At 74.6% G+C, this 113,134-nt stretch carries 104 protein-coding genes and 2 pseudogenes (1 of these 106 only partly in view); 57 read left to right on the forward strand and 49 right to left on the reverse strand.

The annotated features are described in order from the left end of the window. Window positions 1-487 (reverse strand): annotated as a pseudogene (locus tag ABZW14_RS04195) (hypothetical protein); the annotation flags it as partial. Window positions 488-649: 162 nt separating this feature from the next. Here ABZW14_RS04195 and ABZW14_RS04200 point away from each other — a divergent pair. From ABZW14_RS04200 to ABZW14_RS04210, 3 genes are read left to right on the forward strand one after another with little or no spacing between them, the layout of a single operon-like run. Continuing rightward, window positions 650-1,501: an ABC-2 family transporter protein gene (locus ABZW14_RS04200; protein WP_355339537.1), complete on the forward strand. Its 852-nt coding sequence runs from the start codon at window positions 650-652 to the stop codon at window positions 1,499-1,501. Continuing rightward, on the forward strand, window positions 1,494-2,315 hold the full coding sequence (locus ABZW14_RS04205; protein ID WP_355339540.1) for an ABC-2 family transporter protein: 822 nt from the start codon (window positions 1,494-1,496) through the stop codon (window positions 2,313-2,315). The genes ABZW14_RS04200 and ABZW14_RS04205 overlap by 8 nt, the downstream gene beginning before the upstream one ends. Continuing rightward, window positions 2,312-3,280 carry an ATP-binding cassette domain-containing protein gene (locus ABZW14_RS04210; RefSeq protein WP_355339543.1) on the forward strand — a complete coding sequence of 323 codons (969 nt, stop codon included), beginning with the start codon at window positions 2,312-2,314 and terminating at the stop codon, window positions 3,278-3,280. The genes ABZW14_RS04205 and ABZW14_RS04210 overlap by 4 nt, the downstream gene beginning before the upstream one ends. 10 nt (window positions 3,281-3,290) lie before the next feature. Here the strand turns inward: ABZW14_RS04210 and ABZW14_RS04215 are convergent, their stop codons facing one another. Beyond that, a complete protein-coding gene (locus ABZW14_RS04215; protein WP_355339545.1) occupies window positions 3,291-3,851 on the reverse strand; it encodes an XRE family transcriptional regulator in 561 nt (186 codons plus the stop codon). Window positions 3,852-3,917: 66 nt separating this feature from the next. On the opposite strand from ABZW14_RS04215, the gene ABZW14_RS04220 reads away from it, so the two are divergent. Together ABZW14_RS04220 and ABZW14_RS04225 are read left to right on the forward strand one after the other, a co-directional pair. Then, on the forward strand, window positions 3,918-4,757 hold the full coding sequence (locus tag ABZW14_RS04220) for an AzlC family ABC transporter permease (protein ID WP_355339547.1): 840 nt from the start codon (window positions 3,918-3,920) through the stop codon (window positions 4,755-4,757). After that, window positions 4,751-5,059, forward strand: a complete 309-nt coding sequence (locus ABZW14_RS04225; protein WP_355339550.1) for an AzlD domain-containing protein — start codon at window positions 4,751-4,753, stop codon at window positions 5,057-5,059. The genes ABZW14_RS04220 and ABZW14_RS04225 overlap by 7 nt, the downstream gene beginning before the upstream one ends. A gap of 58 nt (window positions 5,060-5,117) precedes the next feature. Here the strand turns inward: ABZW14_RS04225 and ABZW14_RS04230 are convergent, their stop codons facing one another. The 3 genes from ABZW14_RS04230 to nadA form a co-directional block, all read right to left on the reverse strand. Then, window positions 5,118-5,717: a DUF3043 domain-containing protein gene (locus ABZW14_RS04230; protein ID WP_355339553.1), complete on the reverse strand. Its 600-nt coding sequence runs from the start codon at window positions 5,715-5,717 to the stop codon at window positions 5,118-5,120. A gap of 68 nt (window positions 5,718-5,785) precedes the next feature. Continuing rightward, window positions 5,786-7,198 (reverse strand): UDP-N-acetylglucosamine 1-carboxyvinyltransferase, encoded by a 1,413-nt coding sequence (gene murA, locus ABZW14_RS04235; RefSeq protein WP_355339556.1) that lies wholly within the window; start codon window positions 7,196-7,198, stop codon window positions 5,786-5,788. Between the two features lie 157 nt (window positions 7,199-7,355). After that, on the reverse strand, window positions 7,356-8,531 hold the full coding sequence (nadA, locus tag ABZW14_RS04240) for a quinolinate synthase NadA (RefSeq protein ID WP_355339559.1): 1,176 nt from the start codon (window positions 8,529-8,531) through the stop codon (window positions 7,356-7,358). Between the two features lie 44 nt (window positions 8,532-8,575). On the opposite strand from nadA, the gene ABZW14_RS04245 reads away from it, so the two are divergent. The 4 genes from ABZW14_RS04245 to ABZW14_RS04260 all read left to right on the forward strand — a co-directional run bounded on the left by ABZW14_RS04245 (window position 8,576) and on the right by ABZW14_RS04260 (window position 11,993). Continuing rightward, window positions 8,576-9,736 (forward strand): glycerate kinase, encoded by a 1,161-nt coding sequence (locus tag ABZW14_RS04245; RefSeq protein ID WP_355339562.1) that lies wholly within the window; start codon window positions 8,576-8,578, stop codon window positions 9,734-9,736. A gap of 166 nt (window positions 9,737-9,902) precedes the next feature. After that, window positions 9,903-10,271 carry an iron-sulfur cluster insertion protein ErpA gene (erpA, locus tag ABZW14_RS04250; RefSeq protein ID WP_091320045.1) on the forward strand — a complete coding sequence of 123 codons (369 nt, stop codon included), beginning with the start codon at window positions 9,903-9,905 and terminating at the stop codon, window positions 10,269-10,271. Between the two features lie 202 nt (window positions 10,272-10,473). Beyond that, window positions 10,474-11,448 carry a carbohydrate kinase family protein gene (locus ABZW14_RS04255; protein WP_355339565.1) on the forward strand — a complete coding sequence of 325 codons (975 nt, stop codon included), beginning with the start codon at window positions 10,474-10,476 and terminating at the stop codon, window positions 11,446-11,448. Next, the gene (locus ABZW14_RS04260) at window positions 11,445-11,993 is read left to right on the forward strand and encodes an ATP-binding protein (protein WP_355339568.1); all 549 of its coding nucleotides are present in this window, start codon (window positions 11,445-11,447) and stop codon (window positions 11,991-11,993) included. Before ABZW14_RS04255 ends, ABZW14_RS04260 begins: the two co-directional genes overlap by 4 nt. Before the next feature lie 9 nt (window positions 11,994-12,002). Here ABZW14_RS04260 and ABZW14_RS04265 read toward each other — a convergent pair whose 3' ends face one another. Together ABZW14_RS04265 and ABZW14_RS04270 are read right to left on the reverse strand one after the other, a co-directional pair. Beyond that, window positions 12,003-12,230, reverse strand: coding sequence for a sulfurtransferase TusA family protein (locus ABZW14_RS04265; RefSeq protein WP_355339571.1), 228 nt, complete (start codon window positions 12,228-12,230; stop codon window positions 12,003-12,005). 55 nt (window positions 12,231-12,285) lie between these two features. Next, window positions 12,286-13,437 carry an aminotransferase class V-fold PLP-dependent enzyme gene (locus ABZW14_RS04270; RefSeq protein WP_355339574.1) on the reverse strand — a complete coding sequence of 384 codons (1,152 nt, stop codon included), beginning with the start codon at window positions 13,435-13,437 and terminating at the stop codon, window positions 12,286-12,288. A 171-nt stretch (window positions 13,438-13,608) separates the two neighbouring features. Between ABZW14_RS04270 and coxB the strand changes: the two genes are divergently transcribed. Next, complete coding sequence (gene coxB, locus ABZW14_RS04275; RefSeq protein WP_355339577.1) at window positions 13,609-14,580, forward strand: cytochrome c oxidase subunit II; 972 nt, start codon at window positions 13,609-13,611, stop codon at window positions 14,578-14,580. Between the two features lie 10 nt (window positions 14,581-14,590). Continuing rightward, window positions 14,591-15,016, forward strand: a complete 426-nt coding sequence (locus ABZW14_RS04280; protein ID WP_355339580.1) for a cytochrome c oxidase subunit 4 — start codon at window positions 14,591-14,593, stop codon at window positions 15,014-15,016. 518 nt (window positions 15,017-15,534) lie between these two features. On the opposite strand, the gene ABZW14_RS04285 is transcribed toward ABZW14_RS04280, so the two are convergent. The 4 genes from ABZW14_RS04285 to ABZW14_RS04300 form a co-directional block, all read right to left on the reverse strand. Then, the gene (locus tag ABZW14_RS04285; protein WP_355339583.1) at window positions 15,535-15,744 is read right to left on the reverse strand and encodes a hypothetical protein; all 210 of its coding nucleotides are present in this window, start codon (window positions 15,742-15,744) and stop codon (window positions 15,535-15,537) included. Window positions 15,745-15,865: 121 nt separating this feature from the next. Next, window positions 15,866-16,912, reverse strand: coding sequence for an anthranilate phosphoribosyltransferase (trpD, locus tag ABZW14_RS04290; protein WP_355339586.1), 1,047 nt, complete (start codon window positions 16,910-16,912; stop codon window positions 15,866-15,868). A gap of 244 nt (window positions 16,913-17,156) precedes the next feature. Beyond that, window positions 17,157-17,555, reverse strand: a complete 399-nt coding sequence (locus ABZW14_RS04295; RefSeq protein ID WP_355339589.1) for a hypothetical protein — start codon at window positions 17,553-17,555, stop codon at window positions 17,157-17,159. Window positions 17,556-17,647: 92 nt separating this feature from the next. Beyond that, a complete protein-coding gene (locus ABZW14_RS04300) occupies window positions 17,648-18,601 on the reverse strand; it encodes a cytochrome c oxidase assembly protein (protein WP_355339592.1) in 954 nt (317 codons plus the stop codon). A 108-nt stretch (window positions 18,602-18,709) separates the two neighbouring features. Between ABZW14_RS04300 and ABZW14_RS04305 the strand changes: the two genes are divergently transcribed. From ABZW14_RS04305 to ABZW14_RS04325, 5 genes are all read left to right on the forward strand, one after another. Next, window positions 18,710-19,309: a heme-copper oxidase subunit III gene (locus tag ABZW14_RS04305; RefSeq protein ID WP_091268281.1), complete on the forward strand. Its 600-nt coding sequence runs from the start codon at window positions 18,710-18,712 to the stop codon at window positions 19,307-19,309. A gap of 72 nt (window positions 19,310-19,381) precedes the next feature. Continuing rightward, window positions 19,382-20,218, forward strand: coding sequence for a c-type cytochrome (locus tag ABZW14_RS04310; RefSeq protein WP_355339596.1), 837 nt, complete (start codon window positions 19,382-19,384; stop codon window positions 20,216-20,218). Window positions 20,219-20,285: 67 nt separating this feature from the next. Then, window positions 20,286-21,374, forward strand: coding sequence for a Rieske 2Fe-2S domain-containing protein (locus tag ABZW14_RS04315; protein WP_355339599.1), 1,089 nt, complete (start codon window positions 20,286-20,288; stop codon window positions 21,372-21,374). Further along, a complete protein-coding gene (locus ABZW14_RS04320) occupies window positions 21,371-23,002 on the forward strand; it encodes a cytochrome b N-terminal domain-containing protein (RefSeq protein WP_355339602.1) in 1,632 nt (543 codons plus the stop codon). Before ABZW14_RS04315 ends, ABZW14_RS04320 begins: the two co-directional genes overlap by 4 nt. 211 nt (window positions 23,003-23,213) lie before the next feature. Beyond that, complete coding sequence (locus ABZW14_RS04325; protein ID WP_355339605.1) at window positions 23,214-23,900, forward strand: DUF4142 domain-containing protein; 687 nt, start codon at window positions 23,214-23,216, stop codon at window positions 23,898-23,900. A gap of 61 nt (window positions 23,901-23,961) precedes the next feature. On the opposite strand, the gene ABZW14_RS04330 is transcribed toward ABZW14_RS04325, so the two are convergent. From ABZW14_RS04330 to ABZW14_RS04350, 5 genes are all read right to left on the reverse strand, one after another. Next, complete coding sequence (locus ABZW14_RS04330) at window positions 23,962-24,249, reverse strand: Lrp/AsnC ligand binding domain-containing protein (protein ID WP_355339608.1); 288 nt, start codon at window positions 24,247-24,249, stop codon at window positions 23,962-23,964. A 52-nt stretch (window positions 24,250-24,301) separates the two neighbouring features. Further along, window positions 24,302-25,180 (reverse strand): sugar phosphate nucleotidyltransferase, encoded by an 879-nt coding sequence (locus tag ABZW14_RS04335; RefSeq protein ID WP_355339611.1) that lies wholly within the window; start codon window positions 25,178-25,180, stop codon window positions 24,302-24,304. Beyond that, a complete protein-coding gene (locus ABZW14_RS04340; RefSeq protein ID WP_355339614.1) occupies window positions 25,177-25,716 on the reverse strand; it encodes an NUDIX domain-containing protein in 540 nt (179 codons plus the stop codon). Before ABZW14_RS04340 ends, ABZW14_RS04335 begins: the two co-directional genes overlap by 4 nt. 49 nt (window positions 25,717-25,765) lie before the next feature. Further along, the gene (locus tag ABZW14_RS04345; protein WP_355340170.1) at window positions 25,766-27,556 is read right to left on the reverse strand and encodes an HD domain-containing protein; all 1,791 of its coding nucleotides are present in this window, start codon (window positions 27,554-27,556) and stop codon (window positions 25,766-25,768) included. Window positions 27,557-27,686: 130 nt separating this feature from the next. Next, on the reverse strand, window positions 27,687-29,444 hold the full coding sequence (locus ABZW14_RS04350) for a DEDD exonuclease domain-containing protein (RefSeq protein WP_355339617.1): 1,758 nt from the start codon (window positions 29,442-29,444) through the stop codon (window positions 27,687-27,689). 127 nt (window positions 29,445-29,571) lie between these two features. Here ABZW14_RS04350 and ABZW14_RS04355 point away from each other — a divergent pair, with 127 nt between their 5' ends. The 4 genes from ABZW14_RS04355 to ABZW14_RS04370 all read left to right on the forward strand — a co-directional run bounded on the left by ABZW14_RS04355 (window position 29,572) and on the right by ABZW14_RS04370 (window position 33,810). Further along, entirely contained in the window at window positions 29,572-30,975 is a 1,404-nt protein-coding gene (locus ABZW14_RS04355) for an NYN domain-containing protein (protein WP_355339620.1), read from the forward strand. Between the two features lie 135 nt (window positions 30,976-31,110). After that, on the forward strand, window positions 31,111-31,323 hold the full coding sequence (locus ABZW14_RS04360; RefSeq protein WP_355339623.1) for a hypothetical protein: 213 nt from the start codon (window positions 31,111-31,113) through the stop codon (window positions 31,321-31,323). 106 nt (window positions 31,324-31,429) lie between these two features. Further along, complete coding sequence (locus ABZW14_RS04365) at window positions 31,430-32,689, forward strand: M48 family metallopeptidase (protein WP_355339626.1); 1,260 nt, start codon at window positions 31,430-31,432, stop codon at window positions 32,687-32,689. Continuing rightward, window positions 32,686-33,810, forward strand: a complete 1,125-nt coding sequence (locus ABZW14_RS04370; protein ID WP_355339629.1) for a glycosyltransferase family 4 protein — start codon at window positions 32,686-32,688, stop codon at window positions 33,808-33,810. Before ABZW14_RS04365 ends, ABZW14_RS04370 begins: the two co-directional genes overlap by 4 nt. A gap of 60 nt (window positions 33,811-33,870) precedes the next feature. Here ABZW14_RS04370 and ABZW14_RS04375 read toward each other — a convergent pair whose 3' ends face one another. From ABZW14_RS04375 to ABZW14_RS04395, 5 genes are all read right to left on the reverse strand, one after another. Then, window positions 33,871-35,559 (reverse strand): bifunctional diguanylate cyclase/phosphodiesterase, encoded by a 1,689-nt coding sequence (locus ABZW14_RS04375; protein ID WP_355340173.1) that lies wholly within the window; start codon window positions 35,557-35,559, stop codon window positions 33,871-33,873. Between the two features lie 88 nt (window positions 35,560-35,647). Then, on the reverse strand, window positions 35,648-36,460 hold the full coding sequence (locus tag ABZW14_RS04380; protein WP_355339632.1) for an SAM-dependent methyltransferase: 813 nt from the start codon (window positions 36,458-36,460) through the stop codon (window positions 35,648-35,650). A gap of 210 nt (window positions 36,461-36,670) precedes the next feature. Continuing rightward, window positions 36,671-37,339: a response regulator transcription factor gene (locus tag ABZW14_RS04385; RefSeq protein ID WP_007072219.1), complete on the reverse strand. Its 669-nt coding sequence runs from the start codon at window positions 37,337-37,339 to the stop codon at window positions 36,671-36,673. A 7-nt stretch (window positions 37,340-37,346) separates the two neighbouring features. Further along, window positions 37,347-39,038 carry a GAF domain-containing sensor histidine kinase gene (locus ABZW14_RS04390; protein ID WP_355339635.1) on the reverse strand — a complete coding sequence of 564 codons (1,692 nt, stop codon included), beginning with the start codon at window positions 39,036-39,038 and terminating at the stop codon, window positions 37,347-37,349. 14 nt (window positions 39,039-39,052) lie between these two features. Next, window positions 39,053-40,858, reverse strand: coding sequence for an AMP-dependent synthetase/ligase (locus ABZW14_RS04395; protein ID WP_355339638.1), 1,806 nt, complete (start codon window positions 40,856-40,858; stop codon window positions 39,053-39,055). 187 nt (window positions 40,859-41,045) lie between these two features. Between ABZW14_RS04395 and ABZW14_RS04400 the strand changes: the two genes are divergently transcribed. From ABZW14_RS04400 to ABZW14_RS04425, 6 genes are all read left to right on the forward strand, one after another. Then, complete coding sequence (locus tag ABZW14_RS04400) at window positions 41,046-41,501, forward strand: SRPBCC family protein (RefSeq protein WP_355339641.1); 456 nt, start codon at window positions 41,046-41,048, stop codon at window positions 41,499-41,501. A gap of 38 nt (window positions 41,502-41,539) precedes the next feature. Next, window positions 41,540-42,199: a hypothetical protein gene (locus tag ABZW14_RS04405; protein ID WP_355339644.1), complete on the forward strand. Its 660-nt coding sequence runs from the start codon at window positions 41,540-41,542 to the stop codon at window positions 42,197-42,199. 62 nt (window positions 42,200-42,261) lie between these two features. Continuing rightward, window positions 42,262-43,218, forward strand: coding sequence for an ROK family glucokinase (locus tag ABZW14_RS04410; RefSeq protein WP_355339647.1), 957 nt, complete (start codon window positions 42,262-42,264; stop codon window positions 43,216-43,218). A gap of 1 nt (window position 43,219) precedes the next feature. Further along, window positions 43,220-43,921 (forward strand): endonuclease/exonuclease/phosphatase family protein, encoded by a 702-nt coding sequence (locus ABZW14_RS04415; protein ID WP_355339650.1) that lies wholly within the window; start codon window positions 43,220-43,222, stop codon window positions 43,919-43,921. A 106-nt stretch (window positions 43,922-44,027) separates the two neighbouring features. After that, window positions 44,028-45,431 carry an NAD(P)-binding domain-containing protein gene (locus ABZW14_RS04420; RefSeq protein WP_355339654.1) on the forward strand — a complete coding sequence of 468 codons (1,404 nt, stop codon included), beginning with the start codon at window positions 44,028-44,030 and terminating at the stop codon, window positions 45,429-45,431. Next, window positions 45,428-46,252 (forward strand): alpha/beta fold hydrolase, encoded by an 825-nt coding sequence (locus ABZW14_RS04425; RefSeq protein ID WP_355339657.1) that lies wholly within the window; start codon window positions 45,428-45,430, stop codon window positions 46,250-46,252. The genes ABZW14_RS04420 and ABZW14_RS04425 overlap by 4 nt, the downstream gene beginning before the upstream one ends. An 8-nt stretch (window positions 46,253-46,260) precedes the next feature. Here ABZW14_RS04425 and ABZW14_RS04430 read toward each other — a convergent pair whose 3' ends face one another. Then, window positions 46,261-47,679, reverse strand: a complete 1,419-nt coding sequence (locus tag ABZW14_RS04430; protein ID WP_355339660.1) for a trehalose-6-phosphate synthase — start codon at window positions 47,677-47,679, stop codon at window positions 46,261-46,263. Between the two features lie 170 nt (window positions 47,680-47,849). Further along, a complete protein-coding gene (locus ABZW14_RS04435) occupies window positions 47,850-48,695 on the reverse strand; it encodes a DUF308 domain-containing protein (protein ID WP_355339663.1) in 846 nt (281 codons plus the stop codon). Between the two features lie 196 nt (window positions 48,696-48,891). On the opposite strand from ABZW14_RS04435, the gene ABZW14_RS04440 reads away from it, so the two are divergent. Further along, complete coding sequence (locus ABZW14_RS04440; protein ID WP_355339666.1) at window positions 48,892-49,584, forward strand: lysophospholipid acyltransferase family protein; 693 nt, start codon at window positions 48,892-48,894, stop codon at window positions 49,582-49,584. A 19-nt stretch (window positions 49,585-49,603) separates the two neighbouring features. Here the strand turns inward: ABZW14_RS04440 and ABZW14_RS04445 are convergent, their stop codons facing one another. Further along, the gene (locus ABZW14_RS04445; protein WP_355340177.1) at window positions 49,604-53,182 is read right to left on the reverse strand and encodes an adenylate/guanylate cyclase domain-containing protein; all 3,579 of its coding nucleotides are present in this window, start codon (window positions 53,180-53,182) and stop codon (window positions 49,604-49,606) included. A 181-nt stretch (window positions 53,183-53,363) separates the two neighbouring features. On the opposite strand from ABZW14_RS04445, the gene ABZW14_RS04450 reads away from it, so the two are divergent. Continuing rightward, window positions 53,364-53,576, forward strand: coding sequence for a hypothetical protein (locus tag ABZW14_RS04450; protein ID WP_355339669.1), 213 nt, complete (start codon window positions 53,364-53,366; stop codon window positions 53,574-53,576). Window positions 53,577-53,685: 109 nt separating this feature from the next. Here the strand turns inward: ABZW14_RS04450 and ABZW14_RS04455 are convergent, their stop codons facing one another. Beyond that, the gene (locus ABZW14_RS04455) at window positions 53,686-54,378 is read right to left on the reverse strand and encodes a Crp/Fnr family transcriptional regulator (RefSeq protein WP_091268212.1); all 693 of its coding nucleotides are present in this window, start codon (window positions 54,376-54,378) and stop codon (window positions 53,686-53,688) included. Between the two features lie 248 nt (window positions 54,379-54,626). Between ABZW14_RS04455 and ABZW14_RS04460 the strand changes: the two genes are divergently transcribed. The 5 genes from ABZW14_RS04460 to ABZW14_RS04480 all read left to right on the forward strand — a co-directional run bounded on the left by ABZW14_RS04460 (window position 54,627) and on the right by ABZW14_RS04480 (window position 58,212). After that, the gene (locus ABZW14_RS04460) at window positions 54,627-55,124 is read left to right on the forward strand and encodes a polyadenylate-specific 3'-exoribonuclease AS (protein ID WP_355340180.1); all 498 of its coding nucleotides are present in this window, start codon (window positions 54,627-54,629) and stop codon (window positions 55,122-55,124) included. 70 nt (window positions 55,125-55,194) lie between these two features. Then, window positions 55,195-55,698, forward strand: coding sequence for a pyridoxamine 5'-phosphate oxidase family protein (locus tag ABZW14_RS04465; RefSeq protein WP_355339672.1), 504 nt, complete (start codon window positions 55,195-55,197; stop codon window positions 55,696-55,698). 178 nt (window positions 55,699-55,876) lie between these two features. Further along, window positions 55,877-56,905: a 6-phosphofructokinase gene (locus tag ABZW14_RS04470; protein WP_091268208.1), complete on the forward strand. Its 1,029-nt coding sequence runs from the start codon at window positions 55,877-55,879 to the stop codon at window positions 56,903-56,905. Window positions 56,906-56,976: 71 nt separating this feature from the next. Then, the gene (proC, locus tag ABZW14_RS04475) at window positions 56,977-57,795 is read left to right on the forward strand and encodes a pyrroline-5-carboxylate reductase (protein ID WP_355339675.1); all 819 of its coding nucleotides are present in this window, start codon (window positions 56,977-56,979) and stop codon (window positions 57,793-57,795) included. A 66-nt stretch (window positions 57,796-57,861) separates the two neighbouring features. After that, window positions 57,862-58,212, forward strand: a complete 351-nt coding sequence (locus tag ABZW14_RS04480; RefSeq protein WP_355339678.1) for a DUF2203 domain-containing protein — start codon at window positions 57,862-57,864, stop codon at window positions 58,210-58,212. A 67-nt stretch (window positions 58,213-58,279) separates the two neighbouring features. Here ABZW14_RS04480 and ABZW14_RS04485 read toward each other — a convergent pair whose 3' ends face one another. After that, the gene (locus ABZW14_RS04485) at window positions 58,280-58,993 is read right to left on the reverse strand and encodes an HAD hydrolase-like protein (RefSeq protein WP_355339681.1); all 714 of its coding nucleotides are present in this window, start codon (window positions 58,991-58,993) and stop codon (window positions 58,280-58,282) included. A 187-nt stretch (window positions 58,994-59,180) separates the two neighbouring features. Between ABZW14_RS04485 and ABZW14_RS04490 the strand changes: the two genes are divergently transcribed. Further along, entirely contained in the window at window positions 59,181-59,987 is an 807-nt protein-coding gene (locus tag ABZW14_RS04490; RefSeq protein ID WP_355339684.1) for an SGNH/GDSL hydrolase family protein, read from the forward strand. Between the two features lie 64 nt (window positions 59,988-60,051). On the opposite strand, the gene ABZW14_RS04495 is transcribed toward ABZW14_RS04490, so the two are convergent. Both ABZW14_RS04495 and ABZW14_RS04500 read right to left on the reverse strand, forming a co-directional pair. Next, on the reverse strand, window positions 60,052-61,344 hold the full coding sequence (locus ABZW14_RS04495; protein WP_355339687.1) for a DUF1343 domain-containing protein: 1,293 nt from the start codon (window positions 61,342-61,344) through the stop codon (window positions 60,052-60,054). 79 nt (window positions 61,345-61,423) lie between these two features. Further along, window positions 61,424-61,915, reverse strand: coding sequence for a glutathione peroxidase (locus ABZW14_RS04500; RefSeq protein WP_355339690.1), 492 nt, complete (start codon window positions 61,913-61,915; stop codon window positions 61,424-61,426). A 143-nt stretch (window positions 61,916-62,058) separates the two neighbouring features. On the opposite strand from ABZW14_RS04500, the gene ABZW14_RS04505 reads away from it, so the two are divergent. The 4 genes from ABZW14_RS04505 to ABZW14_RS04520 all read left to right on the forward strand — a co-directional run bounded on the left by ABZW14_RS04505 (window position 62,059) and on the right by ABZW14_RS04520 (window position 67,030). Continuing rightward, window positions 62,059-63,681, forward strand: a complete 1,623-nt coding sequence (locus ABZW14_RS04505; protein WP_355339693.1) for a glycosyl hydrolase family 18 protein — start codon at window positions 62,059-62,061, stop codon at window positions 63,679-63,681. Between the two features lie 254 nt (window positions 63,682-63,935). Next, window positions 63,936-64,430 carry a hypothetical protein gene (locus tag ABZW14_RS04510; protein ID WP_355339696.1) on the forward strand — a complete coding sequence of 165 codons (495 nt, stop codon included), beginning with the start codon at window positions 63,936-63,938 and terminating at the stop codon, window positions 64,428-64,430. A 114-nt stretch (window positions 64,431-64,544) separates the two neighbouring features. Further along, entirely contained in the window at window positions 64,545-65,951 is a 1,407-nt protein-coding gene (locus ABZW14_RS04515; RefSeq protein WP_355339699.1) for a class II 3-deoxy-7-phosphoheptulonate synthase, read from the forward strand. Between the two features lie 44 nt (window positions 65,952-65,995). Beyond that, window positions 65,996-67,030: a GntG family PLP-dependent aldolase gene (locus ABZW14_RS04520; RefSeq protein WP_355339702.1), complete on the forward strand. Its 1,035-nt coding sequence runs from the start codon at window positions 65,996-65,998 to the stop codon at window positions 67,028-67,030. Between the two features lie 51 nt (window positions 67,031-67,081). Here the strand turns inward: ABZW14_RS04520 and ABZW14_RS04525 are convergent, their stop codons facing one another. Together ABZW14_RS04525 and pknB are read right to left on the reverse strand one after the other, a co-directional pair. Beyond that, window positions 67,082-67,951 carry a deoxyribonuclease IV gene (locus ABZW14_RS04525; RefSeq protein ID WP_355339705.1) on the reverse strand — a complete coding sequence of 290 codons (870 nt, stop codon included), beginning with the start codon at window positions 67,949-67,951 and terminating at the stop codon, window positions 67,082-67,084. Then, window positions 67,948-69,930, reverse strand: coding sequence for a Stk1 family PASTA domain-containing Ser/Thr kinase (pknB, locus tag ABZW14_RS04530; RefSeq protein ID WP_355339708.1), 1,983 nt, complete (start codon window positions 69,928-69,930; stop codon window positions 67,948-67,950). Before pknB ends, ABZW14_RS04525 begins: the two co-directional genes overlap by 4 nt. A 143-nt stretch (window positions 69,931-70,073) precedes the next feature. Between pknB and ABZW14_RS04535 the strand changes: the two genes are divergently transcribed. Next, on the forward strand, window positions 70,074-70,463 hold the full coding sequence (locus ABZW14_RS04535; RefSeq protein ID WP_091268176.1) for an Rv2175c family DNA-binding protein: 390 nt from the start codon (window positions 70,074-70,076) through the stop codon (window positions 70,461-70,463). Window positions 70,464-70,571: 108 nt separating this feature from the next. Here ABZW14_RS04535 and ABZW14_RS04540 read toward each other — a convergent pair whose 3' ends face one another. Continuing rightward, entirely contained in the window at window positions 70,572-71,654 is a 1,083-nt protein-coding gene (locus ABZW14_RS04540; RefSeq protein WP_355340184.1) for a polyprenyl synthetase family protein, read from the reverse strand. Between the two features lie 336 nt (window positions 71,655-71,990). Continuing rightward, window positions 71,991-72,218: pseudogene (locus ABZW14_RS04545) on the reverse strand (helix-turn-helix transcriptional regulator); the annotation flags it as partial. A 227-nt stretch (window positions 72,219-72,445) separates the two neighbouring features. On the opposite strand from ABZW14_RS04545, the gene metF reads away from it, so the two are divergent. Then, window positions 72,446-73,363, forward strand: a complete 918-nt coding sequence (metF, locus tag ABZW14_RS04550) for a methylenetetrahydrofolate reductase [NAD(P)H] (RefSeq protein WP_355339712.1) — start codon at window positions 72,446-72,448, stop codon at window positions 73,361-73,363. Window positions 73,364-73,406: 43 nt separating this feature from the next. Continuing rightward, the gene (locus tag ABZW14_RS04555) at window positions 73,407-74,096 is read left to right on the forward strand and encodes a CDP-alcohol phosphatidyltransferase family protein (protein ID WP_355339715.1); all 690 of its coding nucleotides are present in this window, start codon (window positions 73,407-73,409) and stop codon (window positions 74,094-74,096) included. 18 nt (window positions 74,097-74,114) lie between these two features. On the opposite strand, the gene crtI is transcribed toward ABZW14_RS04555, so the two are convergent. The 7 genes from crtI to ABZW14_RS04590 form a co-directional block, all read right to left on the reverse strand. Beyond that, window positions 74,115-75,602 (reverse strand): phytoene desaturase family protein, encoded by a 1,488-nt coding sequence (gene crtI, locus ABZW14_RS04560; protein WP_355339718.1) that lies wholly within the window; start codon window positions 75,600-75,602, stop codon window positions 74,115-74,117. A gap of 11 nt (window positions 75,603-75,613) precedes the next feature. Beyond that, window positions 75,614-76,741, reverse strand: a complete 1,128-nt coding sequence (locus tag ABZW14_RS04565; protein WP_355339721.1) for a glycosyltransferase family 2 protein — start codon at window positions 76,739-76,741, stop codon at window positions 75,614-75,616. After that, on the reverse strand, window positions 76,738-77,550 hold the full coding sequence (locus ABZW14_RS04570) for a carotenoid biosynthesis protein (protein WP_355339724.1): 813 nt from the start codon (window positions 77,548-77,550) through the stop codon (window positions 76,738-76,740). Before ABZW14_RS04570 ends, ABZW14_RS04565 begins: the two co-directional genes overlap by 4 nt. A 114-nt stretch (window positions 77,551-77,664) precedes the next feature. Further along, window positions 77,665-78,243, reverse strand: coding sequence for a GNAT family N-acetyltransferase (locus ABZW14_RS04575; protein WP_355339727.1), 579 nt, complete (start codon window positions 78,241-78,243; stop codon window positions 77,665-77,667). Then, a complete protein-coding gene (locus tag ABZW14_RS04580) occupies window positions 78,240-78,971 on the reverse strand; it encodes a monooxygenase (protein ID WP_355339730.1) in 732 nt (243 codons plus the stop codon). Before ABZW14_RS04580 ends, ABZW14_RS04575 begins: the two co-directional genes overlap by 4 nt. Then, entirely contained in the window at window positions 78,968-79,456 is a 489-nt protein-coding gene (locus tag ABZW14_RS04585) for a YbaK/EbsC family protein (protein WP_355339733.1), read from the reverse strand. Before ABZW14_RS04585 ends, ABZW14_RS04580 begins: the two co-directional genes overlap by 4 nt. Before the next feature lie 5 nt (window positions 79,457-79,461). Then, the gene (locus tag ABZW14_RS04590; RefSeq protein WP_355339735.1) at window positions 79,462-80,226 is read right to left on the reverse strand and encodes a TetR/AcrR family transcriptional regulator C-terminal domain-containing protein; all 765 of its coding nucleotides are present in this window, start codon (window positions 80,224-80,226) and stop codon (window positions 79,462-79,464) included. 79 nt (window positions 80,227-80,305) lie between these two features. Between ABZW14_RS04590 and ABZW14_RS04595 the strand changes: the two genes are divergently transcribed. After that, window positions 80,306-81,493, forward strand: coding sequence for an FAD-dependent monooxygenase (locus ABZW14_RS04595; protein WP_355339738.1), 1,188 nt, complete (start codon window positions 80,306-80,308; stop codon window positions 81,491-81,493). Here ABZW14_RS04595 and ABZW14_RS04600 read toward each other — a convergent pair. From ABZW14_RS04600 to ABZW14_RS04610, 3 genes are read right to left on the reverse strand one after another with little or no spacing between them, the layout of a single operon-like run. Beyond that, window positions 81,478-82,284: an FAD:protein FMN transferase gene (locus tag ABZW14_RS04600; protein ID WP_355339741.1), complete on the reverse strand. Its 807-nt coding sequence runs from the start codon at window positions 82,282-82,284 to the stop codon at window positions 81,478-81,480. The two genes, ABZW14_RS04595 and ABZW14_RS04600, sit on opposite strands and share 16 nt — an antisense overlap. Before the next feature lie 7 nt (window positions 82,285-82,291). Then, window positions 82,292-82,789, reverse strand: coding sequence for an FMN-binding protein (locus tag ABZW14_RS04605; RefSeq protein WP_355339744.1), 498 nt, complete (start codon window positions 82,787-82,789; stop codon window positions 82,292-82,294). A gap of 20 nt (window positions 82,790-82,809) precedes the next feature. Then, entirely contained in the window at window positions 82,810-84,207 is a 1,398-nt protein-coding gene (locus tag ABZW14_RS04610) for a ferredoxin reductase family protein (RefSeq protein ID WP_355339747.1), read from the reverse strand. 512 nt (window positions 84,208-84,719) lie between these two features. Here ABZW14_RS04610 and ABZW14_RS04615 point away from each other — a divergent pair. The 9 genes from ABZW14_RS04615 (at window position 84,720) to ABZW14_RS04655 (ending at window position 95,592) form a co-directional block, all read left to right on the forward strand. Next, window positions 84,720-85,214 carry an SAV_6107 family HEPN domain-containing protein gene (locus ABZW14_RS04615; RefSeq protein WP_355339750.1) on the forward strand — a complete coding sequence of 165 codons (495 nt, stop codon included), beginning with the start codon at window positions 84,720-84,722 and terminating at the stop codon, window positions 85,212-85,214. A gap of 165 nt (window positions 85,215-85,379) precedes the next feature. Next, the gene (locus ABZW14_RS04620; RefSeq protein ID WP_355339753.1) at window positions 85,380-86,156 is read left to right on the forward strand and encodes a hypothetical protein; all 777 of its coding nucleotides are present in this window, start codon (window positions 85,380-85,382) and stop codon (window positions 86,154-86,156) included. Continuing rightward, the gene (locus tag ABZW14_RS04625) at window positions 86,153-87,877 is read left to right on the forward strand and encodes a DNA polymerase Y family protein (RefSeq protein WP_355339756.1); all 1,725 of its coding nucleotides are present in this window, start codon (window positions 86,153-86,155) and stop codon (window positions 87,875-87,877) included. Before ABZW14_RS04620 ends, ABZW14_RS04625 begins: the two co-directional genes overlap by 4 nt. A gap of 321 nt (window positions 87,878-88,198) precedes the next feature. Then, on the forward strand, window positions 88,199-91,576 hold the full coding sequence (locus ABZW14_RS04630) for an error-prone DNA polymerase (RefSeq protein ID WP_355339759.1): 3,378 nt from the start codon (window positions 88,199-88,201) through the stop codon (window positions 91,574-91,576). 97 nt (window positions 91,577-91,673) lie between these two features. Beyond that, window positions 91,674-91,853, forward strand: a complete 180-nt coding sequence (locus ABZW14_RS04635) for a hypothetical protein (RefSeq protein ID WP_091268414.1) — start codon at window positions 91,674-91,676, stop codon at window positions 91,851-91,853. A gap of 32 nt (window positions 91,854-91,885) precedes the next feature. Further along, on the forward strand, window positions 91,886-92,617 hold the full coding sequence (locus ABZW14_RS04640; RefSeq protein WP_355339762.1) for a methyltransferase domain-containing protein: 732 nt from the start codon (window positions 91,886-91,888) through the stop codon (window positions 92,615-92,617). Beyond that, window positions 92,614-93,777, forward strand: coding sequence for a nucleotide pyrophosphatase/phosphodiesterase family protein (locus ABZW14_RS04645; RefSeq protein WP_355339765.1), 1,164 nt, complete (start codon window positions 92,614-92,616; stop codon window positions 93,775-93,777). The genes ABZW14_RS04640 and ABZW14_RS04645 overlap by 4 nt, the downstream gene beginning before the upstream one ends. A 44-nt stretch (window positions 93,778-93,821) precedes the next feature. Continuing rightward, on the forward strand, window positions 93,822-95,081 hold the full coding sequence (locus ABZW14_RS04650; protein ID WP_355339768.1) for a DNA polymerase IV: 1,260 nt from the start codon (window positions 93,822-93,824) through the stop codon (window positions 95,079-95,081). Window positions 95,082-95,196: 115 nt separating this feature from the next. Beyond that, window positions 95,197-95,592, forward strand: a complete 396-nt coding sequence (locus tag ABZW14_RS04655; RefSeq protein WP_355339771.1) for a DUF3040 domain-containing protein — start codon at window positions 95,197-95,199, stop codon at window positions 95,590-95,592. 260 nt (window positions 95,593-95,852) lie between these two features. Here ABZW14_RS04655 and ABZW14_RS04660 read toward each other — a convergent pair whose 3' ends face one another. The 3 genes from ABZW14_RS04660 to ABZW14_RS04670 are packed head-to-tail and all read right to left on the reverse strand — an operon-like array spanning window position 95,853 to window position 100,690. Beyond that, the gene (locus tag ABZW14_RS04660; RefSeq protein ID WP_355339774.1) at window positions 95,853-98,321 is read right to left on the reverse strand and encodes a DUF3488 and transglutaminase-like domain-containing protein; all 2,469 of its coding nucleotides are present in this window, start codon (window positions 98,319-98,321) and stop codon (window positions 95,853-95,855) included. Between the two features lie 16 nt (window positions 98,322-98,337). After that, entirely contained in the window at window positions 98,338-99,636 is a 1,299-nt protein-coding gene (locus tag ABZW14_RS04665; protein WP_355339777.1) for a DUF58 domain-containing protein, read from the reverse strand. A gap of 1 nt (window position 99,637) precedes the next feature. Next, window positions 99,638-100,690 (reverse strand): MoxR family ATPase, encoded by a 1,053-nt coding sequence (locus tag ABZW14_RS04670; protein WP_355339780.1) that lies wholly within the window; start codon window positions 100,688-100,690, stop codon window positions 99,638-99,640. Between the two features lie 463 nt (window positions 100,691-101,153). Between ABZW14_RS04670 and leuS the strand changes: the two genes are divergently transcribed. Further along, window positions 101,154-103,994 (forward strand): leucine--tRNA ligase, encoded by a 2,841-nt coding sequence (leuS, locus tag ABZW14_RS04675; RefSeq protein WP_355339783.1) that lies wholly within the window; start codon window positions 101,154-101,156, stop codon window positions 103,992-103,994. Window positions 103,995-104,054: 60 nt separating this feature from the next. On the opposite strand, the gene ABZW14_RS04680 is transcribed toward leuS, so the two are convergent. Genes ABZW14_RS04680 through ABZW14_RS04695 form a run of 4 tightly spaced genes read right to left on the reverse strand, consistent with a single transcriptional unit; the run spans window position 104,055 to window position 107,487 of the window. Next, window positions 104,055-104,816: a phosphotransferase gene (locus tag ABZW14_RS04680; RefSeq protein WP_355339786.1), complete on the reverse strand. Its 762-nt coding sequence runs from the start codon at window positions 104,814-104,816 to the stop codon at window positions 104,055-104,057. A 1-nt stretch (window position 104,817) separates the two neighbouring features. Next, window positions 104,818-105,531 carry a VTT domain-containing protein gene (locus tag ABZW14_RS04685; RefSeq protein WP_154227840.1) on the reverse strand — a complete coding sequence of 238 codons (714 nt, stop codon included), beginning with the start codon at window positions 105,529-105,531 and terminating at the stop codon, window positions 104,818-104,820. Further along, window positions 105,528-106,250, reverse strand: coding sequence for a glutamine amidotransferase (locus ABZW14_RS04690; RefSeq protein WP_355339790.1), 723 nt, complete (start codon window positions 106,248-106,250; stop codon window positions 105,528-105,530). Before ABZW14_RS04690 ends, ABZW14_RS04685 begins: the two co-directional genes overlap by 4 nt. Then, window positions 106,240-107,487, reverse strand: a complete 1,248-nt coding sequence (locus ABZW14_RS04695; RefSeq protein WP_355340187.1) for a MurT ligase domain-containing protein — start codon at window positions 107,485-107,487, stop codon at window positions 106,240-106,242. The genes ABZW14_RS04690 and ABZW14_RS04695 overlap by 11 nt, the downstream gene beginning before the upstream one ends. A 355-nt stretch (window positions 107,488-107,842) precedes the next feature. On the opposite strand from ABZW14_RS04695, the gene mraZ reads away from it, so the two are divergent. The 5 genes from mraZ to ABZW14_RS04720 all read left to right on the forward strand — a co-directional run. Beyond that, window positions 107,843-108,274 carry a division/cell wall cluster transcriptional repressor MraZ gene (gene mraZ, locus ABZW14_RS04700; RefSeq protein ID WP_302762896.1) on the forward strand — a complete coding sequence of 144 codons (432 nt, stop codon included), beginning with the start codon at window positions 107,843-107,845 and terminating at the stop codon, window positions 108,272-108,274. A gap of 204 nt (window positions 108,275-108,478) precedes the next feature. Further along, window positions 108,479-109,588, forward strand: coding sequence for a 16S rRNA (cytosine(1402)-N(4))-methyltransferase RsmH (rsmH, locus tag ABZW14_RS04705; protein WP_355339794.1), 1,110 nt, complete (start codon window positions 108,479-108,481; stop codon window positions 109,586-109,588). Continuing rightward, window positions 109,585-110,187 carry a hypothetical protein gene (locus ABZW14_RS04710; RefSeq protein ID WP_355339797.1) on the forward strand — a complete coding sequence of 201 codons (603 nt, stop codon included), beginning with the start codon at window positions 109,585-109,587 and terminating at the stop codon, window positions 110,185-110,187. The genes rsmH and ABZW14_RS04710 overlap by 4 nt, the downstream gene beginning before the upstream one ends. 3 nt (window positions 110,188-110,190) lie before the next feature. Continuing rightward, complete coding sequence (locus tag ABZW14_RS04715) at window positions 110,191-112,392, forward strand: penicillin-binding protein 2 (RefSeq protein WP_355339800.1); 2,202 nt, start codon at window positions 110,191-110,193, stop codon at window positions 112,390-112,392. Between the two features lie 52 nt (window positions 112,393-112,444). Continuing rightward, window positions 112,445-113,134 carry the 5' portion of a UDP-N-acetylmuramoyl-L-alanyl-D-glutamate--2,6-diaminopimelate ligase gene (locus tag ABZW14_RS04720; RefSeq protein WP_355339803.1) on the forward strand. The gene runs 873 nt beyond the window's last position, so 690 of the gene's 1,563 nt are visible here — the first part of the coding sequence; the start codon lies at window positions 112,445-112,447; its stop codon lies off the right edge, out of view.

A 113,134-nucleotide genomic window follows, 5' to 3' on the forward strand; every position in this document is an offset into this window, starting at 1 on the left:
CCAGGTCGTCAGGCCCGGCAGGACTGACGGGGTACGACCCGCGCCGCCGGTCCAGGTCGTCAGGCCCGGCAGGACTGACGGGGTACGACCCGCGCTGCCGGTCCAGGTCGTCAGGCCCGGCAGGACTGACGGGGTACGACCCGCGCCGCCGGTCCAGGTCGTCGGGTCCCGCGGGGTAGGTGGCGCGCCGCCGGTCGAGGTCGTCGGATCCGGCGGGGCTGACGGGATACGCGCCGCGCCGCCGGTCCATGTCGGCCGGCCCGGCCGGGCTGACCGGGTATGCGTCCTCGCCACCGGGCGCCGGGCTGACCGGGTGCACCTCGGCCCGGCCGACCACGGCCCGGCCACGGGGCGCGGGCGGGGTCAGGTACTCGAGGCCGATGTCGCCCGGATAGCGCTGCCCCGGGAACTGCGGGTGCCACTCGTGGGTGGGTTCGGCCGCCCAGGAGGGCTCGGCCGGCTCGCGCCAGCGGTCCCAGCCGCTCATCGGGAGACCCTGTCGCCGCCCGCGCGGCGCGGCCCCGGGGCCGGCTCGCGTCGCTCGCTCACGGCGATGTCACCTCGTTGGAAATTGTCGCGCTGGGCACCCCGTCGTGCCGGTAGAGTCGCCCGGTCCAGCACGTCGTGGCTGCGGATGGAGGGTAACGGCGTGGGCTCTGTCACCGCCACTGTGGCACCGCCCACGGAGCCAAACGTTACCCGATGGTTTCGGACATTCGGCGCGATAGCCGCCTCGGGCTTCCGGCGGCACGCCACCTACCGGCAGGCCGCCGTGGCGGGGGTGGTGACCAACACCGTCTTCGGGTTCCTGCGCTGCTACATCTTCCTGGCGGTGGCGGGCGCGGCCGGCACGGTGGCCGGCTACGACCGGGCCCAGCTCGGCACCTTCGTGTGGGCGGGGCAGGGGCTGCTCGCGGTGATCGCGATCTGGGGCTGGACCGAGCTGGCCGACCGGATCCGGACCGGCGAGGTGGCCGCCGACCTGCTCCGCCCGGTGCACCCGGTGACCAGCTACCTCGCCACCGACCTGGGCCGGGCCGGGTTCGCCTCGCTGGCCCGGCTGCTGCCGCCGGTGGTGATCGGCCCGTTCTTCTTCGACGTCTACCTGCCCCGGCACTGGGCCACCCTGCCGCTCTTCGGGCTCTCCGTGCTGCTCGCCGTGGTGGTCTGCTTCGGCTGCCGCTACCTGGTCAACGCCAGTGCGTACTGGTTGCAGGACGTCCGCGGGCCGATGATCCTCTGGACGCTCGGCTCCGGCGTGCTGGCCGGCCTCTACTTCCCGCTCGGTTTCCTCCCGGGCTGGCTGGAGGCCACGCTGCGGTACGCCACCCCGTTCCCCAGCCTGTTGCAGGTCCCGCTCGACGTGCTGGTCGAGCGGGAGCCCATGCCGACCGAGCTTGGCCTGGTCGGGCTCCAGGTCGCCTGGGCGGTGCTGCTGCTGGCGCTGTGCCGGCTGGTGCAGCGCCGGGCCGAGCACCGGCTGGTGGTGCAGGGTGGCTGAGCCGGCGACGCCGGGCGGGGCCTGGCGGGCGTACCGGGCGCTGCTCGGGGCGCAGGCCCGGTCGCAGTCGGCGTACCGGACCTCGTTCGTGGTGGACCTGGTCGGCAACATGGGCGCCACCGTGTTCGACGTCATGACCGTGCTGGTGCTCTTCGGGGTCACCCGGGAGCTGGGCGGGTTCACGCTCCGCGAGACGCTGGTGGTCGTCGGGCTGTCGTCGTCCGCGTTCGCCACCGCCGACCTGCTGGTCGGCAACATCGAGCGGCTGCCCCGGTACGTCCGCACCGGCCTCTTCGACGCCGTGCTGGTCCGGCCGCTGGCCGCGCTGCCCCAGCTGCTGCTGATGGACCTGCCGCTGCGCAAGGTCTCCCGGGCGGTCTTCGGGCTGGCCGTGCTGGTGTTCGCGCTCGCCTCGGCCGGCATCGACTGGACGCCGGGCCGGGTGGCGCTCGCGCTGGTCGCCCCGCCGGCCGCCGTGGTCTTCTTCGCCTCGGTCTTCGTCACCACCGCGACGGTGTCGTTCTACTGGATCGACTCGGGCGAGCTGGCCAACTCGGTCACCTACGGCGGGCGCGACTTCACCTCGTACCCGATCACCGTCTACGGCGGCTGGTTCCGCGCGCTGTTCGCGTACGGGATGGGTTTCGCCTTCGTCAGCTACCACCCGGCGCTGGCGCTGCTGGGCCGGGCCGACCCGCTGGGCCTGCCGGCCTGGGTGGGCTGGGCCGCGCCCGGCGTGGCGCTGGTCGCCGCGGCCGTCGCCGCCGTGGCCTGGCGCGTCGGGATCCGCCACTACCGGAGTACGGGGTCATGAGCGTCATCGAGATGGACGGGCTGCGCAAGGACTTCACCGTCCGGGTGAAGGCCGGGCGGCTGCGCCGGGAGAAGCGCACGGTCACGGCGGTCGACGGGGTGGACCTGCGGGTGGAGCGGGGCGAGATGCTCGGCTACATCGGCCCGAACGGCGCCGGCAAGTCGACCACGCTGAAGATGCTCACCGGTGTGCTGATGCCCTCGGCGGGCCGGGCTCGAGTCTGCGGGCTGCGGCCGGTGACCGACCGGACCCGGCTGGCGCTGCGCATCGGGGTGGTCTTCGGGCAGCGTTCGCAGCTCTGGTGGGACCTGCCGCTGCGGGACTCGTTCGCGCTGCTGCGGCACGTCTACCGGGTGCCGGCCGCCGAGCACGCGGCCCGGCTGGCCCGCTGCCGGAGCCTGCTCGACCTCGACGAGTTCCTGGACACCCCGGTCCGGCAGCTCTCCCTGGGCCAGCGGATGCGCGGCGAGCTGACCGCCGCCCTGCTGCACGGCCCCGAGGTGCTGTTCCTGGACGAACCGACCATCGGGCTGGACGTGGTCAGCAAGCAGGCGGTCCGCGGCTTCCTGGCGGAGCTGGGCCGGGCCGGCGACACCACCCTCGTGCTCACCACCCACGACCTGGCCGACATCGAACGGCTCTGCCGGCGGCTGGTGGTGATCGACCACGGGCGGGTGGTGCACGACGGCTCGATCGCCGCCCTGCACAGCCGGTACGGCTCCCGCCGGATGGTGGTCGCCGAGCTGGACGCGGCGCTGCCCACCCCGCCGGTGCTACCCGGCGCGCCGGTGCAGCGGGTCGAGGCGGACGGGCGCCGGCTGGTCTTCGCGCTGGAGTCGGCGAGCGTCGCCGAGGTGGTGGCCGGGCTGGCCGGTCTGGCCACCCTGCGGGACATCTCGATCGTGGAGCCGGACATCGAGGAGGTCGTGGCCCGGCTCTACCGCGCCCCGGCCGGGGTGGGTTGAGCGCCCGCGCTCACGGGTGCTCCATCACGAGCACGGCGAAGGTGCCAGGAGCCAGCGCCTCGTACCGGTGCGGGATGTCGCCGGGGAACGTGGCGTAGTCGCCCGGTCCCAGCTCGACCGGGTCGGTCTCGGGGCCGACGCGCATCCGCCCGGCCGCGACCACGACGTGCTCGACGCTGCGCGGGGTGTGCGCCTCGGCGACCCGTACCGCCCCGGGCTCCAGCTCCATGACGTAGACGTCGCGCCGTGTGTGCGGCGCGCCGGCGGCGAGCAGGGTGGCCGAGAAGTCGGCGTGCTCGGAGCGGATCCGGGGACCCTCGCCGGCCCGGACCACCCGCACGGCGGCCACGGGCGGTTCGACCAGGCGGCTGAACGGCACGCCCAGCGCCACCCCGAGGGCCCAGAGGGTCTCCACGCTCGGATTGCCGGCCCCGGACTCCAGTTGCGACAGGGTGGACTTGGCGATGCCGGCACGGCGGGCCAGCTCGGTCAGCGACAGGCCCGCCCGGTCGCGCTCGCGGCGCAGGGCGGCCGCGATGGTGGCGAGCGGGGGAGCGGGTTCTGTCGCCATTGTTCGCTCCATCGGTCTGTTTGTTCGGTTTGACGAACGCGGGTATTCGTGTTCAGGATAATGGACATGCGTACGGCATATCGAACGGGCGACGGCCGGATCCTCAGGGACGTCGCCGCCATCGGCGCGGCGATGCTCGCCGTGGGCGCCTCGTTCGGCGCCGTGGCGGTGGCCGCCGACCTGCCCGCGTGGGCCACCCTGGCCATGTCGGTGCTGCTCTACGCCGGTGGCGCCCAGTTCATGGCCGTGGGCCTCATCGCGGCCGGCAGCCCGCTCGCCGCGGTCCTCGCCGGCCTGCTGCTCAACGCCCGGCACCTGCCGTTCGGTCTGGCCCTCGGCGGCGCCCTGGGCGCGCGGCGCTGGCAACGGCTGCTCGGCAGCCATCTGATGACCGACGAGGCGACCGCGTTCGCGCTGGCCCGCCCGGCCGGTCCCGGGCGGCGGCGGGCGTTCTGGCTCGCCGGGGTGCTGCTCTTCCTCGCCTGGAACGCCGGCACGGCGCTCGGCGTGCTGGCCGGCGGCGCGGCCGGCGACCCGGGCGCCCTGGGGCTCGACGCCGCCTTCCCGGCCGGGCTGGCGGCCCTGCTCCTGCCGAGCCTGCGCGACCGGGAGACCCGCCGGGTGGCGCTCACCGGCGCCGGGCTGGCCGTGCTGGCCACCCCGCTGCTGCCGGCCGGGCTGCCGGTGCTGCTCGCCCTCGCCGCGCTGGTCCTGCCGGTGTGGAGCCGCCGCCGGTCGGCCGCCGCGCCGGACGGCTCCCGGCTCGCCCTGGACGGCTTCCGGCTCGCCGCGGACGGATCCCGGGCCGCACCGGGCGGTCCGGAAGCCGCGCCGGACGATCCCGTCGGCCGTCCGGCGGGCGACGAGGCGGGACGGGTCGTACGGGCCGGGGAGGCGTCGTGCTGATCGTGGTGATCCTCGCCCTGGCCGCCGGCACCTACGGCTTCCGCGTCGCCGGGGTGCTGCTGCGTGACCGGCTGGAACTGCCCGAGTGGTCCCGTCACCTGCTGCCGGTCGCGGCCGCCGCGCTGCTGGCCGCGCTCGCCGCCACGGCGGCGCTGACCGAGGCCGGCGGCTTCGCCGGTTACGCCCGGCCCGCGGGCGTGCTCGTCGGCCTGCTGCTCGCCGGGCGCCGGGCGCCCTTCGTGCTGGTCGTGGTCGCGGCGGCCGGCACCACCGCGCTGCTGCGCCTGCTCGGGGTGGCCTGACGACGACACCGGCCCCTCCCCGCCAGGGCGGAGAGGGGCCGGCGACGGACGGGCTTGGTCAGATCTTGTCGCCGATGTTGACCCGCGGCGCCGGGGCACGCATCTTGCGGAACGTGATCGACCGCATGATCGCGTAGAAGTAGAGCGAGCCGAGCCGCTCGGTGCTCTTCGGGTAGCGCTCGCGGACCAGCTTCTTGATCTTCCGCGAGATCAGCACCGAGTCGATCACCACACCGAGCGCCAGCGCGCCCCACAGCAGGTTCGACAGCAGCCGGACGATCGGCGGCATGGCCTGGTTGGAGCCGAGCAGCACGATCAGCGCGCCGCCGAAGAACCAGGTGCCCACCGTGCGCCGGGAGTCGACCACGTTGCGGGCCAGCAGCCGCTCGGGGCCCCGGTCGCGCGGGCCGCCCTCGCGGCGGAACTCGGCCGCCGACTCGGCGCGCGCCACGCGGCGCTGCTCCCGGGCCTCCTCCTTCGTCAGCGGCTTCGCGGGCCCGGCGACGCGCCGGCCGGCGGCTGGGCGCTTCGGGGTTTCGCGCCCCTTGGCGGGCGTGTAGCCCCGGGAACGGGCAGCGGCGGACGCCTCGTCGGTCGTCACCGGGGTGACGGACTCCTCGACCAGGTCGGTGGGCTTACGGCGAAACAGCGACGGCACGCGGCAAGGGTAGCCAAACAGCCGCGCCCGGTGCACATCGCGGTGCACCGGGCGCGGGTGTGACGTTGTCAGGGGCGCTCGACGTGCGCGCCCAGGTCGGCCAGCTTGGCCTCGAAGTCCTCGTAGCCCCGGTTGATGAGGTCGACGCCGTAGACCCGGGAGGTGCCCTCGGCGGCCAGCGCCGCGATGAGGTGGCTGAAACCGGCCCGCAGGTCCGGGATGACCAGGTCGGCCGCGTGCAGCTTGCTCGGGCCGGCGATCACCGCGGAGTGCTTGAAGTTGCGCCGGCCGAAGCGGCACGGGGTGCCGCCCAGGCAGTCCCGGTAGACCTGGATGTTGGCGCCCATCGAGTTCAGCGCCTCGGTGTAGCCGAGCCGCTGCTCGTAGACCGTCTCGTGGACGATCGACAGGCCGCGGGCCTGGGTGAGCGCCACCACGAGCGGCTGCTGCCAGTCGGTCATGAAGCCCGGGTGCACGTCGGTCTCCAGCGCCACCGCGTTCAACTCGCCGCCCGGGTGCCAGAACCGGATGCCGCCCTCCTGGCCCGGCCGGCCGCCGCGCGGCGGGCGGAGGTCGGTCACCTCGTACTCGCCGCCGACCGAGCGGAAGAGGTTCAGGAAGGTCATCATGTCGGCCTGCTGGGCGCCGAGCACCTCGACGTGACCCCGGGTGGCCAGCGCGGCGGCCGCCCAGCTCGCCGCCTCGATGCGGTCCGGGATCGGGCGGTGGGTGTAGCCGCTGAGCCGCTTCACCCCCTGGATCTCGATCACCCGGTCGGTGTGCACCTTGATGATCGCGCCCATCTTCTGGAGCACACAGATCAGGTCGATGATCTCGGGCTCGACCGCCGCGTTGCGCAGCTCCGTGACGCCCTCGGCCATCACCGCGGTGAGCAGCACCTGCTCGGTGGCGCCCACGCTCGGGTACGGGAGGGCGAACTTCGTGCCGTGCAGCCCGTTCGGCGCGGAGAGGTGCAGCCCCTCCGGGGTCTTGTCCACGGTCGCGCCGAACTCGCGCAGCGCCTGGAGGTGGAAGTCGATCGGGCGCGGCCCGATGTGGCAGCCGCCCAGGTCGGGGATGAACGCGTGGCCGAGCCGGTGCAGCAGCGGGCCGCAGAACAGGATCGGGATGCGGCTGGAACCGGCGTGGACGTTGATCTGGTCGGTGCTGGCGCTCTCGACGTTGGACGGGTCGAAGACCAGCTCGCCGTCCTCCTCGCCGTCGCTGACCTTGACGCCGTGCAGGCCGAGCAGCCCGCGGACGACCTCCACGTCGCGGATCCGCGGCACGTCGAACAGCCGGCTGGGGGTGTCGCCCAGCAGGGCGGCGACCATCGCCTTGGACACGAGGTTCTTCGCGCCGCGCACGCGGATCCGCCCTTCGAGCGGAGTGCCTCCGTGTACGACCAGGACGTCGTCGGTCAACGCAACCTCCAGCGCGTTGGTGCTGCCGTGTAGATGAGTCAGGTGCACGATCTGCATCGCTACCCGAATGGCGGTCCGGTCAAAACGGTCCGCGTGCATCGTCGCCCCGGCAGCATAGCCCTCCGTGACGAGAATGGAATCGGTCACATCACCAGCGAGGGCACGAACCGGGGATTCCGGTGCGTTTCCGTACCAGTGATGTGACCGAGGGTGATCAGGCGCCCGGGAGGGCGAGCATCTGGTCCAGCGCGGTCCGCGCGTGCCCGGCGGTGTCCGGGTCCACGGTGATCTGGTTGACCACCCGGCCGGCGGCCAGCTCCTCCAGTGCCCAGACCAGGTGCGGCAGGTCGATCCGGTTCATCGTCGAGCAGTAGCAGACCGCCCGGTCGAGGAACATGATCTGCTTGTCGGGGTGAGCCAGCGCCAGCCGGCGGACCAGGTTCAGCTCGGTGCCGACCGCCCACGCCGAGCCGGCCGGGGCCGCCTCGATGGTCTTGATGATGTATTCGGTCGAACCCACCTGGTCGGCGGCCGTGACGACCTCGTGCCGGCACTCCGGGTGGACCAGCACATTGACCCCCGGCACCCGCTCGCGCACGTCGTTGACGCTGTCGAGGGTGAACCGGCCGTGCACCGAGCAGTGCCCGCGCCACAGGATCATCTTCGCGTCGCGCAGCTGCTCCGGGGTCAGCCCGCCGCCCGGCTTGTGCGGGTCGTAGAGCACGCAGTCGTCGAGCGAGAAGCCCATCTCCAGGACGGCGGTGTTGCGGCCCAGGTGCTGGTCGGGGAGGAAGAGCACCTTCTGCCCCTGCGCGTACGCCCAGTCCAGCGCCCGCTTCGCGTTGGACGAGGTGCACACCACGCCGCCGTGCCGGCCCACGAAGCCCTTGATGTCCGCCGAGGAGTTCATGTAGGTCACCGGGACGGTGTCCGCGGCGATGCCCAGCTCGGTCAGCACGTCCCAGGCGGTCTCGACCTGCGACAGCACCGCCATGTCGGCCATCGAGCAGCCGGCGGCGAGGTCGGGCAGGATCACCTTCTGGCGGTCCGAGGTGAGGATGTCGGCGCTCTCGGCCATGAAGTGCACGCCGCAGAAGACGATGTACTCCGCGTCGGGGCGGGCCGCCGCCTCCCGGGCCAGCTTGAACGAGTCGCCGGTCACGTCGGCGAACTGGATCACCTCGTCGCGCTGGTAGTGGTGGCCCAGCACGAAGACCTTCGTGCCGAGCGCGGCCTTCGCCGCGGCCGCCCGGGCCACCAGGTCCGGGTCGCTCGGCGCGGGCAGGTCACCCGGACACTCCACGCCACGTTCGGTGGCGGGGTCGCTGCCGCGGCCGAGGAGCAGCAGCGCAGTGGCGGTGTTGGAGGGCTCAACCCAGGTCGAAGTCACGCCTCCCATGGTCCCACAGCGGGACGGCCGCGCGGCCGCCACGGATGTGGCCTGCCACACTGCTCGGCATGCGCGTGCTGCTCTGCCCGGACAAGTTCGCCGGCACGCTGCCGGCCCAGGAGGTGGCCGCCGCGGTGGCCGAGGGCTGGCGGGAGGTCGCGCCCGCCGACGAACTGCTGGCCCGGCCGCTGGCCGACGGCGGCCCCGGGTTCGTGGCCGTGCTCGCCGAGGCGCTCGGCGGCCGGCTGCTGCCGGTGCCCACCGTCGACCCGCTCGGCCGGCCTGCCGCCGGTGAGATCCTCCTCACCGACGACGGCGTGGCCTACCTGGAGAGCGCCCAGGCGTGCGGCCTGCACCTGCTCACCCCCGCCGAGCGGGACCCCAAGGCGACCACCTCCTACGGGCTCGGCCTGCTGGTCGCCGCCGCGGTCGAGGCCGGGGCACGGACCGTCGTGGTCGGCCTGGGCGGTTCGGCCACCAACGACGGCGGCGCCGGGCTGCTCACCCCGCTCGGGGTCACCCCGCTGGACGAGGCGGGCCGGGCCCTGCCGTACGGCGGGGCGGCCCTCGCCGCGGCGGCCGCGCTGGACGGGGCGCCCCGGCTCCGCGGCGTGGCCCTGGTCGCCGCCACCGACGTCGACAACCCGCTGCTCGGGCTGCACGGCGCCAGCAACGTGTACGGCCCGCAGAAGGGCGCCACCCGCGCGGACGTGCTGCTGCTCGACGCGGCGCTGGAGCGCTGGGCGGGGGTGCTGGAGAGGGGCCTGCCGGGCTGCCCGTCCGGGCTCGGCGCGCTGCCCGGCGGCGGCGCGGCCGGCGGCCTCGGCGCGGCGATCCTTGCGCTCGGCGGCCGGTGCGAGTCCGGCATCGGCCTGGTCACCCGGGCGATCGGCCTGGACGCCGCGCTGGACGCCGCCGACCTGGTGATCACCGGGGAGGGCTCCTTCGACCACCAGTCGCTGCGCGGGAAGGTGGTCGCCGGGGTGGCCGGCGCGGCCCGGGATCGGGGCGTGCCCTGCGTGGTGCTGGCCGGCCGGGTGAGCACCGGCCGGCGGGAGGCCGCCGCGGCCGGCGTGACCGAGGCGCACAGCCTGGTCGAGCACTTCGGCGGCGAGGAACGCGGGGGTGTGGAGGCGGCGATGGCCCGCCCGGCCGAGGGGCTGCGCGCGCTCGGCGCCCGGCTGGCCCGCCAGTGGAGCCGCTGAGCCCGCCCTGGCCTGCGGCGCGGCTCACCCGGCGCGGCTCGTGCCACCGGAGGTGCCGCCCCGGTGGGCGGCGTACGATCGGAGCTGGACCACACCGGGAATCATTGGCGGACGCGCGGCGTTGGCCAGTGCGTCCGGACCCCATACCGCGCAGGGAGACTTCCACGTGACCACGCCAGCGCAGACCGAGTCGACCGAGGCCAAGGCCCCCAGCACCGTCGTCCTCACCGACGTCGCGGCGCAGAAGGTCAAGGCCCTGATCGAGCAGGAGGGCCGTGACGACCTGCGGCTCCGGGTCGCCGTGCAGCCGGGCGGCTGCTCCGGCCTGCGGTACCAGCTGTTCTTCGACGAGCGGTCGCTCGACGGTGACGTCGTCACCGACTTCGGCGGTGTCGAGGTCGTCGTCGACCGGATGAGCGCCCCCTACCTGGCCGGCGCCACCATCGACTTCGCCGACCGGATCGACGCCCAGGGCTTCACCATCGACAACCCGAACGCCGGCAACTCCTGCGCCTGCGGCGACTCGTTCAGCTGAGCCGACCGGGCCGACGACGCCTGCCTTGACGGCGGGACCATCCCTCACGGGCTGGTCCCGCCGTTTTTCGTGCCGAACGCGGGTGTCCGGGCGGTGACGTCCGGATGTGCGGGGGACGACCGGTTGTCGACCGACCCCCGTCCGGCCGGTCGGGGCGACCGGTAGGCTGACCCGCGCCGTGCTCCCGACCACGAGGGTTGACATGAAGATCGCCGTGACCGGCTCGATCGCGACCGACCACCTGATGAGCTTCCCCGGCCGGTTCGCCGACCAGCTCCTCGCCGACCAGCTGGACAAGGTCTCGCTGTCCTTCCTCGTCGACGAACTGGTGCTCCGGCGCGGCGGCACCGCCGCGAACATCGCCTTCGGGATGGCCCAGCTCGGGCTGCGCCCGGTGCTGCTCGGCGCGGTCGGCGCGGACTTCGCCGACTACCGGTCCTGGCTGGAGCGGCACGGCGTCGACTGCGACTCGGTGCACGTCAGCGAGATCGCGCACACGGCCCGTTTCGTCTGCACCACCGACACCGACATGTGCCAGATCGCCTCGTTCTACGCGGGCGCGATGAGCGAGGCCCGCAACATCGAGCTGGCCCCGGTGGCGCAGCGGCTCGGCGGCCTCGACCTGGTGCTGGTCAGCGCCAACGACCCGGCCGCGATGATCCGCCACTCCGCCGAGTGCCGGGAGCGCGGCTACGCCTTCGTGGCCGACCCGTCGCAGCAGCTCGCCCGGATGGACGGCGCGGACGTGCTCGGCCTGGTCGACGGCGCCGACTACCTGATGACCAACGAGTACGAGAAGTCCCTGCTCCAGAGCAAGGCCGGTCTGAGCGACGCCCAGCTGCTGGACCGGGTGAAGGTCCGGGTCACCACCCTGGGCAAGCAGGGCGTGGAGATCGCCGGGCGGGACGTGGGCACCATCCACGTGCCGATCGCCCGGGAGATCCAGGCCGTCGACCCGACCGGCGTCGGCGACGGGTTCCGGGCCGGCTTCTTCGCCGCCCTCAACTGGGGCGTCAGCCTGGAGCGGGCCGCGCAGGTCGGCTGCCTGCTCGCCACGCTCGTGCTGGAGAACTTCGGCGGCCAGGAGTACGAGGTCCGCCGGGACCTGTTCGTCAAGCGGCTCGCCGAGTCGTACGGCGACGCGGCCGCCGAAGACGTCCGGCCGCACCTGCTGTGACCGCCCCGCGGCCCGGGGTGGACCCGAACGCGGTCCGCCCCGAGGCCGGCGCCCCGGTGCTGGTCGCCTTCGCGGGGCTGCCCGGCGTGGGCAAGACCACCCTCGCCCTCCGGGTCGGCGCCGCGCTGCGCGCCCCCGTCCTGCCGGTCGACCCCGTGGAGCAGGCCCTCGGCCGGTACGGCCTGGTCGGCGACGTGCCCGGGATGGCCGCCTACGGCGCGGTTGCCGGACTGGCCGAGGTGCAACTCGGGCTCGGGCTCAGCGTGGTGGTCGACGCCGTGAACCCGGTGGCGAGCGCGCGGGGCCTCTGGCACGACCTGGCCGAGCGGGCCGGCGTGCCGCTGCGGGTCATCGAGGTGCACTGCGGCGACGAGGCGGAGCACCGCCGCCGGGTCGAGGCCCGGCCGCCCGACCAGCACCACCCCACCTGGGAACAGACGCTGCTGCGCCGCGCGGAGTACGAGCCGCTCATCGGCCCCCGCCTGGTGGTCGACACGGCCGTCGACGCCGACCCGCTGCCGGGGATCCTGGCCTACCTCCGCTGAGCCCGCCGGTCAGTGGCTGCGGCGCACGTCGTAGCCGGGGCCGTCCGGATGCGCGGCCACGAACTCCTGGCCGCGCATCCGGCACCAGGCCGGGATGTCCACGGCCGCGGCGGGATCGTCGGCGAGCACCCGGACGACCGCGCCGACCGGCAGCTCGGGCAGCCGCCGGGCGAGATTGATCACGGGCAGCGGGCAGCGCTGGCCCCGGCAGTCGAGCACGTCGTCCGGCTCACTCACCGGGTCTCCCTCGTTCGCGACTGCGGGGCTCGCAGGAGCGGCTCACTCGTCGCGCTCACAGGCCGGTCACCCCCGCCTCGGCCCGCAGCCCGGCGACGATCCCGGGCAGCTCGGCCAGGAACCGGTCGACGTCCGCCTCGGTGGTCTCCCGGTGCAGCGAGACCCGGATGTTTCCGTGCGACAGCACGCCCATCGCCTCCAGCACGTGCGACGGCCGCAGCGTCGAGGAGGTGCACGAGGAGCCGGAGGAGACCGCGAAGCCCCGCCGGTCCAGCGCGTGCAGGAGGGCCTCGCCGTCCACGTACAGGCAGGAGAAGGTGACCAGGTGGGGGAGCCGGTCCACCGGGTCGCCGACGACCTCCACATCCGGCACCTCGGCCGCCACCCGGGCCCGGATCCGGTCGACCAGCGGCCCCAGCCGGGCCGCCTCGGCCGCCGCGTCGGCCGCCGCCGCGCGCAGGCTCGCCGCCGCGGCCACCACCGCCGGCAGGTTCACCACCCCCGGGGTACGCCCCGACTCCCGCTCGTCGGCCGGGAACGGCGACTCCCAGCGGGTGCCCTTGCGCACCACCAGCAGCCCCACGCCGGGCGGGCCGCCCCACTTGTGCGCGCTGGCGCTCAGCACCGACCAGCCGGCCGGCAGCGGCGCCCGGCCGGCGAGCTGCGCGGCGTCGACGTACAGCGGGACCCCCGCCTCGGCACACAGCTCCGCCGCCGCGGGCACCGGCTGCACCGTGCCCACCTCGTGACTCGCCCCGATCAGGGCGGCCAGGGCCACCCCGGGCGCGGCCACCGCCGCCGCCCAGGCGTCCAGGTCCACCCGGCCGAGCCGGTTCACGGGTACGCCCACCGCGTCGCCCCCGCCGGCCACGTGCCGCTCCGCGGCGTGCAGCACCGCCGAGTGCTCGATCGCCGAGTGCACCAGCGCCGTCCCGGCCCGGCGCCGCCCGGACAGGCCGCCGAGCACGGCGGCGTGCGCTGCCGCCGTACCGCTGGGGGTGAAGGAGAGCTCGTCGGCGCGGACGCCGAGGGTCTGCGCGGCGGCCTCGCGGGCGGCGTCGAGGAGCTGGCGGGCCCGGCGGGCCTGGCCGTAGAGCCTCGCCGGATCGGCCCAGCCGTCGTCCAGGGCAGCCAGCAGCGCCTGCCGCGCGACCGGGTGCAGCGGGGCGGCGGTGGCCGCGTCCAGGTAGACCGGGTGCTCGCTCACGAAGGTCCACGCTATCGCGCCGGTACGCCCAAGATCTCCCCGATGGGGGCGGACAGTGACCCCAAGACGGTCAGGCCCGCCATGGTCGAGTAATCTGCGACCGTCGGTGACGCCTTTGCCGTCGGTGTCGAGCGAAACAATCACCGCGGCGCGCTAGGGAGGCAGGACCAGGTGGTCGCAAGGAGTTCGGAGGTACGGCCGTCGGCCGTACGGCACAGCGCTTCCTCGGGGGCCGGCGGGGGCCGGCGGCGTGGTGCTGGTCGACTCGCCGGGCTCGGTCTCGGTGGGGCCGCGCTGCTGGTTCTGCTCACGGGCTGCGACGTCGGCAAGACGTTCGGCGGCTTCGGCTGGCCCCAGGGCGGCATCACCCCCGAGTCGCACCGCATGTACGACCTGTGGATCGCGTCCTGCATCGCGGCCCTCGCGGTCGGCGTGTTCGTCTGGGGCCTGATCTTCTGGTGCGTGATCCGCTACCGGAAGCGCGGCAACGAGCTGCCGGTGCAGACCCGCTACAACCTGCCGATGGAGTTCCTCTACACCATCGCGCCGATCCTCGTGGTCTCCGTGCTCTTCTACTACACCGCGGTGGTGCAGACCGACGTGGTGAAGGAGTCGAAGAACCCCGACGTCACCGTCGAGGTCGTCGCCTTCAAGTGGAACTGGCAGTTCAACTACCGCGACGGCCAGGGCCGCGACGCCAACACCGTCGCCTCGGTGCTGGGCACCAGCGAGGTCATCCCGGTGCTGGTGCTGCCGAGCGGCAAGTCGATCCGGTTCGAGGAGCAGAGCCGCGACGTCATCCACTCCTTCTGGGTGCCGGAGCTGCTGTTCAAGCGCGACGTCATGCCGGGCAACATCCGCAACACCTTCGAGGTCTCCAGCATCGACCAGGAGGGCGCGTTCGTCGGCCGCTGCGCCGAGCTGTGCGGCAGCTACCACGCCTTCATGAACTTCGAGGTGCGGGTCGTCTCCTTCGACAAGTACCAGCGGTTCCTGGACGCCAAGAAGGCCGGTAAGTCGACCCAGGAGGCACTCTCGGCGATCGGCGAGAACCCGTACGCCACCGAGACCGTGCCGTTCAAGACGCGGCGCAACACCTCGAACTTCAACCCGTCCGACGCGACGGCCGGCGCGGGAAGCTGAGGGGCCTGGCATGAAGACCGAGTGGAAGATCTTCCTCGTCATCGCGACGTTCCTGTTCGGCGCGGCGATCCTCTACGGCGCGTGGACGTACGGCGACGGCGGCCGGGTCGAGTGGGTCGGCACCGTGGGCCTGCTGCTGTCCTTCCTGCTCTGCTCGATGTGCGGCGGCTTCTTCTGGTTCGTCTCGCGCCGCATCGACCTGCGTCCGGAGGACCGGCCGGACGGCGACATCGCCGACGGCGCGGGCGAGATCGGCTTCTTCAGCCCGGGCAGCTACTGGCCGTTCGGCCTGGCCCTGGCCGCCGCGATCGCCGGTCTCGGGCTGGTCTTCTGGCAGTTCTGGCTGCTGGGCCTGGGCATGGTGATGGTCGTGTTCGCGGCGTGCGGCCTGCTCTTCGAGTACTACTCCGGCACCCGGCGCACCGCCGAGCACTGACCCGAAACGCAAGCGGAAGGCCCGCGCCCCCTCCGGGGCTGCGGGCCTTCCGCTGTCCTGTCCCCTTTCCGCCGCCGCCGCTGGCGGGCTGCCGCTGCCGTTCCCGGTTGGGTGGCGGATCTTGGACAGTTGTCGTTCGGTACGAACGGTAAGTCTCCAAGATCGGTCGGTACCGCGAGTGGGCGGCGTGGACAGGCAGGCGGCCCGGGTGGTCGCAGCGCGCAGGTCGGTCAGCGCGGATCCAGACACGCCCGTGCGGGCGAGCGTCGGGTGGCCGCCGGGCGGCACGGGCAGATTCGACGGTGCCGGGGCGACAGGCCGGCGGCCGGCGGTGGGAATGGCCGGGGGCGGCCGGCGTCTGACGGCCGCCCCCGCCGGGTGTCAGCGTGGCGGTCGCCGGGGGGCTGCCGGGGTCGGACGGCAGCATCGCCAAGGTGCCGGCCTCGTCATCGAGGGCGTGAAGAGTGGGTTCTGGCCCGGCCCACATCGCGGTTGCGGTGCGCAGCCGCGGTGGTGGGTCAGGCGGCGCGGCGGTGGGGCGTCCGGGTGGTGCCGCGGCGGCGCTCCAGGCGCGGGGCGCGGAAGGCGAAGGTGGCGATGAGCACGGCGGCTCCGCAGCCGGTGCAGATCAGCTCGGGGCACTCGGCGCCGTGCCCGTCGACGCAGGGGGGCGCCTCGAACGGCACGACGCTCTCGCAGGTGTCGCAGTAGAGCTCGCGGTCCGACACGGGCGTCTCCTCTCGCTCCGGTGTCCGCCCGGTGGCGACGAACGCCATCGGCGGAAAACGGAAAATTACTCCCGTGTAGTTTGGCACGCGCCTCCGACAGAAACCCGGACGGCACCCGGCCTCAGAGCGTGCCGGCCACCTCGAGCCAGCGCTCCAGGGCGCCGGCGGCCGCGCCCGAGTCGATCGACTCGGTCGCCCGGACCAGGCCGGCGCGCAGCGCCTCGTGCAGGTCGCCGTCGAGCGGGCCCTGGGTGGCCAGCGCGACCGCGGCGTTCACCAGCACCGCGTCGCGGACCGGGCCGGTCTCGCCGGCCAGCAGCCGCCGGACGACCCCGGCGTTGTAGGCCGCGTCACCGCCACGCAGGTCGGCCAGGGTGGCCCGGGGTACCCCGAGCTCCGTCGCATCCAGCAGCGCCTCCCTGACGACGCCCTGCTGGGCCACCCAGACGCGGGTCGGCGCGCCGGTGCTGAACTCGTCGAGCCCGTCCTCGCCGCGCATCACGACGACCGAGTCGCCCCGGCCGGCGAAGACGGCCGCCATCACCGGGGCCATCCGCGGGTCGAAGCAGCCCACCGCGCCGGCCCGCGGGCGGGCCGGGTTGGTCAGCGGGCCGAGGAAGTTGAACGCGGTGGGCACGCCGATCTCGCGGCGGACCGGGCCGGTGTGCCGCATGCCGGGGTGGAAGCGGGCGGCGAAGCAGAAGCCGATGCCGGCCTCGGTCACGCAGCGCGCCACCTGCTCCGGGTCCAGGTCCAGCGGGACGCCCAGGTACTCCAGCACGTCGGCGGTGCCGCAGGAGGAGGAGGCGGCGCGGTTGCCGTGCTTGACGACGCGGACCCCGGCTCCGGCGACCACCAGGGCGGCCATGGTGGAGATGTTCACCGTGTGGGCGAGGTCGCCGCCGGTGCCGACCACGTCCAGCGCCGAGGCCCGGACCTCGTCGGGCAGCGCCACCGGGACCGCCCGGGTCAGCATCGCCTCGACCAGGCCGCCCAGCTCGGCCGGCGTCTCGCCCTTGGTGCGCAGCGCCACGGCGAAGCCGGCGATCTGGGCCGGGGTGGCCGAGCCGGCCATGATCTCGCCCATCGCCCAGGCGGTGTCGGCGGTGGAGAGTTCCTCGCCGCGCAGCAGCGCGTTGAGCAGAAGCGGCCAGGTCCGTTCGCCCATGGCGGGCCTCCCGAGCGGGCGTGAGAGCGGGTGTGGCGGCCGTCGTCCGGGTCCCCGTGGCGCCGGGCGGCGCGGAGGCCGGATCGTGGCCGGCGGCCGTCATCCGTCCGTGGGCGTCTGACGACCGCAGGCCGAATTATGGCCGAAGGCGGCCCCGCGGCCTCGTCGCCGTGGGGCCGGGACGGCGGCTCCAGGGTCGCGGCGCGCCGTCGGACGCGCCGGGCTGGAGCCGTCGCAGGGTGGCTCAGGCGGCGGCGTGGGTGCGCCGCAGCAGCTCGGCGACGGTGGTGCCGGCGTTCACCGGGTCGAGCGGGTGGGTCAGCGTGGCGTCGACCTCGGCGTACGCGGCCAGCCAGCGGTCGGCGGCGCGGGCCAGCACCACGCAGGTCGGCGGGGCGTCGTCGCGGTCGTCCTTGATCTGGCGGGCGATGCCGATGCCGCCACCGGGGCTCGCCTCGCCGTCGAGCAGGAGCAGGTCGATCTCGTAGTCGTCGACCAGCCGGACGCACCCGGCGTAGTCGGCGGCCTCGACGAACTCGATCTCGATCCCCGGGGCGGGCCGGGTGCCGACGGCGAGTCGCATCCGGTCACGGACCTTCGGGTCGTCGCTGTAGAGCAGGACGGTGCAAAGACGATCGCTCATCGTGACGTGGCTCCCACCTCGTAGCTGCCCGCTGATCGTAGCGGGCGTCACATCCGGCCGGTCGGCCCGCCCTGGCGTACCGCGGACCGGGTTCAGGCGCTCGCTTCCGCGGCGCGCTGGCGGGCCTCCTGGCGGTCGAGCTCGCGGTCCAGCCGGCGGGCCTCGCGCTCGGACTGCTTGATCCACTGGACGACCAGCACGGCCAGCATGGTGACGCTGACGAACTCGCCGCCGGCCCACAGCACGCCGCCCGCGACCACCTGGTCGTTCCACGGGTCGGACCAGCTCAGGTGCAGCGACGGGTACCAGTCACCGCCGAGCAGCGTGGTGCTCTGCATGATGGTGAGCCCGAGCACGGTGTGGAACGGCACGGACAGCAGCATGAGCAGCGCCCGCGCCGGGTACGGCCAGCGCCCGGGCAGCGGGTCCAGGCCGAGCAGCGGCCAGAAGAACACGCAGCCGGTCATGATGAAGTGCGCGTGCACGAGTTCGTGCGCCCACTCGTGCCGGAGGGTGATCTCGTAGAGGCCCGTGAAGTAGAGGGCGAACGGGTTCACCACGAAGATGGCGAACGCCACCAGCGGGAAGCTGTAGATCCGGGCGACCCGGCTGTGCACGATGGCCAGGAGCCGCTTGCGCGGGCGCACCGGCAGGGTGCGCAGGGCGAGCGTCACCGGCGCGCCGAGCGCCAGGAAGATCGGCGCGATCATGGACAGCACCATGTGCTGGATCATGTGCACGGACAGCAGGGCGGTGTCGTAGGCGCCCAGCCCGCTGACCGTGACGGCGGCGATGCCGCCCAGGCCCGGGAAGAGGAAGAAGACGGTACGCGCGACCGGCCAGCGGTCGCCGCGCAGTCGCAGCCGGTACACCCCGTAGAGGTAGAGGCCGGCGGCGAGCACCAGGCCGAGGGTGAGCCAACTGTCCAGCCGGGTCTCGGTCAGGACCCGGGCCACGGTGAACGGTGGCGGGACGGCCTCGCCCCCCGCCGCGAGTGTCGCCGGGGCCACCGAGGTGGCGGCGAAGATCGGATCGACGTGCAGCACGCTTTTCAGGGTAGGTCAGGCGAAGCGGACGACCCCGATCGGGCCACTGATGGCACAGGTTTGCCACCCCGCTGATCGTCGGTCCCGGTCAAGGGCAATAATGACCGCGTGACTGCGGCCCCAGCCATTGACAAGAGCCGGATCCACTCCCTGACGCGGCCGAACATGGTCAGCGTCGGGACGATCGTGTGGCTCTCCAGCGAACTCATGTTCTTCGCGGCGCTGTTCGCGATGTACTTCTCGATCCGCGCGGCGGCGCCGGAGCAGTGGGAGAAGCACACCGAGATCCTCAACATCCCCTACGCGACCACCTTCACGGTGATCCTGGTGCTGTCCTCGGTGACCTGCCAGCTCGGTGTCTTCGCGGCCGAGAAGGGTGACGTCCACGCCCTCCGCCGGTGGTTCACCATCACCTTCGTGATGGGCCTGATCTTCGTGCTCGGCCAGGCGAACGAGTACCGGAACCTGGTGCACGAGGGCGTCAAGATCAACGCAGACGGTTACGGGTCGATGTTCTACCTGACGACCGGCTTCCACGGCCTGCACGTGACCGGCGGTCTCGTCGCGTTCATCATCTTCATGATCCGCACCACCATGGGCCGGTTCACCCCGGCGCAGGCGACCTCGGCGATCGTCGTGTCCTACTACTGGCACTTCGTCGACGTCGTGTGGATCGGGCTCTACGCCATGATCTACTGGCTCCAGTGATCTTGGCGCGTCACGTATCGCGCCGCTGCTCCGTCCCCTGAGACAAGGTCCAACCGGTTAAGGACACAGGTCATGACTTCTGACAACGACCGCCGACGCGGTCTGCTCGCGCGGCTGCGCGGGCGGCCCGTAGCGCGCAGCAGGGGCCGCCGCCGGCTGGGTGCCGCGGTCCGGCTGGCCGCCGCGCTGATGCTGGCCGGCGGCGCCTACACCGTCTTCGCCCCCGGTGTGCAGGCGCAGGACAACCCGCCCCTGAGCGCCGCCGCCAACGAGGGCAAGGCGCTGTTCGACGTGAGCTGTGTGACCTGCCACGGTCGCAACGCCCAGGGCGTCGAGGGACGCGGGCCGAGCCTGATCGGCGTCGGGTCGGCCTCGGTCGAGTTCCAGGTCAGCAGCGGTCGGATGCCGATGGCCCGGCAGGAAGCCCAGGCCATGCGGAAGCCCCCGCAGTTCACCGACGAGCAGGTCCGCCAGCTCGGCCAGTACATCCAGGAGCTCGGCGGCGGCCCGCAGGTGCCGCAGGGCAACAACCTGCACCAGAACGCCGACATGGCCGCCGGTGGCGAGCTGTTCCGGATCAACTGCTCGCAGTGCCACGCGTTCGGTGGCGGCGGTGGCGCCCTCTCCTCGGGCAAGTACGCGCCGAGCCTGCGCCCGGCCAGCGACCGGCAGATCTACGCCGCCATGCTGAGCGGCCCGCAGAACATGCCGGTGTTCGGGGACAACCAGATCACTCCGGAGCAGAAGGCGGACATCATCGCCTACATCCAGGAGACCCTGAAGCACGACCAGGACCAGGGCGGTTTCAACCTGGGCCGGTACGGCCCGTCGACCGAGGGTCTCGCGATCTTCCTGGTCGGCATCGTCGCGCTGGTCTTCACGAGCCTGTGGATTGCGGGCAAGTCGTGACCGAGCGGATCATTCGTTTCAGTGCTGTGGCGCCGACCCCCGGCGTCACCCGTAGCGAGGTGACGGCATGAGCACCCACACCGAGCACCAGGCCCAGCGGGGCCCGGAGCCGCTCGACGTGAACGACCCCCGGCTCTCCCGGTTCGACATCGTCGAGGAGGGCGCGCGGCGGGACGACATCGAGATCGTCCACTACGAGCCGCAGGTGGTCCCCGGCAGCAAGGCGGAGCGCCGGCTGACCCGCACGGTCGCGTCGTTCTTCTGGATCACGTTCCTGGCCGGGCTGGCCTTCCTGGTCATCTACATCTGGTGGCCCTGGAAGTGGGAGGCCGGCCGCGGCGGCGACAAGTACTACACCCCGCTGCTCGGGGTGACCCTCGGCATCGCCCTGCTCGGCATCGGCTTCGGCATCCTCACCTGGGGCAAGAAGCTGCTGCCCAAGGAGGTGTCGATCCAGGACCGGCACGACCAGCCCGGTTCCCCGGAGGATCGCAAGATCACCGGCGAGACCATGCTGTACATGGCCGACGAGCTCGGCGTGAAGCGCCGGCCGCTGCTCGGCGTCTCCCTGATGGCCGGTCTGCTGCCGGTCGGCGCGGTCGTCGCGGCCCCCCTGGTCGGTGGCCTGATCTCGCAGCCGCACAAGAACAACCAGATGTTCACCACCGGGTTCAAGCCGACTTCGGACGGCAAGCGGATCCGGCTGATCCGCGAGGACGGCCGGCCGATCCGCCCGGCGGACGTCAGCGTCGGCGGCCAGCTCACCGTCTTCCCGGGCATCGAGGGTGGCGTCAGCAACAAGCACGCCGACTCGCCGACCCTGCTGATTCACCTGCGCGAGGACGACGCGCAGAAGTCGCGCGCCGCCAACGCGCGCAAGGGCCACGGCGACTACATGTGGGGCAACTACGTCGCGTTCTCCAAGATCTGCACGCACGCCGGCTGCCCGGCCAGCCTGTACGAGCAGCAGACCAACCGCCTGCTCTGCCCCTGCCACCAGTCGCAGTTCCTCATCACCGACAACGCCAAGCCGGTCTTCGGCCCGGCGAACCGGCCGCTGCCGCAGCTGCCGATCGAGGTGGACGAGGAGGGCTTCTTCGTGGCGAAGTCCGACTACACCGAGACCATCGGTCCCGACTTCTGGGAGCGGCCATGAAGCGCCGAAAGTTCGATGCCGCCGCGCTGCCGGCCAAGACCGCCGGGGCGGTGGACGACCGCTTCCAGGTGGCCACCCCGCTGCGCAAGCTGCTGAACAAGGTCTTCCCGGACCACTGGTCCTTCCTGCTGGGCGAGATCGCGCTCTTCTCGTTCATCGTCCTGCTGCTGACCGGTGTCTTCCTGACCTTCTTCTTCGAGCCGGCGATGACCGAGGTGGTCTACGACGGCAGCTACGCCCCGCTGCGGGGCACCCCGATGTCGGCCGCGTACGCCTCCAGCCTGGACCTGTCGTTCGACGTCCGGGGTGGTCTGATCATGCGGCAGATGCACCACTGGGCGGCGCTGCTGTTCATGGCCTCGATCGTGGTGCACATGCTCCGGGTCTTCTTCACCGGCGCGTTCCGCAAGCCGCGTGAGACGAACTGGATCATCGGCTCGCTGCTGTTCTGGGTCGGCTTCCTGGCCGGCTTCACCGGCTACTCGCTCCCGGACGACGGCCTCTCCGGCACCGGTCTGCGGATCGCCTCCGGCATCATCCTGTCGATCCCGGTGATCGGCTCCTGGGTGAGCTCGTCGATCTTCGGCGGGGAGTTCCCCGGCACGATCATCATCAGCCGGTTCTTCATCGCCCACGTGCTGCTCATCCCGGGTCTGCTGGTGGCGCTGATCAGCGTCCACCTGGGCCTGGTGTTCAAGCAGAAGCACACCCAGTGGCCCGGCCCCGGCCGGACCAACGAGAACGTGGTCGGCGAGCGGATGTTCCCGCGCTACGCGCTCAAGCAGGGCGGCTTCTTCATGGTCGTCTTCGGCGTGATCGCGCTGATGGGTGGCCTCTTCCAGATCAACCCGATCTGGTACTTCGGCCCGTACGAGGCGTGGGTGGTCTCGGCCGCCAGCCAGCCCGACTGGTACGTCATGTTCCTCGACGGCTCGACCCGTCTCATGCCGGGCTGGGAGATCTCCATCCCGATCGGCGACGGTTACGTCATCCCGCCGCTGTTCTGGCCGACGGTCGTGCTCCCCGGCATCCTGGTGGGCCTGTCGACGATGTACCCGTTCGTGGAGGCGCGCCGCCTCAAGGACTACCGGCACCACAACCTGCTCCAGCGGCCCCGGGACGCACCCGCCCGGACCGCGGTGGGTGCCATGGCGGTCGCCTTCTACGTCGTGCTGACCCTGTCCGGCGGCAACGACGTCATCGCCGACAAGTTCCACATCAGCTTGAACGCGATGACCTGGGCCGGCCGCGTCGGCCTGCTGATCCTCCCGCCGCTGGCCTACTACGTCACCTACCGGCTGTGCCTGGGTCTCCAGCAGCACGACCGGGAGGTGCTGGCCCACGGCGTGGAGACCGGCATCATCAAGCGGCTGCCCGACGGCCGGTTCGTCGAGGTCCACCAGCCGCTGACCCCGACCGACGGGCACGACGGGCACGGCCCGGCGCTGGACTACGTCGGCTGGGTGGTGCCGAAGAAGATGAACCGGCTCGGTGCCCTCGGCCCGGCCATCCGGGGCTTCTTCTACCCGATCGAGAAGCCGGCCGAGGCGCCGGTCTCGCCGGGGCACCCGCCGGTCGAGCCCCGACCGGAGCGGGAGGAGATCGGCAGCGGCGAGGCCCGTCGCTGACCCGCCCCGCGTACGACTGACCGTGGCGCCCGCCGGATCACCGGCGGGCGTCACGGCCGTTTTCCGGCCCGGCCGTCCCGTTCCGCCCGCGGGACGCCGGTCGGCCCCGCTCCGGTGTCCCGCCACCCCCTGACACGGACGGGTGGAATCGCAGGAATAACCCCGGTCAGCCGGGTATCCGTGCGGTCCAACGTCTCAAGGGGGGGAAAGCATGTTGGGAATCAAACGCCTGGGCCTGCTGGCCGCGCTGGTGCTCGTGGGACTGGCACCAGCGGCCGCGGCCCAGGCCGCGGCCCAGCCGTCGACGCAGGACACGCAGTACCTGCAGGCGTTGCACCAGGTGAACCTGTTCGAGATCACCGCGGGTAACCTGGCGCAGCAGAAGGGCCAGAACACGCAGGTCAAGGACCTGGGCAAGATGTTCGTGACGGACCACACCCAGCTGGACCAGACGGTGCAGTCGACCGCACAGCAGCTCAACGTGCAGCTGCCGGCCGACCCGACCGCCGACCAGCAGAAGGTCCTCGACCGGCTGAACAACCTCAGCGGAGCCGAGTTCGACAAGGCGTGGGTGACCGCCCAGTTGGCTGGCCACGTCCAGGCCATCCAGGCCACCCAGACCGAGATCTCGCAGGGTTCCGAGCAGTCGGTGGTGCAGATCGCCCAGGACGCCCTGCCGGTCCTCCAGGCGCATTACGACGCGCTGGTGGCCCTGGCCCAGACCCTGGGCGTCCCGGTCCCGCAGACCAGCGCCAGCGGCACGCCCAGCCCGGGCGGCACCGGCACCGAGTCGCCGGCTCCCGGCGGCACCGGCACCGAGTCGCCGGCTCCGGGTGGCACCAGCACCGAGTCGCCCGCTCCGGGCACCACGGAGACCCCGGCGCCGGCTCAGAGCTGACGCGTACGACCGACGGTGGCCGGTCCGCCCTGCGGGGGTGGGCCGGCCACCGGCGTGCGGGTCAGTCGGCGCTGGCCAGCCCGATCGCGAACGCCTCCTCCAGGTCATGCTGTGAGTAGGCGCGGAACGCGATGTGGGACTCCGTGTTGATCACGCCCGGCACCTTGGAGATGCTGCCGGCGATGACCTGGGCGATCTGCTCGAACTCGCGGACCCGGACCATGGCGATCAGGTCGACGTGCCCGGCCACCGAGTAGACCTCGCTGACGCCGGGCAGGTTGGCCAGCGTCTCGGCCACCTCGGGAATGGAGTCGGTGGCGCAGTCGATCAGCACGATCGCGGTGATCACGGGACATTTCTCCGTTCGTCGGCGTCGAGGCCCATGCTAAGGGCTCGGCGGGTCACCCGGCCGCCGGGACGGTCAGGTCGCTGCCCGCCCGGATCACGCCGTTGAGGCGTTCCCCGGCAGCGACCGTCGCGCCCGGCCAGACGACCGACCGGTCCACCGCGCCGCGCACCACCGCGCCGGCGCCGACCACCGAGCGGGTCACCGGCCCGTCGACCGTGGCGGACGGGTCGACCAGGCCGCCCGGGCCGGCCGCGTGCAGGTTGGCCGCCAGGTAGTCGGCCGGGGTGCCGGTGTCGTAGAAGGTGCCCCGATAGGGGACAACGGTGAGCGCGCCGGCCGCCTCCGCGGGCCGCCACACCGCCCGGACCAGGTCGGCGAACGTCGCCGGCAGTTCCCGGACCAGCCGCCACGGCAGCAGCGAGAACCCCACGAACCGGTGGCCGTCGAAGGTGCCGGGTGCCGCCGGGTCGACGGCCGGCTGGCCGAGCAGGCGTACGCTCCGCCCGTCCCAGCCGTCCAGCAGCGCCGCCACGTCCGGCCCCGGCGGGGCGTCCGGATCGGCCAGGTACGCGTCGGCGTTGCCGACCAGCACCCCCCGCCCGGCGATCCAGTCCCGGAGGTTGCCCAGCCCGCCCGCGGTGCCCAGCGGGCCGCCCGGCTCGACCGACAGGTGTGCCCGCGCACCCACGTGCGCCACCACCTGCCCACCCAGGTAGCAGGCGTTCACGGCGACCCGGTCCGGCCCGGTCAGGCCCAGCCCCGCCAGCCGGTCCAGTGCCCGGTCGAGCAACGGCACGTTGCCGACCGGGCAGAGCGCCTTCGGCAGGTGCGCGGTGAGCGGGCGCAGCCGGGTCCCCTCCCCGGCGGCGAGCACGACCGCGCAGAGGTCTACGCCGGCCGGCCGGCCGGGCCCGGTCGCGGGGGCGGTCACGCGCTGGGCGGCGCCGCCGGCGGGACCTCGTCCGCGCGCGGGCCGATCCCGTAGTGCCGGAGCAGGTTGGCGGTGGCCCGGCTCATCCGGGGCAGGTCGTCCAGCGGGTGCCAGGCGGCCTCGAAGACCTCGGCGCCGTCCACCGTCAGATCGGTGCTGGACGCGGGCACCTCCGTCTCGAAGACCACGTCCACCCAGCCCTTGGCGTGCACCACGGCGTTCGGCACGGCGGGGCGGAGCCGCTCGGGCGAGAGCCGGATGCCGGACTCCTCGTACAGTTCGCGGGCCGCGCCGACCACCGGCGCCTCGCCGCGTTGCAGCAGCCCGGCCGGGAGGGTCCAGCTGTGGCCGGGCGGCTGGCGCAGCAGCAGGATGCGCCCCGCCCCGCCGGCCTCGGAGTCCCGGACCAGGGTGACCGCGCCGACGATGTACTTCGGCACGGCGAGCCGGACCAGCCGCCGCCGCAGCGGGACCGGCAGCCGGTAGAAGATCTGGTAGCCGAGGGCCCGTCCGGTGGCACGCGCGCGGGGGATCATTCCTGTAAGGCTAGTGGCCGGGCGGCGCCGGCGGATGAGCGGAGCTCACCTACTGCCGGTGGTCGACCAGATCGATCAGCTGCTGGACCACCGTGTCGGGCTCCACGGTGCGGTCGAAGACCGCCACCAGGAGGGTCTCCAGGTCGGGGTAGCCCAGTTCCTCGGAGAGCCGCAGCAGCGGCAGGTCGCTGGCCAGGCCCCGGTCGTGTTTGCGCAGCGCCAGGCCGATGGTGGCCCGGCCGAGGCGTACCTTGTCGGCGATCGAGATGCCCGGCTCGGTGTGCTCGGCGAACCAGCGGTTGATCTGCATCTGGGCGTGCGGGGACTTGACGAAGCCCAGCCACTCCCGGCGCGGCCCGCGCGGCGCCACGTCGACCTCGAAGCCGCTCTCCGCGTCGCTCTCGGTGAAGATCTCCACCACGTCGCCCTCCTCCAACTCCGAGGAGAGCGGGGCCAGCCGGCCGTTGATCCGCGCGGCGAGGCAGTGGTCGCCCCGCTCGGTGCCCAGTTCGTAGGCCAGGTCGACCGGGGTGGCGCCGGCCGGCAGCACCACCTGCCGCCCGTCGGCGACCACCTGGATCTGCGCCTCGGCCAGGTCGCAGCGCAGCGACTCCATGAACTGCGCGGGGTCGACCGTCTCCTGCTCCCAGTCGAGCACCCGGCGCAGCCAGGCCAGCTCGTCCGCCCGGTCGGCGGACCGCCCGGCCACCCGGGGGAAGCGGTAGTGGGCGGCGACGCCGTATTCGGCCGAGTGGTGCATCTCCTCGGTGCGGATCAGCACCTCGACGGTCCGGTCCTGGGGGCCGCAGACGCTGGTGTGCAGGGACCGGTAGAGGTTGTTCTTCGGGGAGGCGATGAAGTCCTTGAAGCGGCCCGGCACCGGCCGCCAGAGCCCGTGCACCGCGCCGAGCGCGGCGTAGCAGTCGGTCGCCGGGCCGTCGACGACGATGGCGATACGGGGGAGGTCGTAGGGCGCGGCGTGCCCGCCGGCCACCGTGTCCTTCCAGATCGAGTAGAGGTGCCGGGGGCGGGGGCCGACTTCGGCGTCCACCCGGCTGCGGCGCAGCGCCACCCGTGTCTTCGCCACCACGTCGTCGAGGTAGGCGTCCCAGCCCGGCCGGTCGTGCACGAAGCGGGCGAGCCGCGCGTGCTCCTCCGGCTGAAGGTGCAGCAGCACCACGTCGTCCAGTTCGCGTTTGAGGGTCTGGATGCCCAGCCGGTCGCAGAGCGGGACGAGCACCTCCTGGGTCTTGCGGGCGATCCGTTCCCGGGAGGCGGCCGAGCGGACGCCGAGGGTGCGCATGTTGTGCAGCCGGTCGGCCAGCTTGATGATCAGCACCCGGACGTCCTTGCCGGCCGCCACGATCATCTTGCGGACGGTTTCCGCCTCGGCGACCTTGCCGTAGAACGCCTTGTCGAACTTGGTGACGCCGTCGACCAGGTGGGCCACCTGGCGCCCGAAGTCCTCCTGGAGCGCCTGGAGGGTGTAGCGGGTGTCCTCCACGGTGTCGTGCAGCAGCGCGGCGACCAGGGTGGTGGTGTCCATGCCCAGGTTCGCGCAGATCTGGGCGACTGCGAGCGGGTGCGTGATGTAGGGCTCGCCGCTCTTGCGGAACTGGCCGCGGTGCATGTTCTCGGCGATCGTGTAGGCCCGCCGCAACACCGACGCGTCGGCGCTGGGATGGATGCCGCGATGGGCGCGGACCAGCGCGGTGACCGGGTCGCTGTCGGTGGTGGGCCAGGTGAGCAGGGAGCGCAGGCGCCGGGAGAGCGGTAGCTCGCCGGGCTGGGTCGGGAGGGCGCCGCCCAGGGCGGCGCCGTGTCCGGCGTCGACGTCCACCTGGGACACCTCCTCACCCCGGCCCCGGGCCGCCGGGGGGACCGGCGACCGGGAGCAGGCCCGCGAATCGGGCAGGACTGCACTTCTCTAACAGCCTAAGCGAGTTGACGTAGTCCGATCGGACACTTGGTCATGAGCGTTCGGTCGAGAGTTGGTGGGAGGCGCCGTTCTCCGCCTTGGTCAACAGGTCGCGGAACCGGCCCGCGCCGGCGACCGGCGAGGCCCAACCGGCCGACATCTCCACGAGCCGGGTCTCCGGTCGCTCCAACCAGGACAGGATGCGCTCGGTCTCCTCGGCGGTGGCCGCCGGCACCGGGCCGTGCCCGGGCAGGACCGTCTCGGCGGTGGCCCGGATCGCGGCGATGGTCGGTCGTGGGTGGACACCCGGCGGGGACACCCCGGCCCCGGCCAGCCGGCCGTGGCGCACCAGGGCCAGCTCCCAGCCGCCCCGGGCGGCCGGCCGGGCGGCGGCCAGCTCGGCGATGCCGGTCAGCGCGGCCAGGCGCTGCATGCGGACCGCCGCGCGCAGCACCGCGGCCAGCCGGCTGCGCACCACCGCGGCCTCCTCGTAGCGCCGGCCGGCGGAGAGCACCTCGATCCGGGCCAGCAGGGCGTCGACCACCACCTGCGGGTCGTCCCGGGTGGCGGTGCGGAACGGGACGGCCGCCCGGTCGTCGTACTCCTCCGGGGTGATCCGGTGCTCGCAGGGCGCCGGGCAGCGACCCAGCTCGGCCAGCGCGCACGCCGGCATGGTGGTGCGCCGGGACAGCCGGTGGGTGCACTGGCGCAGCGGCACCGCGTCGTGGAACCCGGCGGCGGCCAGCTCGGCGGCCTGCTTGGAGCGGAACGGGCCGAGGTAGGCCGAGTCGGTGGGGGCGAGGTCGCGCACGATCGACAACCGGGGGTACGCCTCGTCGGTCAGCTTCAGCCAGACCTGGCGCTCCGGGTATTTCGACCGCCGGTTGTACGGCGGCGCGTGCGCGGCGATCAGGCGCAGCTCGCGCACCTCGGCCTCCAGCGAGTGGGCGCACTCGACCGCCTCCACGCGCTCGGCGGCGGCCAGCATCTCCGAGATCCGGGCCCGCTTCTCGGCGGCGGTGAAGTAGCTGCGCACCCGGGTGGCGATGTCGCCCGAGGTGCCGACGTAGAGCGGCCGGTCGTCGGCGGCCCGGAAGATGTAGACGCCGGGCACCTTCGGCAGCCCCTCGGCGAGGTGCCGCTTGCGCCGCTGCGTCGGGGTGACCGCCCGGGCGAACTCGATGGCCTCGCCGATGGTGTCCACCCGGTGCCCGCCGAGCCGGCCGATCAGCCCGTGGAGCACGTCGACGGTGGCCTTGGCGTCGTCCAGCGCCCGGTGCGTGGGCTGGGTGGCGGTGCGGAAGTAGGCCGCCAGGGTGCCCAGCTTGCGGTTGGGCACCTCGTCGCGGGTGAGCACCCGGCGGGCCAGCGCGGCGGTGTCCAGCACCCGCGGGTTGGGCCAGCGGTAGCCGTGCTTCGCGCAGGCGGCCTTGAGGAAGCCCACGTCGTAGGGGGCGTTGTGGGCCACCAGCACGGCGTCGGTGACGAACTCCAGGAAACTCGGCAGCACCTGCTCGATCGGTGGCGCGGGCAGCAGCATGGCCTGGGTGATCCCGGTCAGCACGGTGATGAACGGCGGGATCGGCACTCCCGGGTTGACCAGGGTGGCGAGCACGCCCAGCTCCTCGCCGCCGCGCACCTTCACGGCGCCGATCTCGGTGATCCCGCCGCCGTCCGGCGCGCCGCCGGTGGTCTCCAGGTCGACCACCACGAAGGTGGTCGCGTAGAGCGGCAGCGCGGGGTCGACCCCCGTGCCCGCCACCCGGTCCAGGCCGGCCAGGGCCTCCTGGACGTAGTCCGCTCGCGTCACCAGCGGCACGCTAGCGGCGGGGTCCGACACTCCCGTCCCGGCAGCCCCAGGGGTCACCCCGGCGGTAGGATGAGAGATCGGCTCACTCACCGGGCGGTGAGCCCGTTCGGGGTGGGAGACTTGCCACATGCCCCTCACCGAGCCGCACGACGACCGTTCCTCCGCGGAGGAGCCGGTGGTCGGCGCGCGCGACGCCGGTGAGACCCCGGACGGCCCGGCCGCCGAGCCCGAGCCCGTCCTGCCCGAGCCGGTCCGGCAGCGGATCGTGGCGCTCACCGCCGCGGTGCTGCCCGGCCTGGCCGCCGACGAGGTGCCCGTGCCGCTGCGCAGGGTGGCCAAGTTCGCCCCCAACCGGCGCGCCCGGCTCGGCGCCCCCGCCATCGCCGCCCAGCTCACCGCCGATCCGCTGTTCCGGCAGCGGGTCACCTCGCGGGTCCTCGCCGACGCCGGCGACCTGGGCGCGGCCGTCGTGGAGGGGACCGCCCCGGCGGCGGCCGACCCGGTCGAGGTGGCCGCGCTGGCCTACCTGGCCCGGCCCCGGGGCTGGCGGGAGCTGATCGAGGCCAGTGGCGCCGCGGTGCGCGCCGAGGCGGACAGCGCGGTGGTCGCCGAGCTGGTCCGCGAGGCCGAGCAGCGGGCCACCCGCGCCGAGCACGACCGGGCGGTGGCCCGGGTCGAGGCGGAGAAGCTGCGCGACGAGCTCGCGCGCGTCCGCGAGGAGCTGGGCCAGCTCCGCGAGGAGGCCCGGCAGCTCACCCGTACCCTCCGGGAGACCCAGGCCCGGGAGCGCAAGGCCACCGAGATGCTGGCCACCGAGCGCGGCCGGGCGGCCCGCGCGGCCGCCGACGCCGACGCCGAGCTGCGCCGCGCCCGGGCCCGGCTGGCCGAGGCCGAGGCCGCGGCCGGGGTGGCCCGGGTCAGCGCCAAGGAGGCCCGCTCGGTCGACGAGGCGAGGCTGTGGCTGCTGCTGGAGACGATCGGGCAGGCCGCCGTCGGGCTCCGCCGCGAGCTGGCGCTGGACCCGGTGGAGAAGCTGCCCGCCGACTTCGTCGCCGACGCGTTCGCCGACCAGTCCGCGGCCACCCCGGCCGGTGCCGCGGCCCGCGCCCGGGACACCGACGACCCCGCCCGCCTCGACCAGCTGCTCGCCCTGCCCAGGGCGCACCTGGTGGTGGACGGCTACAACGTCACCAAGCGGGGCTTCGGCGAGATGTCGCTGGAACAGCAGCGCAAGCGGCTCATCACCGGGCTGGGCGGGATCGCCGCGCAGACCGGGGACGAGGTCACCGTGGTCTTCGACGGCGCCGAGCGGATCCACGGGCTGCCGCCCGCGCCCCGCGGGGTGCGGGTGCTCTTCTCCCGCAAGGGGGAGACGGCGGACGAGCTGATCCGCCGCCTCGTCCGCGCCGAGCCGGCCGGGCGGCCGGTGGTGGTGGTCTCCTCCGACCGCGAGGTCGCCGACGGGGTACGCCGGCACGGCGCCTACCCGCTCGGCGCCGACTCGCTGCTGCGGCGGCTCGCCCGGTCCTGACGCCGGATGATCGGGTTCGGGGTGGGTGCTGCCTCGTTGTCCGGTTCTGTCACACCCTCGGCCTAGCCTCGTGGTGACCGACGGTGGTGGGCTCCTATCCGGTCCGCCACCGGCGACGCGCGTCAGGAGGCGTTGATGCTCATCGACTGCGACACCTGCGGGATCCGCGGCGCCGGGTGCTCCGGCTGCCTGGTGACCGCACTGCTCGACACCGGCGCCGCGGCGGCCGACCTGGGCCCTGCCGAGCACCGGGCGATCGAGGTGTTCGCCCGGGCCGGCTTCGACGTGCAGGTGCTGCCCGCCCCGCCCGCTCCCCGGCGCCCGGCCCGCCGCCGCCGGGTCGCCTGATCCCGCCCGGCCGCCACGGCCACCGCGCCGCGCACGGGCCTTAGGATGAGCGCTCACGGCGGGAGGGGAGCGGCATGAGGCGAGCACGGCGCGACGGGGCGGGGCGGTGACCCCGCGCGGCTGGGCGGTGCTGGCCCTGGCCGGGCTGGCCGTCGCGCTTCTCGTCGCCGGGGCGCTGCTGGTCCCGTGGAGCCGGCCGCCGGCACCCCGGGCCGACCAGCTCGCGGCGTTGCGCGCGCTCCCGGTCGACCAGGTGGCCCGGGGCCGGGCGTTCCACGGCGCGCTGCGCCCGGCCGGCTGGTCGGCGCTCGTCGTCGGCCTCGTGGTGGCCCTGCTGCTCGGGCTCACCCCGATCGGCGGCCGCCTGGTCGAGCTGGCGGGCCGGCCCTTCGGCGGGCACTGGGCCGCCCAGGCGGTGCTCGGCGGGCTGGCCGTGATGTTCCTGGCCGACGTGCTCACGCTGCCCTTCGCCGCCTGGCGGCAGACCGTGCTGACCCGCTACGGGCTGAGCACCCAGGGCTGGGGCGGCTGGGCCGTCGACCTGCTCAAGTCGTACGCGGTCAGCGCGGTCATCGGCGCGCTCGTGCTGCTCGGCTTCTACGCGGTGGTCCGGCTCGCCCCGCGCTGGTGGTGGGCGTTCGGCGCGGCCGGGGCCGCCGTGCTGGTGGTGCTGCTGTCGTTCGTGCTGCCGGTGCTGGTCGAGCCGGTGTTCAACCGGTTCACGCCCATGGAGCCCGGCCCGCTGCGCACCGAGCTGACCAGCCTGGCGGCCCGGGACGGGGTGCCCGTGCGCGACGTGCTGGTCGCCGACGCCTCGCGGCGCACCCGGGCGGTCAACGCGTACGTCTCGGGGCTGGGGCCGACCCGGCGGGTGGTGGTCTACGACACCCTGCTGCGCGAGGCGGACCCGGCGGAGGTCACCAGCGTGGTCGCCCACGAGCTGGGCCACGCCCGGGACCGGGACGTCTGGACCGGCACGCTCATGGGGGCGCTGGGCGCCGCCGCCGCGGTGGTGGCCCTCTACCTGATCGGGTCCTGGGCGCCGCTGCTGCGGCTGGCCGGCGTCGACTCGATCGCGCAACCGAGGGCGTTCCCGCTGCTGATCGCGCTGATCACGGTGGCCGGCCTGGTGGCCACACCGGTGCAGGCGCTGGTCTCCCGGCGGGTGGAGGCCCGGGCCGACGCGCACGCGCTGGCGCTCACCGGCGACCCGGGCACCTTCGAGGCGATGCAGCGCCGGCTGGCCGGGGTGAACCTGGCCGACCCCGACCCGCCCCGCTGGGAATACCTCTGGTCGGCGTCGCACCCGTCCACCGTGGAGCGGATGGCCGCCGCCCGCGCCTACGCCAGGGAGTCCGGCGGATGAGCCGCACCTTGCTGATCACTAACGACTTCCCGCCGCGCCCCGGCGGCATCCAGTCGTTCGTGCACAACCTGGCGGTGCGCCAGCCTCCGGGCTCGGTGGTGGTCTACGCGTCGAGCTGGCGGGGAGCGGCGAAGTTCGACGCCGACCAGCCCTTCGAGGTGGTCCGGGAGCGGACCAAGGTGCTGCTGCCCACCCCGCTGGTGGCCCGCCGGGCGGCGCGGCTGGCCCGGGCGTACGACTGCGACACCGTGTGGTTCGGCGCGGCGGCCCCGCTGGGGCTGCTCGCGGCGGGGCTGCGCCGGCGGGCCGGGATCCGCCGGGCGGTGGCGCTCACCCACGGGCACGAGGCCGGCTGGGCCACGCTGCCGGGCGCCCGGGCCGCGCTGCGCCGGATCGGCCGGGGGGTGGACGTCACCACCTACCTCGGCGAGTACACGCGGGTCCGGCTGGCCCGGGTGCTCGACGGGGTGACCGACCTGCGCCGGCTCGCCCCGGGCGTCGACGTGGACACCTACCACCCCGGCGTCGACGGCGAGCGGGTGCGGCTGCGGCTGGGGCTGGCCGACCGTCCGGTCGTGGTCTGTGTCTCGCGCCTGGTCCCGCGCAAGGGCCAGGACATGCTCATCCGGGCGATGCCGGAGATCCGCCGCCGGGTGCCGGACGCCGCGCTGCTGGTCGTCGGTGGCGGCCCCTACCGGGCGACGCTGGAGAAGCTGGCCCGGCAGACCGGGGTGGAACGCGACGTCGCGTTCACCGGCTCGGTGCCCTCGGCCGAGCTGCCCGCCCACTACGCCGCCGGCGACGTCTACGCGATGCCCTGCCGGACCCGCAACCGGGGCCTGGACGTCGAAGGCCTGGGGATCGTCTACCTGGAGGCCAGCGCGACCGGGCTGCCGGTGGTGGCCGGTGACTCCGGCGGCGCGCCGGACGCGGTGCGCGAGGGCGAGACGGGCTACGTGGTCCGTGGCCGGGACGTGGCCCAGCTCGCCGACCGGGTGGCCACGCTGCTGGCCGACCGCGACCTGGCCCGCCAGCTCGGCGCGGCCGGCCGGGCCTGGGTGGAGCGGGAGTGGCGCTGGGAGACCCAGGCCGAGCGGATGGCCGCCCTGCTCGCCGGCTGACCCGAGGGCAACGGCGCCGGCACGGCTGCGCGGGCGACGGTGCCGGCGCGGTCGCGCGGCCTAGGAGGCGGTGTCGGTGAGGGCGGGGGAGCGGTGCAGGTGCGCCTCCGCCGGCCCGGGCCGGCCGAAGTGCCAGCCCTGCCCGGCGTCGCAGCCGATCGCGCGCAGCCGGTCCGCCTGGTCGGCCGTCTCCACCCCCTCGGCCGTGACCGTCAGCCCGAGGGCGTGCGCCAGCGACACCAGCGAGGCGAGGATGCGCTCGTCGGTGCGGCTGCCCGGGTCGTCGGCCGGTGCGCGCAGACCCGCCACGAACTCGCCGGCCACCTTCAGCTCGCTCACCGGCAGGTCCCGCAGGTACGCCAGGTTGCAGTAGCCGGTGCCGAAGTCGTCGATGGCCACCCGGACGCCGAGGTCGGCCAGTACCCGCAGGGCGCGGACCGGATCCGTCACGGTGCTCATCATGGTGCTCTCGGTGACCTCCAGCTGCAGCCGCTCGGCCGGCAGGCCGGTGCGCCCCAGCACGCCCTGCACCTCCTGCACGAGCCCGGGCCGGTGCAGCTGGCGGACGGCGAGGTTGACGCTGACGAACGGCGCGCCGGCCGGTCCGGCCGCCCAGGTGCCCGCCTCGCGGCACGCCTCGGCCAACACCCAGCTGCCGAGCCGCACGATCAGGCCGGTCTCCTCGGCCAGTGGGATGAAGCTGTCCGGGCGGAGCACACCCAGCTCCGGGTGGCGCCAGCGGACCAGCGCCTCCATGCCGACCACCCGGCCGTCGCGCAGCCCGGTCAGTGGCTGGTAGTCGAGATAGAACTCGCCCCGGTCCAGCGCGGCGGGGATCGCCGCGGCGAGGGCGTACCGGGCCAGGTCCCGGCGGTTGCGGTCGGCGTCGAAGAGCGACCAGCGGGCGCCGCCGGCCGCCTTGGCCCAGTGCAGGGTGCTGTCCGCCGCGCGCATCAGCTCCATCGGCGAGGTGCCGGCCACCGGCCGCTCCACGATGCCGATGCTGGCCGACACGGTCAGCTCGTGCCCGTCGACCAGCGCCGGCTCGCTCACCGCCGCCAGGGCCGCCTCGGCCACCTTCACCACGTCCTCGGTGCAGCCGGTGCGCTCGATCAGGATGACGAACTCGTCGCCGCCCAGCCGGGCCACCAGGTGCTCGCCCAGCACCCGGCGCAGCCGCCGCGCCACCGCCACCAGCAGCGAGTCGCCGACCTGGTGACCGAGGGAGTCGTTGACCACCTTGAACCGGTCCAGGTCGAGGAAGCAGACTCCGATCCGGTCGGCGCCCCGCCCGCGCGCGGTGATGGCGGCGGTGAGCCGTTCGGTGAACAGCGTGCGGTTGGGCAGGTCGGTCAGCGGGTCGTGGGTGGCCTGGTGGCGGAACCGGGCCTCGCTCTCCCGCAGCGCCCGTTCGGCCTGCGCCCGCGCCATCATGGCGGCCCGCCGGATGGCCTCCTGCTCGTCCAGGGTGCGGTCGCGCAGGGCGCGGGCGTAGCCGGTGGCGACCGTGGCCAGCAGCCGGGCCATCCGGTCCTCGACGTCGTCGACCGCCAGGTCGAGATCCCGGACGAGGCGGAGCTGGATCACCTCGATGGTGCGGCCCAGCCCCTCGGCGGAGGCGATGTGCGACTGCACCAGCTCGGCACCGACCTGCTGGCCGATCCGCAGGTCGAACGGGTCGGCGCGCAGGGCCAGCGCGAGCCGCTCGGTGAGCCGCTGGAGCAGCGCCTCCAGCTGGGCCTGGGTCATCGGCAGGTAGCTCGTTCCGGAGACCGCCTTGGCCCAGGCCCGGGCGAAGGCGCCGGGGCGGGAGCGGGTGGTGGCGGTGGCCCGCTCGTCACCCACCGAGCCGCCCGACGCCGCCCATGAAGACCGCCTGCTCCGCGTTCTCCGCCTGTTCCGGGGTGTCCGGCCGCCACTGCGGCACCCAGACCACACCCGGGTCGACCAGCTCGAAGCCGGCGAACAGCGCGGTCAGCTCGGCCCGGCTGCGGATGAAGAGCTGGTTGTCGGTGCGCCGGTAGACCCGCTCGGCCTCGGCCCGCTCGCCGGTGCCGGCCCGGCCGTCGTCGCTGGCCTGCGACATGACCAGGAAGCTGCCGGGGGCCAGTGCCTCGCGCAGCGTCCGCAGGCACTCCTCCGGGCGGTCCGCGTCGGGGATGAAGTGCAGCACCGCCACGATCATCACGGCGACCGGCTGGGAGAGGTCGAGCAGCCGGAGCACGTCGGGATGCCGGAGGATCGCCTCCGGCCGACGCAGGTCCTCCTGCACCACCGCGGCCCGCTCGTTGCCGGCCAGGATCTCCTGGCTGTGCGCCACCGCGACCGGGTCGACGTCGACGTAGACCACCCGGGACTCCGGGTCGATCCGCTGGGCGATCTCGTGCACGTTGCCGACGGTCGGGATGCCGGAGCCGATGTCGAGGAACTGGCGGATCCCGGAGTCGGCCAGGAACTGCACCGCCCGGCGGAGGAAGGCCCGGTTGGCCTGGGCCATCAGCGGGGCCTCCGGCACCGCCTCGACCATGGCCCGGGCGGCGGCCCGGTCGGCCGCGAAGTTGTGGGAGCCGCCGAGGTAGTAGTCGTACATGCGGGCCACACTGGGGCGCTCGATGTCGATGGTCTCGGGTGCCCAGTCCGGCCGCTGCATGCGCTTGCCCCTTTGTGTCGGCGACGCGCGGGGGTCACCGCCGCGCGGATCACCCGGGTATTCTGCCCGTCCGCCGTCGCGGTGCAAAGACCGCCGTCGCTCCGCGTCCGGTCCCTCACCGTACGCGGTCGGGGGATGCCCGGAATGCCGGAGAGGCCCGCGTCCGGGGTGCGGACGGGACCTCTCCGGCGTCGAGTTGGCGGGACGCCGTCAGAACTTCGGCGCGTCCGGGGCCTCGAGCAGCCCCAGCCGCAGCGCGGTCATCAGCGCCTGGGCGCGGTTGGCGGCGCCGAGCTTCTCGTAGAGCTTCGAGATGTGCGTCTTGGCGGTCGACTCGCTCACGAACAGCTGCTTGGCGATGCCGGCGACGCTCATGCCGTCGGCGAGCAGCCGCAGCACCTGGCCCTCACGCGGGGAGAGCTGCGGGCCGGACGGGGCCAGCCGGCGCTTCATCGCCTCGGCCAGGTCGGCCGCGGTGAACGCGCTGGGGGAGGAGGCGGCGTGCCGGGCGGCGGCCACCACCTCGTCGGCCGGGGCGGTCTTCGGCACGAACGCGCTCGCTCCCGCCTCCAGGGCGCCGAAGAGCTGGTCGTCGCCGGCGTACATGGTGAGCACGACGATGCCCATCGACGCGCTGGACTTGCGCAGGGCGCGGGTGGCCTCCAGGCCGCTGCCGTCGGGCAGCCGCAGGTCCATGATCACTACGTCCGGCTGGAGCGCGCCGGCCTGGCGCACGCCCTCCGCGGCCGTGGCGGCCTCGCCCACGACCTCGAACTGCCGGTCCCGCTCGAAGGCGTGCCGCAGACCCTTGCGGATCAGGTCGTGATCGTCGACAAGGAGAACCTTGGTCCGGGTGGCCGGTGTCGGGCTGGTGGTCATCCTCGGGTTACTCCCCTTCTGCTGCTGCGCTGCCGCGCACCTTATCGCGCCGGGGCGAGGAGCCGAGTACCACCGCCACGGTCGTGCCGCTGGGTTGACGCGGCCTGATCTCCAACCGGCCCCGGATACGTTCCGCCCTCTCGGCCATGATCGCAAGACCGTAGTGCCCGTCGGGGCGCTGGTCACCGATGCCGTGACCGTCATCCGACACTTCAATCTGCGCGTACGGGGGGTCCACCTCACAGGTGACCCACAGATTCGCCGCCCCGGCGTGCTTGCGCGCGTTGGTCACCGCCTCCTGCGCGATGCGCAGCAACTCGGCCTCGGTCGCGGCGGGCAGCCGGGCGGTGGACTCGTCCAGGGACAGGTGCACCCGCAGCCCGCCGGAGGCGCCGACCGTGCGGGCGTACTCGGCGATGGCGGCGGCCAGGCCGCCGTGCCGGTCCACCTCGCTGCGCAGCTCGAACAGGCTCAGCCGCAGCTCGGTGATCACCCGGGTGACCTCCTGGCGCAGGGTGCGCAGCGAGTCGGCGGTCTCCTCGGCGTCGTCGTGCACGGTGGCCAGGGCGTTGTCGATGCCGTACCCGACCATCACCAGCTCCTGGGCGACCCCGTCGTGGATCTCCCGGGCCAGCCGCTGCCGTTCCTCGTTGGTGGCGAGCGAGCGCACCTCGTCGAACAGCAGCGCGGCCTCCAGGCGCAGCGCGGCCGGGCCGGTCAGCGCGGTCACCCGGGACACCACCGGCGGCGGGTACGCGTGCGCGGTGTCCGCCTCGACGACCACGAGGCCGACCGTGCGCACCCCGGCGACCAGCGGCACGATCAGCGCCGAGACCTCCCCGGAGGCCCGGGAGCGGGCCTGCGAGCGGGCCGACGTGGTCGGCTGCTGGCTGGCCCAGGCGTCGGCGATGGCCGAGTCCGCGTCGAGCGTCGTCTCCCAGTCCACCCGGTCCGCGCCGATCTGGGCGAGCACCACGAGCCGGCCGCCGCCGCTGGCCGACAGCACCGCGCCCCGGTCGGTCTTCGCCACCACCCGCAGCTCCTCCAGGAGGTGCTCGGAGATGCCGCCCGGGTCCAGGGTGGCGCCGGGGAGCTGGCGGGCGACCGTGCGCAGCTGGGTGAGCAGCCGGGTGGCCTCCGCGTACGGCTGGGGCTTGCCCTCGCCGCGGACCCGCAGCACCCGCTGGAGCATGCCGGCGGTGTAGAGGCCGAGACCGGCCAGGATCAGCCACTGCGCGCAGACCGCCAGGTAGCCGGGCTGGCCGAGCTGCGGCTCACCGCCCACCTCGGTGAAGGCCGCGCTGACCAGCAGCGTGGCCGCCGCGACCGCGAGCAGTGCCGCGCCCTCGCGGAACCGGCGGCGCAGCGCGGTCACGGTGACCGGCACGGCGAGGTACGGCAGCACCGCCGAGGCGCCCAGCCCGCCGGTGACCCCGGCGAGGTCGGTGTCGGCGGCGACCTGGCTGGCGGCCAGCCCGAGCACCACCACCTCGGCGAAGCGGCTGATCGGGGCGAGCAGGCGGTGCTGGGGGGCCAGCACGGCGGGCAGCCCGGCGACGCCGAGCAGGGCGATCCACCACAGCTGGGTGACGTCGCGGGTGGCGAACAGGGTCAGGGCGGCGACCAGCGCGAGGAGGACCACGCGCGCCGCCGCCGCGAGGGGCTGCGTCTGCGGCTGGCTGGGTGTCGAGGCGGGCACGTGACGGATGGTAGTCAGCCCCGGTAGATCTCGGCGATCTCCGCCGCGTACGTCTTGTGCACGACCTGCCGCTTGACCTTGAGCGAGGGGGTCAGCTCACCGGTCGCCTCGGTGAAGTCCTGCGGCAGGATTCGGAACACCTTGATCGCCTCGGCCTTGGAGACCGACTGGTTGGCCTGGTCGATGGCGGTCTGCACCTCGGCGTGCAGCGCCTCGTCCCCGCGCAGGTCGGCCACGCTGGTGCCCTCGGGGCGCCCGTGCGCGGCGAGCCACTTCGGCAGCGCCTCCTCGTCGATTGTGACCAGCGCCGCGATGAACGGCTGCCGGTCGCCGACCACCAGGCACTGGCTGATCAGCGGGTGCGCCCGGACCTGGTCCTCCAGCACCGCCGGGGCGACGTTCTTGCCGCCGGCGGTCACGATGATCTCCTTCTTGCGGCCGGTGATGGAGAGGTAGCCGTCCTCGTCGAGCCGGCCTAGGTCGCCGGTGCGGAACCAGCCGTCGGCGCTGAGCGCCTCGGCGGTGGCCGCCTCGTTGTGCCAGTAGCCCCGGAAGACGATCTCCCCGGAGATCAGCACCTCGCCGTCGTCGTCGATGCGGATGGTGACGCCGGGCAGCGGCCGGCCGACCGTGCCCACCCGGGTGTGCCCGGGCAGGTTCGCCGCGGCGGCCGGCGCGGTCTCGGTGAGCCCGTAGCCCTCGCAGATGGTCACCCCGATGCCGCGGAAGAAGTGCCCGAGCCGGCTGCCGAGCGGGGCGCCGCCGGAGATCGCGTCCCGGCACCGGCCGCCCATGGCCGCCCGCAGCTTGCGGTAGACCAGCTTGTCGAAGACCGCGCGCTGGGCGCGCAGGCCCACGCTCGGCCCGTCGCGGGTCTCCAGTGCCTCGCTGTAGGCGATGGCGACCTTCTCGGCCCGGTCGAAGATCTTGCCCTTCCCGTCGGCCTCGGCCTTCTGCCGGGCGCCGTTGTAGACCTTCTCGAAGACCCGGGGTACGGAGAGCACGAAGGTCGGCTTGAACTCCTGGAGCTCACCGACCAGGTTCTTCGTGTCCGAGCAGTGCGCCATGGTGGCCCGGGCCTGCACGACGCCGACCTGGATGAGCCGGGCGAAGGCGTGCGCCAGCGGCAGGAAGAGCAGGGTGGAGGCGCCCTCGCGGAACAGGTTCGGCAGCACCGGGACGGCGTTGGCGATGTCGGCGTAGATGTTGCGGTGGGTCAGCACGCAGCCCTTGGGGCGGCCGGTGGTGCCGCTCGTGTAGATGATGGTGGCGACGTCGTCGGCCCGCAGCGCGGAGCGGCGTACCTCGACGTCGGCCGGGTCGACCGCCGCGCCGGCGGCGACCAGCTCGTCCACCGCGCCCAGCTCGATCTGCCAGACCTCGCGCAGCTCGGGCAGCCGGTCCCGGACCCCGGCGACCAGGGTGGCGTGCGCGGTGCTCTCCACCACCACGGCGACGGCGCCGGAGTCGGAGAGGATCCAGGCGGCCTGCTCGGCGCTGGACGTCTCGTAGATCGGCACGGTGATCGCGCCGGCGGCCCAGATCGCGTAGTCGAGGAGGGTCCACTCGTAGCGCGTGCGGCTCATCAACCCGACCCGGTCGCCGGGGGAGACCCCGGCCGCGACCAGGCCGCGGGCCACCGCGACCACCTCGTCGCGGAACTGCCGGCAGGTCACGTCGAGCCAGGCGCCGGTCGTGCCCTCGGCGCGCCGGACGAACTGCACGGCGTCGGGGGCGACCTCGGCGTTGTCCCAGACCGGGTCGGTCAGGTTGGCCGCGTCGCCGACGGTGACGATCGGCGGGACGGAGAACTCGCGCACCTGCACTCCCTCGTGCTCGCACTGGCCGGGCCGGCCGTGGTCGGCTTTGTCGAAACCTACCCGCCCGCCCCCGGGGAGCGGGTAGGGAGGTTGCCCGCCCGGCTGGTGGGACACCCCGGGCCGGACGCGCCGCGACCGGCGGGGGTGGAGCGGCGCGCGCCGGTCCGCCGCCGGGTAGCCTCCCCCCATGGCGGACTCCTCCACCCAGTCGATCGTCGTCGGCGCGTCACCGGACCGGGTGGCGGCGGTCATCTGCGACTTCCCCCGCTACCCCGAGTGGGCCGAGGCCGTGCGGCGGGCCGAGGTGATCGAGGAGTACGAGGACGGTTACGCCAGCCAGGTCCGGTTCACCATCGACGCGGGCGTGATGGCCGACGAGTACGTGCTGGCCTACGAGTACGCCGAGGACATCTCCCGGATCGAGTGGCACCTGGTGGCGCCCTCGAAGATGCAGAAGTCGCAGCGCGGGTCGTACGACCTGGCCGGTAACCCGGACGGAACGACCACGGTGACCTACACCCTCGAGGTGGAGCTGTCCGTGGGGATGCTCGGCATGTTTCGCCGCAAGGCCGAGAAAATGATCATGGACGCGGCGTTGAAGCAGCTCAAGCGCCGGGTAGAAGCACTCGGTGCGGCCCACTGACCCGATCGTCGTCCCGGTTGTCACGAAGGAGCCGACCCATGGGCACCACTGATCCGGGTTCGGCCCGGGAAGAGGCCGAGCGCCTCGTCGCCACGCTGCTGGCCACCGCGAAGCTGGCCGCCGCCACGCCGGGCTCCGGTCCCTGGGGCCCGCTGGGCGGGATCCTCTCGGGTGTCCTCGGTCACACGCCGGATGACGCGGGCGCGGGCGGCGGCTCGTCGACCACGCCCGGCGGCGGCGCGGGTTTCGCCACGGGATCGCCGGAATGCTGCGTCTGCCCGGTGTGCCGCGGTATCGCCGCGTTGCGGGACCCGAGTCCCGAATTCGCCGAGCGGCTGGCGACCGGCGCGGGTGACCTGGCCGCCGGTGTGGCCAGCCTGCTGCGGGCGTTCACCCCGGCCGAGCCGGCCCGACCGGGCGGTGCCACGGCGACCGGCGGGTCCGCCGGAACCGCGGCAGGGGACCACGTGTGGCGCGAGGCGACCCGCACCGGGCATGATTCTCAGCCGGCACCCGAGCAGGACGTGTGGTCCGCCGCCACCCGGGGGGAGGGCGCGGCCGAGGCGGGTGCCCCGCCCGCCGACGCCGCCGGGCCGGACGCGCCGGCACCGAGCCGGCCGCCGGCCGGCCGGCCCGTGGTGCCCGCCTCGCGGGCGTCCGGCGAGGTGGGCGAGGACGCAGCAGGCGACGGGGCCTGACCACCGGACATCCCCGGTCGCACGGCCGGTTCGGCCGGGCCCGGGCAGCACAGCAGAGGGGAGTGGCAGCGGTGACGCTGACCATCGGAGTCGACGTCGGTGGCACGAAGGTGGCCGGCGGTGTCGTGGACGACACCGGCAGGGTTCTCGTGCAGGCCCGACGGGACACCCCCGCCGACGACGTGGCCAAGACCCGCGACGTCATCACCGAACTCGTCATCGAGCTGGCCACCGGCCGGACCGTCGACGCGGTCGGCATCGGCGCGGCTGGCTGGATCGACGCCTCCCGCTCCACCGTGCTCTTCGCCCCCAACCTGGCCTGGCGGGACGAGCCATTGCGCGAGTACGTCAGCAACGCCACCGGCCTGCCGGTGATCGTGGAGAACGACGCCAACGTCGCGGCCTGGGCCGAGTTCCGCTACGGCGCGGCCCGGCATGCCGACGACTCGATGGTCATGTTCACCATCGGCACCGGCGTGGGCGGCGGGATCGTGCTCGGCGGCGAACTGGTCCGCGGTGCCCACGGCATCGCGGCCGAGCTGGGGCACATGCTCACCGTGCCGGACGGCCACCAGTGCGGCTGCGGGCGGCTGGGCTGCATCGAGCAGTACGCCAGCGGCAGCGCCCTGGTCCGCTTCGCCCGTGCGGCCGCGCGCCAGGAGCCGCACCGGGCCGTCGCCCTGCTGGAGCTGGCCGGCGGCGAGGCCGAGGGGATCACCGGGCCGATGGTGACCGCCGCCGCGAAGGGCGGCGACCCGGTCTCCGCCGAGGCGTTCGCCCAGGTCGGCCGCTGGCTCGGCACCAGCCTCGCGGACATGGCGCAGATCCTCGACCCGCAGGTGCTGGTGGTCGGCGGGGGCGTGATCGACGCCGGTGACCTGCTGCTCGGCCCGACCCGCCGGTCGTACACCGACGCTCTGGCCCAGCGCAGCCGCCTGCCCGTCGCCGAGGTGCGCCCGGCCGAGCTGGGCAACACCGCCGGCGTCATCGGCGCCGCGGACCTGGCCCGGCGGATCTGACGTGACGGCAGCAGGCGTGCCGCTGCGCGTGGTGTCCTACAACATCCACAGCCAGCGCGACGACACGGCGGCGCTGGCCGAGGTGGTCCGGGCGGCCGAGCCGGACGTGGTGATCGTCCAGGAGGGCCCGCGACGGTTCCGGTGGCGGCAGAAGTGCGCCTCGCTGGCCGACTCGTTCGGGCTGGTCGTCGCGGCCGGTGGCCTGCCGTCGCTCGGTAACCTGCTGCTGACCAGCCTGCGCGTCCGCGTGACGGCCACCCACTGCCAGCGCTACCCGCTGACCCCGGGGCGGCACCTGCGCGGTGCCGCGTACGCCGAGTGCCTCGTGGGCGGCACCCGGTTCCTGCTGGCCGGCTCCCACCTTTCCACCGATCCGGTGGAACGGCCCGCCCAGGCCGCCGCGTTCAAGCGGGAACTGGCCGCCGCGACACTGCCCGTGGTGGCCGGCGCCGACCTGAACGAGGGGCCGGACGGCGCGGCCTGGCGGACCGTCGCGGAGGGACTGACCGACGCGGCGGTCGCCATGGACCGCGCCGACCGGCACACCTACTCCTGCGCGGACCCCCGCCGGCGCATCGACGCGCTCTTCGTCGACGCGCGGATCACGGTGGTCGACTACGACGTGGTGGACACCCCGCGGACCCGGCAGGCCAGCGACCACTTCCCGGTCCTGGTCGACCTGCTGCTGCCCGCCGCGGACTGAGCCCGCGCCCGTCTCCGGCCGGTCCGCAGGGCTGGACAACGGCGGGCATTGTCGGCAGGATTTCGCACCGACCCGGCACTCGTGCCGCACAAAAGGAGATTCCCCGGTGTCCTCCTCCACCGACCTCGGCCGTCCCGACCCGGACCCGGCGGTCGCCCCGGCCCCGGACGGCCGCCCGGTCTCCGACCGGGGCGACACCGTCTGCGTCATCGGCGCCGGGGCCAGCGGCCTGACGGCCGTCAAGAACCTCCGCGAGGCCGGCTTCGGCGTGGACTGCTACGAGCGGGAGACCGGTGTCGGCGGGGCGTGGAACTGGCGGCACGACCGCAGCCCGGTGTACGCCAGCACGCACCTCATCTCGTCCCGTCCGTTCACCCAGTTCCCCGACTTCCCGATGCCGGACGACTGGCCGGACTACCCGCACCACGCCCAGCTGCTGTCCTACTTCGAGCGCTACGCCGACCACTTCGACCTGCGCCAGCACGTCTGGTTCGGCACCGAGGTGGTCCGGGTGGAGCCGGTCGAGGGGGACCGCTGGGACGTCACGACCCGCAGCACCGGCGGCTACGGCCCGGAGCGCACCTCCCGCTACGCGGCAGTGGTGCTGGCCAACGGTCACAACTGGTCGCCGAAGCTGCCCCGCTACGAGGGGCTGGAGCAGTTCCGGGGCGAGGTTATGCACGCCTCGTCCTACAAGGACCCGGCCCAGCTGCGTGGCAAGCGGGTGCTGGTGGTCGGGGCCGGCAACACCGGCTGTGACATCGCGGTCGAGGCCGCCCAGCAGGCGTCCCGTTGCTGGCACTCCACCCGCCGCGGCTACTGGTACGCCCCGAAGTACGTCTTCGGCCGCCCCGCCGACCAGGTCAACGACACCCTGCTCGCGCTGCGGGTGCCCCTGCGCGTGCGGCAGTGGCTCTACCACTGGACGCTGCGGCTGACCGTCGGCGATCTGACCCGGTTCGGCCTGCCCCGGCCCGACCACCGGGTCTACGAGACGCACCCCATCGCCAACAGCCAGCTCGTCTACTACGTGGGCCACGGCGAGGTCACCCCGGTGCCGGACGTCGCCCGGTTCGGTGACCGCACCGTCGAGCTGGCCGACGGCCGCGAGATCGACCCCGAGCTGGTCGTCTTCGCCACCGGCTACCTGCCGCGCTTCGAGTTCCTGGAGGGCCGCGTGCTCGGCGACGCGGACGGCTCGGGCCGGCCCCGGCTCTGGCTCAACGCGTTCGCCGCCGGCCACCCCACCCTGGCCGTGGTGGGCCTGGTGCAGCCCGACTCCGGCATCTTCCCCATCTCGCACTGGCAGAGCGTGCTCTTCGCCCGGCTGCTCACCCTGCGCACCACCCGCCCGGACCGGGCCGCCGCGTTCGGCCGCAAGGTCGCCGCCGGCCTCGGCGAGCGGTACTCGGGGAAGGTCAAGGACAGCACCCGGCACTGGTTCGAGGTCGGGCACGCCGACTACCTGCGCGCGCTCCAGCGGGCGCTCCACGACCTGGAGGACAAGTGAGCGCGCAGCGGGTGCGGGTCGTCCGGGGCTGGGAGTGGGCCCGTCCGGAGCAGCCGGCCCGCCGCGAGGTCGTCGCCGCGGTGCCCGAGCTGGACCAGGCGAAGCCGCCGCTGCTGTTCGTGCCCGGGTTCGGGCACGGGGCGTGGGCGTTCGCCGAGCACTGGCTGGGCCACGCCGCCGGCCGGGGCTTCCCGGCGTACGCGCTGAGCCTGCGCGGGCACGGCGGCAGCGAGCCGGCGCCGGGGGCGACGCTGCGGTCGTACACCCATGACGTGGTGCAGGTGGCGGCGAGCCTGCCGCGGCAGGCGGTGCTGGTGGGGCACGGCGCCGGCGCCCGGGTCGTCGCCCACGCGCTGGCCCGCTACCCGGCCCGGGCGGCGGTCCTGGTGGCTCCGGTGCTCGGCGGCTGGGGCACCTTCGGCACGGCGCTGCGCCGCAATCCCGTCGGCACGGTGCCCGCGGTGTTCGGCGCCGGCCTGCGGCTGAACCGGCGGCAGCTGTTCAGCCGGGAACTGCCCGACGCCGAGGCCCGCCGGCACGTCGCGCGGCTGGGCCGGGCCAGCCGCCGCGCGCAGTGGCAGTTGCTGACCGGGCGGCAGCCCGAGCCGGCGGTGGGCCGCCCGGCCGTGCTGGTGCTGGGCAGCCCCGACGACCGGGTGGTCCCGCCGGCCGCGCTGACCCGGGCGGCCCGCCGCTACGCCTCGGCCCCGCTGCTGTTTCCCGGCATGGGGCACGACCTGATGCTCGACGCCCGCTGGCGGGAGCCGGTCGACGCGATCCTCGACTGGCTGGAGAAGGATCCGGCGCCGGCCCTCGGCTGAGCGCCGGGTCAGGCGCCCCGGGCACGCCGGGTGACCAGGGCGGTCGTGTCCTCCAGCGCGCTCAGGTAGGACGCCGCCCAGGCGTGGATGTCGTTGCGGCCCAGGTGCTCCCGCATGGCCCGCATCCGGGCCGCGACATCCTCCGGCGCGGCCCGCAGGGCGGCCAGCAGCGCCGCCTTCAGCCCGTCCAGGTCGTGCGGGTTGACCAGGTACGCCTGCGGCAGCTCGGCGGCCGCCCCGGCGAACTCGCTGAGCAGCAGCGCGCCGGTGCCGTCGACCCGGGCGGCCACGTACTCCTTCGCCACCAGGTTCATCCCGTCCCGCAGCGGGGTCACCGCCATCACGTCGGCGACCCGGTAGAGCGCGACCAGCTCGGTGCGGTCGAAGGGCTGGCTGAGGTAGTGGATGGCCGGCTCGCCGACCCGGCCGAACTCGCCGTTGATCCGGCCGACCTGGTGCTCCACCCGGTCGCGCAGGACCTGGTACTGGGCCACCCGGTCCCGGCTGGGCACCACGACCTGCACCAGGACGGTGTCCCGGACCTTGACGTCCCCGCTGGTCAGCAGCTCGTGGTAGGCCTTGAGCCGCTGCTCGATGCCCTTGGTGTAGTCCATCCGGTCGACGCTGAGGATGACGCGCTCCGGGTCGCCGAGGTCCTGGCGCAGCCGCCGGGCGCGGTCGGCGACGTCGGGCCGGGCGGCGAGCGCGGCCATCTCGGCGGTGTCGATGGAGACCGGGAAGGCGCCGATCCGCACCACCCGGTCGCCGACGCCGATCCGCCGGTCGGTGGCGGGCAGGTCGAGCACCTTCGTCGCGAGCTGGGCGAAGTTGTGCGCGGCCTGGGCGCGCTGGAAGCCGATCAGGTCGGCGCCGAGCATCCCGCGCAGCAGCTCGGCCCGGCGCGGGAGCTGCATGAACAGCTCCGGCGGCGGGAACGGCACGTGCAGGAAGAAGCCGATCCGCAGGTCGGGGCGGAGGCCGCGGAGCAGCCCCGGCACGAGCTGGAGGTGGTAGTCCTGCACCCAGACCAGCCCGCCCGGCTCGGCCACCTCGGCGGCGGCCTCGGCGAACCGCTGGTTGACCCGCTGGTACGCCTCCCACCAGCGCCGGTGGTACACGGGCTGCTCGACCGCGTCGTGGTAGAGCGGCCAGAGGGTGGCATTCGCGAAGCCCTCGTAGTGGTCGCGGAAGTCCTCCGCGCTGAGCGGGACGGTGCGCATCCGGACGCCGTCCACGTCGGGCAGGTACGGGGCCGGGCCGGTGCCGCCGGCCCAGCCCACCCAGGTCGCCGGGGTGTGCCGGAGCAGCGGGTGCAGGGCGCTCACCAGGCCGCCGGGGCTGCGGCGCCACTCGAAGGCGCCGTCCGGCGCCACACTGTCGTCGATGGGCAGGCGGTTGGCCACCACCACGAGGGGAGTCTGTCGCATCTCGGGCATTCCGATCAGCAGAGGACCGACCACCGGAGGATGGGCACAACCCGGACAGCCGGTGCGGGAAGTGACGGACAGCGGTATTCCTACTGACCGTAAGTTACACCCCTGTTACGCCACCGGCCCGGGGCGCCTGCCGTCCCGCCATCCGGGCGGCACCCGCCGGGTCAGACGACCGCGCCGTCGTCCGGGTCGTGCTCGTCGGAGTCGCCGGGGCGCAGCCGCCAGATCAGCATCACGAAGCCGGCCAGGATGCCGGTGAAGCCGAGCAGGGTCACCACCGACGGGTCGACCACCGACAGCACGGTGGGCGACAGGAAGAGCAGGAACCCGACCACGATGCAGAGCACGCCGAGCACCGCGTACTTCGAGAAGCGCGGCAGCGGGGGCGGCGGTGGCGGGGTGAAGTGCTCCTCGTCCCCGTCGCCGGGCAGGTCGGCGCCGAAGGTGTCCAGGCCGTCCAGGAGCGAAGGCTCGTCCTGCCGCCCGCGGCTCACCGAGATGCCGGAGACGTCCGCCGCGTAGGGCAGCCGCCGCACGTCGGTGGCCGTGGGGCCGGCGGTCTCCTCGGCCCGGCCCGCGACGCCGCCGCCCGGGGCGGCCGGGTCGACCGGGTCGTCGACGTCCTCCGCGGCCGGCCAGGGGTGGCTCCCCGCGCTCGGCGCGGTGTGGAAACCGGCGACGATCTTCGCCCACTCGGCCTCGATGTCCGGCTCGTCGTCGCGGGCCGGCTCGCGGCCCTCCTCGTCGGTGAGCTGGGTGAGGTAGTCGCGGGCGGTGGTGAGGTGCGAGCGGTCGACGTAGAGCCGGTCGATCGGGCGGGACGGGACGGTGGTGGTGCGCGTCACCGGGTTGAGGTCGGCCGAGGGCTGGAGGTAGGCGGCGATGCCACCGGCGGCGAGCACGTCGAGCAGGTGCTCACCGACGCGCGGATCGACGTCGCCCGCGACCGCGTACTCCGCCGCGTCGAGCCCGTTGTCCCGCCGTCCCCGACGGGGGCCACCCCCTGACACCGGACACCCCCTTCGCCGCACCGTCGTGCCCTGAATCCTGACACGTCGGGACCCGGTTCCGGGAGTGCGTTGTGGCGTGCCGCTCCCTGTTCGTACGCTCTTCCCCGACAGTCCCGCTCGCCGACGGCGCCGCGGGCCCGGTCCCGGCGGCCCCGGCGACCGTGGTCCGTCACCGCTCCCGCCTGGAAGGATCCCGGTGCTGTACTGGCTGCTGAAGTACGTCATCCTGGGCCCGCTGCTGAGGTTGATCTTCCGCCCGCAGGTGGAGGGGCTGGAGAACGTCCCGGAGGCCGGCCCGGTGATCCTGGCCAGCAACCACCTCTCGTTCTCGGACTCGATCTTCACCCCATTGATCGTCAAGCGAAAAGTCACTTTCATCGCGAAAGCCGAATACTTCACCGGCCGGGGCCTCAAGGGCTGGCTGACCAAGATGTTCTTCGTCGGCTCCGGCACCATCCCGGTCGACCGCTCCGGCGGCCGGGCCGCCCGTGCCGCCCTCGACACCCAGCTCCAGGTGCTGCGCGCGGGCGGCATCGCGGGCATCTACCCGGAGGGCACCCGCTCGCCGGACGGCCGGCTCTACCGGGGCAAGACCGGGGTGGCCCGGCTCGCCCTGGAGAGCGGCGCCCCGGTCGTGCCGATGGCCATGCTCAACTCCGACGCCATCCAGCCGACCGGCCAGATCATCCCCAACCTCGGCCGGGTGCGGATCCGCTTCGGCGCCCCGCTCGACTTCTCCCGCTACGCCGGGATGTCCGGCGACCGGTTCGTCGAGCGCGCCGTCACCGACGAGATCATGTACGAGCTGATGGAGCTCTCCGGCCGCGAGTACGTGGACATGTACGCGCAGAAGGCGAAGGCCCGGCCCCCGGAGCCGGTGCCCGCCTGATCCGCCGGCGGGGCGGGGCTCAGCAGGCGACCGCCGGGCCGGCGTCCGGCACCGGGCGGCGGGCCAGGGCCAGCAGCCCGGGCGCCTCGTTGCGCTGGGCGAACGCCCGCACCTCCGCCAGCGGGGCGGCCTCCGGGTCACCGGCCAGCTCCAGCTCGGCCGCGGCCAGGGCGAGGGCCAGCATCCGGTCGGTCACGTCCGGGATGCCCGCGTAGATCTCGGCGCCGGCCAGGTGCAGCTCGGCCGCCCGCCGGTGGTCGCCGTCGGCCGCCGCGACCGCACCGGTCACCGTCCGCAGCGCCGCCTCCGACCAGGGCGTGCGGTGGTCGAGCCGGTCCAGCATGGCCCGGACCCGCACGGCCGCGTCCCGGCCGGCCAGGGCGGCGGCGTACGCGGCGGCGGCGATCCACTCGCCGCTGGCCAGCGCGGGCACCGCCGACCAGGTCTCCGCCAGCTCGTCGACCAGCTCCGCGGCCTCCTCGGCGCGGCCCTGCAACGCCCGGCACAGCGCCGCCATGCCGAGCATGGTCCAGTGCGGCCGGTGGAAGCCACTGCGACGGGCGCTGTCCAGCGCGGCGGCCACGTCGTCGCGGTGCCGGGGCGGGGCCGCGCCGTCGCGCGGGCTCGGCGCGGGCCGGGGTGCCGGCGGCACCGGCTGCCCGCGCAGCACCAGCAGGCAGGAGCGCAGCCCGCGCACCTGCATGTCCCAGCCGCCGGTCGGGGTGTCGACGAACGCGTCCGCGGCCGTGATCACCCGGCCGAAGTCCCCGTCGAAGTAGGCCCGCATGGCCTCGCCGGAGTAGCTGGTGGTCAGCGTCTGCCCGCTCGCCGTCCGGGCCGGCGCGGTGGTCAGCAGGGCGTCCGAGCGCAGCCAGTCGCCCTCCTCGCGGACCGCGTACGCGAGGTTCTGCACCGCCCGGTGCAGGGCGATCAGCTGCTGGTCCCGGCTGTATTCCACGAGCGCGTGCAGGTCGTCCAGGCCGGACCGGTCGCCCGCCTGGTAGCGCGCGGTGGCGGCGGTGATCCGGGCGTTGGTGCGGGTCTCCGACAACCCCAGCCGCTCGCCGATCTCCGCCGCGGTCTCGGCGGCGGCGACCGCCGCGTCCCGCTCGTAGTTGAGCATGTGCAGCCGGCCCAGCTCGGCGTACGCGTCGGCCTTCTGCGGGCTGTCCGGCAGCGGCTCGAACAGCCCCACCGCCCGGTCCAGGCAGGCCACCGCCGCGCCCCGGTCGGCGCGCAGCCAGGCCGCCTGGCCCAGCAGCGTCCAGGCCCGCGCCGCGCAGGCGACGTCGCCGTGCGCGAGCAGCCGGTCGGCGAGCGCGTGCAGCTGCTCCGGCCCGCCGCCGGAGAGGAACGCGTTGCCGTCCCGGTAGAAGGAGATCTCGGTGCTCAGCAGCTCCAGCTGGAGGCGGCCCACCGGGTCGCTGTCGTCGGCCAGGCCGAGCGCCCGGCCCGCGTGCGCCGCCGCCGCGTCCAGCCCGTGCAGGGCGTACGCCCGGCGGGCCGCCCGGTGCAGCGCGGCGCGCGCCGGCCCGGCGTAGCGCTGCGTGTCCATGCCCAGGGTCCGGGCGATCTCGTGGGCGGCCCAGCGGTGGTGGGCGAGCACCTCGGCCAGGTCGGTGTCCCGGGTGTGCGAGAGGGCGTCCAGCCAGTCCGCGGTGCGCTCGTGCCGGGCCACCCGCTCGGTGCGCGGCAGCCGCTGGTAGCAGACGTCCCGGACCAGCACGTGCCGGAACCGGAACTCCGGCTGCCCGGCCATCGTGGACGCGGCCTGCTCGTGCACGAAGTCGCGCTGCTCCAGCCGGCGCAACGCCCGCTCCACCGGCTCGACCGGTTGCCCGAGCGCGGCGGCCACCGCGCCCGGCCAGAACTGCACACCCACCACCGAGGCGGCCAGCAGCACCGCCCGGTCCTTGGCGTCGAGCAGGTCGACCCGGTTGGCGATGACCGCGTGCACACTCTCCGGCATGGGCAGGTCGAGGTGCTTCTCCAGCGACCAGCCGCGCCCCGACTGGCGCAGCGCGCCCTGCTCGATGAGCATCCGCACATACTCGTGGGCGTAGAGCGGGTTGCCGCCGGCCACCTCGACCAGCGGAGTGAGCATCTCGGCGGGGAACGCGGCCTGGCCGAACATGTGCGCGTAGAGCGAGGCGATGCCGGTGTCCCGCAGCGGGGGCAGGGTGATGGTCACCGAGCCGGTGATGGTGCCCGCCCAGCTCGGGTCCCGGTCGACCAGCTCCGGGCGGGCGGTGCAGAGCAGCAGCAGCGGCACGTCCCGGGCGGCGGCGCCGAGCAGCTCGACGAAGCGCAGCATGGCGTCGTCGGCCCAGTGCAGGTCCTCGAAGACCAGCACGGTGGGGCGCCGCGCGGCCAGCGCCAGGAGGAACCGCCGCCAGGCCGACTCGGCCTCCTCGGCGGGCAGGGCGGTGCCGGTGAGCCCGACCAGCGGGCGCAGCGCGTCGACCAGGCGGTCCCGCTCGGCCGGGCCGACCAGTTCGGCGACCGCGGCGGTGAGGCGCTGGGCGGCCGTGGACGCCGGGTCGGTGTCGAGGATGCCGGCCTCGGTCTTCACGACGTCGGCCAGCGCGGAGAAGGTGACGTTCTCACCGAACGGGGGGCACCGCCCGGTGCGCCAGGTCAGCGGCTCGTCGACCAGCCGCCCGGCGTGCCGGTGCAGCTCCCGGATCAGCCGGCTCTTGCCCAGCCCGGCCCGGCCGAAGACGGTCACCACCTGGGGCAGGCGGTCGCGCAGCGAACGGTGCAGCGCGTTGACCAGCAGGCCCAGCTCGTGCTCGCGGTCGATGAGCGGGGTGACGTCGGGCTCGCGGTCGGTGGGCTGCCGGCGTACCGGGGCCAGCGCCAGCCAGACCTCGGTGGGCGTGGAGCGGCCGCGCAGGGTGACCGGCGGCTGCTCCTCGTAGCGGATGGCGTCCTTGGTGAGCGCGTGCGTGGCGCCGCAGACCAGCACCCCGCCGGGCGGGGCCACCGACTGCATGCGGGACGCCGTGTTGACCACGTCGCCGGCCACGATGGCCTGCCCGCCGTCGCGGGCGGCGGCCACGTCCACCAGCGCCTCGCCGGTGGCCACACCGACCCGGAAGCGCAGCTCGTCGTGGCCGCTCGGGGCGAACCGGGTGAGCACCCGTTGCAGCTCCAGCCCGGCCCGTACGCAGCGCAGCGCGTCGGTCTCGGTGGCCACCGGCGCGCCGAAGAGCGCCATCACGGCGTCGCCGATGTACTTCTCCACCACCCCGCCGTACTGCCCGACGACCCGCTTGGCGGCGGAGAAGAAGCCGGTCTGCATGCCGCGGACCTGCTCCGGGTCGGCCCGTTCGACGTACGGGGTGAAGTCGATGAGGTCGACGAAGAGCACGCTCACCCGGCGGCGGTCCTCCTGCGGCGTCGGCACCGGCTGCCGGGCCCCGGCCCGCGGCGCGCCGCACGAGGTGCAGAACGTCACGTCGGCGGCGAGCGGGCGCAGGCAGTGCGGGCAGACGGCACCCAGCTCGGCGCCGCAGCCGCCGCAGAAGCGGTCGCCGTCGGTCGCGGTACGTCCACACCGGTCACACTGCGCGGAGATGTCAGGCCTCCACTGGATCTTCCGGCCGGTCCCGGCCGGGCGCCGTCCCCCGCGGCGTCACGGTGAGTATCCCGCCCAGCGGCAGTGTCAGGTACCGGGCTGTTGGCTTGTGGACACTCGTCCGGGCGGCCGGTGCGGCCGCCGGGCGACTAGATTCATGCCGCCGGACGACGACGACCGCGATCGAGGGGGACCAACCATGGTGTACGTGAAGCTGGACAGCGACTGGACCGACGGCGACGGCGTCGCCCACGCGGCGGGCGAGTCCGTCGACGTGGACGCGGCCACCCTGGCCGTGCTCCAGGCCGAGGGCATCGTCAGCGAGGGCTCCGGCGGCGGCAAGGACACCAGCGAGTGGGCCGGCCCGGGCAGCACCACCGCGTGGGCGGGTCCGGGCAGCGCCGGCGTCTGAGCCGGTCGGACACGACGACGAAGGGCCGGGGCGTGGTGCCCCGGCCCTTCTGCGTGCGCGTGCTGCGCCCGGAGCCGGCGTAGCGGGGCCGGCTGTCGCGGGCGTGCGGTCAGCGGTCGTTCATGCCGGCGCGGCGGCGCAGTGCGGCCACGTCGGTGACCACGATCCGGCGCCCCTCGGTGCGCAGCCAGCCCCGGCTGGCGAAGGAGCCGATGGCCTGGTTGACGCTCTGCCGCGAGCCGCCGGCCATCTCGGCGAGCTGGCTCTGGTTGAGTTCGATGGTGATCATCGGGGCCTGGCTCTCGCCGGCCAGCCGGACCAGCGTCTTGGCCACCCGGCCGGGCAGGTCGAGGAAGACGTGGTCGGCGTTCTGCTCGGTGAGCCGCCGGATCAGCTGGCCGAGGGAGCGCATCACCGCGTCGAGGATGCGCGGGTTGGAGTGCACCAGCTCCATGAAGGCCGGCCGGGACAGCGCGAGCGCGGCGCAGTCCTCGATGGCCTCGGCCGACGCCGACCGGGTCGAGGCGTCGAGCAGGGAGACCTCGCCCAGCACGTCCGGGGGCCGGATGACCGACAGCACCGCGCGCTCGCCGGTCGGGGCGGTGCGGAACACCGCCACCGCGCCGCGGCGCAGCACGATCAGCGACTCGCCGGGGTCGTTCTCGACGAACAGCAGCTGGCCCTTGCGGTAGGTGCGCGGCACGGCCGCGGCGATGACCCGCTGCCGCACCTCCGGCTCCAGCCCGGCGAACATCTCGACGCCCGTGAGCGCGTCACCCGGCTCCGGAAGGCGCATCTCCACGGCCCAACCCCTCCCCGGTCAAGGACCACAACCCGCGACGCCGGGTGAACCTGATCATCCCCGGCACGAGGCATCTCAACCGGTTCGGCGTCCGGTGGCGGTACACATCAGATCATGACGCTCCGGTCGCGTGCTGTACACCCCCGGAGACACTTCCGTGACCGTCCCCAGCTGCGCTGGCCTGCCGTCTCGGCGCGGCGGACGCCCCGGCGACCGGCGGGTGACGGCGGTGGGCGAGGATGGTGCCGATGGTCTACCGCTACTTCTACGACTGCGAGTTCATCGAGGACGGCCGCATCGTCGACCTGGTGTCGATCGGCGTCGTCGACGAGTACGGCCGCGAGTTCTACGCGGTCTCCACGGAGTTCGACGACTCCCGGGCGGTGCCCTGGGTGCGCCGTAACGTGCTGGACAAGCTCCCGTCGCCGGCCGACCGGGCCTGGCGGTCCCGGGAGCGGATCCGCGACGACCTCTACGAGTTCCTCATGGCGCCGGTCCGTGACCGGCCGGGGGAGCAGCTGGAGCTCTGGGCCTGGTACGCGGCGTACGACCACGTGGTGCTGGCCCAGCTCTGGGGGGCGATGCCGGCGTTGCCGCGGGAGATCCCCCGGTTCACCAAGGAGCTGCGTCAGCTCTGGGACGACCGGGGCCGGCCGCGGCTGCCCGACGCCGACGCGGACCGGCACGACGCGCTGGTCGACGCCCGGCACAACCTGGCCCGCTGGCGGGCCATGACCGACCGGTGAGCTGTCGGCAGGTTTGACCGGTTCTGTCCCGGGCACGGTTCGCAGTGAACCGATCGCGAGGGAGGGGCGCATGAGCCAGCAGCCGACCAGCGCCGAGGATGGCCGCCGCCGGGTCACCGAGCTGATCCGGGACGCGCGCATCTGCCTGCTGACCACCACCGCAGTCGACGGGCGGCTGGTCAGCCGCCCGATGGGGCTCCAGGAGGCCGAGTTCGACGGCGACCTGTGGTTCTTCGCGTACGCGGACTCCGCGAAGATCCGCCAGATCCGGGTCAACCCGCAGGTCAACGTCGGTTTCTCCGACCAGCGGCACCACGCCTGGGTGTCGGTGGCCGGCACGGCCGTCGAGCAGTGGGACCGGGCCCGGGCCGAGCGGCTGTGGAACCCGCTGCTGAGGACCTGGTTCCCGGACGGGCTGGACACCCCGGGCGTCACGCTGCTCCGGGTGCACGCCGGCTCGGCCGAGTACTGGGACGCGCCGGGCAACACGGTGGTGAACCTGCTCGGCCTGGCCCGGGCGGCGGTGACCGGGCAGCCGCCGCGGGTGGGGGAGAACCACCAGGTCAGCTACTGACCGGTAGCCGGCCCGGGGGCCGGAACGGGCCGGGGCGCGGTGTCGGCGGGCACCCACGCCGACTACAGTGCGCACTGACGGCCCGCCCCGGGCCGGCAACGGCGCCGATGGTCTGATCTGACACATATCCTGGGGCTTATCCGGGCTTCACCTGATGCTCCAGGAGGATGAGCAGATCATGCGTATCGGCGTGCTCACCGGCGGCGGCGACTGCCCTGGTCTCAATGCGGTGATTCGGGCGGTGGTCCGCAAGGGCGTCGCCACCTACGGTCACGAGTTCGTGGGCTTCCGCGACGGCTGGAAGGGCCCGCTGGAGGGTCTGTCCAAGCCGCTGGGCATCGCGGACGTCCGCGGGATCCTGCCGCGCGGCGGCACCATCCTCGGCTCGTCCCGGACCAACCCCTTCAAGATCGACGGCGGCGTCGAGCGGATCAAGGACAACCTGGCCGCGCAGGGCGTGGACGCGCTGATCGCGATCGGCGGCGAGGACACCCTCGGTGTCGCCACCAAGCTGCACGAGCTGGGTGTCCACGTCATCGGCGTGCCGAAGACCATCGACAACGACCTCGGCGCCACCGACTACACCTTCGGCTTCGACACCGCGGTCAACATCGCCATGGAGGCGATCGACCGGCTGCACACCACGGCGGAGAGCCACCACCGCACCCTGGTCGTCGAGGTGATGGGCCGGCACGCCGGCTGGATCGCCCTGCACGCCGGTCTCGCCGGCGGCGCCAACGTGATCCTGCTCCCGGAGCGGCAGTTCGACGTCGAGCAGGTGGCCGGCTACGTCGAGAAGCGCTTCCAGCACCAGTACGCCCCGATCGTCGTGGTCGCCGAGGGCGCCCAGCCGCTGGACGGCCAGATGGTGCTGCACAACCAGGAGCTCGACGCGTTCGGCCACGTCCGCCTCGGCGGCATCGGCCAGTGGCTCGCCGAGCAGCTGGAGGCGAAGACCGGCAAGGAGGCCCGCACCGTGGTCCTCGGCCACATCCAGCGCGGCGGCACCCCGACCGCGTTCGACCGGGTGCTCGCCACCCGGCTCGGCCTGCACGCGATCGACGCCGCCAACGAGGGCGACTGGGGCAAGATGGTCGCGATGCAGAGCACGGACATCGTCCGCGTCCCGCTGGCCGACGCCACCCGGGAGCTGAAGACCGTGCCGCTGGAGCGGTACGCCGAGGCCGAGGTCTTCTTCGGCAGCTGACGACGGCGGCGGCGCGGCGGGTCCGTCGAGGGCCCGCCGCGCCGCACCTCCACCCGAGAGGGGTACGGCTCATGGCACCCGAGGTGCACACGGTCGCGGTTATCGGCGCGGGCAAGATCGGCGAGCTGATGCTCTCCGGCCTGCTCCGCTCCGGCTGGCCGGTCGAGCGGCTGCTCGCCACCGCCCGGCGGCCCGCCCGCGCCGAGGAACTGACCGCCCGGTACGGCGTCCGGGTGGTGGACAACCTCACCGCGGTCGACGAGGCCGAGGTGCTCGCCGTCTCCGTCAAGCCGCAGGACGCGGCCGCGCTGCTGGACGAGATCGGTCCCAAGGTGCCGGCCGACAAGCTGGTCATCTCGCTCTGCGCCGGCCTGCCCACCGCCTTCTTCAACCGCCGGCTGCCCGAGGGCACCCCGGTGGTCCGGGTCATGACCAACACCCCGGCCCTGGTCGACGAGGCCATGAGCGCGATCTCGCCCGGCGCGCACGCCACGGGCGCGCACCTGGCCCTGGCCGAGGAGATGTTCAAGCCGCTCGGCACCACCCTGCGCGTGCCCGAGTCGCAGCAGGACGCGGTGACCGCGCTCTCCGGCTCCGGCCCGGCCTACTTCTACCTGCTGGTCGAGGCCATGATCGACGCGGGCATCCTGCTCGGCCTGCCCCGCCAGGTGGCGCACGACCTGATCGTGCAGACCGCCATCGGCTCCGCCGTGATGCTGCGCGACTCGGGCGAGCACCCGGTGAAGCTCCGCGAGGCGGTCACCTCGCCGGCCGGCACCACCATCAACGCCATCCGCGAGCTGGAGAACCACGGCGTCCGCGCGGCCATGCTGGCGGCCCTGGAGGCGGCCCGGGACCGGGCCCGCGAGCTGGCCGCTCAGGCCGACTGACCCGCCGCGCCCCGCCCGCGCGGCGACCGGAGGCCGGGCTGCGGCGGCGTGGCCCATACTGGCGCGGTGTTCACTCTCGCCCAGGCGCGACACCTGGTGGCCACCCTGCGGCCGCGCGTCGACGAGCTGATCCGGCTCCGCGCCGACCTCGCCGAACTCCGGATCGATCTGGCCGACCACGGGGTCAGCGCCCTCGGCGGGCTGGCCGAGGTGAAGGCCCTGGAGGCCCGGCTGCACGCTCTCGTGGAGGAGTTCCACCAGCACGGCATCCAGGTGAAGGGGATCGCCCCGGTGCTGCTCGACTTCCCCGGCGAGCGGGACGGCCGGGCGGTGCTCTGGTGCTGGCTGGAGGGGGACACCGACATCCGCTGGTACCACCGTGCGGAGTGCGGCTTCGCCGGCCGCCGCCCGGTCTGATCCGCCGCCCGGCCGCGTCGACTCCTCCGCGGTGATCGACCGCGCCCGCCGGGCCGGTGCGCCGACCTCAGGTGGCCTGCCGCGCCACCCGGTCGCCGGCCACCGGGCGGGCGCCGGCGCCCGCCCGGTCGAGTCGCCGGACCACACCGACGACGTCGGTGAAGGCGTCGATGAAGGCGTCGACGTGCCGAGAGTCGAAATCCGCCGGTTGCCGGACACCGCTCTCCAGGCAGCCCACGAAATGCAGGCCCGCGCCGCCGGCGGCCAGCGCGTCGCCCGGTGAATCTCCCACGTAGACGCACTGCCGCGGCGGTATCGCCGTCGCCGCCAGCAGTTCGTCGAAGGCCCGCGGATCCGGCTTGCGGAAACGCGTGTTGCCGGCGTGGTAGATGCCACTGACCCGCTCGGCCAGGGCATGACCGGCCGTCGACATGTGCCGGACCTCGTCCTCGGTCCGGGACGTCAGCAGGAACACCGCCCGGCCCTCCCGCACGAACTCGTCCAGCGCGCGCAGATTCTCCGCGGGGATGAGATCCAGACGGCCGTCGGCGATGTGCCGTTCCAGCGCGCGCCGATGAAGCGCCGCGAACCGGGGCAGGTCGAGGCCCGGCGACCGCTTGGGCATGGCGTCCAGCAGCGGCTCGCCCCAGGTGGACAGGTGCGCGTCCGGTGACATCGGTGGCCGGCCCATCTCCGCCAGGACTTCGTTCTCCAGCGCGAACGAGGCGGCTCGCGTGAGGCACAGGGTGTCGTCGAAGTCCACGATCACGGCCCGGATCACCGGCCCAGCCTAACGTCCACGCGGCACCGTCGCCACGGCGAAAACCTTCACCCCCGCGCGTGGCCCCGGCAACGATTTGTAGCCATAAGGGTCAATCGGCAACCGGCGCGAAATGTTGATCTTCCGTCCGACTCCGATTCATTGATATCTATCTCCCACCACCACTTCCCACCCCCAGGAGTGCGACGTGCGGAGATCCCGTCTTGCCACCCTCGCCCTGACCCTGGCCGCCACGCTCGGCGTCACGCTGACGCTGGGCGCCGCCCCCGCCCAGGCGGCCGCGACCGACCGCTACGTCGCTCTCGGCGACTCGTACGCCTCCGGCGTCGGCGCCGACAGCTACACCTCCGAGAGCGGGTCCTGCCTGCGCAGCAACAACGCCTACCCGGCCCTCTACAACACCAACATCAGACCGGCCTCGTACCGCTCGGTCGCCTGCTCCGGCGCGACCACCACGGACGTCATCAACAACCAGCTCTCCGCGCTCTCCTCGACCACCACGCTGGTCAGCGTCACGATCGGGGGCAACGACGTCGGCTTCTCCAGCATCATGACCACCTGCGTGCTCCAGGGCGAGACCCAGTGCGTGGCGGCGATCCAGGCCGCGGAGGACAAGGCCCGCACCCAGCTTCCCGGCAAGCTGGCGAACGTCTACAACGGCATCAAGAGCCGGGCGCCCTCCGCCCGCGTCGTGGTCGTCGGCTACCCGGTCTTCTACCAGCTCGGCACGGTCTGCGTGGGCCTCAGCGCCACCTCCCGCGCGAAGATCAACGAGGGGATCAACCTGGTCGACGACATCACGCGCACGGCGGCCACCTCGGCCGGCTTCACCTTCGCCGACGTCCGCTCGATCTTCGTGGGGCACCAGCTGTGCAGCTACGGCGAGAAGTGGCTGCACGCGTTGAACTACCTGAACCTCACCGTCTCGTACCACCCGACGGCCGCGGGGCAGTCCGGCGGCTACTACCCGGTCTTCCGCTCCGCCGCGGGCTGACCAGTCGAGCGGGCGGCGGGGCCCGGGGTGTGGACGACACCCCGGGCCCCCACCGCCGTCGGGCTCAGTAGAGCAGGTACGGGCGCCGCCGCCGGTCGAAGGCCGCCAGCTCGTCGGCCCAGGCGCCGACCACGTCGTCCACCTCGGCTCCGGCGTCGATCATCGTGCGCAGCCGGGACGAGCCGGTCAGCTTGTCCACCCAGTACGGCCGGACGGTGTCGTACGAGTCGTACCGCCACGCGAACGCCGGGTACTTCCGCGCCTCGACCAGCATGGCCACCGCGGTGCGGATCGGGTCGTAGGCGGCCCGGTCGACGACCTTGACCTCGACGCCGGCGCACAGCTTGTTGAGCAGGGCCGGCTTCTGCCCCGCCGCCGTCGGGGAGAAGTACGCCTCGCGGAACTCGACGCCCGGCAGGTCCCGGGCGTTGAGCCGGTCCCCCCAGTGGTGGTCGAAGTCGCCGGCGAGCCCGCCGATCAGCTCGAACGGCCGGCAGGTGCCCCGCCCCTCGGTGATCGACGCGACGCCCTCGAACAGGCAGGTGCCGGGGTAGACCAGCGCGGTGTCGGGCGTGGGCATGTTCGGGCTGGGCATCACCCAGGGCAGGTCGGTGTCGGCGGCGAGCCGGTCCCGCTTCCAGTTCCGGCACCGCACCACCTCCAGCTCGACCGGCCGTCCGGCGTCGGCGGGCAGGAACTCCGCGTTGAAGAACCGGGCCAGCTCGCCGACGGTCATGCCGTGCTGCTGGACGATCTCCTTCAGCCCGACGCCGGACGTGAAGGCGGGCGTCATCATCGGCCCGTACGCGCGCCCGCCCACCGGGTTCGGCCGGTCGAGCACGACATACCGCCTGCCGACGCGGGCGGCCGCGACCATCGAGGTGTACATCGTCCAGATGTAGGTGTAGAACCGGGCGCCGACGTCCTGGATGTCGAAGACGACGGTGTCCACGTCGGCGGTCGTGAACAGGCTTTCCCACTTCGCCTGGCTGGCGCCGTACGCGTCGTAGACCGTGATGCCGGTGCGGGCGTCCGTGCCGGTGCCCTCGCTGCCACCGGCCTGGGCGGAGCCGCGGAAACCGTGTTCGGGGCCGAACGCCGCGACCACCTGCACGCGGCCCGACTCGTGCATGAGGTCGACCAGGTGCCGGTAGGCCGGGTCCACGCCGGTGGGGTTGGACACGACCCCCACCCGCCGGCCGGCCAGTGCGGCGAAACCGGAATCGACCAGCACGTCCAGGCCGGTCGCCACCCGACGAATCCCGGGCACCGCCTGCCCGGCCGTGCCCGGGGCTGCCGCCGCGACCGCGCCCGCGGTGACCGCGCCCGCGCCGGCCAGGAACCTTCTGCGCTCCATCGTGACCTCCTCGTCCGAGGTCATTGAAACTTAGCTACAGCTCGATGGGAGGTCAAGGAAAGTTCCCTACAAGGCGGCGTCAGCCGACCGGCAGCACCTTCTCGACGGCCGCGCGCAGCTCGGGGGCGTCCGGGGTCACCGTCGGGGCGAACCGGGCGGCGACCGTGCCGTCCGGCGCCACCAGGAACTTCTCGAAGTTCCACCGCACGTCGCCGGTGTGCCCGTCGGCGTCCGGGGTGGACACCAGCTCGGCGTAGAGCGGGTGCCGGTCCGGGCCGTTGACGTCGACCTTCTCCGTCAACGGGAACGTCACGCCGTAGTTGACCTGGCAGAAATCCTCGATCTCGGCGGCGCTGCCGGGCTCCTGGCCGGCGAACTGGTTGCACGGCACGCCGAGCACGGTGAGGCCGCGGTCCGCGTACTCGTCGGCGAGGGCCTGGAGGCCGGCGTACTGCGGGGTGAGGCCGCAGCGGGACGCCACGTTGACCACCAGCAGGGCCCGGCCGCGGTAGCGCCCGAGGTCGGCCGGGCCGCCGGCGAGGGCGTCGATCTGCACGTCGAAAACCGTCATGGGACGAGGCTACGGGGCCGCGGGGGCCGGCCGGAGCCCGACCCGATCAATCGATGCATCTACATCTTGACGAAGTGATGACGCGTGAGTAGCGTCTCAGCATCCAATCTGGAAAGTTTCCTAACTGTTTGGGGAGACGCCGTATGAAGAGATCGCTCCGCCGGGCCCTCTGGGCCGGCGCCGTGGTCGCGCTCGCGGTCGCGGCGGTGCCGATGGCGACCGCCTCCGCCGCGGGCAGCGTCACCGCCACGTTCACGAAGGTGCAGGACTGGGGGACCGGGCACGAGGCGAAGGTGACCGTCACCAACGGCACCGGCGCCAGCGTGGACACCTGGCGCATCGAGTTCGACCTGCCCGCGGGCACCACCATCAGCAGCTCCTGGGACGCCGACGTCACCAGCAGCGGCAACCACTACGTGGCGGTCAAGAAGAGCTGGGCCGGCCCGCTCGCGGCGGGCGCCAGCTTCAGCTGGGGCTACAACGGCACCGGGGCGTACAAGGCGCCGTTGAACTGCACGGTCAACGGCGGATCCTGCTCGGGCGGCGGAACTCCTCCGACGACGACGCCGCCCACCACCGCCCCGCCCACCACGGCGCCGCCGACGACCGCCCCGCCGACCACGCCTCCGCCCACCACGACCCCGCCGAGCGGGGGCAAGAAGGTGGTCGGTTACTTCGCCGAGTGGGGCGTCTACGGCCGGAACTACCACGTGAAGAACATCCACACCAGCGGGTCCGCCGCCAAGCTGACCCACATCCTGTACGCCTTCGGCAACACCACGGGCGGCCGGTGCACCATCGGTGACAGCTACGCCGACTACGACAAGGCGTACACGGCGGCGGACAGCGTCGACGGCGTGGCCGACACCTGGGACCAGCCGCTGCGCGGCAGCTTCAACCAGCTGCGCAAGCTGAAGAAGATGTACCCGAACCTGAAGGTGCTCTGGTCCTTCGGCGGCTGGACCTGGTCGGCCGGCTTCACCCAGGCCGCGCAGAACCCGGCCGCGTTCGCCGACTCCTGCTACGCGCTGGTCAAGGACCCGCGCTGGGCGGACGTCTTCGACGGCATCGACGTCGACTGGGAGTACCCGAACGCCTGCGGCCTCCAGTGCGACAGCAGCGGCCCGAACGCCTTCAAGAACGTGGTCAGCGCGCTGCGGAGCAAGTTCGGCAGCAACTTCCTGGTCACCTCGGCGATCACCGCCGACGGCAGCAACGGCGGCAAGATCGACGCGACCGACTACGCCGGCGCGGCGCCGTACCTCAACTGGCTCATGCCGATGACGTACGACTACTTCGGCGCCTTCAACGCCCAGGGCCCGACCGCGCCGCACTCGCCGCTCTACTCGTACACCGGCATCCCGCAGCAGGGCTTCTGGTCCGACGCGGCGATCCAGAAGCTCAAGTCCAAGGGCGTGCCGTCGGACAAGCTGCTGCTCGGCATCGGCTTCTACGGCCGGGGCTGGACCGGGGTGACCCAGACCGCCCCCGGCGGCACCGCCACCGGCCCGGCGCCCGGCACCTACGAGCAGGGCATCGAGGACTACAAGGTGCTCAAGAACACCTGCCCGGCCACCGGCACGGTCGGCGGCACCTCCTACGCCAAGTGCGGCAGCAACTGGTGGAGCTACGACACCCCGTCGACCATCGGCGGAAAGATGACCTACGCGAAGAACCAGGGCCTCGGTGGCGCGTTCTTCTGGGAGCTCTCCGGAGACACCAGCAACGGTGAGCTCATCGGCGCCATCAAGGGCGGTCTCGGCTGAGCCGAGGGCCGACGCACCACCCACCCGGCGGGGAGGGGCCGCACCGGCCCCTCCCCGCACGGTGTCCGGCGTCCGTGCCCGGGCGGGCCGGACGCCCGGTCCGCGTGCCACGCTGGCCGGCCGGGGCGATCCGGGCGAGGATGGGGGATCGTCGGGGGCGGGGGCGACCGTCGGCGGGTCGGCATGCGACGGCGTCGATGTGACAGACTCGCCGCTCGGCATGTCCCGATGTCCGCGCCGATGGAAGGGGACCGATGGGCCTGACGCACCCGAGGGCGGTGGCCGGTGCGGCCCTGCTCGCGCTCCTGCCGGTCACGCTGGCCGGCTGCGGCCTCGGCGGCGGGGACGACGCCCCGGACAGCCCGGCCGGTGAGCCCCAGCGGGCGCCGGCCGAGGAGGCGGCGGCCAAGAGCCGGGAGCGGGTCCAGGCGTACCTGGACGCCATGGCGGCCAAGGACGTCGACGCCGGCCGCAGCCAGCTCTGCGCGCCCATGCAGACCGCCTTCGACGGCGCCGCCACCGGGCCCAACGGCGACTTCGCCGACCACTTCACCGTCCCGCAGGCCACCATCACCGACGTCCGGTCCGGCCCGCACGGCGAGGAGGTGACCACGTCGGTCACCGTGGCCGTCGGGTCCCGCAAGGCCACCCGCTCGCTGCTGTTCACGGTCACCCGCACGGGCGCCGACTGGTGCATCGCCGGCGAGGCGCCGGGCGGCAACACCCCGGCGCCGTCGATCACCCCCTGACCTCGCACCCGCCCCGACCTGCGGCGGTCTCCGGATGTGGCGCTGATCTCCCAACCACCGGAACCGTCTACCTCGAAGGTGAGCCGCCGCGGCGGTCGCCGTACGCTTTCTTCCATGCGCCATGAGTGGCACCAGCTGAGTCATCCCGCCGTGGGCAGCCCGGGGCTCCAGACCAGTCGCCCGACCGCCGATTCCGCCGAGGACGCGGCCCTCGGCCTGGACCGCTGGCGGGAGCTGCCGCGTGCGCAGACCCCGCCCTGGCCCGACCTGGGACAGGTCGCCGAGGTCTGCAAGGTGCTGGACACCGTGCCGTCCGTGGTCGCCCCCTACGAGGTCGACCAGCTCCGGCAGCGGCTGGCGCTGGTCTGCGAGGGCAAGGCGTTCCTGCTCCAGGGCGGCGACTGCGCGGAGACCTTCGCCGACAACACCGAGAGCCACCTGCTGGCCAACGCCCGCACGCTGCTCCAGATGGCGATCGTGCTGACCTACGGCGCGTCGCTGCCGGTGGTCAAGGTCGCCCGGGTGGCCGGCCAGTACACGAAGCCCCGGTCGCTGCCGACCGACGCCCGCGGTCTCCCGGCCTACCGCGGCGACATGATCAATTCGCTGGAGGCCACGCCGGAGGCGCGGGTCGCCGACCCGCAGCGCATGATCCGGGCGTACGCCAACTCGGCCGCCGCCATGAACATGCTCCGCGCGTACCTGGCCGGCGGGCTGGCCGACCTGCACGCGGTGCACGACTGGAACAAGGGCTTCGTCAAGCAGTCCCCGGCCGGCGAGCGCTACGAGGCGATCGCCCGGGAGATCGACCGGGCGCTGGCCTTCATCCGCGCCTGCGGGATGACCGACGACGAGGCGCTGCGCACCGTCACGCTCTACTGCTCCCACGAGGCGCTGGCGCTGGAGTACGACCGGGCGCTCACCCGGATCTCCGGCAACCGGGCGTACGGGCTGTCCGGGCACTTCCTCTGGGTCGGCGAGCGCACCCGCCAGCTCGACGGCGCGCACCTCGACTTCATCTCCCGGATCGCCAACCCGATCGGGGTCAAGCTCGGCCCGACCACCACCCCGGACGAGGCCATCGAGCTCTGCGAGAAGCTCAACCCGGACAACGTCCCCGGCCGGCTCACGCTGATCAGCCGGATGGGCAACCACCGGGTCCGGGACGCCCTGCCCCCGATCGTCGCCAAGGTCACGGCCGCCGGCGCCAAGGTCGTCTGGCAGTGCGACCCGATGCACGGCAACACCCACGAGTCCTCGAACGGCTACAAGACCCGGCACTTCGACCGGATCGTCGACGAGGTGCTCGGCTACTTCGAGGTGCACCGTGGCCTGGAGACCCACCCGGGCGGCCTGCACGTCGAACTGACCGGCGAGGACGTCACCGAGTGCCTGGGCGGCGCCCAGGGCATCGAGGACCTCGACCTGCCCGACCGGTACGAAACCGCCTGCGACCCGCGACTGAACACCCAGCAGTCGCTGGAGCTGGCCTTCCTGGTTGCGGAGATGCTGCGTGGCTGACGCGAGGAGTGCGCTGGCGAGCCCCGCGGTCGGCAGCCGAAAGGATGACAGTGGCTGAGTTCGTTGACCTTCGTTCGGACACCGTGACCCGGCCCACCGCCGGGATGCGGGAGGCGATGGCGAGCGCCGAGGTCGGTGACGACGTCTACGGGGAGGACCCGACCGTCGCCGCGCTGGAGGCCGAGGTCGCCGCGCTCTTCGGGCACGAGGCGGCGCTGTTCGCCCCGAGCGGCTCGATGGCCAACCAGATCGCCCTCCAGCTCGTCGTCCCGCCAGGGGACGAGCTGCTCTGCGACGCCGACGCGCACGTGGTCACGTACGAGATCGGCGCCGCGGCGGCGTACGGCGGGATCTCCTCGCGGACCTGGCCGGCCGTGGGCGCGGAGATCGACCCCGAGGTGGTGGCCGGCATGGTCCGGCCGGACGGCTACTTCGCGGTGCCGACCCGGGCCATCGCCGTCGAGCAGACCCACAACCGGGGCGGGGGCGGGGTGATCCCGCTGGCGACCCTGCGGGAGCTGCGCCGGGTCGCCGACGGCCACGGGCTCGCCCTGCACTGCGACGGCGCGCGGATCTGGCACGCGCACGTCGCCGACAGGGTGCCGCTGGCCGAGTACGGCGCGCTGTTCGACACCCTCGGGGTCTGCCTCTCCAAGGGCCTCGGCGCGCCGGTCGGCTCACTGGTGGTCGGCAGCGCCGAGAAGATCGCGCGGGCGCGGTTCGTCCGCAAGCGGATGGGTGGCGGCATGCGGCAGGTCGGCATCCTGGCCGCCGCCGGCCGGTACGCGCTCGCGAACCACGTGGAGCGGCTCGCCGAGGACCACGCCAAGGCGGCCCGGCTGGCCGAGGCGGTCGCGCCCTACGGGGTGCTCGCGACCGCGGTGCGGACCAACCTCGTCCCGCTGGACCTGACCAAGCACGCGCTCGACGCCCCCGCCCTGGCGGCCGCCGCGCGGGAGCGGGGCCTGCTGATCTCGGTGCTCGGCCCGCGTACCGCCCGGCTGGTCACCCACATGGACGTCACCGAGGCCCAGGTCGACCGGGCCGCCGAGACCCTGACCGCCCTCCTCCGCGCCTGACCAGCCGCCCCTCGCCTTCTTGATCAACCCCGGGGCCCGCACGGGAGGGGGTCAGGGGTGGAGGCGTTTCAGGGTGGAGATGTCGGTGGCGTGGCCTTCGTGCTTCTCCGTCGGGGTTTCCACCAGGACCGGGACGCCGGCGGTGGCGGGGTGGCACATCAGCTCGGCGAACGCGGGCTCGCCGATGGTGCCCTTGCCGATGTTCTCGTGCCGGTCCCGCGTGGAGCCGCACAGATCCTTCGAGTCGTTCGCGTGCACCAGCTTCAGCCGGTCCGCGCCCACCGCGGCGACCAGCGCGTCCAGCGTGGCGGTCATCCCGCCCTCGGCGGCCAGGTCGTGTCCGGCCGCCCACGCGTGGCAGGTGTCGAAGCAGACGCCCAGCATCGGGTGGCGGTCCACCGCGTCGAGGTAGGGGCCCAGGTGCTCGACCCGGGAGGCCAGCGACCGGCCGCCCCCGGCGCTCGGCTCGACCAGCAGGATCGGGCCGCCGGCGGCCGCGCTCTCGTCCAGCAGCGGGAGCAGGGCCGCGCGGACCTGCCGCATGGCCGCGTCGGCGTGGCTCGCGTCGACCGCGCTGCCGGCGTGGAACACCACCGCCTCGGCACCGATGGCCCGGCCCCGGCGCAGCGCGTGCGCCAGCGTCTCCGTCGACCGCTCGACCGTGGCCGGGGTGGGGGAGCCGAGGTTGACCAGCAGCGAGGCGTGGATGAAGACCGGCAGGCCGCGCTCGCCGCAGCCGTCCCGGAACAGCACGTCCTGCTTCGGGTCGCCCGCCGGCAGCGCCCAGCCCCGCGAGTTGGAGACGTAGACCTGCACCACCTCGGAGGCGGCCGCGTCGGCGTAGGGCAGCGCCGCCTTGGCCAGGCCCCCCGAGGTCGGGGTGTGCGACCCGACCCGCCGCCGCCCGCTCTGCCCGCTCACAGGCACGTCACCGTGACCGGGGTGCCCGGCGGCACCGGGGTGTTCTCGCCCGGGTTCTGGAAGCGGGCCACCCCGTTCGGGTTGAGCTGGATGTTGACCGGGAAGCCCTGGCTCTCCAGCACCTGCTTGGCCTGCTGGCAGGGCAGGTCGACCACGCGGGGGACCGGCACCTGGGCGGGGCCCTTGCTGACGTCGAGCTTGACCTGGGTGCCCTTCTCGACGCCGGTGCCGTCGGCCGGGCTCTGACCGAGGACCTCGTCCTTCGGCTTGTCGGAGTCCTTGTACGTCTCGACCGGGGTCAGCCCGAGCTGGGCCAGGATGTTGCGGGCCTCGCCGAGGTTCTTGCCCACCAGGTTCGGCACGCTCACCGGGGCGCGGCCCTTGCTGAGGATCACCGTCACCTTCGCACCCGGTTTGACCACCGTGCCCACCTTCGGGTCGGTGCCCAGCACCACCCCGGCCGGCAGCGCGTCGTCGTAGCGGGAGCTGCCCTTGACCGGCACCAGCTTGGCGTCGGTCAGCTCGGCCTGCGCCAGCTCGAAGTCCTTGCCGACCACGTCCGGCACCGGCAGCCGCTCCGGACCGAGCGACAGGGTCAGGGTGATCGTGCCGCCCTTGACGATCCGGGTGGCGGAGACCGGGTCCTGGCCCAGCACCGTGTCCTTGGGGATCTTCTCGTCGTAGCGGGGCTCGGCGTAGCGCAGCGTGAACCCGCCGCGGGTGGCCTGCCCCTCCGCCTCGGCCTTGGTGAGGCTCACCAGCTGCGGGGCGACCGTGTAGCGGCCCACCCCGAACCACCAGCCGCCCACCGCGGCCACCAGGCCGAGCACCACGGCCGCCGCGGCGACCGCCAGCCGGCCCCGGGGCGAGCCCATCACCCGGGTACGCAGCCCGGCCAGCCGGGCGCCCAGGCCCTCGTCCTCGACGGCCCGGCGGCGGTGCGGGCGCTGGCCGCCGCCCTCGGGCAGCCGGGCCCAGGCGGGACGCTCGGCCGGGTGGACCGCCGCCACCACCATGGTGGGCTGCGCGAGCACGGCCGTCTCGTCGCCCACCTGCCGCAGCACCGCGGTGTGCGAGTGGGGGTTGCCCAGCTCGTCCCGTGCCGCCTGTACCTCGGTCAGCAGCGCGCCGGCGTCGGCCGGGCGGGCGGCCGGGTCACGCCGGGTGGCCCGGGCGACCAGCGCGTCGAGCACCGGGGGCAGCGCAGGCACCAGGGTCGACGGGGCCGGCACGTCGCGGTCGACGTGCTGCCAGGCGACCTCCACCGGGCGGTCGCCGTCGTAGGGCACCCGGCCGGTGAGCATCTCGAACAGCACGATGCCGGCGGAGTAGACGTCGGTGCGCGGGTCCGCGTGGCCCTGGGTGACCAGCTCCGGCGCCACGTACGCCACGGTGGCCATGAGCTGGTTGCCGTTCTCCTCCTCGGCGCTCGCCTCGACCGCGCGGGCCAGCCCGAAGTCGGCCACCTTGACCACGCTGTCCACCAGGCTGGTGGTGCCGCCGGCGGGCGGCTCGGCGACCAGCACGTTCTCCGGCTTGACGTCGCGGTGCACGAGGCCGGCCCGGTGCGCGGCGGCGATCGCGGCGAGCATCTGCTCGGCGATGGCCAGCGCCTCGTCCGGGTTGAGCCGGCGCCGCTCGGCGAGCACGTCGCGCAGGGTGCGGCCGCGCACGTACTCCATCACCAGGTAGGGGAGGCCACCGTGACTGCCCTGGTCGTAGACCGCCACCACGTTGGGGTGGGTGAGCCGGGCGATGGTCTTCGCCTCGTCGGTGAAGCGCTCGACGAAGCCGGCCATCCGGGCCCGGGCCTCGGGCGCCTGGGTCGGGTGAATGATCTTGACCGCCACGGTGCGCTCCAGGCGCTCGTCGGTGGCGGTGTACACGGTCGCCATGCCGCCACGGGCCACGCGACCGCGAATGCGGTAGCGCCCGTCGATCAGCGAGCCCAGCAACGTGTCGGCGACCTGTGTGTCCATCGGCAGGCAGTCTATGTGTCGGGAGGGTGAAGGTTGAACAGGATGCTACAGCCGGCGTCGCACAAGGCGGCACCGGCGCACGCGCCCGGCGGGGTACGGGGTGCCGCCGACCGGCCCCGACGGGCACGTGGCAGGGTGGTCGGGTGACCGATTCCGTACCCGCCGAGACCGCCGCCGGGGCCGACCTGCCCGGACCCACCGACCCGGCCGGCTGGCTGACCCTGCCGGACGTGGCCGAGCGCCTCGACCTGTCGATCAGCAAGGTGCACCAGATGATCCGTGACCGGGAACTGCTCGCGGTGCGCCGCGACGGCGTCCGCCGGATCCCGGCCGACCTGGTGGCCAACCGCACGGTGCTCAAGCACCTGCCCGGCGTGCTCAACCTGCTCGCCGACGCCGGCTACGACGACGAGGAGGCGCTGCGCTGGCTCTACGAGCCCGACCCCACCCTCCCCGGCACCACCCCGGCCGCCGCCCTCGCCGGCGACCAGGCCCGCGAGGTCAAGCGCCGCGCCCAGGCCCTCGGCTTCTGACCGCGCCGCCAGTCTCGTCGATCATGAGGATGGCGGCACTTCCGGAGATCGACTTCGCCGTCAACCTCATGATCGACCGGGTGGGCCGCGGGGGATCGGGCGCGCGGGTCAGTCGGTGCGGCGGGTGGCGGCGATGGCCAGGTCGACCAGGGACTGGTGGGCCTCGGTGTCCAGGTCGACCGTCGTGAGGGCGGCCAGGGCGCTCTCGGTGAGGGCCGCGATGCGCCGCTCGGTGCGCTCCAGCGCGCCGCTCACCGTGATCAGCTCGCGCAGGCGGGTCACCCCGGCGGTGTCCAGCCCCGGGTCGCCGAGCCCGCCGAGCAGCAGGTCCCGGCCGGCGTCGTCGAGCGCCTCCAGGGCGGCGGCCACCAGGTAGGTCCGCTTGCCCTCGCGCAGGTCGTCGCCGGCTGGCTTGCCGGTGCGCTCCGGGTCGCCGAACACCCCCAGCACGTCGTCGCGGAGCTGGAACGCCTCGCCCAGCGGCAGCCCGTACGCCGAGTAGGCCGCGTGCACCTCGGCCGGGGCGTCGGCCAGCGCGGCGCCGAGCAGCAGCGGCCGCTCGACGGTGTATTTCGCCGACTTGTAGCGGGCCACCTTGCCGGCCCGTTCCAGCGAGGTGTCGCCGGTGGCCTGGGTCAGCACGTCCAGGTACTGCCCGACGGTCACCTCGGTGCGCATCTCGTCGAAGACCGGCCGGGCCCGGGCCACCGTGTGCGGGTCGAGGCCGGCGGAGTGCAGCAGCTCGTCGGACCAGACCAGGCACAGGTCACCCAGCAGGATGGCCGCCGCGTCGCCGAACCCGTCCGGGTCGCCGCTCCAGCCGGCCGCGCGGTGCCGGGCGGCGAACCGCCGGTGCACCGCCGGCTCGCCCCGGCGGGTGTCCGAGCGGTCCATGAGGTCGTCGTGGATCAGCGCGCTGGCCTGCACGAACTCCAGCGCGGCCAGGGCGGCGACCACCTGGTCGGAGTCGACCCCGCCGGCGCCCCGGTAGCCCCAGTAGCCGAAGGCCGGACGCAGCCGCTTCCCGCCGCCCAGCACGAACGCCTCGATCGCCTCGGCGACCGGCACCAGGCCGTCGTCGAGGGTGGTCAGCCAGCCGCGCTGGCCGGCGAGGAACTCGGTGAGGGCCTTGTCGATCCGCTGGCGCAGGCCGGCGCGGTCGACGGGGGACACGGGAGCAGCGTGGGTCACGCCGACGACGCTAGCCGGTCCCGGCCGGTCGCGCCCTCCCCCCGTCCCGGCGCGCCGCGCCCGCCGTCGACCGGGGCCGGCCGCCGGCGCCCCCCGAGGGGGCGACAGGGCCCCCAGCCGGGGCGACGAGGCCCCCTGCCGGGGCGACAGGGCCTCCTGCCGGGGCGACAGGGCCTCCTGCCGGGGCCGCGGGGAGGTGGGGACGGGCCGTCGCGGGCGGCTCGGCATCGCGCCGGGCCGCCGGCCCGTGGCGGTGAGCCGGGCCGGCCGCGTGCGGGAACCGGCCGGTGCCACCCCCAGGCGGCGGCTGTGCGCGGCGGCTCCGGCCAGCAGCTCGCCGGGCACCCCGAGGACCACCGCCAGCCAGCCGCACCAGAAGTCGCCCGGCAGCCGGCGCTGCCGCTCCCACCGGGACACCTCGTGCCGGGTCAGCGTCGGCACGCCGGCGGCGGCGCACAGCTCGGCGGCGACCCGCTGCTGGCTCCAGCCGCGGGCGGCCCGCAGGTCGGCCAGGAGGGGCCCGAGCGGGCGGGGGCCGGGTGGCGGGGACGGGGACGGGGTCATCGGGTCCTCCCGGGGCGACGGGCGGGCGGCGACGCGGACGCCCGGCGGTGCTCCGACCGGCGCGCCGCCGATCGTGGCGACCCCCGCGCGGGCCCCCGGGACCGGCCACCGGCCGGCCCCACCGCGCTGCCCCCTTCCTACCCCCGGGGTACGACGCTCCGCCGCGCTCGTGCTCGCGGGCTGGGAAGATCGTGGGTCGGCGTGGACCGGCCGGTTACAGTCGGTCCGTGGCGCTCGGTCTTCCCTCGGTCCTCCCCAATCCGCAGCCGGCCATCGGGGAGCTGATCCGTGACGCCCGGCCCACGTTCTCCTTCGAGTTCTTCCCGCCGAAGACACCGCAGGGAGAGCGCCTGCTCTGGCAGGCCATCCGCGAGCTGGAGTCGCTGCGCCCCTCGTTCGTCTCGATCACCTACGGCGCCGGCGGCTCGACCCGGGACACCACGGTCGCGGTGACCGAGCGGATCGCCACCGAGACCACCCTGCTGCCGATGGCGCACCTCACCGCGGTCGACCACTCGGTCGCCGAGCTGCGGCACGTCATCGGCCGGCTGGCCTCGGTGGGGGTGCGCAACGTGCTGGCCGTCCGCGGTGACCCGCCCGGCAACCCGGGCGGCGAGTGGGTCCGGCACCCGGAGGGCGTGCAGTACGCCGAGGAGCTGGTCCGGCTGGTGCGGGACGCCGGTGACTTCAGCGTCGGGGTGGCCGCGTTCCCCTACAAGCACCCGCGCTCGGCCGACGTGGCCAGCGACACCGCGCACTTCGTCCGCAAGTGCCGGGCCGGGGCCGAGTTCGCGATCACCCAGATGTTCTTCGACGCCGACGACTACCTGCGGCTGCGCGACCGGGTGGCCGCCGCCGGCTGCGACACCCCGATCCTGGCCGGGGTGATGCCGGTGACCCAGCTGGGCACCATCGAGCGGTCGGTGCAGCTCTCCGGCGCGCCCTTCCCGCCGGCCCTCGCGGAACGATTCGCCGCCGTGGCCGACGACCCGGAGGCGGTCCGCCGGCTCGGCATCGAGCAGGCCGGCGAGATGTGCGCGAAGCTGCTGGACGAGGGCGTGCCCGGGATCCACTTCATCACGCTCAACCGGTCCACCGCCACGCGCGAGGTGTGGCAGCGCCTGCGCGCCGACGCGCGGGTGTGACCACCCCGCCCACGAAACCCCTCCGCCCTTCTACGGTTGATCCGTGGCGGGCACACAGCTGAACTGGGACCAGTACGCGACCGCGTGGGCGCGGCTGCACGGCGGCTTCGACCCCCGGGCGGCCGCGCCGGTGGTCCGCGCCTGGCTGCGCTTCGCCTACCACGTGGGCTACATCCTGGGCCGGCTGCGGATCGGCCCGACCCCGGTGACCGTCGTCGGCGTGCTGCTCTGCCTCTGCGTACCCCTGCTGGTGGGGCGGGCCGGCGACGGGCCGTTCCTGGGGGCGCTGTTCGTGCTGCTGGCGGCGGTGGCGGACAGCGTCGACGGCGCGGTGGCGGTGGCCACCCACCGCACCACCCGGCTCGGCTACGTCTACGACTCGGTGGCCGACCGGCTCGGCGAGGCCGCCTGGCTGACCGCGTTCTGGCTGATCGGCGCGCCCGGCGCGCTGGTCGCCGCGGCCGGGGGCCTGTCCTGGCTGCACGAGTACGTGCGGGCCCGGGCGGTCGCGGCCGGGATGCGGGAGATCGGTGCGGTGACCGTGGGGGAGCGCCCCACCCGGGTGTGCGTGGCCCTGGTCGGGCTGGTGGTCGCCGGGCTCACCGGCCTGATCGACGCCGACCTGGCCGCCGGCACCATCACGATGGCCACCACGGTCTGGGTGCTGCTGGCCGGCTTCGGCCTCGGCCAGCTGCTCTCCGCCGTCCGCCGCGCCCTGATCGACGCCGACTGACGGCCGCTCGGCCGGGACCTACCAGGCCGGGCCGATGGCGTCGGCGACGATCTCCGCGGACAGCGTCACCATGGGGAGGCCGCCACCGGGGTGGCTGGAGCCGCCGACCAGCCAGAGCCCGGCCGCCGGGCCCCGGTTGGCCGGGCGGAGCAGCCCGCCCGCGGTGCCGTAGATCGCCCCGCCCGGCGCGCCGGTCGCCGTGTCCAGGTCGGCCGGGGTGCGGATCTCGCGGAACACCAGCCGGTCCCGCACGTCCACACCGCGCTCGGCGAGCACGTCGAGGATCCGGTCGGCGTACGCCTCGGCCAGCCCCGGCCGCCGCCAGTCGACCGCGCCCGCGGCGGTGCCGTGGCGGGCCGCGTTGACCAGCACGAACCACGCCTCGTGCCCGGCCGGGCGGACGGCCGGATCGTCGGCCACGGTGACGAAGACGGTCGGGTCCGGCGCGGGCCGGGCCCGGACGCCCCGTCCCGGGTCACCGAAGACCGCGTCGAACTCGGCGTCGTGGTCGCGCGGAAAGAAGACGGTGTGGTGGGCCAGCCCGGAGTCGCCCCGGACGCCGAGCAGCAGCACGAAGCCGGCCAGGCTGCGGTCGGTGAGCGCGGCGAGCCGGCGCGGGGTGGGCAGCAGATCGCGGTAGACGGTCAGCGCGTCGACGTTGGCCACCACCACGTCGGCGGGGACGGGCGCGGCCGTCCCCGCCACGCGGACGCCGTGCACCCGGCCACCGGCCGCGTCGATCCGGGTGACCGTGGCGCCGGTGCGCACCACCACGCCGAGGTCCAGGCAGCGGGACAGCAGCGCGTCGGCCAGGGTGCCCAGCCCGCCGCGCAGGTACCAGCCGCCGTAGGCCAGTTCGGCGTAGGGGACGGCGACCAGCGCGGCGGGGGCCCGGCGCGGGTCGGCGCCCGTGTAGGTGGCGTAGCGGTCGAGCAGCATCCGCAGCCGCGGGTCGGACAGGTGCCGGCGGCTCAGCCCGCGCAGGCTGCGGCCGGGGCCGATGGCGGCGAGGTCGCCCAGCCGCCAGGCCAGCGCGGCCAGGTCGCGCGGGGAGTCGACGGTGCGGCGCAGCACGTCCCGGTGCGAGGCCGCCCACACCCGGCCGGCCCGCCGCCAGAGGCGCTGCCAGTCGGCGGCGGCCCGGTCGCCGAACGCCGCGCCGATGCGGGCGGTGAACTCGGCCGGGTCGGCGCAGGAGTCCAGGGCGGGGCCGCCGCCGGGGAAGACGTGCCGGACGATCGGGTCCAGCGGCACCAGGTCCAGGTATTCATCGAGCTTCGCGCCGGTCGCCTCGAACAGGTCGTGGAACACCTGCGGCAGGGTGACCAGGCTCGGCCCGGTGTCGAAGCACCAGGACCCCTCGGGGGTGTCGTGCCGGTGCCGGCCCAGCTTGCCGCCGACCGTGTCGGCCCGCTCGAGGACGGTGACCTCGTGCCCGGTGACCGCCAGCCGCGCGGCGGCGGCCAGCCCGCCCACGCCGGCGCCGATGACCACGATCCGCGCCATGCCGCCCCCTCCTAGCCGACCGGGCGACCCCGCCAGGTGAGCCGGCGTCGCTTCCGCAGATGGTACGACCGGAGGGTCAGCCAACCGAGGACCACGACCGACACGGGGTGTGCCAGCGCGTCGGGCCACGCCCGCCCGCCGGTGGCCCGGGCGCTGACCGCCCGGCCGGTGACGCCGAGCAGGTAGGCGGCGAGCGCGAGCCCGGCCGGCACCGGCGCGCCGGCCACCAGCGCCCCGGCCGCGACCAGCGGGGGAGCGGTGTAGAGCAGGAGCAGCAGGGCCACGACCACCGCGGCGGCGGCCGGGTGCCCGAAGGAGGCCCAGAGCGACTTGGTGTAGCCGTCGCGCAGCTGCGGCCAGCTCTCGTACATCCGGCAGGCGGCCAGCCGGGAGCCGTCGGCCAGGGCGATCCGGCCGCCGGACCGCTTCACGGCCCGGGCCAGCTCGATGTCCTCCAGAACCCGGTCGGCGACCGCGGCGTGCCCGCCGGCGCGCAGGTAGCCGGCCCGGTCCACGACCAGGAACTGCCCGCCGGCCGCCGCGAGGGACGGCCGCGGCGAGCGCTCCATGGCGCGCAGCGGCAGGAAGGTCAGCCACAACCACTGGAGCAGCGGCTGCACCAGCCGGTCGGCCGCCGTCCGCACCAGGATCCGGGGGTACGGCGACAGCAGCGTCGCGCCCGCCGCTCGCAGCCCGGTCACCGCCGCCGCGACCGCGTACGGGGTGAGGACCACGTCGGCGTCGACGAAGGCCAGCACGGTCGGGGCCGGGCCGGTGCGGGTGGCGAGCTGCCAGCAGGCGTGCGGCTTGCCCAGCCAGCCGGGTGGCGGGGCGACCCCGGTGAGCAGGGTGACCCGGGGATCATCGCCGGCCACCGCGCGGACCACCTCGGCGGTGCCGTCGGTCGAGCCGTCGTCGAGCACCACGATCCGCAGCTCCGGCACGCCGCGCTGGGCGAGCAGCGCGCGCAGGCACGGGGTGACCCGATCGGCCTCGTCGCGCAGCGGCAGCAGCACCGCCACCGCCTCGGTGACCTCGACCGGGCCGGCATCGGGGCGGCGCAGCCAGGCGGTGGCGTTGACGACCGTGTGGGCGGTGAGCGCGGCGACCGCCGCGAGCAGGACGAGCGCGGGCATCATGCCGGCGCGTCGACGCGGGGGGCCGGCTCCGCCACCCCGGGACCGGCCCGGTGCCGGCGCGCGCGCAGCAGCGTCACCGCCAGCGGCACGGCGGCCACCGCCATCCCGGCCGCGCCCCAGGCCGCCGAGGCGGGCAGCCGGAGGAAGACCGCGTGCGCCAGCACGCTGGAGGCGTACGTCCACAGGTAGAGCGCGAACATCGGCGCGTCCCGGGCGTCGGTGCGGTCGGCGGGCGGCCCGGCGAGCGGGCGCAGCGCGGCCGTCAGCAGCACCGCGAAGAGCAGCCAGCCGAGGTAGTTGCTGACTGGGATGCCGGGCAGACCGGGCAGGGCCGGGGTGGCGTCCCGCCAGCGCCAGTAGCCCTCGGCCACCATCTGCGGGTCGAGGAAGAGGTCCCAGGCGGCCAGCCCGACCGCGGCGAGGGCGATCCGGGCAGGGCGGGAGCGGGTGAGCCGGACCGCGGTGAGCCAGGCCGGCCAGGCCATCCAGGTCCAGGCCAGCGGGATGACCAGCGGCACGCCGGCCAGCTTCGGGCCCAGCTCGCCGGAGTAGTCGTAGCTGCCGAAGGGGAAGCCGGTGGCCACGCCGAGCGCCTCGACCGCGAAGCCGCCGCCGGTGGCCACGGCGACCAGCGCGAACGCGGTGCGCGTACCCCGGGTGAGCAGGGCGTGCCCGACGGAGAGCAGCCAGCCGAGCCCGACGGTGGCCACGGTGAGCCCGGCCCGGGTCGTGCCGCCGGTGAGCGGGTAGCAGATCTGGGCCAGGACCAGCACGGCCAACAGCGCCCAGGGCAGCCGGCCCCGGGTCACGGCGTCATCTCGGTTCGCGACTGCGGGGCTCGCAACCCCGGCTCACTCCTCGCGCTCACGGCGTCATCTCGGTTCGCGACTGCGGGGCTCGCAACCCCGGCGCACTCCTCGCGCTCACGGCTCTTCCGGGGCGGGGGCGCCACCGGGGCCGGGCGGCGGCAGCGGCAGGTCCCGGCCGAGCACGCCGAACGGCCGCTCGTCGCCGGGGAAGTGGAAGTGGCGCAGGATGTCGACGAAGCCGAACCGGCGGTAGAGCCGCCAGGCCCGGGACCGCTGCTCGTCGGCCTCCGGCGTGGAGAGCAGGGTGGTGCTGCCCTCGGCCATGGTGAGCAGCGCGCGCAGCTGGCCGGCGCCCAGGCCGTGCCCCTGCGCGGGCGGGCGGACGTGCAGCTCGACCACCTCGAAGCAGTTGGTCAGCCAGCGCTGCCGGGCCGCGCCGTCCAGCGCCCGGTGCACCTGGTCGTGCCACCACTGGCCGGCGGCGCCGACGTAGCCGTACCCGAAGCCGGCCAGGTGGCCCTCGGTGGTCAGGCTGGCGACGGCGCGGAAGCCGGGTCGGCGGACGTGGGTGGCGATGTAGCCGCGCCGGGCCTCCAGCAGGTCGGCGCGGTAGCCCATCGCCTCGCCGTAGACGGCCACCACGTCGTCCAGCCGCCGGACCAGATCGTCCGGTGTCCACCGCACCAACCTCATGCGTTCCCTCTCGCCGTTTCCGGGTCGCTCTCGGTCGCGCCCCATCCCAGCACCGTGCGGTCGCCGACCACGTCGGTCACGACGAACCGTGCGAACAGTTCCTCCGCGTACCACCGCTCGGTCGGGGTGCGGGTGATCGCGGCCCGGTGCTCCGGGTGACGGTACGCGAACGCGACGAGGTCCGCGGCGTCGCGCCACACGCTCACCGTGCCCTGCCAGCCCAGCGGGGCCTCGCCGACGCCGAACCGGGCGAGCAGCCCGGGCGCGGCGTGCAGGGCGGCGGCGACCGGCGGAACCGCCCGCCAGAAGGTGACCGCCCGGCGGGCCCGCAGCCGGGCCCGGGTCAGCGCCAGCACCGGCCCGGCGGCCCGCCCTCCGGACGGCTCGCCGAACGGCCGCCGGCCGGACCACTCACCCCGGCTGGTCAGCGGGCGCAGCTCCACCCGGACGTGGGCGCGGGCGAGCCGGGCCCAGGAGCGGCCGACCGGGGAGGCGTCGAAGCCGGCCGCGGCGGCGGGGGAGTCCCATACCACCAGGGCGGCCCAGCGGGTCAGGTCGGCGTCGCCGGGGCCGAAGCCGGCGCCGGTCCCGGTGCCGAGCAGCTTGGCGAACCGGACGCCGGGCAGCCGCCGCAGGCGCGCCGGGTGGGTCGCCATCCGGGCCAGCGCCCGGGGGACGGCCGCCCGGGGGATCCGCCACACGTGCAGCGTGACGAGATCCGGAGTCACGCCACCTCGGTCGGGGTGCCGGAGGTGAGCCGCAGCAGCTCCGCGTGCGTGGTGGGGAAGACCGCCTGCGGCACGCCGCCGGCCGCCCACACCTCGTCGTACGCCGCCAGCGCGGTGTCCACGAGGGTGCGCAGCGGCCGGGGGTGGCCGACCGGGGCGACCCCGCCGATCACCTGCCCGGTGTGCCGCTTGACGAACTCCGGGGTGGCCCGGCGCAGGTGGGTGACCCCGAGGGACGCGGCCAGCCCGGCGGTGTCCACCCGGTGCGCGCCGGAGGTGAGCACCAGCAGGGGCGCGTCGTCGGCGTCGAAGACGAGCGAGTTGGCGATGGCGCCGACTCCGACGCCGAGCGCCTCGGCGGCCGCGGCGGCGGTGTGGACGGCCTCGGGCAGCAGGCGGACCTGGCTCGGGGCGCCGGAGCCGTCCCGGGCGCCCGCGTCGTCGAGCGCCCGCTGCACCGCCTGCACGTTCGGGTGTGGCTGCATGCCCCTCATTCTCCCCGGCCGCCGGGCGCCCGTTCGGCCGCCCCGCCCGAACGGGGGCCGGCGGCGGCGCGGGCGGTGATGAGCGCCTCGATGCCGTCGAGGATCCGGGCCAGGCCGAAGTCGAGGGCCTGGTCGGCGGCCGCCGGGTCGATGCCGCGCAGGGCCGCGTCCAGCGCCGGGAACCGCTCCTCCCGGCCGCGGACCAGGACGCCGAAGCCGCTCTCCCGTCCCCCGCCGGGCGCGTCGTCCGGCGCGGCGTGCTGGGCCAGGTTGCGGGCGTGCCCGACCAGGAGCACGGCGACGTCGAGCTGCTCGGCGCCGGTCAGCCCGGTGCCCGCGAGGGCGGCGACCACCCGTTCCAGCCAGGCCAGCTCGTTCGGGCCGGGCAGCCGGGGGCCGACGGTCGCCGCCTGGGCCCACGGGTGCCGGCGGAACCGGTCGAAGAGCTGCCGGGTCCAGTCGTCGAGCTGGCCGCGCCAGTCGGCGCCGGCGGGCGGTGGGGGCGGCTCGCCGACCGCCGCCTCCAGCATGAGCGCCACCAGTTCGGCGCGGCCGGGCACGTACCGGTAGAGGGCCATCTTGGTGACGTCCAGGGACTCGGCGACCCGCTGCATGGTCAGCCCTTCGAGGCCGTCGGCGTCGGCGATGGCGATGCCGGCGCCGGCGATCGCGGCCAGCGTGAGCGTGGGGCGCGGCCCGCGCCGGGGCCCGGCCGGGGTGCCCCACAGCAGCTCGAACAGCCGGCGCTGGTCGACGTCACCGGTCTCCACGGGACCCCCTTGTCCTCGGCTCGAAACTGTGTCTACAGTACTCTGTATCCGAGGGACACAGTTTCGAACGGGGGAAGACATGCCCACTCCACTGCGCGGTTTCCGCGTGCTCGTCTCCGGCGCCGGGGTGGCCGGCCCGGCGGTGGCCTGGTGGCTGGCCCGGCACGGTGCCGAGGTCACGGTCGTGGAGGCCGCGCCCGCGCTGCGGACCAGCGGCTTCGCGGTCGACTTCCGCGGCCCCACCCACCTGGGCGTGCTCGCCGCCATGGGCGTGCTGGACGAGTTGCGCGCGGTGCAGACCCACGCCGGCGCGATGAGCCGGGTGGACGAGCACGACCGGGAGATCTTCCGGCTGCCGGCCGAGTTCGCCGGCGGTGAGCTGGAGGTCCTCCGCCGGGACCTCTCCCGGATCCTCTACGAGCACGGCGCCGACCGGGTGGGGTACGTCTTCGGCGACCGGATCACCGCGCTCACCGAGACCGCCGACGGGGTGCGGGTCGACCTGGCCCGGGGCGCCTCCCGCACCGTCGACCTGGTGGTCGGCGCGGACGGGCTGCACTCCGGTGTGCGCCGGCTGGCGTTCGGGCCCGAGTCGGCGTACGTGACCCACCTCGGCTACCACCTGGCCGGCTGGGACCTGCCCAACGACCTCGGGGCGGGTCCGGTCCCGCGGCAGTACAACGTGCCCGGCCGGATGGCCAGCGTGACCGCCGACCAGCGCGACCCGGGCCGGGCGGGCGCCCTCGTCGTGTTCGCCTCGCCCCGGCAGGACCACGACCGGCTCGACCTCGACCGGCAGAAGGCGCTGATCACCGACGCCTTCGCCGGGCTGGGCTGGCACGTGCCCCGGCTGCTGGCCGGCCTGCGCGCCGCGCCCGAGCTCTACTTCGACGCGATCGCCCGGGTCAGCGTGCCCCGCTGGCACGCCGGCCGGGCGGTGCTGCTCGGCGACGCGGCCTGGGGGGTGACCCTCGGCGGGATGGGGGTCGGCACCGGCCTGGTCGGGGCCTACGTGCTCGCCGGTGAGCTGGCCCTGGCCGGCGGTGACCACCGGGTGGCGCTGCCGGCGTACGACCGGCGGATGCGGGCCTACGCCGGCCGCTGGCAGCGCGGCGCCAATCCCGGCCACTTCCTCGCCCCGGCCAGCGGCTGGGGCCTGTGGCTGCGCGACCGGCTGCTGGCCACCCGCCCGGTGCAGTCGCTGCTGGTGCGCGGCAGCGGCTCGCTGGCCACCGACGCCGAGCTGCCCGACTACGCGGCGGTCTGAGCCGCCGGCCGGGAGCCGGGCCAGCCCGGGGTGGCCCGGACCCCGCCGGCGGCGTCCACCAGCAGGGCCGCGTACCCGTCCAGGGTGGCCAGCCAGTCCAGCGCGTCCGCGCCGCGGGCGACGGCCGCGGTGGCGTACACGTCGGCCCAGAGCAGCTCGGGACCGACCACGGTGACCGACCGGACGGCCCGGGCCGGCCGCCCGGCACGCGGGTCGGTGATGTGCGGGCCGCGCCGCGCGGTGCCGGACGTGGCGACCGCGCCGTGCGGGCGGGTGACCACGTCGAGCAGCCGCTCGGGGCGGTCCGGGTCCTCGATGCCGACCCGCCAGGCCGGCCGGCCCGGCGCGGTGCGCAGCAGCACGTCCCCGCCGGCGTTGAGGCACAGGTCGTGGTCGGGCAGTGCCAGCCAACGCGCGGCCCGCTCCACCGCCCAGCCCTTGACCAGGCCGGACGGGTCGAAGCCGGTGCCCCCGCCGGGCAGTGGCAGCCGCCGGGCGTCGAACCACCCGCCGGTGCGGACGCGGGCCGCCTCGCAGCGCTCGACCACCTCGCGCACCAGCGGATCCGCGGCGGCGGGGTCGGGCGCCGCCCCGCCGAGCCGGCCCAGCACGCTGTCCGGCCGGTAGGTGCTGAACGTCGCGTCGACGTCGCGCAGCTCGGCGAAGACCCGCTCCACCCGCCCGGCCACCGCGTCGGTGTGCACCCCGGGGCCGCGCAGGTGCACGCTGACCGGCAGCCCCATCACCTGCGTCACCCAGGCGCGCCGGTCGAGTTCGGTGGTCGGGTTCATCGCGTCCTCACTTCAGGTGCGCCGCGTCGATGGCGGATTGGAGGGACTCGCGGTAGCCGTCGCTGGTGACGGTGGCCCCGGAGACGGTGTCGATCTGCGCGCTCTGCGCCGCGAGGGCCTCCTGCCGCAGGATCGGCACCGCGTAGTCGTTGATCTCCTGGTCCCGGCGGTTGCCGTCCGGCACCTGCACCGTGGTGACGTTGGTGATCTTCCCGTTGGCGACGCTGATCTTCACCTGCACCGGCCCCCACCGGGTCTGCGCCACCGACCCGGTGGCCGTGCCGCTGCCGCTCGACGTGCCGCCGCCGTTCGAGGTGTCGCCGCCGTTCGACGAGTCCGACCCGTCGTCCGTGCCGGTCCAGGAGCTGCCGCTGCCGGCCCGGCCGTCCGAACCGGAGGCGATGGCGCTGGTCTCCCCGCCCGCGCCCATGGTGCTGGTCTTGTAACTGAACAGCAGCACCAGCGCGGCCACCGTGGAGAGCAGCCAGATGGTGATCCGTCGCACGGATCCTCCTTTCGCGCCCGTCACCAGGCGAAGCGTTCGTGATGGAGATGCGCGTCGGGGACCCCTGCCGCGCGGGTCGCGGCGCGGGCGGCCTCGACCCAGCCGTCCGGTCCGCAGAGGAAGACGTCGTGGCCGGCGATGCCGGGAGAGAGCCGGCGCAGCGCCTCCGCGTCGGAGAGCCCCTCGGCGTAGGCCGGCAGCCAGGACGGGCGTGCCGCCCGGGGGCCGACGAGGTGGTGCACGACCAGCCCGCGCTCCGCGACGAGCCGGTCCAGCTCCGCCCGGAAGGCCAGGTCGTCGGGGGTACGCGCGCGGTAGAGCAGCACCGCCTGACCGGGCGCGTAGGGCAGCTCCCAGAGCAGCGCCAGCAGTGGGGTGATGCCGACGCCGCAGGCCAGCATGGTGATCCCGCCGCCGCGCCAGCGCTCCCCGGTGAGCCGCCCGTACGGCCCCTCGACGAGCACCCGCGTGCCGGGGCGCAGGGCGGCCACCCGGGCGCTGCCGTCGCCCAGGTCCTTGACCGTGATCCGCATCAGGTCGCCGTTCGGCGGCGCGGACAGCGAGTACGGGTGGGCGCGGGACCAGCCGGGGCCGTCCAGGAACCGCCAGAGCAGGAACTGCCCGGCCCGGACGGGCAGCCGGTGCAGGTCACGCCCGCGCAGCCAGACCGAGGTGACCCCGGGCGCCTCGGGGACCACGGCGGCCACCTCGATCCGGTGCCGCAGCGAGCGCCAGGCGGGCAGGCCCAGCCGCCAGATCAGCACGCTGGCCAGCGCCAGCAGGTAGACGGTCCACCAGTAGGCGCGGGCCAGCGGCGAGGCGACGAAGTCCGCACCGGTCCAGAGCTGGTGCGGCAGCGCCAGCGCGACGCCCAGGTACGCGTACAGGTGCAGCAGGTGCCAGGACTCGTAGCGCAGCCGGCGCCGGGCCGCGCGGACCGAGGTCACCACCACCAGCACGAGCAGGGCCAGCGCCGCGGTGGCCAGCAGCATCCCCGGGTACGAGACGACCAGGTCCCAGGTCTCGGCGAGCACCCCCCGGCGGGCGGTGCCGGCGTATCCGAGGACGGTGAGCAGCACGTGCGCCAGGAGCAGGTGGAACGAGGTGAAGCCGGTGAGCCGGTGCCAGCGGGCGATCCGGTCCTGACCGAAGCGTCGCTCGATCAGCGGCACCCGGGCCATGAGCACCACCTGGACGAGCATCAGGTCGGCGCTGACCAGGCCGGCGAGCCGGCCGAGCGAGGTGAGGCCGGTGGCCGCGCCGCCCAGCAGCTCCTGCACGCCGCGGTCGGCGGTCCAGAGCGCGGTGACCACCAGCAGGCTGAGCACCGCGGCGCCGCCGGCCACGTCGGCCCACCAGGCCGGGGCCGCCGGCAGGGTCCGGCGCGGGGTCTGCCGGCCGGCGACGGTGGCGGTCATCGGGCGTTCTTCCGGGTACGGCTGACGTTCATGTCGTCAACCCTGGTGCCCCGAAATCGGTGGCTCCTTTGCCCTTGCTGTGCGCGCCCTGAGAATCCACCGGCCGTCGCCCGGCACGCCGGTGCGTCACACGTTGCATTTTCGTCGGAGGGGAGGTGTACTGTCAGAGCAGTTAGAACGAGTGTTCGATTAGCTCGTACGCTCGTTCCAACGTCCGGGAGCGGTGTTTCGCGGCTCCGGCTCCCGGGAGGTGCGGTTCCGCGGACCGCACCGGGCTCCGGACAGTCGCGAGTCCGGACCCGTCAGGCAGGATCGTCGCCCGCCGCCCACGACCCCCGGGCGGCGGGCGACGGACCCGCCGGTACGCCGGCCGGGTGTGGTGTGGGGAAGCATCCACACCCGGCCGGCCACCCACCTGGTGCGTCTTCCTCCGCACCGCCCGTTCCGGGCGTCCGGGCGACGGTTCCCCGTCGCGCGGCCCGCCCCGCCCCGGCCCACGCGGAGGAGAGACCATGCCGACCAGTCCGGCCCAGGCGCCCACGGTGCCCGCGCACGTGCTGCCGCACCGCACCCCCGCCCAGCTGCTCGTGGTGGCCCGCCACGGGCTGGCCGAGGCCGCCCGGACCCGCCCCGACGGCCTCCGGTACGCCGCCGCCCACCTCGCCGCGCTGCGCGCCGCCGCCGCCCTGCTCGCCGCCCGCGCCCGCCCCGCACCCACCCGGCGCAACCGGATCACCAGCGTCTGGGTGCTGCTCGCCGCCGTCGCCCCCGAGCTGGACGAGTGGGCCGCCTACTTCGCCGCCGGCGCCAGCAAGCGGGCCGCCGCCGAGGCCGGCATCCCCCGGGTGGTCACCGCCCGGGAGGCCGACGACCTGCTCCGCGCCGCCGAGGAGTTCGTGACCGTGGTGGAGACCGCGCTCGGCCTGTCCCACCAGCCGGCGCTCGACGGGCTGCCCCGGCTCGGCGGGGCCGACGCCGCGCCGCGACCCGGAGCGGCCGCCGCCTGAGTCGTGGCGCCCGGCCACCACCGGCGGGACCCCGGGTGGCCGGGCGCCACTCCCGGCGACGGCGAGCATGCCGCACCGGGCCGCACGGGCGTCCCGCACCGCACGATCCACAGCACCATCCACGGGCCGGCGCCCGTGGTGAGCACACGACGGGGGGTTGGTCCGATGGCGGGCCGCATGGTGGTCGGTTCCGCCGCCCTGGCCGAGCTGGTACGCCCGGCCAGCGCGCCCGACCCGGCGGGCGGTCACCGGGTGCTCCCGGTCCGGCCCGAGCTGACCGGGCTGCTGCCCAACCGCGGGCTGCGGCGCGGCAGCACCATCGCGGTCGGTTCCGGCCAGCCCCGGCGCAGCGGCGCCACCTCCCTCATCCTCGCCCTGCTCGCCGAGGCGTCCCGGGCCGGCTCGTGGTGCGCCGTGGTCGGCGTGCCCACCTTCGGGGCGGGCGCGGCGGCCGAGGCCGGCATCGCCCTGGACCGGCTCGCCCTGGTGCCGAACCCGGGGCCGGAGTGGCCCACCGTCGTCGCCGCGCTCATCGACGGGGTCGACGTGGTGGTCACCGCCGTGCCGACCACGGTCTCCGCCTCGGTCGCCAGCCGGCTGGCCGCCCGGGCCCGGCAGCGCGGCAGCGTGCTCGTCCCGTACGGGCGGTGGGACGGCGCGGACGTGACGCTCCAGGTGGTCCGCGGGGTCTGGGAGGGGCTCGGGGCGGGCCGGGGCCGGCTGCGCCGCCGGGAGGTGACCGTCTCGGCCCGTGGCCGGGGCGCGGCCGCCCGCCCCAAGGAGATCAAGGTCTGGCTGCCCGGCGACGAGTTGACCCGGGTCATCCCCCGGTCGACCGGCGCCGGCGCCGGTGCCGTCCGCTCCGCCGCCCGCCGGCTCAGCGTGGTGGCCCCGGCCGCCGCGGCCACCCTCCGGCCGCTCACCGTGGCCGGGCCGGCATGAGCGGTGCGCCGGCGCGGACCCTGCTGCTCTGGTGCCCGGACTGGCCGGTCCTCGCCGCCGAGATCGTCGACGGGGTGCCGGCCACCGACCCGGTCGTGGTGCTGCACGCCAACCGGGTGGTCGCCTGCTCCGAGCGGGCCCGCGCCGAGGGTGTCCGCCGGGGCCTGCGCCGGCGGGAGGCGCAGGGGCGCTGCCCCCAGCTCACCGTCGTCGACCACGATCCCGCCCGGGACGCCCGGGCGTTCGAGCCCGTGGTGGCCGCCGTCGAGGAGGTGGTCGCCGGGGTCGAGGTGATCCGTCCCGGGGCCTGCGCGCTGGCCGCCCGGGGCCCCAGCCGCTATCTCGGGGGCGAGGAGGCGGCGGCCGAACGGATCGTCGAGCACGTCGCCCAGACCTGCGCGGTGGAGAGCCAGGTCGGCATCGCCGACGGCGTCTTCGCCGCCGGGCTGGCCGCCCGCGACGGGCGGATCGTGCCTCCCGGCGGGACCCCGGAGTTCCTGGCCGGCCTGCCCGTCGAGGCGCTCGGCCGGCCCACCCTGACCGACCTGCTGCGCCGGCTGGGCGTACGCACCCTCGGCGACTTCGCCGCGCTGCCCCCCGGTGACGTGCTGGCCCGGTTCGGCTTCGACGGGGCGCTGGCCCACCGGCTGGCCGCCGGCCGGGACCACCGGCCGCTCGCGGTCCGGCAGCCGCCCGCCGACCTGACCGTCACCGCCGACCACGACGAGCCGATCGACCGGGTCGACGCCGCGGCGTTCGCCGCCCGGACGCTGGCCGAGCAGTTGCACGAGCGGCTCGCCGCGCACGGGCTGGCGTGCACCCGGCTCGGCATCGAGGCGGTCACCGCGCACGGCCAGGAGCTGCACCGGGTCTGGCGGCACGACGGCCTGCTCACCGCCGCGGCCATCGCCGACCGGGTCCGCTGGCAGCTCGACGGCTGGCTCTCCGGCAGCAACGGCCGGGGCGGCGCCCGCCCGGCCCGCCCCACCGCCGGGATCATCCGGTTGCGGCTGGTGCCGGACGGGGTGCTCGCACAGGCCGGTCTGCAACCCGGCCTGTGGGGCGAGACCGGCGAGGAGCGGGAGCGGGCGCACCGCGCGTTGAGCCGGGTGCAGGGCATCCTCGGCCCCGAGGCGGTGGTCACCGCCGTGCTCGGCGGCGGGCGCTCCCCGGCCGACCAGGTGCGCCTGGTCCCGTGGGGCGACGAGCGCCTGCCCGCCCGCCCCGGCCCGCCACCCCTGCCGACCGTCGAGCCGGCGGTCCCACCGACCGGGCCGACAGCGCCGGCCGGGCGGACCCGGGCCGGTGCCGTGGCGCGGCCGGAGTCGGCCGGTGCGGTGGCCCGCCCAGCCCGGAACGGCGGGGCGGCGCGGTCGGGCGGGGCGATCCCCGTGCCGCCGTGGCCGGGGCGGATCCCGCCGCCCGCGCCGGCCGTGGTGCTGCCCACCCCGCTGCCCGCCGCCGTGCACGACGCCGCCGGCGAGCCGGTGGTGGTCAGCGCCCGGCTGGCGGTCAGCGCCGCGCCCGCCCGGCTGACCGTCGGCGCGGGCCGGCCGGCCGAGGTCGCCGGGTGGGCCGGCCCGTGGCCGGTGGACGAGCGCTGGTGGGCGCCGGCCGAGGCCCGCCGCCGGGCCCGGTTCCAGGTCTGCCTGGCCGACGGGGCCGCCCTGCTGCTCGCGGTCGAGGGCGGCCAGTGGCTGGTGGAGGCGATCTATGACTGAGCGGCGTGCGTCCGACGTGAGCCGTGCTCCGGCCGTGCGCCGTGGCCTGGCCGCGCGGCGCGCTGCCGTGCCAGGCCGGCGCCATCCCGTCGGAGGCTACGAACTTGATGATGTGAACGGATCGCCATCCGCTCTCGCCCCCGCTCCCGCCCTCGCCTTCGTGATTCATCCACGTCATCAAGTTCGTAGTCAGCCGACAGTCACCTGCCTCCCGGTGGGGATGGAAGCAGAGCCTGGAGGAATCCGGCCCCGCCGAGGGCCGCAGCCGGCCAGGACGTCCACGCGCAGGACGTCCACGCGGAACTGGCCGGGAGCGGGCCGGTGAGCTTCCACAACCCCAAGATGCCCTGGTCGGAGCTGGAGCAGGTGCTCTCCGGGCGGCCCGGCGGGCGGTCCGGCAAGGGACGGCCCAAGGGGGAGCGGCACCTGCACGTCGTGGACCCGCTCGCGGTCGACGCCGACGGTGGCGACTCCCCGGCGTGGAGCCGCAAGCGGCAGGAGTACGCGCCGCCGGAGCTGCCCCGCCCCGACGACGCGGTGCCCTACGCGGAGCTGCACGCGCACTCCAACTTCAGCTTCCTCGACGGCGCCAGCCACCCGGAGGAGCTGGCCGAGGAGGCCGCCCGGCTGGGGCTCACCGCGCTCGCCGTCACCGATCACGACGGCTTCTACGGCGTGGTGCGCTTCGCCGAGGCGGCCCGCGCACTGCACCTGCCGACGGTCTTCGGCGCGGAGCTCTCCCTCGGGCTGCCCGGCCCGCAGAACGGCGAGCCGGACCCGCACGGCGCGCACCTGCTGGTGCTGGCCCACGGCCATGAGGGGTACGCCCGGCTCGCCGCCACCATCGCCCGGGCGCAGCTGCGCGGCGGCGAGAAGGGCCGCCCGGTCTACGGCGAGCTGGAGGAGGTGGCCGCCGAGCTGCGCGACCACGTGCTGGTGCTCACCGGCTGCCGCAAGGGGCACGTGCCCGCCGCGCTGCTCACCGAGGGGGTCGACGCGGCGGCCCGGGAGCTGGACCGGCTCACCGCGCTCTTCGGCGCCGAGACGGTGGCGGTGGAGCTGACCGACCATGGCCACCCGCTCGACGCCGACCGCAACGACGCGCTGGCCGAGCTGGCCGCCGCGGCGGGGCTGCCCACGGTGGCCACCAACAACGTGCACTACGCCACCCCGGGGCGACGCCGGCTGGCCACCACGGTGGCGGCGGTGCGGGCCCGGCGCAGCCTGGACGAGATCGACGGCTGGCTGCCCGCCGCCGCCACCGCGCACCTGCGCAGCGGCGCGGAGATGGCGGCGCGGTTCGCCGCGTACCCCGGTGCGGTGGCCCGGGCCGCCGAGTTCGGCGCGGAACTCGCCTTCGACCTGCAACTGGTCGCGCCGCAGCTGCCGGCGTACCCGGTGCCGCCGGGGCATACCGAGATGAGCTGGCTGCGCCACCTCACCATGGCCGGCGCCCGGGAGCGCTACGGCCCGCCCGAGGCGCATCCGGAGGCGTACGCGCAGCTGGAGCACGAGCTGGGGATGATCGAGGAGCTGGGCTTCCCGGGCTACTTCCTGGTGGTCTACGACATCGTCGCGTTCTGCCGCGAGCAGGACATCTACTGCCAGGGCCGGGGCTCGGCGGCCAACTCGGCGGTCTGCTACGCGCTGCGGATCACCAACGTGGACGCGGTGCGGCACCGGCTGCTCTTCGAGCGGTTCCTCGCCCCGGAACGCGACGGCCCGCCCGACATCGACGTGGACATCGAGTCCGACCGCCGGGAGGAGGTGATCCAGCACGTCTACGCCCGGTACGGCCGGGAGCACACCGCCCAGGTCGCCAACGTCATCTCCTACCGGCCGCGGTCGGCGGTGCGGGACGTGGCCAAGGCGTTCGGCTTCTCGCCCGGGCAGCAGGACGCGTGGAGCAAGCAGATCGACCGCTGGGGCTCGGTCGCGGCGGTCGACGTCGAGGACATCCCCGAGCAGGTGGTGGCGTACGCCAACGAGTTGCAGACGTTCCCCCGGCACCTGGGCATCCACTCCGGCGGCATGGTGATCTGCGACCGGCCGGTGATCGAGGTCTGCCCCGTGGAGTGGGGGCGGATGCCCGGCCGCAGCGTGCTCCAGTGGGACAAGGACGACTGTGCCTCCGTCGGCCTGGTCAAGTTCGACCTGCTCGGCCTCGGCATGCTCTCCGCGCTGCACTACGGCTACGACCTGATCGGGTCCAGGCTGGACCTGGGCGACATGACCCTGGACGATCCCGAGGTCTACGACATGCTCTGCCGTGCCGACTCGGTCGGGGTGTTCCAGGTGGAGAGCCGCGCCCAGATGGCCACCCTGCCCCGGCTCAAGCCCCGCGAGTTCTACGACCTGGTGGTGGAGGTGGCGCTGATCCGGCCCGGCCCGATCCAGGGCGGCTCGGTGCACCCGTACATCCGGCGCAAGAACGGCCAGGAGCCGGTGACCTTCGCGCACCCGCTGATGCGCAACGCGCTGGAGAAGACCCTCGGCGTGCCGCTGTTCCAGGAGCAGCTCATGCAGCTCGCCATCGACCTGGGCGGCTTCGACGCGGCCGGGGCCGACCAGCTGCGCCGGGCCATGGGTGCGAAGCGCTCGGTGGAGCGGATGGCGCAGATCGCCGACCGGCTGTACGCCGGGATGGCCGAGCGCGGCATCACCGGCGAGCTGGCCGACGACGTCTACCGCAAGCTCACCGCGTTCGCCAGCTACGGCTTCCCGGAGAGCCACGCCATGAGCTTCGCCTACCTCGTGTACGCCAGTTCCTGGCTGAAGCGCTACCACCCCGGCCCGTTCCTGGCCGCGCTGCTCAACGCCCAGCCGATGGGCTTCTACTCACCGCAGACCCTGGTCGACGACGCCCGCCGGCACGGCGTCGAGGTCCGCCGGCCGGACATCAACGCCAGCGGCGCGAAGGCCACCCTGGAGTCCGGCCCGGAGACCCGGTGGGGGAGCCAGCCGGGCGAGCCGCCGCACGCCTGGGGGCTGGGCGGCCCGGCGGTCCGGCTGGGGCTGGGTGGCGTGCGTACCCTCGGCGACGGCGTGGCCGAGCGGATCGAGGCGGAGCGGACGGCCCACGGGCCGTACCGGGACATGCCGGACCTGGCCCGCCGGGTCGGCCTGACCGCGGCGCAGCTGGAGGCGCTGGCCACCGCGGACGCCTTCGCCTGTTTCGGGCTGACCCGCCGGCAGGCCCTCTGGGCTGCCGGCGCGGCGGCCCAGGACCGGCCGGGACGGCTGCCCGGCACGGTGACCGGCACGGCCCCGCCCACCCTGCCCGGGATGGAGGCGGTGGACCGCCTGGTCGCCGACGTCTGGGCCACCGGCCTGTCCCCGGAGAGCCACCCGGCCCGGTTCATCCGGGACCGGCTGGACGCGCTCGGCGCGGTGCCGATCGCCCGGCTGGGCCGGGTGGAGCCCGGGCAGCGGATCCGGGTCGGGGGGATCGTCACCCACCGGCAGCGCCCGGCGACCGCAGGCGGGGTCACCTTCCTCAACCTGGAGGACGAGACCGGCATGCTCAATGTCACTTGCTCACCGGGGCTCTGGCAGCGCTACCGTCGAATCGCCCGCACCAGCGGCGCGCTGGTGGTGCGGGGCCGGTTGCAGCGGCACGAGGGCGTCACGAGCCTCACCGCGGACCGGCTGGACGCGATCGAGCCGCCCGTCACGCCGGCGTCCCGGGATTTCCGTTGAGCTTAGTGATCCACATTACGGTTTCCGGAGGCCGGAGGCGGGAGACTCCCGGCACGGGTGGGCAGAGTGGCCCACCCGGGTATGGGGGATGAACCAGATGACCTTTCACAGCACGTACCCCGGTGGCGTGGCCAACGCCCGACGGACCCGGCTGGGCGCCGGTTGGGCGCCCACCCACGAGGTGGAGCCGCGGGAATACCAGGTGACCGACGGGCCGGTGGCCAACGCCCAGCGCTCCCGCGCCGAGGAGGACCCGGCCGGCGGTGGCGAGTCCTGACCCCGGGGCCGGGGGTGACTAGGCTCGGCGGCGTGGAGCTGACCCGAACCCTCACCCCCCGCACCGCCGTGATCTGGGCGGTGCTCCGGGCCGAGCTGGACCGGCGGGCCGGCGAGCGGCTCACCGTGCTCGACGTCGGCGGCGGGACGGGCGGCTTCGCCGTCCCGCTCGCCGAGGCCGGCCACCGGGTCACCGTGGTCGACGCCAGTCCCGACGCCCTCGCCGCGCTGACCCGCCGGGCCGCCGAGGCCGGGGTCGCCGAGCGGGTACGCGCCGTGCAGGGCGACGGTGACGCACTCGCCGGGCTGGTCGAGCCGGCCACCGCCGACCTGGTGCTCTGCCACTCGGTGCTGGAGGTCGTGGACGACCCCGCCCCGGTGGTCGCCGCGCTGGCCGCCGCCCTGCGCCCCGGTGGCGCGGCCAGCGTGCTGGTCGCCGGCCGGGCCGCCGCCGTGCTGGCCCGGGCCGTGAACGGGCACCTGGACGTGGCCGCCGCGCTCGCCGCCGACCCGGCCGGCACCGCCGGCCCCCGCGACACCCTGCGCCGCCGCTACGACGCCGACGGCGCCACGGCGCTGCTCGCCGCCGCCGGCCTCGCCGTCGAGGAGATCCACGGCGTACGCGTGCTCGCCGACCTGCTCCCGGCCGCCGTGGCGGACGGTCAGGCCGCCGCCCTGATCGAGCTGGAGCGGGCGCTGGCCGCCCGGCCGCCGTACCGCGATCTCGCCGCCCAACTGCACCTGTTCGCCCGCCGCCCGGCATGACCGGCCCGGCGGTGGGTCCGCTCGACCGGGTCGCGCCGCGCTACGGCGGCGGCAGCCTGGCCGACGTGCTGCCCAGCGCGCTCGCGCTGCTCGGCGTGCCCGGCGCCGCCGACCTGCTCGGCCTGGCGCCCCGGCTTGCCGGGGTGCGCCGGATCGCCGTGCTGCTGGTCGACGGGCTCGGCTGGTACCAGATCCCCACCGCCGCCCCGTACGCGCCGACGCTGGCCGGGCTGGCCGCCACGGTCGGCGTCCCGCTCACCGCCGGCTTCCCCTCCACCACCCCGACCAGCCTGGTCAGCCTCGGCACCGGCACCCCGTCCGGCGCCCACGGGGTGCTCGGCTTCACGGTGCGGGTGCCCGGCACCGACCGGGTGCTCAGCCACATCGAGTGGGCCGGCGACCCCGAGCCGCTGCGCTGGCAGCCCGTCGCCACCTGCTACGAGCGGGCCCGTGCCGCCGGGGTGGCGGTCACCGTGGTGAGCCGCCCGGAGTACGGCGGCAGTGGCCTCACCCTGGCCGCGAACCGCGGCGGCGACTACCGGGGCGCCGCCGGGGCCGACCCGCTCGCCGAGCGGATGCTCGCCGCCCTGGCGGCCGGCCCGGGGCCGACCCTGGTCTCCGGCTACCACCCCGACCTCGACCAGCACGGGCACCTCAGCGGCGTGGACTCCGCGCCCTGGCGGCTGGCCGCCGCCGAGGTGGACCGGCTGCTCGCCCGGCTCGTCGACGGGCTGCCGCCGGACGCCGCTCTGCTCGTCACCGCCGACCACGGGCAGCTGAACGTGCCCGACGGGCACCGCATCGACCTGGACACCGACCCCCGCCTGCGGGCCGGCGTCCGGGTGGTGGCCGGCGAGCCGCGGGTCCGCTACCTGCACGTCGAGCCGGGTGCCACGGCCGACGTGGTGGCCGCCTGGTCGGCGGTGCTGGACGGCGCCGCCCGGGTGCTGACCCGGGAGGAGGCGGTGGCCACCGGCTGGTTCGGGCCGGTGCCGGAGGAGCACCTGGGCCGGATCGGCGACGTGGTGGTGGTCTGCCGCGACACGTACGCGGTGGTCGCCACCCGCTCCGAGAAGCCGATCGTGTCCCGGCTCGTCGCCTACCACGGTGCCGACACCGCGGCCGAGATGACGATCCCGCTGCTGGTGGTACGCGGCTGACCCGCTCCGGGCGGACTGTCGGACCGGGCGGCTAGCCTGCGGGGATGGGCCGCAGCCAGTCGTTGCCCCGGGGCGGTGATCCGCGCTTCGGGCCGGACGCCGACGACACGGGCTGCCCGATCCTGCACGTCGACATGGACGCCTTCTTCGCCTCGGTGGAGGTGCGCCGCCGCCCCGAGCTGCGCGGCCAGCCGGTGGTGGTGGGCGGGATCGGGCCGCGCGGGGTGGTCAGCTCGGCCAGTTACGAGGCCCGCCGCTTCGGCGTCCGCAGCGCCATGCCCACGGCCCGGGCCCGGGCGCTCTGCCCGCACGCGGTCTACCTGCCACCGGACTTCACGCAATACTCGGCCGCCTCCCGGGCGGTGATGCGCATCTTCCGCGATGTCACCCCGCTGGTCGAGCCGCTCTCGCTGGACGAGGCGTTCCTCGACGTGGCCGGCGCCCGGCGGCTCTTCGGCACCCCCACCGAGATCGCCCGGCTGATCCGCCGCCGGGTGGCCGAGGAGCAGGAGCTGACCTGCTCGGTCGGGGTGGCGCCGAGCAAGTTCGTGGCCAAGCTCGGCTCCACCCGGGCCAAGCCGGACGGCCTGCTCGTGGTGCCCGCCGCCCGGGTGCTGGATTTCCTGCACCCGCTGCCCGTGTCGGCGCTGTGGGGCGTGGGGGAGCGCTCCGCCGAGGCGCTGCAACGGCTCGGCCTGCGCACGGTGCGCGACTTGGCCGAGGCGCCGCCGGGCCTGCTCCGCCGGGCGGTGGGCGAGGCGTCCGCCGCCCACCTGCACGAGCTGGCCTGGGGACGGGACCCGCGCCGGGTCTCCCCGGAGCACGTGGAGAAGTCGATCGGCGCGGAGGTCACCTTCGACACCGACGTCAGCGATCCGGCGGAGATCCGGCGGGCGCTGCTCGCCCTCGCCGAGAAGGCCGGCGCCCGGCTGCGCGCGGCGGGCCAGGTCGGGCGCACCGTGTCGCTCAAGGTCCGGTTGGCCGACTTCCGCACGGTCAGTCGCTCCCGCACGCTCGGTGTGCCCACCGACACGGCCCGGGAGATGTTCGACACGGCCTGGGCGCTCTGGACCGCCCTGGCCCCCGCCGAGCCGGTCCGCCTGGTCGGCGTCCGGATGGAGGGGTTGGCCGCCGCGGAGGAGACGCCGCAGCAGCTCACCCTGGGCGCGCCCGAGCGCGGATGGCGGGAGGCGGAGGCGGCGGCCGACGCCGCGGCCGCCCGATTCGGGCGGTCCGTCATAGGTCCGGCCAGTCTTCTCGGCAAGCGTGATCCCCGGCGAGTGGAAAAACCGACCCGGCCATAGGTCGTCCCGCTTTCCGACGCGCGAGCCCCCTCGTAGACTTGCGGGTAAGCAGCCGGTTGGCTGCCACGGTCTGTCGGCCCGACCGGGCCGACCAACGTGACCGGGGAGGAGTGCCGTGCCGCTCTCGGAGCACGAGCAGCGGCTGTTCGAGCAGATCGAGCGGTCGCTTGCCGAGGACCCCAAGTTCGCCTCGGCCGTGCGCGCCAGCGACCCGCGTTTCCACGCGCGGCGTCGCGTGCTCGTCGCTGCCGGCGTGGTCATCGCTGGTCTGGCCCTGTTGATCTACGGTGCCGTGATCAAGACGCCCCCGCTGGCCGTGGCGGGCTTCGTCGTCATGCTGGCCTCGTTGGGCTACGCGGTGCAGTCGCACCGCCGATCCCAGTCGCCCGACCTGCACGTGGTCGGCGGCACGACGAGTCGCCGTGGTCCCCGTGGCCGCAGCGGCCGCCGGGGCTCCTTCCTGGACCGGATGGAGGACCGCTGGCGGCAGCGCCCGGAGGGCCACCGCTGAGCACGTCCCGCCCCTGAGGGGGCGGACCTGGCGACGGCGCATCGCCGGCACCCGCCGGCGAGTGCGGTCGCTTCCGCGCGCCCGCACACCCCACACCCCCACACCGCACGCCGCGTTGATCAAGAGGTTTGCGTCGGCGCGGGCCCGTTTCCTGACGCAAACTTCTTGATCAACGCGCGCCCGTCGCCCGGGCAGGGCGCGAGGGGACCTGGGACCCGGTCCGGCCCGTCGGCGGGGGAGCGCCGGCGGGCGGAACCGGGTCAGCGGGCCGGTCGGCCCGCCAGGAGACGACGCGGGTTCCAGCGCAGCAGTCGCTGCCGCACCTGCCCGGTCGTGGTGACCAGCCGGGTCGAGCGTTCGGTCAGGGCGGTGCGCCAGCGCAGCAGCACCGATGGCGGCAGCAGGGCCGCCAGCAGCCGGGTACGCCGGTCCGCCCGGGCCGCGAGGGCACTGCGCACCGACCGCAGGGCCGGGTGCAGCTCCTCGCCGGTCAGCGGATCGCGGGCGTAGCGGGCCCGCTCCTCGGCCCGGCCCAGCAGCCGGATCCCGGTCACCGCACCGGCGTCCTCGGCCAGCGTCTCCCGGGTCAGCCGCTCGGCGGTCGTCCGGGGTGTCTCCGTCAGGTCCACGCGGACGTGGAAGTCGACAAGCGTGTCGAGCAGCTCGTCCCAGGCGGCGTGGGCGTCCGCGCGGGCGCGGTCGGCGTCCACGCCGACCAGGATCGCGCGCGCCTCGCCCCGCTGCCCGGGCACGGCGGCCATGGCGGTCGCCGCGGGCACTGCCGCCCGGGCGCGCCGGCGCCGGCGTAGCGCGGAGCGGCGCAGGGCCGGCACCGTGAGCAGCACCAGCAGGGCGAGCGCCCCGGCCACCCACCACGGCCAGACCGGGCTCTGCCGGGTCGGGCCGCTGTCGCCGACGGCCAGGCCCTGGTCGGCGTCCTTGTCCAGGCGGTCCGGGTCGTCGGCGCCGGACGACGGATCGGCCCCGCCGGGAGCCGCGGTACTCCCCGGCAGGGGCGTGACGTCCTCGGTGGCGTCGCTGTCCGGCGCCCAGACCGAGCGGACCGACCCCTGCACGCTCGCCGCCGGGGTGGCGTCGAAGGGCACCCAGCCGATCTCGCCGAAGTAGACCTCGGTCCAGGCGTGCAGGTTCTTGTTGGTCAGCACGTACGTGCCGTCGCCGGAGTTGCTGCCGTTGGTGAAGCCGAACGCCACCCGGGCCGGGATGCCGGCCGACCGGACCAGCCAGGCCATCGCCGCGGCGTACTGCTGGCAGAAGCCCACCTTGGTGTTGAGGAAGTTGGTGATGTCGTCGCCGCTGGTGCCGCTGCGGGTGGACAGCGAGTAGGTGAACCCGTTGTCCACCGAGAAGTAGTCGTAGATCGCCCGGACCTTGTCGTAGTCGTTCGTACGGCCCTTGACCAGGCGGTCGACGAGCCGGTCGACCTCGCGGACGGACGGTGTGACGGTCTGCTGTGCCAGCACCGGGTCGTCGGCCGGCTGCGACGGCGCCGCGCGCAGCACGGTGGGGTTGTACGTCGAGCGGACGTAGTCGAACGAGTAGTGCTTGCCCCGGGAGTTCTCCCGGTTGGAGAAGACGATCTGGCGGTTGTCGTCGTAGAGCCAGTTGCCGCTCAGGTCCTCGGTCTTCACCGGCTCCGCGTAGACCGGCAGCAGCGGCATGGTGAGGTTCTTGCTCACCTCGACGCTGGCCTGGTAGCGCTGCTGGGTCACGCCCCGGCCGCCGCGCTTCGTCGGGTCGGGCAGGTTGCGGTTGGCCGGCTTCCCGCTGGGCACCCGCACCCGGAAGCCGGTCGGCAGCAACTCGTCGGCGACCCCGAAGCGCAGGTAGAACGGTGCCGGCTCGTTGGTGGTCACCTTGACCAGCTCAGTCACCTCGGTCTGGTTGAGCTGGCCGCTGAGCGCGGCGAAGAGGTCGATCCGGCCGGGGCTGCCGCCCTGGCCGGGCCGCCCGTTGCCGGTGCCGGTGCCGTCGCCGACGGCGTTCAGGAGCCCGCCGGTCATCCCGGGCACGGCCAGCGGCAGGGCGACCGCCAGGACCACCCCGACCACGGCCAGCCGACGGCCCGCCGCGGCCAGCGGTGACGCCTCCCAGACGTCGACGTCGCGCCCCTCGCCGGTGAACCGGCGGCCGAACCGGCGTACGCGGTCGACGTTGTCGGTGACCAGCAGCCACAGGAAGCCGCAGGCGCCCACGACGAACGGGGTGGCGGGGACGCTGTCCACGTAGACCGCGACCGGCACCGAGTAGATGGCCAGCATGGGCAGCCCGGCCAGCGCGGGCCGGCGCAGCCCGACGGTGAGCACGTCGACCACGATGGCCACCGCGCCGATGCCGAGCACGGCGAGGAAGAGCAGCGAGTCCACGTCCGGCACCGGCACCCCGTAGGAGCGCATGTCCGACAGCGAGGCGCTGAGCAGGTCGCCGAAGTGGGCGAAGGTCGCCGGGGTGGGCACGAAGGCGAAGAACTCGGTGCCGCCCGGAAAGACCCAGGTCATGGCGAGCGTGAGACCGGCCAGCATGGCCAGCACCTGACCCCACAGTGGCGCCCGGGCCAGCCGGCTCAGCGCCGCCGCGCCGGCCACCACGGCGACCACGATGGCCGCCTGGATGAGCCAGGTCCAGCGCTCGAAGATCGCCGACAGCGGGGCCGCCGCCAGCAGGGTCGCGGCCGCGGCTACGAAGCCGAGGTTGCGGTGCGCGGTCACGGGTCCACCCTTCGGGTCATCGCACGCCTCCGGCGACCGTCTCGGCGAGCGCCGCCCGCAGCGCGAAGCCCTGCGACCCGCGCGCCGCCTGCGGCCAGAGCACCGGCAGCCGGTTGCCGTGCTCCACCCCGATGACCCGCCAGCCGCTCTGCAGCAGGGCGAGCACGGCGGCGCCGTGCGCGTGCTCCGCCTCGGCCCGGGCCTTCGGCGGCAGGTTCAGCCAGGTGTTGCTGTCGAGCAGGAAGCCCACGCAGGTGGCGCCGTTGCCGCGCAGCCCGGCCAGCAGTTCGGCCTCGGCGGTGCTCAGCGTGCCGAGGAGCGCGATGATGAGGCCGCCGTCGGCCCGCTGCCGGACCTGCTGCACCAGTGTGGTCAGCTCGCCGCGCTTGTCGAGGTGCACCTCGGCGAGGTGGTCGAGGAGCACGCCCTCGCCACCGGCCTCGGTGGCGTCCACGTCCGCGCCGTTGCCGGTGACCAGGCGCAGCTTGTAGCCGGCCTGGCGCAGGTGCACCGCGATGCTGGCGGCCGTCGAGACCGCCCACTCGAAGCTCGCCGTCGGCCCGTCGCCGCGGTGCCCGGCGGCGCGGGTGTCCAGCACCACCGTCGCCCGGCTCTCCCAGGGCTGCTCCTCGCGGCGCACCATCAGCTCGCCGGTGCGGGCCGTCGACTTCCAGTGCACCCGGCGCAGGTCGTCACCCATCCGGTACTCCCGGGTGGCCGCGTCGTCCTCGCCGTGCACCGCCACCGACCGGGCCCGGCTGTCACCGCTGCCCGCGTACTCGCCGGGGAGGCGGACCGAGGGCAGCGGGGTGACCTGCGGGATCACCGTCAGGTGGTCGGTGCTGGGGAAGGCCCGGCTCAGCTCGCAGAGCCCGAACGGGTCGGTCAGCCGGATCACCAGCGGCCCGACCTCGTAGCGGCCCCGCACGTCGGCCCGGACCGTGTACGCCACCGAGCTGGCCTGGTGGGCGCCGAGGCGCTCCAGCACCACCCGCGGCCGGCTGCCGAGCGCGTAGGGCAGCCGGTCCTCCAGCAGCAGGGTGCCGGTGGGCAGCCGGGACAGGTTCTGCAGCCGCAGCACCACCCGGGAGCTGGCGCCGACCGGCACCCGGTGCGGCTCCAGCGACCGGTTGCAGGCGAGCTTGTAGCGGCTGCGCCCCACGTAGGCCGCTGCGAGCAGCGGCAGGATGGCGAGCAGGACGGCCACCCGGAGGAGGTCCTTCTCGCCGAGGATGGCGGCGGAGATCGCGGCGGCGACCGCGGCCGCCAGGAAGGAGCGGCCGCGGGTGGTCAGCCCTCGCAGCCCGTCGCGCACGTCACGGCCTCCGCGGCTCGTACGGCCCGCGTCCGTTGTTCGGGGCGGGCCGGGTGTCGTAGGGGGAGCGCTTGCGGTCGTGCGGAAGCGGGAGGCGGTGCACCAGCTCGGCGACGATCGCGTCGGTGGTGCGCCGGGCCAGCTGCGCGTCGGCGGTCGGGATGATGCGGTGCGCCAGCACCGGCACCGCGAGGGCCTGGAGGTCGTCCGGCAGCACGTAGTCGCGGCCCTCCAGGGCGGCCACCGCGCGGGCGGTGCGCAGCAGCTGGAGGGTGGCTCGCGGCGACGCGCCGAGCCGCAGGTCGGGTGCCTCGCGGGTCGCGGTGACCAGGTCGATCGCGTACTGCTTGACGGCGTCCGCGACGTGCACCTGGCGGACGTGGCCGATCAGCCGGCGGACGGTGGCCGCGTCGGAGACCGGTCGCAGCTCGTGCAGCGGGTCGTTGGCGCCGTGGCCGTCCAGCATGGCGAGCTCGGCGCCGGGGTCCGGGTAGCCCATCGCGATCCGGGCGGTGAACCGGTCGCGCTGCGCCTCCGGCAGCGGGTAGGTCCCCTCCATCTCGATCGGGTTCTGCGTCGCGATCACCATGAAGGGGGTCTGCAGCTGGTAGGTCACGCCATCGACGGTGACCTGCCGCTCCTCCATGCACTCCAGCAGCGCCGACTGGGTCTTCGGCGAGGCCCGGTTGATCTCGTCGCCGACCACCAGGTTGGCGAAGACCGCGCCCGGCCGGAACTCGAAGTCGTGCGTCTCCTGGTTGTAGACGCTGACCCCGGTGACATCGCTGGGCAGCAGGTCGGGGGTGAACTGGATCCGGCGGACCGAGCAGTCGATCGACCGGGCCATGGCCTTGGCCAGCTTGGTCTTGCCGACGCCGGGCACGTCCTCGATCAGCAGGTGGCCCTCGGCGAGCAGGACCGCCAGGGCGAGCCGGACGGTGGCCGTCTTGCCCTCGATGACCTGCTCGATGTTGGCCACGATGGCCTCGCTGGCGGCGCGGAACTCGTCGTGCGGCAGCAGACCGCCCACCTCGTCCCAGGTCTGTTGTGTCACGGGCCTCCTCCTCGTCGCCGGACGGCAGCTCTGTATAGAGCACCTGGACCCGCCGTTGGGTTCGCGACGCCGAGCCTCGTCTGCCGCAGAAATCTCACTGGCCTCTCAGGCTAACCATGTTTCTCGTCGTCGCCGACCCCCGCAGCCGGTCGGCCGGTTACGCCCGGAATATTCGCCGGACCGGGGGACGTGTGGCCCGTCCGCACGCGGGTACCCGGTGGGTTTCGGGTTCCGGGGCAGCGGCGGCGAGCTCCACCGTCGTCCCACCTTGCGGGCGGCGGGCGGCAGGCGCGGGCCGCCGACGGGGTACACTGCCGGTCATGGCCGGAGTCTTCCTGCTTCTTACCGAGCCGTGCTGATGCGCTGAAAGCGCGACAGCACGGCGGCCCCTCCTGCGCGAGGGGCTTTTTCATGCCCGCAGCAGACCTCCGATACCCGACATGACCCGCGCCGAGGAGACGCCATGAGTGAGGCAGCCGCACCGGCCACCGACATCCCCCCGTTCCGGTACACCGCCGCCCTGGCCGAGGAGATCGAGCACCGCTGGCAGGACACCTGGGAGCGGGAGGGCACCTTCCACGCGCCGAACCCGGCCGGTCCGCTGGCCGACCCGGCCCACCCGCGCGCGGGCGCCGAGAAGCTGTACGTGCTGGACATGTTCCCCTATCCGTCCGGCGCCGGCCTGCACGTCGGCCACCCGCTGGGTTACATCGGCACCGACTGTTACGCCCGCTACCAGCGGATGGCCGGGCGGAACGTGCTGCACGCCATGGGCTTCGACGCGTTCGGCCTGCCCGCCGAGCAGTACGCGGTGCAGACCGGCACCCACCCCCGCACCACCACCGTGGCCAACATCGAGCGGTACAAGGAGCAGCTGCGCCGGCTGGGGCTGGGCCACGACGAGCGGCGGTCGGTGGCGACCATCGACACCGACTTCTACCGCTGGACCCAGTGGATCTTCCTGCAGGTCTTCAACTCCTGGTACGACGCGGACGCGCGCAAGGCCCGTCCGGTCGCCGAGCTGATCGCCGAGTTCGAGGGGGGCACCCGGTCCACCCCGGACGGCCGGCCGTGGGCCGAGCTGACCGTGGGCGAGCGGCGGAAGATCGTCGACGACCACCGGCTGGCGTACGTCTCGGAGGCGCCGGTGAACTGGTGCCCGGGGCTGGGCACCGTGCTGGCCAACGAGGAGGTCACCGCCGACGGCCGCTCCGAGCGGGGCAACTTCCCGGTCTTCAAGCGGAACCTGAAGCAGTGGATGATGCGGATCACCGCGTACGGGGACCGGCTGCTGGAGGACCTGGACACGCTGGACTGGCCCGAGCCGATCAAGCTGCAGCAGCGCAACTGGATCGGCCGGTCGACCGGCGCGCACATCGACTTCCCGACCGAGCGCGGCCCGGTCCGGGTGTTCACGACCCGGCCGGACACCGTCTTCGGCGCCACCTACATGGTGCTGGCTCCCGAGCACGAGCTGGTCGACGTGCTGGTGCCGGCCGCCTGGCCGGAGGGGACCCGGGACGCGTGGACCGGCGGGCACGCCAGCCCGAGGGCCGCCGTCGAGGCGTACCGGAAGGCCGCCGCGGCCAAGACGGACGTGGAGCGGCAGGCGGAGACCAAGGAGAAGACCGGCGTCTTCGTCGGCGCCTGGGCGACCAACCCGGTGACCGGCGGGCAGATCCCGATCTTCATCGCCGACTACGTGCTGGCCGGCTACGGCACCGGCGCGATCATGGCGGTGCCCGCGCAGGACGAGCGGGACTGGGAGTTCGCCGAGGTCTTCGACCTGCCGATCGTGCGGACCGTGCAGCCGGCGGAGGGCTTCGACGGCAAGGCGTGGACCGGCGACGGCCCGGCGGTCAACAGTGCCGCGCCCGAGCGCGGCCTGGACCTGAACGGCCTGGGGGTGGCCGACGCCAAGGCGCGGATCATCGAGTGGCTGGAGGCCAACGGGCACGGCGCCGGCGCGGTCACCTGGCGGCTGCGGGACTGGCTGTTCTCCCGGCAGCGCTACTGGGGCGAGCCGTTCCCGATCGTCTACGACGAGACCGGGGCGCCGATCGCGCTGCCCGAGTCGATGCTGCCGGTCGAGCTGCCCGAGGTGGACGACTTCTCGCCGAAGACGTTCGACCCGGAGGACGCCGACAGCAACCCGGAGACCCCGCTGTCCCGGCGGCGCGACTGGGTCGAGGTGGAGCTGGACCTGGGTGACGGGCCGAAGCGCTACACCCGCGAGACCAACGTGATGCCGCAGTGGGCCGGCTCCTGCTGGTACGAGCTGCGCTACCTGGACCCGACCGACTCGCGGCGCTTCGCCGAGCCGGAGAACGAGGCGTACTGGATGGGGCCGCGCGGCGCGGGCGACTGCGGCGGCACCGACCTGTACGTCGGCGGCGCCGAGCACGCCGTGCTGCACCTGCTGTACGCGCGCTTCTGGCACAAGGTGCTGTACGACCTGGGCCACGTCTCGTCCTTCGAGCCGTTCCGCCGGCTGTTCAACCAGGGCTACATCCAGGCGTACGCCTTCACCGACCCGCGCGGCGCCTACGTGCCGGCCGAGGAGGTCGTCGAGGTCGACGGCCGCTACTTCCACGGCGAGACCGAGGTCAAGCGCGAGTACGGCAAGATGGGCAAGTCCCTGAAGAACGTCGTCACCCCGGACGAGATGTGCGCGGCGTACGGCGCGGACACCTTCCGGGTGTACGAGATGTCGATGGGTCCGCTGGAGGTGTCCCGCCCGTGGGAGACCCGGGCGGTGGTCGGCTCCTACCGGTTCCTGCAGCGGGTCTGGCGCGCGGTGGTCGACGAGCAGACCGGCGCCGTGCGGGTCACCGACGCGCCGGCCGACGAGGCCACCCGGCGGCTGCTGCACAAGGTGGTCGACGGGGTCCGCGGCGACATGGAGGCGATCCGGTTCAACACGGCGATCGCCAAGCTGATCGAGCTGACCAACGGGCTGACCCGCCTGGCGGAGACCCCGCGGGAGGTGGCCGAGCCGCTGGTGCTGATGGTGGCGCCGTTCGCCCCGCACATCGCCGAGGAGCTGTGGCGGCGGCTGGGCCACGACACCTCGCTGACGTACGCGGACTTCCCGACCGCCGACCCGGCGCTGCTGGTCGCCGAGACGGTGACCTACCCGGTGCAGGTCAACGGCAAGGTCCGGGGCCGGGTCGAGGTGGCCGCCGACGCGTCCGAGGACGACGTCCGCTCGGCCGCGCTGGAGGCGGTCGCCGGCGCGCTGGCCGGCAAGGAGCCGCGCAAGGTCATCGTGGTGAAGGGCCGGATGGTCTCGGTCGTCGCCTGACGCGGTGGGTGCATCGGAGGCGCGTTCCGCGTTCGGGGCGCGCCTCCGCCGTGTCCGGGGTCAACCGGTCCGGATGGCGGCCTCGACCGTCGCGCGGTGCCGGCGCAGCCAGTCGTGCCAGCCGCGTACCGCGTCGACCGCGCCCGCCGCACGGAGCCGGCGCATCCCCGGCTCGTCCCGGTCGGCGCCGGCGTCGATGCCCCGCCAGGTGCCGTCTAGCTGGTCGAGCATGACGGCGACCAGGTCGCCGTGGGGCAGGGACACCCCGGGGGCCGCCGCCTCGTAGGCGTCGCAGAGCAGCCGGCAGCGCCGGGCCAGCTCGGCCGGGTCGGCGTCCCCGCCCAGCGCGGCCCAGTGCCAGCCGGCGAACGCCACGTCCTCGATCCGCCGGCCCGGCCCGGCCAGGTCCCAGTCGAGGAAGGCCACCGGCAGCGGCCCGCCGGGCGAGTCCCGGTAGACGGTGTTCTTCGGGGACAGGTCCCGGTGGCAGACCGTCTCGGCGTCGCCGGCCAGTGCGCTGCCGGCGCAGGCGTCGTGCAGCGTCCGGATCAGTTCGGCCAGCCGGGTGAGGGCCGGGTCGGCGAAGAAGGCCGGATCCTCGCGGTCCCGCCAGGGCACCCGCCCGGCCAGGTGGGTCAGCACCTGCCGGCCCCGCTCGTCCACCCCGAGGTGGTCCGGCGCCAGGCCGGGCGCGGTCGTGGCCAGGTGCCGCAGCAGGGCGGCCACGAACCCGGCCCGGGCCGGGGGAGTACGGCGTACCGTGTCGCCGATCCGGACCACCTCGGTGACGAAGCCGCCGGGCAGCCGCTCCTCCGCGGCCATCTCAGCTCGGGCCCAGCCGGCGGTGCCGTTCCGCCCGCCACCAGCGGTGGATGATGAGCGCACTGGCGATCAGACCGAGGCTGGCCGGTGCGGCGGCGTACCAGTTGATCGAGTCGGGGGAGCTGACCGCCGCGCCGATGGCCGCGTAGCCGATCGCGGTGGGGGCGGCGGCGATCACGCTGCCGGCCAGGAACGGCAGCACCCGCGCGCCCGTGGTGCCGTAGCCGTAGCTGACCAGCCCGAACCCGGCGATCGGCAGCAGCCGGACGGTCATCACGCCGAACACGCTCTGCCGGGCGAACCAGCCGTCCAGCCGGGCCAGCCGGCCGCGGACCCGCTCGGCGACGAACTGCCGGCCCAGCAGGCGGCCGACCGCGAAGCCGAGCGCCGCCGCGAGCAGCGCCGCGCCGAGGGCGTACGCGGCGCCCTGCACCGGGCCGAAGATCGCCCCGGCGGCCAGCGTCACGAAGGTACGCGGGACCAGCGCCACGAGCAGCAGCGCCCCGCCCACCACGGCGGCGACCGGCGCGTACCCGCCGAGCGAGTCGGCCAGCCGGGGCAGGTCGCCCGGGTCGGGGCGGGGGACCAGCAGCAGCGCGACGCCGAACCCGGCGAGCAGCAGGAGCAGCAGCGCGAACCGGCGCGCCGACGGCTGCCGGAGCAGCCGGGCGAACCGGCGGGATCGTCGCCGCCACGGTCGGGCGGCGCCGGTCATGCCCTCGCGGCGTCGGCCACCGCGGCGCGGCGCTCGGACCGGAGCCGGTCGGCCCAGGTGTCGTCGAGCGGGGGAAGCTGGTGGGCGCCGGTCGCCCAGCGCAGCAGCAGGTCGGCCAGGGCGGGGTTGCGGGCCAGCGCCGGACCGTGCGAATAGGTGCCGAGCAGTTTGCCGCGCCAGGCGCCCTCGGTGGCCCCGTCGTTGCCGACCCCGGCCGTCACCCGGGCCAGCGGCGACACGCCGGGGCCGAGGTGCGTCCGCCCGCCGTGGTTCTCGAACCCGGTCAGGTAGGGGATGCCCAGCCGCGGGTCGACCTCGCCGGCCAGCTCGCCGACCGCCCGGGTGGGCCCCCGGTCGGAGGAGATGTCCAGCAGCTCCAGGCCGGTGCACCGGGTGCCCTTGGCGAAGAACGAGGTGCCGAGCAGCTGGTAGCCGGCGCAGACGCCGAACACCACCGAGCCCTGGGCCACCGCCCGGTGCAGGCCGCCGTCGGCGATCAGCCGCTGCGCGCCCAGCGCCTGCGGGCCGTCCTCGCCGCCGCCGATCAGGTAGATGTCGGCGGTGGCGGGCAGTCGCTGGTCGGAGCGGACCTCCAGCACCTCGACCGGCATGCCGCGCAGCTGGGCCCGGCGGGCCAGGATCAGCGCGTTGCCCCGGTCGCCGTAGGTGGACAGCAGGTCCGGATAGATCCAGACGATGCGCAGGCTCTCAGTTGACACGGTCCAGCTCCGCTCGGATGTCCTGGAAGGCGGTGTAGTTGGCGATGACCTCCAGCCGGCCCGGCGGCACCGCGCGGACCGCGTCGTCGAAGCTCCGTACGTGCTGGAACGGCACGCCGTTGACGTCGAGCCGGACGGCCAGGTCGTAGGCCCGGTCGCCGGTGATCAGCACCTGCCGGCCGGCCAGCGGGGAGAAGTCGACGTCGAAGAGCCAGGAGGTGTCCAGCCCGTCGGGGTCGCGCGCGTTGATGGAGAGCAGTGTCGGCGCGACGTCGGCCATGTCGAACGCCTCCAGCCAGCTGGCCGGGTTCTTGGCCAGCAGCAGCCGGATGTTGCGCCCGTCCCGGTCGACCTGGGCGTAGCGGCCGGCCACCGAGGTGACCACCCCGAGCCGGGACACCGCGTCCACGGGGCGTACGCCGAACTCGGCGGCGACCGCCAGGGCGGTGGCCGCGTTGCCGAGGTTGACCTTGCCGGGAAGCTGGAGCTGCACCTTGTGCCAGGCCCCCGTGGGGTCGAGCACCCCGTCGTCCTCGACCGTCCACTGCGGCTGCGGGCGGCGCAGCGGGCAGCCCGTGCACCACCACTGCTCGCCGGAGCGCTGGATGGTGGAGCCGCACTCGGGGCAGACCCAGGAGTCGTCGTGCCAGCGCTGGCCGGCGCTGAACCAGGTGACGTGCGGCGGCACGTGGCCCTGGGCCGGGTCGGCCGGCGGGGTGGCGGCCCACACCACCATGGGGTCGTCGGCGTTGGCGACCACCCGCACGTCGGGGTGCCGGACCAGCGCGGCGCGCCAGAGCTGCGCCATCATGGCGACCTCCTTGGCCCGGTCGAGCTGGTCGCGGGAGAGATTCAGCAGCGCCACCACGTGCGGCTCGGTGGCCTCCAGCACCTGGGCGAGGTAGTGCTCGTCCACCTCCAGCACCGCGTAGGGGGTGCTGCCGGCCTTGGCCAGCGCCGAGGTGTGCCCGGTGGGCATGTTGGCGCCGAAGGAGTTGGTGGCGACCCGGCCGAGCACGCCGACGGCGGCGGTGGTGAGCCGGGTGGTGGTGGTCTTGCCGTTGGTGCCGGACACCAGGGCGATGGCGCGCCCGGCCGAGAGGTGGGCGAGCAGGTCCGGGTCGATCTTGAGGCCGATCCAGCCGCCGATGACCGAGCCGTCGCCACGGCCCGCGGCCCGCGACAGCGCCGCGGCGGTCCGCGACACGGAGCTGGCCACCTTTGCCCGCAGGGGCATCTTCGCGTCCGTCACCCGAGCGAGGTTACCGGACCACCGGGCCCGCCAGATCGCCGCCGACGGCGATCCGTTCGGCCGGGGACCTCCGGCGGACGGCCAGAGCGCCCTCCGCCGGACGGAGTCGATCAATGTCGGGAAGCGGACCGCCCCGGCGACCCGCCGCGCCCCTCCACTCCGCCCCACCCCCGTTGACGTGCGGTTTTGCGCGCGCAAACGCCGCGCCACGCGGGCGTTTCTGGTTGCGGGTGGAGGGAAGTGGAGTAGAGTGGGGCGCGATGGTGAGGCCGGGAGGGCCACACCGGCCCGGGGGGTCAGCGGCGCCGCGAACGCCGCTCAGGGCGAGGGGGTTGGGCCGATGTTCCTCGGCACCCACACTCCGCGCCTGGACGACAAAGGCCGGTTGATCCTTCCGGCGAAGTTCCGGGACGAGCTGGCGGGGGGTGTCGTGATCACCAAAGGGCAGGAGCGCTGCCTCTACGTCTTCCCGATGCCCGAGTTCCAGCGGATCGCCGACCAGTTGCGCGCGCAGCCGATGACGAGCAAGACGGCCCGGGCCTACAGCCGGGTCTTCTTCGCCAGCGCGCACGACGAGGTGCCGGACAAGCAGGGACGGGTCACCATCCCCGGGCATCTCCGGTCGTACGCCGCTCTCGACCGCGACCTGGTCGTGATCGGCGCGAGCACCCGGGTGGAGATCTGGGACAGGGCGGCCTGGGAGGCCTACCTCGCGGAGAGCGAAGACGACTTCGCCGACATCGAGGAGGGGGTGCTGCCCGGCGGTCTGTAGGGCGTGACGGCGCCCGACGTACTGCGAGATCTCCAGCCGCTTTCGAGTTCCTGGCACCCCTTCCCCGGTGCCAGGCGCACGATCCGATACGGAGGGCCGCGGCCTCCGGCGGGCGGGGAGCGGATGGGGATCTGGCGGTATGGCGAGGCGTCGTGGCGACGACGGACACAGGGACGGAAGCGGTTTCAACAAGTGGGGGTCGAGATGGGGGAGCTACGCGGCACGCACGTGCCGGTGCTGCTCGAGCGGTGTCTCGAGTTGCTGGCCCCCGCACTGGGCCGGCCCGGCCGCACCGTGCACGTCGACGCCACGCTCGGCCTGGCCGGGCACGCCGAGGCGGTGCTCGAGGCGCACCCGGAGACGGTGCTGATCGGCCTGGACCGCGACACCGAGGCCCTCGCTCACGCGCGGGTCCGGCTGGCCCGGTTCGCCGACCGGATCCACCTGGAGCACGCCGTCTACGACGAGCTGCCCGAGGTGCTCGACCGGCTCGGCTACCCGGCGATCGACGGGATCCTGTTCGACCTCGGCGTCTCGTCCCTGCAACTGGACGCGCCCGACCGCGGGTTCGCGTACGCGCAGGACGCGCCGCTGGACATGCGGATGGACCAGACCCGGGGGGTGACCGCCGAGGAGGTGGTCAACACCTACTCCCACCCGGACCTGGCCCGGGTGCTGCGGGTGTACGGCGAGGAGAAGTTCGCCGGGCGGATCGCCTCGGCGATCATCCGGGAGCGCGAGCGGGCGCCGATCACCTCGTCGGCGCGACTGGCCGAGCTGGTTAGGGAGAGCATTCCGGCACCAGCCCGACGAACCGGGGGACACCCGGCAAAGAGAACGTTTCAGGCTTTACGGATCGAGGTAAACAGAGAACTGGCAGCGCTGGAGACGGCGCTGCCGGCCGCTCTGGACAAGCTCACCGTGGGCGGCCGCATGGTGGTCCTGTCCTACCACTCGCTGGAGGACCGGCTCACCAAGCAGGCGCTCGCCGACCGGGTCCGCAGTAAGGGCCCGGTCGACCTCCCGGTCGAACTGCCCGGGTCGGGTCCGACGTTCCGGCTGCTCAGCCGGGGCGCGGAGCTGCCCGGGGAGGCCGAGGTCGCCGCGAACCCGCGCGCCGCCTCGGTGCGGCTGCGGGCCGCGGAGCGGCTCGATCCGGAGGCGGCCCGGCAGGGGCGTACCGACCGCGAACGGTACCGCCGCCGGGTGAAGGCGATGCACCAACCGGGGACGGGGTCACCGGGGTCCGGTCAGGACCCGCGGTCGGCGCCGGGGGACGGGAACGGGACGGACGAAGAGGGGGAGGGGACATGAACGTCAACCAGCGCGACGGCCGGGACACCGGCATCGGACAGCGCGCACCGCGGTCGGGGGGCCGGACCGCGGCGCAGCGTGCCCCGCGCGGCACCACGTCGACGGTGGCGGCCGACCGGCCCGACCGCCGGGGGGAGACTCGCGCCCGGGGGGCGCGCGAGTTCCCCACCCAGGGCAGCGCCGCGCTGAAGCCGGCCGAGCGCGCCCGGACCAGCGGCAGCGCCTCGCCGCGGCTGCGGGTCGCCCCGCCGCCGCCGGTGCGGGTGCCGCGGGCGCCGTTCGTCGGGCTGATCCTGGTGCTCGTGGTCGGCGGGGTGCTCGGCATCCTGGCGGTCAACACCAAGATCAACGAGAACGCGTTCAAGCTGGAGAAGCTCCAGCAGCAGCAGGCCAAGCTCGACGTCGACCAGCAGCAGCTGGAGAAGGAGATCGCCGACCAGAAGGCGCCCGGCAACCTGACGGCCAACGCCCGCAAGCTGGGCCTGGTCGACTCCGACGAGCTGGCCTACATCCGGCTGCCGGACGGCAAGGTGATCGGCGTCCCGCACCCGGTCGAGGGTGCGCCGGCGATCACCAGCCAGCAGGGCAACGGAGGCTGAGCAGTGCCGCCGAGATCGGAGGAACCGCGCCGGGACGCCACGGGCTCCCGGCGCGGCTCGTCCCGGAGCGCGGAGCACCGGGAGCCGGGCGTCGGCGGGATCTCCGACGCCCGGGCGTACACGCCGCGGGGCCGGACCATCCGCGAGGGCGGCGGCGCCGCCCGGACCGGCGGGGGCGCCGAGCAGCGGCGTACCCCGCGCAGCAGCCGCTCCGGCGACCCGTTCCGCCCGGCGTTGCAGGTGCTCGACGGCGGCCGCACCGGTGCGACCCGCGCCGGCCGCCGGGAGACCGCGGCCGGTGGCCGGGCCGGCGTGGTGCGGACCGTCTCCGCCCGGCCCGTGCGCGAGCCGTTCGACGACGAGGCCCCGGCACCGCGGCGCCGGCCCGGGCCGCGGCGCCCCGCGCGCCCGGCCGCCGCCCGGCGGCCCGTCCGCAAGCCGCGCCGCCCGCCTAAGCTCGGCGACCCGCGCCGCCGGCTGCGGCTCGGCACGCTTCTCGTGCTGGCACTCTTCACCAGCATCGGCATCCGGCTGGTCTACCTCCAGACCGTCAGCACCCCGGCGTACGCCGACGGCGGGCTCCCCAACCGGCTCGCCGTGGTCGAGCTGCCGGCGCCGCGCGGGGCGATCTACGACCGCACCGGCGCCCCGCTGGCCCACAGCGTGGAGGCGCGGTACGTCTTCGCCGACCCGACCCAGGTCAAGGACCCGGTCGCCACCGCGAAGGTGCTCTCCCCGCTGCTCGGCGTGCCCGCCTCGGAGCTGGCCGCGAAGATGCGGCCCCGCAAGCTGCCCGGCGGCGGCTCGTCGCAGTTCGAGTACCTGGCCCGCGGCGTCGACATCGACCGGGCCAAGCAGATCATGGCGGCGGACCTGGCCGGCATCGGCGTGCACCGCGACGAGCGGCGCGAGGTGCCCGGCGGCGACCTCGCCGCCAACCTGCTCGGCTTCGTGAGCCAGGACATGAACGGCCTGGAAGGGCTGGAGGCGAAGTACGACGACGTGCTGGAGGGCAAGCCCGGCCGGAAGCGGTACGAGGTGGGGCAGGGCGACCTGGCCGCGCCGATCCCGGGCGGCTACAGCCAGACCACCCCGGCGCAACCGGGCAGTTCGTTGGAGCTGACGATCGACCGCGACCTCCAGTTCCAGTCGCAGCGGATCCTGTCCGACGGGATGGCGCAGACCCGGGGCAGCGTCGGCGCCGCGGTGATCATGGAGGTCGGCACCGGCGACGTGCTGGCCCAGGCGAGCTTCCCCACCTACAACGCGGCCGACCCTGCCAAGGTCAACTCTCCGGCCGACCGCGAGGACGCCGCCACCAGCTTCATCGTCGACCCGGGTTCGATCCACAAGGCGATCACCTACGGCGCGGCGCTCCAGGAGGGCGTGATCACCCCGGACACCGCCTTCCCGGTGGCGAACACCATCCAGAAGGGCGACACCACCTTCCGGGACACCCACCCGGCCGACGGGCGGACCATGAGCATCCCGGGGATGCTCGCGTTCTCCTCCAATGTCGGCACCATCGAGATCGCCGACAAGCTCGGCAAGGACCGGCTGATCGACTACCAGAAGCGGTTCGGGCTGGGCCAGCCCACCGGCGAGGGCATGCCGGGGGAGGCCAGCGGCCGGCTGCTCCCGGCCGACCAGTGGAGCGACTCGTCGCACGGGTCGGTGCCGATCGGGCACAGCGTGGACGCCACCCCGTTGCAGATGGCCGCCGCGTACGCCGCCATCGCCAACGACGGGACGTACGTCCAGCCGCACCTCATCAAGGACGTGATCGGCCCGGACGGGAAGAAGAAGCCCGGGGCCACCCCGGTCACCCGCTCGGTGCTCAGCCCGGCCAACGCGGCCGCGCTGCGCCGGATGCTGGAGGCGGTCACCACGGTCGACGGCCCGGACGGGCGGGCCACCGGCCTGGCCGCCGCGGTGCCCGGCTACCGGGTGGCCGGCAAGACCGGCACCGGCCTGCGCTACGACAACGGCAAGCTCCAGCCCGGCGAGGTCGGCTCGTTCATCGGGATGGCCCCGGCGGAGAAGCCGCGGTACGTGGTGGCGGTCTTCGTCTGGAGCCCGGGCGGCGAGGGCGGTGCGGTGGCCGCGCCGGCCTTCCGGGAGATGATGTCCTTCACTCTCCGGCACTACCGGGTGCCGCCCTCGGCGACCAACAAGTCCCCGAAGTTCGAGGTCTTTCCGCACTGAGCCGGGAGGGCGGGACATCATCGGTGAGTGGCGACGAACCACCGGGGCGGCTGTGCGGTCGGAACCGGACGACCGGGTAGGGTCTGACGCCGTGCCCGGCAATCCACGACCCACCACCGTGAATCCCGTCCGGCTCGGCGACCTCGCCGCCCGGCTGGCCGTCGCGCCGCCGGAGGGGGCCGCCGAGATGGCCGTCACCGGGGTGACCCACGCCAGCCAGGAGGTCCGCCCCGGCGACCTGTACGCGGCCCTGCCCGGTGCCCGCCGGCACGGCGCGGAGTTCGCCGCCGCGGCGGCCGGTGCGGGCGCGGTGGCCCTGCTGACCGACCCGGCCGGCGTCGCGCTGGCCGCCGGGACGGGCCTGCCCGTGCTGGTCGTCGACGACCCCCGGGCGGTGCTCGGCGAGGTGGCCGCCACCGTCTACGGCGACCCGACCACCGGGCTCACCATGATCGGCGTGACCGGCACCGCCGGCAAGACCTCCACCAGCTACCTCATTGAGTCCGGGCTGCGCGCCGCCGGGCACACCACCGGCCTGATCGGCACGGTCGAGACCCGTCTCGGCGACCTGGTGATCGACAGCGTCCGGACCACCCCCGAGGCGACCGACCTGCACGCCATGCTCGCGGTGGCCCGCGAGCGCGGGGTGGACACCGTGGTCATGGAGGTCTCCAGCCACGCCCTGGCCATGGGCCGGGTCGGCGGGGTCCGGTTCGACGTCGGCGGCTACACCAACTTCGGC

It is taken from the genome of Micromonospora sp. NPDC004551 (assembly GCF_040609975.1).
Lineage (GTDB): Bacteria > Actinomycetota > Actinomycetes > Mycobacteriales > Micromonosporaceae > Micromonospora.

Coding starts and splice junctions, on each gene's coding strand:
- ABZW14_RS04385 (WP_007072219.1), bottom strand. CDS start 37,339: ATGACCACCAGCCCGACACCGGCCACCCGGACCAAGGTTCTCCTTGTC.
- ABZW14_RS04575 (WP_355339727.1), bottom strand. CDS start 78,243: ATGAGGTTGGTGCGGTGGACACCGGACGATCTGGTCCGGCGGCTGGAC.
- crtI (WP_355339718.1), bottom strand. CDS start 75,602: ATGGCGCGGATCGTGGTCATCGGCGCCGGCGTGGGCGGGCTGGCCGCC.
- ABZW14_RS04430 (WP_355339660.1), bottom strand. CDS start 47,679: ATGCGACAGACTCCCCTCGTGGTGGTGGCCAACCGCCTGCCCATCGAC.
- murA (WP_355339556.1), bottom strand. CDS start 7,198: ATGCAGATCGTGCACCTGACTCATCTACACGGCAGCACCAACGCGCTG.
- ABZW14_RS04245 (WP_355339562.1), top strand. CDS start 8,576: ATGTGGCCTGCCACACTGCTCGGCATGCGCGTGCTGCTCTGCCCGGAC.
- ABZW14_RS04280 (WP_355339580.1), top strand. CDS start 14,591: ATGAAGACCGAGTGGAAGATCTTCCTCGTCATCGCGACGTTCCTGTTC.
- ABZW14_RS04315 (WP_355339599.1), top strand. CDS start 20,286: ATGAGCACCCACACCGAGCACCAGGCCCAGCGGGGCCCGGAGCCGCTC.
- pknB (WP_355339708.1), bottom strand. CDS start 69,930: ATGGACACACAGGTCGCCGACACGTTGCTGGGCTCGCTGATCGACGGG.
- ABZW14_RS04460 (WP_355340180.1), top strand. CDS start 54,627: ATGGTCTACCGCTACTTCTACGACTGCGAGTTCATCGAGGACGGCCGC.
- ABZW14_RS04360 (WP_355339623.1), top strand. CDS start 31,111: ATGCTCATCGACTGCGACACCTGCGGGATCCGCGGCGCCGGGTGCTCC.
- ABZW14_RS04215 (WP_355339545.1), bottom strand. CDS start 3,851: ATGGCGACAGAACCCGCTCCCCCGCTCGCCACCATCGCGGCCGCCCTG.
- ABZW14_RS04625 (WP_355339756.1), top strand. CDS start 86,153: ATGAGCGGTGCGCCGGCGCGGACCCTGCTGCTCTGGTGCCCGGACTGG.
- ABZW14_RS04220 (WP_355339547.1), top strand. CDS start 3,918: ATGCGTACGGCATATCGAACGGGCGACGGCCGGATCCTCAGGGACGTC.
- ABZW14_RS04600 (WP_355339741.1), bottom strand. CDS start 82,284: ATGAACCCGACCACCGAACTCGACCGGCGCGCCTGGGTGACGCAGGTG.
- ABZW14_RS04400 (WP_355339641.1), top strand. CDS start 41,046: ATGGCGGACTCCTCCACCCAGTCGATCGTCGTCGGCGCGTCACCGGAC.
- trpD (WP_355339586.1), bottom strand. CDS start 16,912: ATGGGCGAACGGACCTGGCCGCTTCTGCTCAACGCGCTGCTGCGCGGC.
- ABZW14_RS04295 (WP_355339589.1), bottom strand. CDS start 17,555: ATGAGCGATCGTCTTTGCACCGTCCTGCTCTACAGCGACGACCCGAAG.
- ABZW14_RS04650 (WP_355339768.1), top strand. CDS start 93,822: ATGGGCCGCAGCCAGTCGTTGCCCCGGGGCGGTGATCCGCGCTTCGGG.
- ABZW14_RS04255 (WP_355339565.1), top strand. CDS start 10,474: ATGAAGATCGCCGTGACCGGCTCGATCGCGACCGACCACCTGATGAGC.
- ABZW14_RS04615 (WP_355339750.1), top strand. CDS start 84,720: ATGCCGACCAGTCCGGCCCAGGCGCCCACGGTGCCCGCGCACGTGCTG.
- rsmH (WP_355339794.1), top strand. CDS start 108,479: ATGGGGGAGCTACGCGGCACGCACGTGCCGGTGCTGCTCGAGCGGTGT.
- ABZW14_RS04520 (WP_355339702.1), top strand. CDS start 65,996: ATGACAGTGGCTGAGTTCGTTGACCTTCGTTCGGACACCGTGACCCGG.
- ABZW14_RS04210 (WP_355339543.1), top strand. CDS start 2,312: ATGAGCGTCATCGAGATGGACGGGCTGCGCAAGGACTTCACCGTCCGG.
- ABZW14_RS04340 (WP_355339614.1), bottom strand. CDS start 25,716: ATGATCCCCCGCGCGCGTGCCACCGGACGGGCCCTCGGCTACCAGATC.
- ABZW14_RS04320 (WP_355339602.1), top strand. CDS start 21,371: ATGAAGCGCCGAAAGTTCGATGCCGCCGCGCTGCCGGCCAAGACCGCC.
- ABZW14_RS04325 (WP_355339605.1), top strand. CDS start 23,214: ATGTTGGGAATCAAACGCCTGGGCCTGCTGGCCGCGCTGGTGCTCGTG.
- ABZW14_RS04685 (WP_154227840.1), bottom strand. CDS start 105,531: ATGACCGGCGCCGCCCGACCGTGGCGGCGACGATCCCGCCGGTTCGCC.
- ABZW14_RS04380 (WP_355339632.1), bottom strand. CDS start 36,460: ATGCAGCGGCCGGACTGGGCACCCGAGACCATCGACATCGAGCGCCCC.
- ABZW14_RS04500 (WP_355339690.1), bottom strand. CDS start 61,915: ATGACGGTTTTCGACGTGCAGATCGACGCCCTCGCCGGCGGCCCGGCC.
- ABZW14_RS04565 (WP_355339721.1), bottom strand. CDS start 76,741: ATGATGCCCGCGCTCGTCCTGCTCGCGGCGGTCGCCGCGCTCACCGCC.
- ABZW14_RS04505 (WP_355339693.1), top strand. CDS start 62,059: ATGAAGAGATCGCTCCGCCGGGCCCTCTGGGCCGGCGCCGTGGTCGCG.
- ABZW14_RS04695 (WP_355340187.1), bottom strand. CDS start 107,487: ATGCCCCTGCGGGCAAAGGTGGCCAGCTCCGTGTCGCGGACCGCCGCG.
- ABZW14_RS04310 (WP_355339596.1), top strand. CDS start 19,382: ATGACTTCTGACAACGACCGCCGACGCGGTCTGCTCGCGCGGCTGCGC.
- ABZW14_RS04465 (WP_355339672.1), top strand. CDS start 55,195: ATGAGCCAGCAGCCGACCAGCGCCGAGGATGGCCGCCGCCGGGTCACC.
- ABZW14_RS04405 (WP_355339644.1), top strand. CDS start 41,540: ATGGGCACCACTGATCCGGGTTCGGCCCGGGAAGAGGCCGAGCGCCTC.
- leuS (WP_355339783.1), top strand. CDS start 101,154: ATGAGTGAGGCAGCCGCACCGGCCACCGACATCCCCCCGTTCCGGTAC.
- ABZW14_RS04610 (WP_355339747.1), bottom strand. CDS start 84,207: ATGACCGCCACCGTCGCCGGCCGGCAGACCCCGCGCCGGACCCTGCCG.
- mraZ (WP_302762896.1), top strand. CDS start 107,843: ATGTTCCTCGGCACCCACACTCCGCGCCTGGACGACAAAGGCCGGTTG.
- ABZW14_RS04470 (WP_091268208.1), top strand. CDS start 55,877: ATGCGTATCGGCGTGCTCACCGGCGGCGGCGACTGCCCTGGTCTCAAT.
- ABZW14_RS04595 (WP_355339738.1), top strand. CDS start 80,306: ATGCCCACTCCACTGCGCGGTTTCCGCGTGCTCGTCTCCGGCGCCGGG.
- ABZW14_RS04375 (WP_355340173.1), bottom strand. CDS start 35,559: ATGACCCAGGCCCAGCTGGAGGCGCTGCTCCAGCGGCTCACCGAGCGG.
- ABZW14_RS04355 (WP_355339620.1), top strand. CDS start 29,572: ATGCCCCTCACCGAGCCGCACGACGACCGTTCCTCCGCGGAGGAGCCG.
- ABZW14_RS04645 (WP_355339765.1), top strand. CDS start 92,614: ATGACCGGCCCGGCGGTGGGTCCGCTCGACCGGGTCGCGCCGCGCTAC.
- ABZW14_RS04635 (WP_091268414.1), top strand. CDS start 91,674: ATGACCTTTCACAGCACGTACCCCGGTGGCGTGGCCAACGCCCGACGG.
- ABZW14_RS04585 (WP_355339733.1), bottom strand. CDS start 79,456: ATGCAGCCACACCCGAACGTGCAGGCGGTGCAGCGGGCGCTCGACGAC.
- proC (WP_355339675.1), top strand. CDS start 56,977: ATGGCACCCGAGGTGCACACGGTCGCGGTTATCGGCGCGGGCAAGATC.
- ABZW14_RS04495 (WP_355339687.1), bottom strand. CDS start 61,344: ATGGAGCGCAGAAGGTTCCTGGCCGGCGCGGGCGCGGTCACCGCGGGC.
- ABZW14_RS04450 (WP_355339669.1), top strand. CDS start 53,364: ATGGTGTACGTGAAGCTGGACAGCGACTGGACCGACGGCGACGGCGTC.
- ABZW14_RS04370 (WP_355339629.1), top strand. CDS start 32,686: ATGAGCCGCACCTTGCTGATCACTAACGACTTCCCGCCGCGCCCCGGC.
- ABZW14_RS04510 (WP_355339696.1), top strand. CDS start 63,936: ATGGGCCTGACGCACCCGAGGGCGGTGGCCGGTGCGGCCCTGCTCGCG.
- ABZW14_RS04680 (WP_355339786.1), bottom strand. CDS start 104,816: ATGGCCGCGGAGGAGCGGCTGCCCGGCGGCTTCGTCACCGAGGTGGTC.
- ABZW14_RS04620 (WP_355339753.1), top strand. CDS start 85,380: ATGGCGGGCCGCATGGTGGTCGGTTCCGCCGCCCTGGCCGAGCTGGTA.
- ABZW14_RS04710 (WP_355339797.1), top strand. CDS start 109,585: ATGAACGTCAACCAGCGCGACGGCCGGGACACCGGCATCGGACAGCGC.
- ABZW14_RS04515 (WP_355339699.1), top strand. CDS start 64,545: ATGCGCCATGAGTGGCACCAGCTGAGTCATCCCGCCGTGGGCAGCCCG.